The organism is Streptomyces sp. NPDC002734 (genome assembly GCF_040295685.1).
Taxonomy (GTDB): domain Bacteria; phylum Actinomycetota; class Actinomycetes; order Streptomycetales; family Streptomycetaceae; genus Streptomyces.
Genome location: NZ_JBEOVU010000026.1, coordinates 1 through 107,336 on the forward strand (window position 1 = coordinate 1; position 107,336 = coordinate 107,336).

Here is a 107,336-nt window from a genome sequence, read left to right on the forward strand (position 1 = left end):
GAACCGTCGAAGTTCTTCACGTTCTCCACGCCCAGCAGCTCGTGCAGCACGAACCAGGTCAGCGCGGAGCGCTCACCGATGCGGCAGTAGGCCCCGGGCCCGGGCCCGGGGCCGGGGCCGGGGCCGGGGCCGAACGCCGTGGGCCCCGGCGCGCGACGCGGCCCACGGCCCCCCGGGCCGGGCGGGCCCATGGGGCCGGTGGCTCAGTCGGACTGGGCGGCGGCGCGGGCCTCGGACTCGCGCCCCGGGGCCAGCAGGCTCTTGCGGCGGCTGTACGCGAAGTAGACGACGACACCGAGCGCCATCCACACCCCGAACCGGACCCAGGTCTCGGCCGGCAGGTTCAGCATCAGCCACACCGACGCCAGCACCGAGACGATCGGCAGCAGCGGAACCAGCGGGGTGCGGAAGGCCCGCGGCAGGTCGGGCCGGTTGCGGCGCAGGACGACGACGCTGATCGCGACCACCACGAAGGCGAAGAGGGTACCGATGTTCACCAGCTCGGCCAGCACGCTGAGCCGGGTGAAGCCGGCGATCACCGCGATGGTCACACCGAGCAGGATGGTCGGCCGGTAGGGGGTCTTGAAGCGCGGGTGGACATGGGAGAAGAACCGGGGCAGCAGCCCGTCACGGCTCATCGCGAAGAAGACCCGGGTCTGTCCGAGCAGCAGGATCATGCAGACCGTGGTGAGGCCGATCGCCGCGCCGAAGCTGATGACGCCGGCGAAGAAGGGGTGTCCGGTCGCCTTGAACGCGTCGGCGAGCGGCGCGTCGACGGAGAGCTTGGTGTAGTGCTGCATGCCGGTGACCACGATCGACACCAGCACGTAGAGCGTGGTGCAGATGGCGAGGGAGCCCAGGATGCCGCGCGGCATGTCACGCTGCGGGTTGCGGGTCTCCTCGGCCGCGGTCGCGACGACGTCGAAGCCGATGAAGGCGAAGAAGACCACCGAGGCGGCGGTGAAGATGCCCAGGACGCCGAAGTTGGCGGGGGCGAAGCCGAAGATCAGCTGGATCAGCGGGGCGTGGAGGCCGCCGCCCGCCTCCTGGGGGACGGGAGCGGGGATGAAGGGGCGGTAGTTCTCGGCCTTGACGAAGAAGGCGCCCGCGACGATCACCAGCAGCACCACGCCCACCTTGATGGCGACCACCACGGAGGTGATCCGGGCGGACAGCTTCATCCCGACGACCAGGACCGCGGTGAGCACCAGCACCAGCAGCGCCGCGAAGAGGTCGAAGCCGAAGCCCTCGACGCCGTCCCGGCCGGAGAGAACGGCCGGCATCGTCCAGCCCGCGTTCTCCAGCAGGGAGCGGATGTAGCCGGACCAGCCGACCGCCACCACCGCCGTGCCGAGCGCGAACTCCAGGACCAGGTCCCAGCCGATGATCCAGGCGGGCAGCTCGCCCAGGGAGGTGTAGGAGAAGGTGTACGCCGATCCGGCGACCGGCACGGTGGAGGCGAACTCCGCGTAGCAGAGCGCGGCGAGGGCGCAGACCACGCCGGCGATCACGAAGGCGATCGCCGTCGCGGGCCCGGCGGTCTCCTTGGCGACGGCCCCGGTGAGGACGAAGATGCCGGTGCCGATGACGACGCCGACGCCGAAAACGGTCAGGTCCAGCGCGGAGAGGGACTTCTTCAGCCGGTGTTCCGGATGTTCCGTCCCCTCGATGGAGTGCTCGACCTTCTTCGTCCTGAAGAGGCTGCTGCTGCTCACGTCATTCCTCCCATGGGTCCCCGACACGGTCGGAGGGTGCCTTCCCTCTTCCCCGAATTCCGCCGCTCAGGACACCCCGTCCGGTTTGTCACCGGGATGAGCGAAGAGCCCGGCGGAACCGGCCCAGTCGCCCCGCCGGGACCGGCCGGGAGGACGCCGTCGCGGAGCGGGGCAGGAAACCGCAGGGCCCCGGACGCGAGGCGTCCGGGGCCCTGCGGGGGCGCGGGAGGGTGTCGGCGCGTGTCAGCCGCGGCGGGAGCCCGCCTTGGCCGGGGCGGCCTCGAAGCCCTCGCGGCCGTCGAGCTGGGAGACCAGCCCGGTGACCTGGCGGGCGATGTCCGGCGCGGTGAGCCCGATCTCGGTGAGGACCTCGGCGCGCGAGGCGTGGTCCAGGAACTGCGGCGGGATGCCGAAGTCGCGCAGCGGGACGTCGACGCCCGCGTCGCGCAGCGCCTGGGCGACGGCCGAGCCGACGCCGCCGACTCGGGAGTTGTCCTCGACGGTGACGACCACGCGGTGCTTCGCCGCGAGCGGCGCCATCTGCTCGTCCACCGGCTTGACCCAGCGCGGGTCGACGACGGTGGTGGAGATGCCCTGCTTCTCGAGCAGGGAGGCGATCTCCAGGCACATCGGGGCCAGCGCGCCCACCGAGACCAGCAGCACGTCCGGCCGCTCGGCGCCCGCCTCGCGGAGCACGTCCATCCCGCCGACGCGGCCCACTGCCGGCACGGCGGGGCCGACGGCGCCCTTGGAGAAGCGGACCACCGTCGGCGCGTCGTCGACCTCGACGGCCTCGCGCAGCTGGGCGCGGACCTGGTCGGCGTCGCGCGGGGCGGCGAGCCGCAGGCCGGGGACGACCTGGAGGATCGACATGTCCCACATGCCGTTGTGGGAGGCGCCGTCGGTGCCGGTCACGCCGGCCCGGTCCAGCACGAACGTCACACCGCACTTGTGCAGCGCGACGTCCATCAGCACCTGGTCGAAGGCGCGGTTGAGGAAGGTCGCGTAGACCGCGAAGACCGGGTGCAGGCCGCCGGTGGCCAGGCCGGCCGCGGAGACCGCGCCGTGCTGCTCGGCGATGCCGACGTCGAAGACCCGCTCGGGGAACTCCTGGGCGAACTTGTCCAGGCCGACCGGCTGGAGCATCGCGGCGGTGATCGCGACGATGTCCTCGCGCTCCTTGCCGAGCGCGACCATCTCCTCGCCGAAGACGGACGTCCAGTCGGCGCCGGCGGTGGCGACCGGCAGGCCGGTGTCCGGGTGGATCTTGCCGACGGCGTGGAAACGATCCGCCTCGTCCTCGAGCGCCGGGCGGTAGCCGCGGCCCTTCTCGGTGAGGCAGTGCACGATGACCGGGCCGTTGAACCGCTTGGCGCGGGCCAGCGCGGACTCCAGCGCCTCGATGTCGTGGCCGTCGATCGGACCGACGTACTTCAGGCCGAGGTCCTCGAACATGCCCTGCGGCGCGATGAAGTCCTTGAGGCCCTTCTTGGCGCCGTGCAGCGTGTCGTAGAGCGGGCGGCCGACCACCGGGGTCTTCTCCAGCACCTCCTTGGTACGGGCGAGGAAGCGCTCGTAGCCGTCGGTGGTGCGCAGCGTGGCCAGGTGGTTGGCGAGGCCGCCGATGGTGGGCGCGTAGGAGCGCTCGTTGTCGTTGACCACGATGACCAGCGGGCGGTCCTTGGCGGCGGCGATGTTGTTCAGCGCCTCCCAGGCCATGCCGCCGGTGAGGGCGCCGTCGCCGATGACGGCGACCACGTGGTCGTCCTTGCGGAGGACCTCGTTGGCCTTGGCCAGTCCGTCGGCCCAGCCGAGGACGGTGGAGGCGTGCGAGTTCTCGATGACGTCGTGCTCGGACTCGGCCTGCGAGGGGTAGCCGGAGAGGCCGCCCTTCATCTTCAGGCGGGAGAAGTCCTGCCGCCCGGTGAGCAGCTTGTGGACGTAGGACTGGTGACCGGTGTCCCAGAGGATCTTGTCCCGTGGGGATTCGAACACCCGGTGCAGAGCGATGGTGAGCTCCACCACGCCGAGGTTGGGGCCGAGGTGGCCGCCGGTCTTGGAGACGGCGTCGACGAGGAAGGTCCGGATCTCCTCCGCCAGCTGGTCAAGCTGCGCCGGGGTGAGCCGGTCCAGATCGCGCGGTCCCCTGATGCGGGTCAGCAGCGGCACCCGTGCCTCCTTGCAGTAGAGCTGTTGAGCGTTGCGGGGCCTGTCGAGTCTAATGTTCCCCTCCTGCTCCCGCAGGACTGCCCCGTGCGTCCTGACGACTGAACGTGCGGGCGGGAGGGGCGGTTCCCGGGTGGCGGACCCGGCGACGGCTGCGTCGTCCGGGGGAAAACGCCGGTGCCCGGCATCACGAGGACGCCGGGCACCGCGGGCTGGGATCGGGCGTCAGGCCCGGCCCGCCGCCTTCTGGCTCCGCCGGGAGACGGAGTCGATGACGACCGCGCCGAGCAGGACGGCGCCGGTGATCATGTACTGGATCGAGGCCTCCATGTTCAGCAGGGACAGGCCCGTGCTGATCGACTGGATGACCAGCATGCCCAGCAGCGCCGACCACACGGTGCCCCGGCCGCCGAAGAGGCTGGTGCCGCCGATGACCGCCGCGGCGATCGCCAGCATCAGGGTGTTGCCGCCGCCCGCCAGCATGGTGGCGCTGGAGGTCTGGCCGGCGAAGAACATGCCGCCGATGGCCGCGAAACCGCCCGCGATGGCGAAGACGGTGATGCGGACGAGCTCGACGTTGATGCCCGCGCGGCGGGCCGCCTCGACGCCGCCGCCGACCGCGAAGACCTTGCGGCCGAACGAGGTACGGCGCAGGATGAAGTCGACGATCACCAGGCAGATCAGGAAGATCACCAGCGCGTTGGGCACGCCCGCGGAGCTGTTGAACACCATGGCCGCGGCGAAGGAGACGATCGCGAGGGCGACCACGCGCAGCACGATCTCGCTGGTCGGGCGGAAGGGGACGCCGGCCGCGCGGCGGCGGCGCTGGTCCATGAAGGAGCCGACGAGCAGGGACAGGACGGCGAGGCCGGCCAGCAGGTAGGCGCCGGCGACGTCCTGGTCGAGCAGGAAGGACGCCTTGCCCAGCAGGCGCACCGGGCCCTCGTCGGAGGGGATGTTGATGGTGCCGCTGGAGCCGAGGAGCCACAGCATGAGGCCGTTCCAGCCGAGGAAGCCGGCCAGGGTGACGACGAACGCGGGCACGCCTATCTTGGCGAAGAACCAGCCGTGCAGCGCGCCGATGGCGACACCGGTGAAGATCGTGAGCAGCAGGGCCAGCCAGGCGTCCATGCCGTGCTTGGTCACCACGACGGCGAACACGGCGGAGGCCAGGCCGCTGACCGAGCCGACCGACAGGTCGATCTCGCCGAGCAGCAGCACGAAGACCAGGCCGATGGCCAGCATGCCGGTGGCGGCCATGTAGTAGCCGATGTTCGACAGGTTGTCGGCGCTCAGGAAGCGGTCGTTGTTGAGCTGGAAGACCGTCGCGATGACGATCAGGCCGATGACGACCGGGATGGAGCCCAGCTCACCGCCCTTGACCTTGCGCTTGAACTCGGTGATGTAGCCCTTGAAGCCCTCTTCGCGCACCAGCAGGCGGGGGTCGACGGCGGGGGCCGCCGCCGCGGCGGCGGTGGGGTCCTCGGCCGGGGCCGGGGTGGGGGTCTTGGTCGTGTCGCTCACTTTGCCGCCTCCGTGGTGCGACGCCCCGCGCGACGGGTCACGGCGTTGTCCGTGGCGCCCGTGATGGCGGCGATGATCTCTTCGTGGCTGGTGTCCTTCACGGGGAAGGTGCCGTTGTTCTTGCCCAGGCGCAGCACGGCGACGGTGTCGGCGACAGCCTTGACGTCGGCCATGTTGTGGCTGATGAGGATGACGCCGAGGCCGCGCTCGCGCAGCCGCTCGACCAGGTCGAGGACCTGGGCGGTCTGCTCGACGCCGAGGGCGGCGGTGGGCTCGTCCAGGATGACGATCTTGGGCTCGCCGATCAGGGCGCGCGCGATGGCGACGACCTGACGCTGACCGCCGGAGAGGCCGGCGATCGGGATGCGGACGCTCGGGATGCGGATGGACAGCGTGCTCAGCAGCTCGCGGGCCTTCTGCTCCATGGTGACCTCGTCGAGCACGCCGCGACGGCGCAGCTCACGACCGAGGTAGAGGTTGCCGACGACGTCCAGGTTGTCGCACAGGGCGAGGTCCTGGTAGACGGTCGCGACGCCGAGTTCCTGAGCGTCGTGGGGCTTGTGGATCTGGACCGGGCGGCCCTCCCACTCGATGGCGCCCTCGTCGATGGGGTGGACGCCGGCGATCGCCTTGACGAGCGTCGACTTTCCGGCGCCGTTGTCGCCGACCAGCGCGACGACTTCTCCGGCGTGGACCTCCAGGTGGACGTCGGTGAGGGCCTGAACCGCACCGAATCGCTTGGAGGCTCCGCGCAACGCCAGCACGGGCGTAGCGGACACGTGAATCATCTCCTTCGCCGCCTGACCCGGCGGGGATGCCGCGTTCCGGGGGGCAGAACGCGGTGGGGTGTGCGAACGCACAGGATGTACGGGGTGGACGCGCGCTCGTGGGGGCGCGCTCCGGAGGTGTGCCGACCGGCCACTGCCCCGTCCCGTCCCGAGGGGGACGGGACGGGGCAAGGGCCGGGCGGGGCGGGCGGCGGGAGGGACGGGGTGACCCTGGCGTCTCCCGCCGCCGGGCCCGTCCGGCCGCCCTCGCGGGGCGGCCGGACGGTGCCGGGTGTTACTTGAGGCCGGCCTTCTCGCAGGCCTTGGCGAACTCGCCGGAGCAGATCTCCTCGACCGTGTACAGCTTGTCCTTGACCACGGTGTCCGCGATGTTCTTCTGGGTCACGGAGACCGGGTCCAGCAGCTGGGCGGGGACCTTGTCGCCGGAGCCGCTGGTGACCTCGGCGGAGGCCAGGGACTTGATGTCGTCACCGTCGAGCAGCTTGACCGCGAGCTCGGCGGCGGCCTCAGCCTGCGGCTTGAACGCCTTGTAGACGGTGGCGTACTGGGTGCCGGCGACGATCCGCTGGATGGCCGCGAGCTCCGCGTCCTGACCGGTCAGCGGGAGGTCGCCGAGGCCCTCGCCCTTGAGGACGTTGGCGATGCCACCGGCCATGCCGTCGTTGGCCGAGTAGACGCCGGCGATCTTCTTCTTGCCGAGCTGGGTGATCGCGGCGGACATCTTCTCCGCGGCGACCGTGTCCTTCCAGAGGCCGGTCTGCTCGTAGGCGATGTCGACCTTGCCGTCCAGGGCGCTGTGGGCGCCCTTCTTGAACTGGGCGGCGTTCGGGTCGGCGTCGTCACCGTTGATCATGACGATCTTCGACTTCGGGGTCGCCTTGTCGCCCATGCCCTCGAGCAGGGCCTCGCCCTGGAGCTGGCCGACCTTCTCGTTGTCGAAGGAGACGTAGGCGGACACCGGGCCCTGGGCGAGGCGGTCGTACGCGATGACCTTGACGCCCTTGGACTTGGCCTCCTCCACCGAGGACTTGATGGCGGCGGAGTCCTGCGCGCTGACCACGATCACCTTGACGCCCTTGGTGATCATGTCGCTGACCTGCTGCGCCTGCTTGTTGGGGTCGGCGCCGGCGTTCGCGTACTCGACGGTGCAGTCGGAGCAGAGCGCCTGGACCTTGGCCTCGAAGTAAGGCTTGTCGAACTTCTCGTACCGCGCGGTGACGGTGTCGGGCAGCAGCAGACCGATGGACTTGCCACCCTTGTCGCCCGACGCGCCCTTGTCCTTGGCGTCGTCGTCGCCGGCCTTGCCACAGGCGGTCATGGCCAGAGCCATGGAAACAGCGGCAGCGCCGATCACAACGCCACGAATCTTGCTGTTCATAAGAGGAGTGCCTCCCTGACGCGGCCGCACCGTCGCGGCCGAGGTAAGTGACCGAAGTCAACAAGATTTTCTGGTTTGGCGTCAAGAAGTGAATACTTAACGGTATTGCAACGACGGAGTGTGTTCTCTAAGTGAACGAGTTCGAGACGGAGCGTAGCGGCGTGCCTCCGAGCAGGGCCGCGTCGCCGACCTCGTTCAGGGCGAGCGCGAGCGCGCCCAGCACCTCGGCCCTGCCGCCGAGCCCGCCGGGCACCACGGACAGCTGCCGGGCGGCGCTCGGGATCGCGTAGCGGCCCACCGACTCGCGGATCGGGCCCAGCATCAGCTCCCCCGCCTCGGCGAGGTCCCCGCCGATCACGATCCGGCCGGGGTTGAGCAGGTTGCAGAGATTGGCCACCCCGCTGCCCACATGGCGCCCGATGTCGCCGATCACCCGCCGGCACCCCGGATCGCCCTCCTTGGCCAGGCGCACCATGGACTCCATGGTCAGTTCCGGGCCGTGGGTGGGCTGGAGCAGCGGCAGCACGTAGCGGGCCGCGGTGAAGGTCTCCAGGCAGCCGCGGTTGCCGCAGCGGCACACCGGGCCCGACTCGTCGAGCGTGATGTGCCCGATCTCCCCCGCCGTGCCGCCGGGGCCGCGGTAGATCTTGCCGTCGATGACCAGGCCGGCGCCGACGCCGCTGGCCACCTTGATGTAGGCCAGATCCCTGACGCCCCGGCCGCTGCCCCAGGTCAGCTCACCGAGCGCGCCGAGGTTGGCATCGTTGTCGACATGGACCGGAACGCCCAGCCTGGACTCGAGCTCCTCGGCCGGGCGGGTACCGCGCCAGCCGGGGAGGATGGCCGTGGAGCCGAGCGTGCCGGACTGGAGGTCTATGGGGCCGGGCACGCCCAGGCCGACCCCGGCGATCTTGCCGCGGTCGGCGCCGACGCTCTCGGCCAGGCGGCGCACCAGCTGCTCGGCCCGGTCGAAGCCCTGGTCCGCGGAGACGTCCACGTCCAGCGGCTCGGTCTCCTCGGCCAGCACCTGGTGGGCCAGGTTGCCCAGCGCCACGCGCAGGTGGGAGTGACCGAAGTCGATGCCGACCACGATCCCGGCGTCCCCGCTCAGCGAGACCGACCGCGCGCGGCGGCCGCCGGCCGAGGTGGGGGTCACCTCGACCATCCCGGCGTCCTTCAGTTCCCGGACGATGTTCGACACGGTCGCCGCCGACAGACCGGTGGTCCGGGCGATCTCCGCCTGGGTCAGGGATCCGGCGAGACGTACCGCTCTGACCACTCTCTCCAGGTTTGCCCGGTGCAGTGACGACTGCGAGCCTGGAGTCTCCACGGTGACCTCCCGCACGGGGCCGCTCCGGCGAGGCCCCGCCTTGTCCAACTAGTGAAGTCCAAGCTGATCGGTTGGCCCACCGTTGCGTCAAGAGGTGGAACCAGATCGTTGAACGGGAGGCGAACTCCGGGGGTCTGCTTGCGGCCGCTTCCGGGTGCTTCGTGCCGCTTACGGCCGCCGGACCGAGCGGTCCGGCGGCCCCCGTCACTTCAGCGCGCCCGCGGTGAGGCCCTGGACGACCTGCCGCTGGAAGACGATGTACGCGCCGAGCACCGGCAGCATCGCCAGCACCAGGCCGGCGAAGAGCGCCGCCCAGTCGCTCTTGTAGCCCGCGACGGCCGTCATCTGCACCAGTCCCTGCGTGAGCACCTTGTGGTCCTCCTCGGTGTTGAGCACCGTGGGCAGCATGTACTGGTTCCACTGGCCGAGGAAGTTGAAGATCCCGACGCTGATCAGGCCGGGCTTCGCCATCGGCAGCATCACCTGGAAGAACGTCCGGGTGTGCGAGGCCCCGTCGACGAAGGCGGCCTCCGCGATCGAGGTGGGCAGCGTGCGGAAGAAGGAGGTCAGGAAGAAGACGGTGAACGGCAGCGAGTACGCGATGTAGACCAGGATCAGCCCGTGGGTGGTGTTGAGCAGGCCGATGTTGTTCACCACGTAGAACAGCGGCACCAGGGCGAGCATCACCGGAAAGCTCATCCCGCCGACGAACAGGAAGTAGACGAACCGGTTGCCCGGGAAGTCGAACCGGGCCAGCACGTACGCCGCCATGGAGCCGAGCACCAGCGTGCCGGTCAGCGAACAGCCCACCACGACGACCGTGTTGAAGAAGTAGTCGCCGATCTGCGCCTCGGTCCACGCCCGCGTGAAGTTGTCGAAGTGCAGGCTGTCCGGGAGCGACCAGGGCGAGCTGATGATGGCCCGGTTGTCCTTGAAGGCGGTCATCACGGCCCACAGCAGCGGCAGGGTGACCATGATCGCCCACAGCACCAGCACGCCGTGCGAGAAGACGTTGAGGACCTTGCCCTCGCCCTCCTTGGTCCGGCGCGCGGGGCGGTCCGGACGCTCGGAGGCGCGGGTGGTCAGGGCGCCGGGGCCGGGGAGGACGGCGTCGTCGCCGGGCGGCGGGGTGTCGGTCTTCATCTCTCTCAGTACTCCAGCCGCTCGCGGCGGCCCAGTCGCATCACGAGCGCGGAGAACGCCAGCGTGACGACGAGCAGGGCGACGCCGATGGTGGTCGCGTAGGCGGCCTGACCGTCACGGAACGCCTTCTGGTACACGTACAGGACCATGACGGTGGTCGAGTAGTCGGGTCCGCCGGGGCCGACGGTCATGATCTGCACCACGGCGAACGACTCGGCGCCCAGGGCCAGGATGCCGATGTAGACCCAGCCGGACTGCACGGTGTCCCACAGCAGCGGCAGGGTCACCTTGAAGAAGGTGGTGACCCGGCTCGCGCCGTCCAGCAGGGCGGCCTCGTAGAGCTCGGCGGGGATGGAGGCCATGCCGGCCGAGAACAGCACCACGAAGAACCCGACCGTCGCCCAGACCACCACGGCCATCACGCACCACAGGGCCAGGTCGGGGTCGCCCAGCCATTCGGGCTGCGCGTCCAGTCCGATCCCCGACAGCAGGGCGTTCAGCACGCCGCTGCGCGGGTTGTAGATGAACTGGAAGAGCAGGGCGACGATGACGATCGACAGCACCTGCGGGAAGAAGTAGACGATCTTGTAGAACGACGATCCGCGCACGCCGGTGATCGCCGGACCACCGCGCCGCTTGCGTCCGCCCACGTTGACCATGAAGGCCAGGAACAGCGCCAGCCCGATGGTCACCAGCGGGACGACCAACGCGAACAGCACGCTGTGCCAGAGCGACCTCCAGAAGACGTCGTCCTCGACCATGCGCGTGTAGTTGTCGATCCCCACCATGGAGAACTCCGGGCTCAGGCCGGACCAGTTGGTGAAGGAGTAGAAGATCGACTGGATGAAGGGCCAGACGACGAAGATGGCGTACAACGCCAGGGGGACCGTCAGGAACCCGACGACGAAGCGGTACTTACCGTGCTGCATCCGCTGGTGACCCGATCTGTGCGGCGGTGGGTACGGCGGTGGAGACCTCCGCCGGGCGCGGTCCGCGCGTCGGGTGACGGACGGACCACGCCCGGCGGACGGGCTCACAGGGCTCGCTCAGGTGCGCTTGCTCAGGTGTGCTTGTAGTGCTTGATGGAGTCGTCCTTGGCCGCCTCGTCGGCGTAGCCCTGGATCTTCTTGATCGCCTCGGCCGGGGTCAGCCGGCCCGCCATCATCTCGCCGATGCCGCCGGTGCCGATCTTCTCCTTCTGGAGGGCGACGTACCAGTCCTGGATGCGCGGGTTGAGGATGTTGTCGCCCGCCTTCTCCAGCGCGGCGACACCCGACTTCAGGCCCGGGGTCAGCTCGATGCCGTCGGTGCCGCCGTCCAGCGCGGACAGCGACTTCACCTTGGAGGTGAAGTTCTTCGACGACTCCTCGCTGAGCATGATGCGCAGCTGCTCCATGCCGCCGGAGGGGTTCTTGGCCTTGGCCGGGACGACGAAGGGCTCGGCGCCGGACGCCCACAGGGTGCCGAAGGGCATCTTGTCGGAGCTGTCCAGGCCGGAGGGGGCTCCTATCGACACCCCGAAGTCGGCCGGGATGACGTCCGCCGACTCGTTCTCCACCCACGAGCCGTTCGGGATGAACAGCGCCTTGCCCTCGGCCCAGGCCGCCTGCGACTGGGTGTGCGAGAGGCCCGGCGTGCCCTTGAGGATGTAGCCCTTGCGGTAGAGCTCGTAGTACGCCTCGAAGCAGGCCTTGACGGCCGGGTGCTTCCAGGCGTTGGGCTCCAGGTTGTCGATCGCCTTGAGCACGTCGGCGCCGCCGACCTTGCCGATCATCGCGTAGAGCGAGAAGGGGATGTAGTAGGGGTACTGGCCCGGGTAGGTCCAGCCCGCGGTGCCCTTCTTCTTCGCCTTGGCGCAGACGGCGAGCATGTCGTCCCAGGTCTCCGGGTACTCCACCTCGAGCTGGTCGAGGGCCTTCTGCGAGTACCAGACGCCGTAGGTGGTGTACGCGTAGTACATGATGTACACCGGGTCGCCGTCGAACTGGCCCATCTCGACGATGCCGGGCCGCAGCGTGTCGCGGACCTTCTTGGCCGGGTCGTCGTAGGACGGGGCGTCCAGCAGCGGGGTGAGGTCGGCGAGCTGCTTCTGGCCGACCAGGACGCCCATGTCCATCTGCTCGGCGCCGGAGTTGTCGATGAGGTCCGGCGGGGTGCCGCCGTTGAAGCGCGGCTGCAGGGTGGACTGGATCTTCAGGGTGGCGGTGAACTTCACCTTGGACTTGGGGAAGTTCTTCTCGTAGATCTTGACGGCGTCCTCGCCGTACTCCTTGCCGAACCCGCCGTTGAAGAGGACGAACTCCATCGGGGCGCTCGCCGTGACACCCAGGGGGTTCTTGGCGGTCTTCGGTCCCTGCCCGGACGTGTCGGTCGCCTCGTCCCCGCCGCCGCTGGCGCAGGCGGAGAGGAAGCCCGTGGCCGGCACGGCTGCCAGGCCGAGCGCGGCGGACCGCTTGATGAGGTCACGGCGTCCTACGCCGTCGACCGCACCGGTCGTGTTGTTCTCGGCATCGGCGGAAGTGGATCCCATGCGCAAAGTCCTCGCCTTCTCCAGGACTCAGGCGGTGAACCGGTTCCTCCCCGGCACCGCGGTCGGTCGAGCTGGGTCGTGCAGGGGTGGTGCGAGTGGTGCGGGTGGTGTCAGAAACACATACAGCGTCAGGGCCCCGGCAGGGGCGGAAGGCTGGGGCTTCGGTGTGTTGCCCTCCCCCGTCCCTCTCCCGGACCCGGCCGATGCCCGACAGGTATAGTCCACTCTCCGCGCGTGGACAAGATCGCGCACAGGGTTGCGACGGGTCTTTTCCTAGTTGAGACCTCCGGGTCACACCCCGCGAAAACGACGGCCGGGCCGCGTCCTCCCGGGAAGGAGGACGCGGCCCGGCCTGGTGCGGCGGAAGATCTACTTGCGGATCAGGCTGCGCAGCACGTACTGCATGATGCCGCCGTTGCGGTAGTAGTCGGCCTCGCCGGGGGTGTCGATGCGGACGACCGCGTCGAACTCCACACCGGTGTCGGTGGTGACCTTGACCGTGCGCGGCGTGGTGCCGTCGTTCAGCGCGGTCACGCCGGTGAAGGAGAAGGTCTCCTCGCCGGTGAGACCGAGGGTCGAGGCGGTCTGGCCCTCCGGGAACTGGAGCGGCAGGACGCCCATGCCGATGAGGTTCGAGCGGTGGATGCGCTCGTAGGACTCGGCGATGACGGCCTTGACGCCCAGCAGCGCGGTGCCCTTGGCCGCCCAGTCGCGGGACGAGCCGGAGCCGTACTCCTTGCCGGCCAGGACGACCAGCGGGGTGCCGGCGGCCTGGTAGTTCTGCGAGGCGTCGTAGATGAAGGCGACCGGGCCGCCGTCCTGCGTGAAGTCGCGGGTGTAGCCGCCCTCGGTGCCCGGCGCGATCTGGTTGCGCAGGCGGATGTTGGCGAACGTGCCGCGGATCATGACCTCGTGGTTGCCTCGGCGCGAGCCGTAGGAGTTGAAGTCACGACGCTCCACACCGTGCTCGGTGAGGTACTTGCCGGCCGGGGTGTCGGCCTTGATGGCGCCGGCCGGGGAGATGTGGTCGGTGGTGACCGAGTCGCCCAGCTTGGCCAGGACACGCGCGCCGGTGATGTCCTCGACCGGCGTGGTCTCCATGGTCATGCCCTCGAAGTACGGGGGCTTGCGCACGTAGGTGGACTGCGGGTCCCACTCGAAGGTGTTGCCGGTCGGGACGGGCAGCGCCTGCCACTGGGCGTCGCCCGCGAAGACGTCCTGGTAGGACTTGGAGAACATGTCCTCGCCGATGGCGGAGGCCACGACCTCGTTCACCTCGGCCTCGGAGGGCCAGATGTCCTTGAGGAAGACCGGGTTGCCGTCCTGGTCGACGCCCAGGGCGTCCTGGGTGATGTTCACCTTCATGGAGCCGGCCAGGGCGTACGCGACGACCAGCGGCGGGGACGCCAGGTAGTTCATCTTGACGTCCGGGTTGATCCGGCCCTCGAAGTTGCGGTTGCCGGAGAGCACCGAGGTGACCGCGAGGTCGTGCTCGTTGACCGCCTGGGAGACCTCGTCCGGCAGCGGGCCGGAGTTGCCGATGCAGGTGGTGCAGCCGTAGCCGACCAGGTTGAAGCCGACCTTGTCGAGGTAGGGGGTCAGGCCCGCCTTGTCGAAGTAGTCGGTGACGACCTTGGAGCCCGGGGCGAGGGTGGTCTTGACCCACGGCTTACGGGTCAGGCCCTTCTCGACCGCCTTCTTGGCCACCAGCGCGGCGGCGACCATGACGTACGGGTTCGAGGTGTTGGTGCAGGAGGTGATCGCGGCGACGGTCACGGCGCCGTGGTCCAGCTCGTAGGTCGTGCCGTCGGGGGCGGTGACGGGGACCGGCTTGGACGGGGTGGCGTCCGGGAGGGTCGACGGGGCGTCGGAGCCGGGGAAGGACTCGATGCTCGCCTCCATCTCGTCCGTCACGTAGTTGCGGACGTCCGTCTTGAACTGCTCAGCGGCGTTCGCCAGGACGATGCGGTCCTGCGGGCGCTTCGGGCCGGCGATCGACGGGACGACGGTGGACAGGTCCAGCTCGAGCTTCTCGGAGAAGTCCGGCTCGGCGGACGGGTCCAGCCAGAGGCCCTGCTCCTTGGCGTACGCCTCGACCAGCGCGACCTGCTGCTCGCTGCGGCCGGTGAGCTTGAGGTAGTTCAGCGTCTCGTCGTCGATCGGGAAGATCGCGGCGGTGGAGCCGAACTCCGGCGACATGTTGCCGATGGTGGCGCGGTTGGCCAGCGAGGTGGCGGCGACGCCCTCGCCGTAGAACTCGACGAACTTGCCGACGACGCCGTGCTTGCGCAGCATCTCGGTGATGGTGAGCACCAGGTCGGTGGCGGTGGTGCCGGGCTGAAGCTCGCCGGTCAGCTTGAAGCCGACGACGCGCGGGATCAGCATGGAGACCGGCTGGCCGAGCATCGCGGCCTCGGCCTCGATGCCGCCGACGCCCCAGCCGAGGACGCCGAGGCCGTTGACCATGGTGGTGTGCGAGTCGGTGCCGACCAGGGTGTCGGGGTAGGCCTGGCCGCCGCGGACCATGACCGTGCGGGCCAGGTGCTCGATGTTCACCTGGTGGACGATGCCGGTGCCCGGCGGGACGACCTTGAACTCGTCGAACGCGGTCTGGCCCCAGCGCAGGAACTGGTAGCGCTCGCGGTTGCGGCCGTACTCCAGCTCCACGTTCTGGGCGAACGCCTCGTGGGTGCCGAACTTGTCGGCGATGACCGAGTGGTCGATGACCAGCTCGGCCGGGGCCAGCGGGTTGATCTTCGACGGGTCGCCGCCGAGCTCCTTCACGGCCTCACGCATGGTGGCGAGGTCCACGACACAGGGCACGCCGGTGAAGTCCTGCATGATCACGCGGGCCGGCGTGAACTGGATCTCCTGCGAGGGCTGCGCCTGCGAGTCCCAGCCACCGAGCGCACGGATGTGGTCGGCGGTGATGTTCGCACCGTCCTCGGTGCGCAGCAGGTTCTCCAGCAGGACCTTGAGGCTGTACGGCAGGCGGGCCGAGCCCTCCACCTTGTCCAGCCGGAAGATCTCGTACGACTCGTCGCCCACCTGCAGCGTGCTGCGGGCGTCGAAGCTGTTCGCCGACACGACAGTCTCCTTCATTCATGTGCGCGTGACCGCGTCGCACCCGGGTGCGACCGGCGCCGCTCGGTGCCGCCACGCCGGGTTTGGCGATCAGCCAGGGCAAGGCTAAGTTAGGTAAGCCTTACCAGAGGACGGCGAGCGGCGTTCCTCCGACAGATATCTCGATGTCGAGATAACTCTAGTACATAGGGTCGGCCTGGTCATGCCCCGACCCCGTCCGGCATGGGGTCGCGACGGGAGAAGGGGCCATGCGAGGCCTCCCTCCGGGTATCCGCACGGAGACGAGTCCAAAAGACCCGAAGGGATCGAACCGTGCCGCTCACCTTCCGCAAGAGCTTCCGCATATGGCCCGGCGTGCGTCTGAACATCAACAAGAAGTCGTGGTCCCTGACGTTCGGCAACGGCGACGGCCCGCGCCACACCTACAACTCCAACGGCCGGCGGACCACCTCGATGGACCTGCCCGGCCCGTTCGGCTACCGCCACACCACCCGGCGGCGCTGACCCGTCGGCCGGACGGACCATTCCGTCACCCGTCCGGCCCTGCGGACCCCACCCCCGGGATGCGTCATCTCATATCTGAGATAGCCTCAGTCACATGGCAGACGACTATCTCGTACGCATCGGCCGCCTCATCCGTGACGCACGACAGCATCGCGGCTGGTCACAGGCGCAACTGGCGGAGGCCCTGGGCACCAGCCAGAGCGCCATCAACAGGGTCGAGCGCGGCAACCAGAACATCAGCCTTGAGATGATCGCCCGGATCGGCGAGGCTCTCGACAGCGAGATCGTCTCTCTGGGATACGCGGGGCCGATGCACCTGCGGGTGGTCGGCGGGCGCCGGCTCTCCGGCTCCATCGACGTCAAGACCAGCAAGAACGCCTGCGTGGCGCTGCTGTGCGGCTCGCTCCTCAACAAGGGCCGCACCACCCTGCGCCGGGTGGCCCGTATCGAGGAGGTCTACCGCCTGCTGGAGGTACTCAACTCCATCGGCGTACGGACCCGCTGGATCAACGACGGCGTGGACCTGGAGATCGTGCCGCCCGCCGAGCTGGACATGGCGTCCATCGACGCGGACGCGGCCCGCCGCACCCGCTCGATCATCATGTTCCTCGGCCCGCTGCTGCACCGCCTGGGCGACTTCAAGCTGCCCTACGCCGGCGGCTGCGACCTGGGCACCCGCACCATCGAGCCGCACATGATCGCGCTGCGCCGCTTCGGCCTGGACATCGCCGCCACCGAGGGCCTGTACCACGCCCAGGTGGACCGGACGATCACCCCGAACCGTCCGATCGTGCTGACTGAGCGCGGCGACACGGTGACCGAGAACGCCCTGCTGGCCGCCGCCCGCCACGACGGCGTCACCGTCATCCGCAACGCCTCGTCGAACTACATGGTCCAGGACCTGTGCTTCTTCCTGGAGGCGCTGGGGGTCAAGGTCGAGGGCATCGGCACCACCACGCTCACCGTGCACGGCGTGCCGGAGATCGACGTGGACGTCGACTACTCGCCCTCCGAGGACCCGGTCGAGGCGATGAGCCTGCTGGCCGCGGCGGTGGTCACCGAGTCCGAGCTGACCGTGCGGCGCGTGCCGATCGAGTTCCTGGAGATCGAGCTGGCCGTCCTGGAGGAGATGGGTCTCGACCACGACCGCTCCCCCGAGTACAGCGCCGACAACGGCCGCACCCGCCTGGTGGACCTCACCGTCCGGCCCTCCAAGCTGGAGGCGCCGATCGACAAGATCCACCCGATGCCGTTCCCGGGCCTGAACATCGACAACGTGCCGTTCTTCGCGGCCATCGCGGCCTCGGCGCAGGGCCAGACCCTCATCCACGACTGGGTCTACGACAACCGGGCCATCTACCTCACCGACCTCAACCGCCTCGGCGGCCGCCTCCAGCTCCTCGACCCGCACCGGGTCCTGGTCGACGGCCCCACCCGCTGGCGCGCCGCCGAGATGATGTGCCCGCCGGCGCTCCGCCCGGCCGTGGTCGTCCTCCTCGCGATGATGGCGGCCGAGGGCACGTCGGTGCTGCGCAACGTGTACGTCATCAACCGCGGCTACGAGGACCTCGCGGCCCGCCTCAACTCGGTGGGCGCGCAGATCGAGATCTTCCGCGACATCTGAGGTCAGGACGCCGTCGCCCCCGCCGCACCGGACGGGCGGGGTGCGGCGGCGCCTCCGTCTCCGGACCGCGCCAGGGCTCAGCCGGCGCCCCCGTCCCCGATCGCGCATTCCTTCTCCGTGAGCGGTCGCGTGTCCCCGGCCACCCGGCTGCACACCACACGGGAGTGCGAGGACCCGTCCTCGAGGCGGCGGACCTCCATGAGGGCGATGCTGTGCCCGGTGCGGCCCGCGTAGAGCGGCGCCTGCTGGAAGTCGATCGTGCCGGTGGCCATTCCGTGAAGCCGGACGGCGCGGAGATTGACCCAGGTGGAGCTCCTGCTCTGCGCGGTGTCGTCACGGGAGGCCGCGTCGAACAGGGCGCGGGTCGAGTCGTACGACAGGGCGGTCTGCCCGCTGGCCAGCGCGGGCGAGTCGTACCGCACCTTGTCGCCGACGCCGGGCAGGTACTCCGCGGCGTGGTTGTAGAACTCCGTACCCCGGGCGGCCTTGCCCAACTCGGCCAGCGCCGCGTGGTACAGCGTGACCTCGGGAGCCACGCTCTCGCTGCCGGGCGCGAAGACGGCCTTGGACAGGTCGTCACCGGTGATGACGGACATCTTCCGGTCGGCGCAGCCCGCGTGCGTGCCCAGCTGTTCCATGAAGGGACTGACGTCCTCCACCCGGCCCGCGAAATAGATCACCGACGGCACATCGGCGCTCTCACAGATCTTCCCGGCCGGCCCCCGGAACTCGGGGTCGCCCCCGGGGCTGAGGGCGTACGACAACGGCTCCTGAACGGCGAAGTCCTCCCGGTCGAGCATCTCCCCGCCGTAGCGGGCCTGTTCCTCCGTGTAGCGGTCGTCGGAGGCCTCGGTGTCGCGGGCGACCACCATCGCTGACGGCTTCCGGCCCTCGGCCGCCCGGCGCAGCTGCCGCGCTATCAGGCCCAGTTGAGAGGTCTGCCACTCGTCCGGCGCGGCGAGGCCGAACCAGTTCGCGAACTGCCTGGGCAGATAGGTGGCGGAGTTGGTCCCGGACACCACGGGCAACCCCGCCCGCTGGAGGATCCGCGTCGTCCTCGCGCTGGAGTCGAGATCCCGGCCCGTCCCGACCACGCCCACCAGGGTCGGGTCCCGCTCCGCGTACGCGGCGATCAGCTCGGCCATCTCGACCTGGTCACCCAGGTCGACGCCACCGTTGGCCACGAGCACCCGCAGCTTCACACTGGACGCCTTGTTCACCACCGCCTGGGCGAGGTACACACCGCCGAGCTCCTCCAGCCCTTTCACGGGGGAGTAGCCGCGTCGTTCGTCGGCACTGAGCGGCCCCGCGTAGACCACCGTGACGTACTTGCCCCGGCCTTCCCTCAGGGCCTTCTCGTTCTGCTCCTCGATCCTCGTCTCCAGCTGGGACAGGGACCAGGGCGCACCACCCGAGCGGGACGCCTCCCCGCCGACCGGTTCGCTGTCGCCGCCCGGCAGCCATGTGGAGAACCGGACGCCGTCCGTGGCGATCCCGATGCACTCCTCGGCGCGGCCGCCGGAAGCGGCCTTGCGGCGGGTGTCCCGGTTCGCGGTCAGCCAGGTGGTGGAGCAGTGACGGTCGGACAGCGCGTCGGCGTACACGGCGGTGCCCCCGGCCATCAGGGCCAGCGACAGGGCGAGCGTCTGCGCGGACCACACGACCCGGGCGACGGTGCGCCTCGTGGACGCCTTCACGCACTGTTCCCTGCCCGGCGGGGTCTGGTGCTCCGTGTCCGGCACCGGGATTCTCACCACCCAGGGCAGACCGCCCCAGTGGCTCGGGGACTGGCCCACCCGCAGGTCGGCGGCCCACTCCCTGTGCCAGTCGGAGAGTTCCGCCGGGCCGGCCTCGTGCGCGCGTCCGTCCCCGGCCGTTCCCGCTCCCCCGTCCGCCGGGAGGTGGCGTCTCAGCAGGTCGATGCTGCCGTCGGGCACGGCGGCGACCACCAGCAGCGGGTCGAGCTCACTGCGACGGCTGCGGATGTCGCTGACGGCCTTGATCAGCTCGATTCCCCCGTTGTCCGCGTCCGCCACCGGGAGGAACAACATGGGCGGCCGGAGCCGCTTGAACCCGCGAAGGTCCCAGCTCCACCGACGGTGGTTGTCCCGCAGGTCCTCGAGCAGGGCCAGCACGTGCAGCCGCAGCCGGAACGCGTCCTTCTCCTGGCTGTCGGTCATGGCCTGGGCGACCTCGTACAGGCGCGCCGCGACGGCGTCCCGGGACCGGAACGGCCGCAACGGCGACACCGCGACGGGCCGGCTCCGCGCGGCGGCCGCCCGCAGGAACGTGGTGGTCATGAACCAGCGGCACTCCCTGCGCAGCCACTGGAAGACCGGCATGCTGCGCGGCACGAAGTTGAGGATGAGGAGCAGCGCCACGAGGCCGGTGCCGCAGAGCGCCGCCGTGAGCCCCGAGACGTCCGCGAGGGTCGCCGCCAGGGTGGCGGCGACGACCGTCGTGATGATCATCGGGAACACGTGGCTCATGTCGCTGACCGTTCGCCGCGGCACCCAGTGGGAGAACTGGGGACGACGCCCCTCCACCAGCGCCCTCAGCAACGCCTTCTCCGAGGCCCGCCGGTCCGCCTCGCCCGCCGAGGCCGACTCCGCCCACCTCTTCACGGCGTCGTCGACCGCGACGACGAATCGCGTCCGGGGAAAGGCGTACCGCCGGTAGTCCGAACGGTCCCGGTCGGCGCGCGAGCCGACGCCGTTCCACTTCTTCGGATCACTGAGCTCACCGACCGCGTGGATCGCGTTGCGCAATCCCTCCGCCCTGGCGTCGGCCGCCCCTACGCCCTCGTCGGGCCGTGCCCGCCGACGCCCTCCTGCCATCGCCGACGGGACCGCGCACCGGGTGCCGTGGCTCTTCTGCACCTCGCACAACTCCGTCGCGATGCTCCGTGCACCGGTGTCGTCGTCCGAGTACAGGACGACGACGGGCATGGGCGGGTCGCTCGAGCGGAAGTCCTGTACCACCGCCTCCACCTGCCGCTGGACGTCGAACCCCTGACTGGTCCCCATCCGCGGGTTCGCCGAACACGCCGGCAGCATTTCGCGTTCCCCGTAGTGCACGTCCATGCCCCCTCAAGTCCGCGTGCAGACACGGTACTTGAGGTAACCCAGGTGGAGTGGTCGCCCGGTGCGCCTTCCGGTGACACAGACATGCGCAGTGGGTGGAGGGGAAACGCACCGGGAAGGTGCGGTGCGCATCGTCGCCGGGACCGCCGGGCCGAGAGGCGCCGCTCGGGCCGGAGAGCCGGCTCGTCATGCCGCGAAAACGCCCGCCTACTCCCCCGCGCGGGCGCTCCCGGCGAGGACGGCCCGGATCTCCTCCAGCAGTTCCGGCCAGTGCTCGCCGCACCCGTTCACCGCGTGCCACACCGCCTCCACCGCCGCCTTCAGCGGGTCGGCCTCGGCGGCGCCCGGGACCGCGGGGAGCGCGAAGTGCGGCTGGGAGATCAGCTCCGGGGCGGCGGGGGCACCGGCCGGGACCGCCATGCGCACGACGTGGACCTCGTGCGAGGCGGACGGTGACCGCCTGCCGGCGGCCGGCGCCGTCCGCACCCACCTGCCCAGGAGCTTGCCGGTCTCGGTGCCCTCCGGGTCGTCGTCGCTCAGCTCCGCCTCCGGAACCCACTCCCACCCGGTCGGCTCCGGAGGCGGCGGGAAGTACGGCGGCCGGGCGGGGGGCACACCCTTCGTCACCGCGCGTTGCGGTACGGCCGGGTCGGAGCGCAGCGTCTGCCACATCAGGGCCTGGTCGTCGAACGGCGACCCCAGGGGGCGTCCCTCGGCCAGGTCGGTGAGCGCCCGGGCGATCCACGGCACCTCGGCGAGGCCCGCCGCCTCGCAGGCGCGCCGGGCGGCCAGCGAGGCCACCGCGCGCTGCACCGACGGCTCCGCGGCGTCGAGGTCGTGCACGAGGTCGCTGTCGTAGGCGAGGAGACCGAGCACGTTGCTGTGGCGGAGACGGCGGCGCAGGTCCTCGCCCGGCGGCCGCCCGTTCCACTGCCACGTCTCGAAGTGCCGTCGCCGCCACTCCTCCGCCGTCGGTTCCTCGTCCGTCACCGGTCGCCCCACCGCGCACCCCCTCGTCCTCGACCAGGAAACTCGACCAGGAAAGCAGGACGGCTCCGGGAAGCCCCTGCCGGGACAGGCCGCCCTACGCCCGCATCCTCGCGCAGGGCACCGACAACCTGCCCCGCACTACCGGGCGTCGGCCTCTCGGAGGCGGTGCAGCAGGCGGCGCTGGTGGTCGCGGCCCGCGGTCTCGTGGCCGACGACGGGGACGAAGGAGGCCGCCATGACGACCAGCAGACAGAGCGCGACGCCCGTGCCCGCGGCCGCCATCAGGACGGCGGCGGCCAGGATCGCCAGGGTCAGGGACGTCGTGAGCAGGTGGAAGCGGTCCCAGCCGGACAGCAGCAGGGCGCGCAGCACGTGGACCGTGGACAGGTACACGGCCGTCGGGAGGGCGAGGAGCAGCACCACCGCCACCTCGCTGATCCGCGCGTGGTGTTCGAGGGAGAGTCCCGCCACGTGCAGGCCCGCGCCGGTGCCGGCGACGGCCGCGTAGAGCGGGAGGTGCCCGTAGCCGAAGAGGTAGCCCCGCCCGCGGCGGTGGGTGAGGATCTCGCCGAACGGAACGGTGAAGTACACCCACCACATGCCGAGGTCAGGCCGACGCCGGCGACCACGACGGCGATCGCGTCACCCGTCCACTGCGTGCCGTCGGCGCCGCCGAGCAGTTCGCCGGACGACGCCACGGTGCCGACCACCCCCTCGCCGAGGGTGATGATCGCGAAGAGGCCGTAGCGCTCGGCGACGTGGTGCGGATGCCAGGGCGTGCCCCCGGCGTTCCCCTGGGCGAACACGGGCACCAGCAGTTCCAGCGCCGCGAGGACGCCGAAGGCGGCCAGGGTGACGGCGAGCGGCGGGCTCGCGAAGGCGAGAGCGACCCAGCCGACCTGCACGAGTGCCGTCCAGCGGATGTTGGCGAGGGCGACCCGCCGGTGGTGCAGGGACTCGCTGGCGGCACGCCACCACTGAAGGAGCATCGCGAGACGCATCACGACGTAGCCGGCGACGATCACCCGCAGGTCCAGGTGGTCCCCCTCCTCGACGGAGTGGAACAGCGCCGGCAGCCCGAGCGAGAGGACGACGACCCCGATCATCTGCAGCATCGTCAGCGCCCGGTCCAGCCAGTCGTCGGTGCTGAAGGCGGAGGCGAACCAGCTGTAGTTGATCCACGCGAGGACGATCGCGAACATCGCCGGCCCGAAGGCGGTCACCGCGTCGCGCAGGTGTCCCTCGGCCAGCATCTCGGCGGCCAGGGAGGAGGCCGTGCCCACCGCGACCACGAAGGTGAGGTCGAACAGCAACTCCAGCGGGGTGGCGGTGCGTCCCGGTTCGGCCGGGTCCCGGCCGGTCATCCGCTCCCTGCGCACCGCCGCGCGCCTGCGGCCGGTGTCGTCGTTCGGGCCTGCGGCGGGAGGGGGGTTGCTCATGGGCCAGATGATGCCCCATGTCGGGGGCACCGGCGTCGAAGGGACCGCGTCCTTCCAGAAGGCGACCGTGTCCTGGTCCGACGCGGAGGTGGTCGCCGGCTCAAGGCGTTCGGCGAGCCGACGTCGGCCGTCGCCCTTCCGGCGGCAGGGCTCGGTGCACGGGACGTCAGGGCTTCGGCCGCACCCAGGGTGCGTCGACGGTCCGGTACCGGAACGCGGCCGCGGTGGTCGCCGCCAGCACCACCAGGGGCAGGGCGAGGGACGGCACGAGGCCGCCGCCGAGGACCAGGGCAGCCCCGAGCAGGGCGCCGAGGAACAACGCGGCCACCGACAGCACCCGGCGTCCGGGGTTCGGGGCCGCGCCCCCGGCGGCCGGGGAGTCGGCGGCCAGGCCGGTGAGGGTCCGCGTCATCACGGTCGTGGTGAGGTCGGGGACGCCCAGACGCCGGACGACGGCGTTCTGCAGGCCCATGGCGAGAGCCAGACCGACGATCAGCGTGTACCGGACACCGGGCGTCAGCGTTTCGTCGAGCACGGCGGCCACCACCACGGTGGCCGCCGTCAACGCCGTCTCGACGGCCGTGGCCGCTGCCAGCAGACGCGCGCGGTGCCCTGCGAACCGGGCGCCGAGCCTTCCGCCGCCCACCGCTCCGAGGAGGAAGGCGGCGATCGCGACGAGCGAGGCGGGTGCGGAGAGGTCGCTGTCGCCGGCGAGGGCGAAGCCGAGGAAGACCACGTTGCCCGTCATGTTGGCGACGAACACGTGCCCCAGGGCCAGGTAGCTCACCGCGTCGACCAGCCCGGTCGCCACCGTCAGCACCAGCAGGAGGGGCGGCAGCGGGCCGTGGAGCTCCTCGCCCCGCGGCCACAGCGTGCGGAACACGTCATTCAGCAGCCTGCGCATGCCTCATCACTCCCCCGGCGGCGGCCGGCCGGTGCGGGACCAGTCGGGTGAGCGGACCGCTCACCGGGCCGGCCCACGACGCCGTGGAAGGCGATCTCGCCGTGTATCTGGGCGACCTGGAGCGACGGGGCGGGGGGTCGCCGGACACCGTGACGCCCGACGCGGTGGACGTCACGCGGCCACCGCGTCCCTTCGGCCCGGTCGCCTCACCCGGCCCGCCGGCGCTCACACGCTGAGGGCCTCCCGGACGGTCCTCTCCGAGGCCGGTCCGCCCGTGCCGGTGGACGTCACGCGGCCTGCCTCGAGCACGTGGTACCGCTGGGCGGCGCGCAGCGCGAAGCCGACGTGCTGTTCCACCAGGAGGACGGACAGGCCGTGTCCCCGGGCCAGGGCGAGGATCGTCTCCTCGATGTCGGCCACGACCGAGGGCTGGATGCCCTCGGTCGGCTCGTCGAGGAGGAGGAGCCTGGGGCGGGTGATCAGGGCGCGGGCGATGGCGAGCTGCTGGCGCTGGCCGCCGGAGAGGAGACCGGCGCGGCGGCCGGACAGCTCACGCAGGGCCGGGAAGAGGTCCAGGACCTCGGCGACGGCCCGCTTGCCGTACGCGCGTCCGTCGGCGACCAGTCGCAGGTTTTCGGCGGTGGTGAGGTGCGGGAAGGACTGCTGGCCCTGCGGGACGTACGCCATGCCGCGGGTCACCCGCCGGTGGGGGGCGAGGCGGGTGATGTCCTCGCCGTCCAGCAGGACCGTGCCGCGCCGCGGCCGGAGCAGGCCCATGGCCACGCGCAGGAGGGTGCTCTTGCCGGCGCCGTTGTGTCCGAGGACGGCGGTGACGCCGCCCTCCGGGACGGTGACGGACACGCCGTGCAGCACGGTGGTGCGGTCGTAGCCGGCGTGGACGTCGTCGATCTCCAGCATGGGCGTCACCCTTCCTCGGCCACGGAGGTCACGGCGGCTGCGGAGGCGGCGGATGCGGCGGATGCGGCGGATGCCGCAGGGGCGGCGGGGACGGCGGGGACGGCCTCCGGTTCCCGCCGTTGATCAGGCCGCTGATCAGGCCGCTGATCAGGCCGCGGCTCCGACCGCGGATCAGGCTCCGACCTCGAGGCCCGGCCGAGGTAGACCTCCTGGACCTTGGCGTCGGCCCGGACCTCGGCCACCGAACCCTCGCTGAGCACCTTGCCGGCGTGCAGGACGGTGACGCTGCGGGCGAAGGCCCGCATGAAGTCCATGTCGTGCTCGATGACGACCACCGTGTGGTCCTCGCCGACCCGCCGCAGCAGTGCGCCGGTGGCCTCGCGTTCCTCGTGGCTCATGCCGGCGACCGGTTCGTCGAGCAGCATCAGCCGCACGTCCTGCACCAGCAGCATCCCGATCTCCAGCCACTGCTTCTGGCCGTGGGCCAGCGCGCCCGCCGGGCGGTCGCGCAGGTCCGCCAGGCCCGTGGTCTCCAGAGCCCGCTCGACCCGCTCGGGAACGGTCCTGCGGCGCCGGAGCATCGTCCAGGCGCCGCGTCCCGCTCCGGCGGCGATGTCCAGGTTCTGCTCCACGGTCAGCTGCTCGAACACCGTGGCCGTCTGGAAGGTGCGTCCGATGCCGAGCCGGGCGATGCGGTGGACGGGCCTGCCGAGGAGCTCGTCGTCCCCGAAGCGGACCGACCCGGTGGCCTTGACCAGACCGGTCACGGCGTCCACCAGGGTGGTCTTGCCGGCCCCGTTCGGGCCGATGAGGAACCGCAGGTCGCCCGGTGCGATGTCCAGGTCGACGCCGTCGACGGCGGTGTAACCGTCGAAGGCCACCCGCAGGTTCCGGACGGTCAGTCCCACGCCGCTCATGCCGTCTCCCTCGTGGATGCGGTCGGAACGACCGAAGTCGCGGAAGCCGGGCCCTCGGCGGACGATCGGGCGACGCGTCGCCGCTTGCGCCGCAGCGCGCCGAGGGAGGCCAGTCCGCCCGGCAGGAAGCCGACCATCAGGACGAAGAGCAGCCCCTGGAGATACGTCCAGGCGGCGGGGAAGGCGTCGGAGAGGGTGCTCTGCGCCCAGGCCACCGCGACGGCGCCGAGCACCGCCCCCACCAGTGAGGCCCGGCCGCCGACCGCGGCGCCGATGACGAAGCCGATGGACGGCACGATCCCGATCAGGGCCGGGGAGATGATGCCGACGGCCGGGACGAACAGGGCGCCGGCGAGACCCGCCATGCCGGCCGCGACCACGTAGGCGACGAGCTTGACGTTGGCCGGGTCGTACCCGAGGAAGCGGACGCGCTCCTCGGAGTCCCGTACGGCGACGAGCAGTTCCCCGTACCGGCTGACGAACAGCTGGCGGGCGGCCGCCATCAGCACGAGCAGCGCCGCCGCGATCACGAAGTAGACCATCCGTTGGTTGACGGGGTCGGCGAGGTCGTAGCCGAAGAATCCCTGGATGCCGGTGAGGCCGTTGGTGCCGCCGGTGGTGGCCTGCTGGCCGACCAGCCAGATGGACAGGGCGGCGGCCAGGGCCTGGCTGAGGATCGCGAAGTACGCGCCCTTCACGCGACGGCGGAAGACGAGGAAGCCGAGGAGCGCGGCCACGGTCATCGGGAGCAGCACCGTCATGGCGAGCGCGAAGACCGGGTCGGCGAACGGCTGCCACCACCAGGGCAACGCGTCGGAGGTCCCGTAGAGCAGCATGAAGTCCGGCAGCCTCTCGCCCGCCGTGGCGGCGTCGGCGAGTTTGAGGTGCATGGCCATGGCGTAGCCGCCGAGGCCGAAGAAGACGCCCTGGCCGAGGACGAGGAGTCCGCCGCGGCCCCAGGCGAGGCTGACGCCGACGGCGACGATCGCGTAGCAGAGGTACTTGGCGAGGAGGTTGAGCCGGGAGTCGGTGAGGGCGAGCGGGGCGGCGCCGAGGAGCAGCACCGCGCCGAGCAGGAAGGCCGCCGGCACCCGCAGGCGTCGTGACGTGGACGTCCGCGGCCGGGTCGCGGGCGGGGTGTCGGGCGGGGCGGTCGTGTGCGGGCCGGTCGTGCGCGGGGTGGTCGTCGTCATGCCAGGCTCCGGGTGCGCAGGGTGTACAGGCCCTGGGGCCGCCACTGGAGGAAGGCGACGATGGCCACCAGCACGGCGACCTTGGCGACGCTGACGGTCGTGGAGTACTCCAGCACCGACTGGAGCACGCCGAGCACGAAGGCGGTGATCACGCTGCCCTTCAGCTGCCCGATGCCGCCGACGACGACCACGAGGAAGGCGTCGACGATGTAGTTGGTGCCCATGGTCGGGCCGATGGGGCCGACGAGGGTGAGCGCGACGCCGGCGACGCCCGCGAGGCCGGAGCCGATGAAGAACGTCGTGCGGTCCACCCGGCCGGTGGCGATGCCGGAGACCTCCGCGAGGTCCCGGTTCTGCACGACGGCGCGGATGCGCCGGCCGAGCGGGGTGAGCCGCAGGACGAGCGTGAGGGCGAGCACGCTCAGCAGGGCGAGGCCGAGGATGGCGAGCCGGTTGTTGGCGAGGGTGATGCCCGCGACGGAGACGTTGCCGGTGAGCAGGTCGGGGGCGCGGGTCTGCACGTTGGGGGCGCCGAACACGTCGCGGGCGAACTGCTGGAGCATCAGGGAGACGCCCCAGGTGACCAGGAGCGTGTCCAGGGGCCGGGCGTACAGGCGGCGGACGAGCAGCCACTCCAGGAGTGCGCCTGTCGTGCCCGCCACGAGGAAGGCCAGTGGCAGCGCGAGGAGCAGGGAGACGCCGGTGCCGTCGACGGCCTGCTGAAGGACGTAGGTGGTGTAGGCGCCGGCCATGATGAACTCGCCGTGCGCCATGTTGATGACGCCCATCTGGCCGAACGTGAGGGTGAGGCCGAGGGCGACGAGCAGGAGGACGGCGCCGATGCCGACGCCGGTGAAGGACTGGTTGAGGACGACCGTCATGAGGCGGCTCCGGGTCGGGGAGGGGGTGTCGGCGGCGGCACGCGCTCAGGAGAGGCCGGAGGCCCAGTCGTAGCCCTTGAGGTAGGGGTCCGGCTTGATCGGCCTGCCCGAACTCCACACCTCGGTGATCAGCCCGTCGGCGCCGACCCTGCCGATGCGGGCGGTCTTGTGGACGTGCTGGGTGGCGCCGTCGACGGTCACCTTGCCCTCCGGGGCGTCGAAGGTGATGCCGTCCGCGGCGGCCTTGACCTTCGCGACGTCGAAGGAGCCGGCCTTCTCGACCATCGCCTTCCACAGGTGGACGGAGAGGTAGGCGGCCTCCATCGGGTCGGACGTCGGCTTGTCCTTGCCGTAGGCGGCCTGGTAGGCGTCCACGAAGGCGGTGTTCGCCGCGCCCGGCGTCGTCTGGTAGTAGTTCCAGGCGGTCAGCTGGCCCTCCAGGTACGGGGCGCCGATGCTCTTGACCTCCTCCTCGGCGATGGAGACGGACAGCACCGGCAGGGCCTTGGCGGTCATCCCGGAGGACTTGTACTCCTTGAAGAAGGCCACGTTGCTGTCGCCGTTGAGGGTGTTGAACACTGCGTCGGCGCCCGACTCCTTCACCTTGTTGACGAGGGTGCTGAACTCGGTGGAGCCCAGCGGCGCGTAGTCCTCGCCGAGCACGCGCATGCCGTTGCCCTTGGCGTACGCGCGGATGATCTTGTTGGCGGTGCGCGGGAAGACGTAGTCGCTGCCGACCAGGTAGAGCCTGGTCAGTCCCTGTTTCCTGAGGTAGTCCAGGGCGGGCACGATCTGCTGGTTGGTGGTCGCGCCCGTGTAGAAGATGTACGGCGACTGCTCGAGGCCCTCGTACTGCACGGGGTAGAACAGCAGCGACTTGTGCCGCTCGAAGACCGGCTTGACGGCCTTGCGGCTGGCCGAGGTCCAGCAGCCGAAGGTGGCGGCGACCTTGTCGCCGGTGATCAGGGCCTCCGCCTTCTCCGCGAAGGTGGGCCAGTCGGAGGCGCCGTCCTGGCTGACCGGGTCGAGCTTCTTGCCCAGTACGCCTCCGTCGGCGTTGATCTCCTTGACGGCCAGCAGCAGCGCGTTGTGGACGGTGACCTCGCTGATGGCCATGGTGCCGGAGAGGGAGTTCAGGAGGCCGACCCGGACCGTGTCGCCGGAGGTGTCGGCCTTGGCGCCGGCGGTGGTCGTCCGGTCGCTGCCGGTCTTGGCGCCGCAGGCGCCGATCGCGGCGGACGCGCCGAGGACGTACAGGCCGGTCAGGAGACCACGCCTGCTGATGCTGAGCCCGGACATGCACAACCTCCTTGCCCACGAGGGGCGATGGGAAGAGCGGCGAGGAGAGCGGGACGCGCTTCAGAGGCGGCGGCGTGACGCACGGGGTCCCAGCCGTTCCGGGGGTGATGTCCGGGCTGGACGCTGAGGCGCCTGAACAGCGTGCGAGGGGAGTGTTACCACGGCGTTTCGGCGCAATTGACGGCAGGAATCGGCGAGTTGGGCCGTGTGGCTACCGGCTCTCCTCTCCCGGCGCGTCCGTGTCGAAGGGCTCGTGGTGCCATCGCCGGCCGGCGGTGCCGTCGCCGTGGAGGCGCAGCCAGAACTCGGGCACGGGGGTCCCGTCGGGATACGTCATGGTGAGCTCCGCGCGGATCCGGGCGGCGCAGGCGTCGAGCAGGTCGACGTCCAGGTCGTCCCGGTCGCCCGGGTCGTCCAGGGCGTCCAGGGCCCGCTCCTGCTCGGCGGAGAGGGGCGGAACGACTCGAAGCCGGGGAGCGTCTCGACGTCGGCATACATCCAGGGCATGTCGAAGCCGGTCACGGTCAACCGGGCGACCTCCCGGTCACCGTGGTGCAGCCGCCAGACGTCGCCGACGGGCGGGTTGTCGTTCGTGTGGGTCATCCGCCCAGGATGGCCGTCGGCGCCGACAGTCGAGCCGCTCCCGCGCGACGCCTCAGCCCGTGGCCGGCGCGGCGGGTTCCGCGTCGTCGTGCCGCGCCTCCGGTTCGGGCGCCGGCGTCTTCCTCCCGCCCGCGGCCGTGTGGTTGAACAGCAGGTTCAGCAGGAAGGCGGCGAGGGTGGCGCTGGTGATGGCGCTGCCGCCGATGATCTGCACCCAGGTCGGGAAGGCGTGGTAGAAGGAGGGCGCCACGACCGGGAGCATGCCCACCCCGACGGCGACGGCGACGACGAGCAGGTTGTGGGTGCCTTCGTACTCCACCTTGCGCAGGGTGGCGATGCCGACGGAGGTGACGGTGGCGAACATGACCAGCCCCGCCCCGCCGACGACCGGTCCGGGCAGCGCCGCGACGATCTCGCCGAACCGGGGGACGAGGGCGAGGAGGACGAGGATGCCGCCCGCGACGGCCGCGACGTAGCGGCTGCGCACCTTGGTCATGCCGACCAGGCCGACGTTCTGGGCGAAGACGGTGTCCAGGAAGCCGTTCATGACGCCGCCGAGGACTCCGGAGACGCCGTCGGCGGCCAGGCCGCGCGCCAGGTCCTTGCGGGTGAGCGGGCGGCCGGTCATGTCGCCCACGGCGAGCATGTCGGCGGTGGACTCGGTGAACGTCACCAGCATGACCACGCACATGGAGATCACCGCGGCGACGGGGAACTCCGGGGCGCCGAAGTGGAACGGCGCGGCGAGTCCGAACCAGTCGGCGTCGGCCGCGGTGGAGAAGTCCGTCAGCCCCATGGGGACGGCCACCAGGGTGCCGGCGACCAGGCCCAGCAGGACGCCGAGCTGGGAGAGGAAGCCGCGGGTGAAGCGGCTGATCAGGATGACGAGCAGGACGACGCCGCCGGCCAGGGCGAGATGGCTCGGTGCGGCGTAGTCCTTCGCCGTCGGGTCGTGACCGGCGATCAGCCCGGCCGCGACGCCGATCAGGGACAGCCCGATGACGGTGATGACCGACCCGCTGACCAGCGGCGGGAAGAACCGCACCGCGCGGGCGAAGGGGACCGCGACCAAAAGCCCGAAGACGCCGGCGGCGATCATCGAGCCGTAGACCGCCTGCATCCCGTACTCGCCGGCTATCAGGATCATCGGGGTAACGGCGGTGAAGGTGGCGCCGGCCACGACCGGCAGCCGGACGCCCAGCACCCGGCCGACGCCCAACGCCTGAAGCATCGTCACCAGACCGGCGACCAGCAGGTCGGCGTTGATGAGCAGCCCCACGGTGGAGGTGTCGAGCCCGGCCGCCGCTCCGAAGACCAGCGGAACGGTCACGCAGCCGGTGTACATCACCAGGACGTGCTGGAGGCCGAGGAGTCCGAGCCGGGCGGGCGGCAGGACCTGGTCGACCGGATGCCGGGCAGCCGGTGCGGGACCGGACGGGGGCACAGGTGCGGGTGCGGGTGCGTCGGGGGGCTGGGGCATGGCGGACCTCCGTGGGCCGTACGGGCGGGGTGGAACGGGGACGTGGCGGACAGGGTGCTCCGGCGGCGTGTCGGCGCCGTTTCCGCCGTCGAACAGCGTTGTTGATGTTGCCCCGGCGCACCACCACCCGGACCGGTGCTTCCACGTTTTCGCCGCGTCACCCCCATCAGGACCGCCGAGGCCCGTCCGTCATCCGGGGTCGCGCCGTCCCGCGACGTCAACCACGCTGCCGGGTACGGGCGTGGTGGCACCGGGCCCGGGCCCGGTTGCCGCAGTCCGCTGCCGCGCCTCTGAGCCTGACCGGTGATTTCACTGATGCGCGCACGTGAGGGACCCCGCTTCACTCGCCGTGGACGGACAACCTGGACCGACTCCGGCCACCGGGACCCCCGACGGGCCGGCGTGGTCGGCACAACGAAGGGGTCGTACATGTCAGTTCGCACCGGTCGAAGCCGACGTCCTCGCCTGAGGGCCGTGATGGCCGCGTGCCTCACGGCCGTGGGTGTCGCCGGCGTCCTCTCCTCCCCCGCCTCCGCCGTGACGTCGCTCTACGGCGAGAACTTCTCCGCCGGGCTCGGCACCTTCACCTCCACCGGTTCCGTCAGTGCGAGCACGGGCGCCGCGCGCCTGGGCGGCTCGCTGCTGACAGACCCGACCCTCACCTCCGCGGCCGTCAACCTGGCCGGATACAGCGGGATATCGGTGTCGTACACCCGGACGGCGACCGGGCTGGACCTCGGCGAGGCCTTCACGGTCGCCTACTCCGTGGACGGCGGCTCCTGGACGACGCTGGAGTCGGCGCGCACGGCCACCGGCGCGACCTCGTACCGGCTGCCGTCCTCGGTGGACGGCCGCGGTCTGCGGTTACGGTTCTCGCTGGACGCCAACAGCGCGCTGGAGTCGCTGACCGTCGACGACGTGCTCGTCCAGGCGGCGGGCGGCGGCACCGGCGGGCCGACCGACCCGCCCGGCGGATCGCTGCCCCCGGTGAGCGACGTGACCGCCCCCGGGCCGTACGCGGTGACCGTCGACACCACCGCGGGCTCGGGCGACGACGGGTGGCTGGTGTACCCGACGAACGCCGGGCAGAACGGCGTGAGGCACCCGGTGCTCGTCTGGGGCCCCGGCGCGGGCTCCGACCCGGCCGCCTACGAGGACATGCTGCGCCAGTGGGCCTCGCACGGGTTCGTCGTCTACAGCGAGGTCTCCTCCAGCAGCGGCGACTACATGGTCGACGCGCTCGACTGGATCGAGGACCAGAACGCGAACACCGGCAGTCCGCTGTACCAGGACATCGACACGAGCGAGGTGGCCTTCGGCGGCCACTCCCGCGGCTCCATCGGCACGTTCGACGTGGCCGACGACCCGCGCCTGGAGACCACCGTCCACGTGGCGGGCGGCTCCTTCGACGGCAACGGGCCGGACAACCTCCGCAACCCGGCGCTGTACATCGGCGGTGACGACGACTTCGCCACCTCCAACGTGGAGCGCGACTACACCAACACCGACGTGCCGGTGTGGCTCAACGTCCTCGACGGCACCGACCACATCGCCGCCACCCGCAACGGGCAGCACATCATCACCGCCTGGCTGCGCTGGCACCTGGCCGACGAGGAGTTCCGCCGCACCCAGGACTTCCTGAGCCCCGGGTGCACCTTCTGCGGGCTCGGCCGGACGCAGTACAAGAACTGGTGAGGTGACGAAGCGCCGGCCCGGCGGCTGTCCGCCGCCGGGCCGGCGCCGCCTCGTCGCCTCGTCGCCTCGTCAGTAGGCGTCCTTACCGTGGGCGCGGAAGCGACGCCTGACCTCCTCGACCAGGGCGGGGTCGGGCGCCGGGGTGTCGCGCAGCGGGAAGGGGATGCCCAGGGCCTCGTACTTGCCCGCGCCCAGCTTGTGGAAGGGCAGGACGTCCACGCGCCGCACCGTCCCGAGTCCGCCGACGAACTCGGCGAGGCCGTCCACGGCGGCGAGGTCGTCGGTCCAGCCGGGCACGAGCACGTACCGGATCCAGACCGGGACGCCGAGCCGGTCCAGCCGGGTCGCGAAGGACAGGGTGGGCGCGAGGGCGCCGCCGGTCAGCCGGCGGTAGGTGCGGACGTCGAAGGACTTCACGTCGAGCAGGACCAGGTCGGTGTCGGCGAGCATCTCGTCGGTGGCGCGGGCGCCGAGCAGGCCCGAGGTGTCGATCGCGGTGTGCAGACCGGCCTCCTTGCAGCGGCGCAGGACCGCGCCGGTGAAGCGCGGCTGGAGCAGCGGTTCACCGCCGGTGAGGGTGACGCCGCCGCCCGCCGTGGTGAGGAACGGCCGGTACTTCTCGATCTCCCCCATCACCTCGTCCACGGTCCGCTCCTGCCCGTCCCGCATGTGCCAGGTGTCGGGGTTGGCGCAGTACAGGCAGCGCAGCGGGCAGCCGCTGGTGAACAGCACGAACCGGGTCCCGGGACCGTCCACGCCGGTGGACAGGTCCCAGGAGTGGATCCGGCCCGTGACCGCTTCGGCCTCGGTGCCGCCGCCGGCCACGGTGCCCGCTGCGGCCTCGGTGCTCACAGCGATCCGTGGAAGGTGCGGCTGATCACGTCGAGCTGCTGCTCGCGGGTCAGGCGGACGAAGTTGACGGCGTAGCCGGAGACCCGGATGGTCAGCTCCGGGTACTTCTCGGGGTGCTCCATGGCGTCCTCCAGGGTGGCCCGGTCCAGGACGTTGACGTTCATGTGGAACCCTCCGCCGCCCATGTAGCCGTCGAGGATGCCGACCAGGTGCCCGGCGCGCTCCGCCGGGACGTGGCCGAGGCCCTCGGGGGTGATGGTGGTGGTGAGCGAGATGCCGTCGCGCGCCGACTCGTAGGGCAGCTTGGCGACCGAGAGGGCCGAGGCGACGACCCCGTGCCGGTCGCGGCCGTTCATGGGGTTGGCGCCGGGCGCGAAGGGCTGTCCGGCGCGGCGGCCGTCGGGGGTGTTGCCCGTGTGCTTGCCGTAGACCACGTTCGAGGTGATCGTCAGCACGGACTGGGTGTGCTCGGCGTCCCGGTAGGTGGGGTGCCGGCGCACCTTGGCCATGAACGACTCCACCAGGTGGACGGCGATCGCGTCGGCCCGGTCGTCGTTGTTGCCGTAGGCCGGGTACTCGCCCTCGGTGCGGAAGTCGACGGCGAGGCCGCTCTCGTCGCGCACCACCTTGACCCGGGCGTGCTTCACGGCGGAGAGGCTGTCGGCGGCGACCGAGAGGCCGGCGATGCCGCAGGCCATGAAGCGGTGCACGGGGTGGTCGTGCAGCGCCATCTCGAGGCGCTCGTAGGCGTACTTGTCGTGCATGTAGTGGATGACGTTGAGTGCGTCGACGTAGGTGCCCGCCAGCCAGTCCAGGACGCGGTCGTAGGCGGCGTCCAACTCCTGCGGGTCGAGGTACTCGCCGGTGAGCGGAGGCATCTTGGGGGTGACCTGCTCGCCGGTCATCTCGTCGCGGCCGCCGTTGATCGCGTAGAGCAGGGCCTTGGCGAGGTTGACCCGGGCGCCGAAGAACTGCATCTGCCGGCCGACCGCCATGGCGGAGACGCAGCAGGCGATGGCGGTGTCGTCGCCGGAGCGCGGGCGCATCAGGTCGTCGGACTCGTACTGGACGGCGCTGGTGTCGATGGAGACCTGGGCGCAGAACTGCTTGAAACCGGTCGGGAGGGAGGGCGACCACAGCACGGTCAGGTTGGGCTCGGGCGCGGGGCCGAGGTTGTACAGGGTCTGCAGGAAGCGGAAGGAGGTGCGGGTGACCAGCGGCCGTCCGTCCTCGCCGATGCCGCCGATGGACTCCGTCACCCAGGTCGGGTCGCCGGAGAACAGGGCGTCGTACTCGGGGGTGCGCAGGAAGCGGACGATCCGGAGCTTGATCACGAAGTCGTCGATCAGCTCCTGGGCGCGGGGTTCGTCGATGGTCCCCTCGTCGAGGTCGCGCTGGAGGTAGACGTCGAGGAAGGTGGAGGTGCGGCCCAGCGACATGGCGGCGCCGTTCTGTTCCTTCACCGCGGCAAGGTAGCCGAGGTACAGCCACTGCACGGCCTCCTGGGCGGTGGCGGCCGGGCGGGAGACGTCGCAGCCGTAGGTCGCGGCCATCTGCGTCAGCTCCCGCAGGGCCTTGATCTGCTCGGCGAGCTCCTCGCGGTCGCGGATCACGTGCTCGCTCGAGGGCAGCGCGTCCAGGCGGGCGCGTTCGGCGCGCTTGGCCTCGATCAGGCGGTCCGTGCCGTAGAGGGCGACGCGGCGGTAGTCGCCGATGATCCGGCCGCGGCCGTAGGAGTCGGGGAGGCCGGTGATGATGCCGACCCTGCGGGCGGTGCGCATGGCGGGGGTGTAGGCGTCGAAGACGCCGTCGTTGTGGGTCTTGCGGTAGGTGCCGAAGATCTCGGAGACCCGTGGGTCGGGTTCGTAGCCGTAGGCCTTGAGTCCGTTCTCGACCATGCGCAGGCCGCCGTTGGGCATGATCGCCCGCTTGAGCGGGGCGTCCGTCTGGAGGCCGACGATCAGCTCGCGGTCGCGGTCGATGAAGCCGGGGGCGTGCGAGGTGATGGTGGAGGGCGTGGCGGCGTCCACGTCGAGGATGCCGCGGCTGCGTTCCTCGGGGAACAGGGCGCTGGCCTTGCCCCACACGGCGCGGGTGCGGTCGGTGGGGCCGGACAGGAAGGAGGCGTCGCCTTCGTACGGGGTGTAGTTGGCCTGGACGAAGTCGCGTACGTCCACGCGCTCCCGCCACCCGTCGCCGGCGAACTGCCGCCAGGCGTCGGCGGTCCGGGGTGCGGCTGTCACCGTCGCGGTCATCACGGGTCCTCTCGTCGGGTCCGGCCTTCTGCCGTCACCTCGATGGTCGTCCCGCGAGGGGGTGCGGGGAGAGTGCCGACAGGGCACCGCCGTGGCCCCTGCGGCCCTGCCGCGGCGGGACGTTCGGCCCTCTCCTCCGCCGCGAAGGGCCCGGGGGGCGGGAGTACCCGGGGTGCCGAGTGCCCGGGACGGCCCGGGAGTCCCCGGGAGTCCTCGGGGTGCCGAGTGCCCGGGACGGCCCGGAAGTCCCCCGGGGCGCCAAGTGCCCGGAACGGCCCGGGAGTGCCCTGGGGGCTGCCGAGCAACCCGGGCGGCGGGAGCCCGGGGCGGCGGGAGCCCGGGGCAGCGGGAGCGCTCGCGGCTCGCGCTGCGGGGCGAGGCGGTGCTGGGGGCGTCGGAGCGGACAGGGGTGGTGCCCGGGATCGCGGACGAGCCGGCCGGGGCCGAAGGGGCCTGGCCGGCTCGGGGTGGAGCGGCGAAGCGTCCCGCACCGACGCCCCGGTCGGGTCAGCCGTGGGGGACGACGGCGACGGGGCAGGGGACGTGGTGGAGGGCGGCGTGGGCGACGGGGCCCAGGTGGGCGCCCAGGCGGTGTCCGCCGCGGCGGCCCACCACCAGGAGCCCGGCGTCGTGGGCCTCGTGCACCAGCACCGACGCCGCCCGGCCCTCTACGACCGTCCAGGTCACCGGGACCTCCGGGTACTTGTCGCGCCAGGCGTGGGCCACCGCGGCCACCGTGTGCTCCGCGTCGGCCCGGGCCTGGGCGGCCGCCTCGGCCACCGGTCCTGTCGCCAGGCGTTCGGTGGCCGGGACCGCGATGACCAGCGAGGAGTCGGTCACGGCCCGCAGCGGGGTGCGGAAGGCGTGCACCACGCGCAGCCCGGTGCCGCGCAGCCGGGCCGCCTCGAAGGCGAACCCGACGGTCTCATCGCACGGCTCGCCGGTGTCCAGTCCGAGGACCACCTCGCGGTAGGGCGTCCGCGGGATCTCCTCGGGCGCGATCCCGTCCGTGGCGGGCAGGTGGTCGTCGCTCGTGCCACGCCCCGCCCGGACCAGCACCACGGGCCCCTCGGCGCGGGCGACCACCCGCTGGGAGACGGAGCCCGTCACGAACCCGCCGAGTGCGCCGAGGCCGAGCGACCCCAGGACCAGCAGGTCGCTGCCGGCGGCCGCCGAGGTGAGGGCGCCGACCGGAGAGTCGCACACCAGCCGCTCGGTGATCCGCAGTCCGGGGTGGGCGGCCCGCAGGCCGCGCGCCGCCTGCCCGAGGACCGTGCGGGCCCACTCGTACTCGCTGGTCCCGGCGGGGACCTCGGACCCGGGGCGGACGTGACGGTGCCAGGTGTGCAGCACGGTCAGGCCGGTCCCCCGGCGCCCGGCCTCCGCCGCCGCCCAGTGGGCGGCGGCCAGGCTCGCGGCCGATCCGTCGACCCCCACGGTGATGTCGTGCTGCATGACGCGTCCCCTCCAGGGCCGTTGCCAACTCTCGGTACCGCAACCGTGCTCCCGTGACGGGCCGCCGGCCGAGGGGCCGGGTGGCCCTCGACCGGGTCTCTTCGGCCCCCGTCCGGGGACGGAAAGGCCCTGGCCGGCGACCCGGCGGCGGGCGCACGCTCCTGTCACCACCTCGACGAGGCCAAGGGAGCGAAGCTCATGACTGCCAACGACACCGGTGTCCGTCACCTGACCGACGCCGTGCTGGTGCGTGCCGACGGCGCCGTGGACGAGGAGTCCCTCGCCTACGTCCGCGAGAAGGTGGCGGCCGCGCTGGGCCGGCCCGGACTGCCGGAGGCGAGCGGCGAGGTGCGCGTCGTCAGGGCGTCGGCGCACCACGTCGAGCTGCCCTGGTGGGCGGGGGCGGACCTCCAGGTGGGCGAGGACCTGGTCGTCGTCCACGTCCGTGAGGCGACCGTCCGGGAGCTGGCCGACCGTCTCCACGACAAGCTGCGCGCCCGGGTGGAACGCGCGGCGCACCGCGACGAACGCAGCCGCAGGGCGGCCGTGCCGCCGCCGTGGCGCGGGGGTCCGGGCCGCTGAACCGGACGCCGGACCCGCGGTGCGCGGGCCGGGCGGGCACAGGCCGAGGAGCGGGACCGGTACCGACGGTTCCGCTCCTCGGCCGTTCCCGCTCCCCGGCCGTTCCCGCTCCTCGGCCGTTCCCGCTCCCCGGCCGCTGTCCGCCCCTGGGAGGGCCGAGGGTCCCGGGCCGGGCAGGGACGTCCGGGCCCGGTCGGGGCCGTCCGGCACCGGGTCCCGAACTTCCGTACGCAGCAAAGTGGTTGGCGGAAGCGGGGCCGCACGGCGTCACTTCCCCGACGCCGCCGGACGTACCGGCGGCCCCGATCACGGAGGCGGACCACCATGACCCGACAGGACGCGCCGAGCAGGGCCCGGGCCGGAGCCGAGGCGGCGCCGTCGGACGCCGCGGTCGCCGTCGACCGGCTCGTCGAGGGAGGCCTGAAGGCCCTCGCCGACTACGAGTCGCTCACCCAGGAGCAGGTCGACCACATCGTCAGGAAGGCGTCGGTGGCCGCCCTGGACCAGCACACGGCGCTGGCCCGCCTGGCCGTCGAGGAGACCGGCCGCGGGGTGTTCGAGGACAAGGCCGTCAAGAACATGTTCGCCTGCGAGCACGTCACCCACAGCATGGGCGCCATGAGGACGGTCGGCGTCGTCGCCCGCGACGACATCGAGGACATGGTCGAGATCGCCGAGCCGGTGGGCGTGGTGGCCGCGGTCACCCCCGTCACCAACCCGACCTCCACCACGATCTTCAAGGCGCTGATGGCGCTGAAGACCCGCAACCCGGTGGTGTTCGCCTTCCACCCGTCCGCCCAGCGGTGCAGCGCCGAGGCGGCACGGGTGGTCCGTGACGCGGCCGTCGCGGCGGGGGCGCCGGAGAACTGCGTGCAGTGGATCGAGGAGCCGTCGGTCGAGGCGACCGGCATCCTGATGAAGCACCCCGGCGTCGCGCTGATCCTCGCCACCGGCGGCAACGCCATGGTGAAGGCCGCCTACTCGGCGGGCAAGCCGGCGCTCGGCGTGGGCGCGGGCAACGTCCCGGCCTACGTGCACCGCACCGCCAAGCTGGCGAGGGCGGTCAACGACCTGGTCCTGTCGAAGTCGTTCGACAACGGCATGATCTGCGCCTCCGAGCAGGCCGTGATCCTCGACGCGGAGATCTACGACGCGGCGCTCGAGGAGTTCCGCACCCTGCACGCCCATCTGGCGACCGCCGAGGAGAAGGCGAAGCTGGAGGCCTTCCTCTTCCCGGCGGGCCGGGCCCCGGGCGGCGGCTGCGAGCCGAAGGTGAACGCCGCCGCGGTCGGACAGAGCCCGGTGTGGATCGCCGAGCAGGCCGGTTTCAGCGTGCCGGAGGGCACCTCGCTCATCCTGGTGGAGGCCGCACGGGTCGGCCCGGACGAGCCGCTGACCCGGGAGAAGCTGTGCCCGGTGCTGGCCGTGCTGCGGGCCGAGGACGAGCGCCACGGCTTCGGCCTGGCCGCCGACATGGTCGCCTTCCACGGCCAGGGCCACAGCGCCGTCATCCACACCGAGGACCGCGCGGTCGCCGAGGCGTACGGACGGCGGATGAAAACGGTCCGCGTCATCGTCAACTCGCCGTCCTCGCAGGGCGCCATCGGCGGCATCTACAACGGCCTGCTGCCCTCCCTCACGCTGGGCTGCGGATCCTGGGGCAGCACCTCCGTGTCGAACAACGTCTCGGCCGCACAGCTGCTCAACATCAAGCGGGTCTCCGCCCGCCGCAACAACCTGCAGTGGTTCAAGGTGCCGCCGAAGATCTACTTCGAGCCGCAGTCCATCCGCTACCTGGCCTCGATGCCGGACGTCCACCGCGTCACCGTGGTCACCGACGCGACGATGACCCGGCTCGGCTTCGTCGACCGGATCAGCCGGGTCCTGCAGCGGCGCCGTGAGCCGGTGGTGCTGCAGATCATCGACAACGTCCAGCCGGAGCCCAGCATCGACTCGGTGCGCGAGGGCGCCCGCCTGATGGGCGACTTCCGCCCGGACACGATCATCGCGCTGGGCGGCGGTTCCCCGATGGACGCCGCGAAGGTGATGTGGCTGCTGTACGAGCAGCACGCGGCCGGTGTGGAGGTCGACTTCGCGGACATGCGGCAGAAGTTCTCCGACATCCGCAAGCGCGCCTTCCGCTTCCCGGAGCTGGGCCGGCTGGCCCGGCTGGTGTGCGTGCCGACCACCTCGGGCACCGGCGCTGAGGTCACCCCGTTCGCCGTGATCTCCGACCCGGCCACCGGCAAGAAGTACCCGCTGGCCGACTACGCGCTCACCCCGAGCGTCGCCATCGTCGACCCGCTGCTCACCGCGGCGCTGCCCCCGGCGCTCGCCGCGGACAGCGGCTTCGACGCCCTCACCCACGCGATCGAGGCGTACGTCTCCGTCTACGCCAACGACTTCACCGACGGCCTCGCCCTGCACGCGATCCGGCTGATCTTCGGCAACATCGAGGCGGCGGTGAACGACCGTGACGGGGCGCCGGAGTCCCGGGAGAAGATGCACAACGCCGGCACCATCGCGGGCATGGCCTTCGGCAACGCCTTCCTGGGCATCGTGCACGCCATGTCGCACACGCTGGGCGCCACCTTCCACATCGCGCACGGCCGGACCAACGCGGTGCTGCTTCCGCACGTGATCCGGTACAACGGCACGGTGCCGGCGAAGCTCACCGGGTGGCCGAAGTACGAGAGCTACCGGGCGCCCGAGCGCTTCCAGGAGATCGCGCAGGCCCTCGGCCTGCCCGCCGCCACCCCGGCCGAGGGTGTGGAGTCCCTGGCCGTCGCCGTCGAGCGGCTGCGCGAGGCCGTCGGCATCGAGCCCTCGTTCCGGGCGCTGGGCGTCGACGAGCAGGCGTTCCTGGCGGCCCTGCCGCAGCAGGCGCTGAACGCCTACGAGGACCAGTGCGCGCCGGCCAACCCGCGCATGCCGATGCTGGACGACATGCGGCGCCTGATGCGGGACGCGTACGACGGCTGACGGCCCCGGCCGGGTCCGGGACATGACGGAGGCCGGGCGGAACCTGTGACAGGTTCCGCCCGGCCTCCGTCGTCCCGGGCTCAGTCCGCCCTCTCCTCCGCGCGGGCGGGCACGTGGGCCTCGCAGGACGGGAGCGGCAGGTGGATGCCGTAGGCGCTGCGGCCGCCGACCAGTTCGCGGCCGGTGACGCGTTGCGGGGCGATGCGCAGGAACACCTCCTGCGGCCAGGGCACCCAGGAGGTGGGCCCGGTGCGGGTCAGGCGCTCGTGCTCGGCCGGGTCGGTCACGACGCTCGCCGTTCCGGTGACGACGACGCTCCAGCCGGAGTGGGCGGCCCCGTCGACCGCGTCGGCCTCGAAGGCGACGACCTCGCCGTCGACGGCCCGGACCAGCTCGGAGGCGGCCGAGGTGCGCAGCAGGACGCCGCCGCGGTCGTCGAGGGCGAAGTTGACGGGGAGCACGGAGGGGAGCGCCTGCCGGGTGTGCACGACGCGGCCCACGGTGGCGGTCGCCAGCCGCCGCAGGCTCTCCTCGCGGTCCAGTTCGCGGAAGCCGTCGTTTCGGTACATGGCGGGCCGTGCCTCTCTCGGTGTCGGGCGTTCACGTGGCGGCGGGGCGGCGCCGGCCGTTCACCGGTCGGTGCGGGGACGCGGGGGCGGTGGTCACCGTCATGGCGCCCACCGCCCCCGTTCACCCGCGTCCGTCCGTGCCGTGCCGTCAGGGCCGGGCGGGTGTCAGAGCCGGCGCAGCCAGCCGTCGGCGACCCCGTGCACGGCCGCCGGTTCGGGCGTGATCCGGGTGTCGTCGGTCCGGTGGCCGAGTTCGTCGACGACGGCGACGACTCCGGCGATCTTCCGGGTCATCGACACGGCGGCCTCCGCCTCGCTGCGGCGTTCGGTCACTCCCCGCAGGGTGACGACGCCCTGGCTGACGGAGACCTCCACGCTCTGCGGCGACAGCCACAGCCCCCGGCCCAGCACCTCGCGGAGGACCTCCTCGCGCAGGCCCTCGTCGGTGCGCAGGAAGACCCGCAGCAGGTCGTGCCGGGTGACGATGCCGACCAGCCGGTCCTCCTCGTCGATCACCGGGAGCCGGTCCACGTGCCGCTGCACCATGGTGCGGGCCGCCTGGACGACGCTGTCCTCGGCGTGCACGGTGACGGGCGAGGCGGTCATCAGACCGCCCGCGGTGCGCGCCCGGCCCTTGGCGGCGTGCCGGCGGGCGGTCGGCGTCATCGAGGGGAGCCGGAGCTTCGGGGCGGGCGGTTCCCAGCCGTCGGGGCTCTGTGCCTGGTGGACCATCAGGTCCGTCTCGGAGACGACGCCGACGACGTGGTCCTCGTCGTCCACGACGGGCAGCCCGCTGATCCGGTGCTCGGCGAGCAGCCGGGCGACCTCCTTGAACGGGGTGTCCTTCCGGGCCCGGACGACGTCGGTGGTCATCACGGCACCGACCTTGGTCTGCTTCATGGCGCTTCCTCCTCGGTACAGCGGGCGCGGGCACGGACCCTGGGCGCCGGAGCGGCGCCGGCCGTGTCGGCGGTGGGCTCGGCGTCCCCGCCGGCGGGCGGGGACGGTGGGGTCGGGCGGTCGCCCGGGCGGGGCGGCCGTGGTACGGAACGGCCGGGGTGCGAAGCGGCCGTGGGCGCGCCGGTCAGGCGTCGGGGACGACCACGACGGGGCAGTCGCCGTGCTGCAGGACCCGGTGGGCGACGCGCCCGAGATGGGGCCCGAGGTGCTTGGGGTCCCGGCGGCCGATCACCAGCAGTCCGGCCTCCTTCGAGGCGTCGAGCAGCACCTGGCCGGGCGGGCCCTCGGCGGTCCGCCGTTCCAGGTCGAGATCCGGCGGCGCGTCGGCGAGGGCGGCCTCCAGTTCGGCCGCGGCCCGCGCGGCGTGCATGTGCTCCGGATCGCCGGTGAGCAGCGGGTGGTCGAGGGGATCGTGCGAGGGGCGGCGCCAGGCGCGGACGGCGGTCAGCGGGACCCGGCGCCGGGCGGCCTCCTCGCAGGCGAAGCGCACCGCGGCGGTCGGCGCCTCGGCCACGCCCACGACGACCCGGTCGCGGCCGGGACCGGGTGCCCGGCCCTCCGGACCGCGGACCACGACGACCGGGCAGCGCGCGCGGGTGGCGACGGTCAGGCTCACCGAGCCGAGCAGGGCGTGGGCGAGGGCGCCGCGGCCCCGCGTGCCGACGACCACGGCCGAGGACCGGCGGCCCTCGCGGAGCAGGACGTACTCGGGTTCCTCGGGCACCACGTCGGTGGTGACGTCGAGGTCCGCCCGGCGGCGCCGGGCCCGTAGGGCGGCGGCGCGCAGGATGTCCTCGCCGCTCACCTCGCCGGCCGGTCCGCCGATCTCGTCGGCGAGGGCGGGACCTTCGTACCGCTCCCACCGGGAGGCGTGGACCAGCCGCAGCGGGACGCCGTGCAGGGCGGCCTCGTCGGCCGCCCAGTCGACGGCCCGCAGGCTGTGCTCGGAGCCGTCGACGCCGACGACCAGGGGCAGGCGCACGGTGCTCATCCTTCCCGGGTGAGGTCGAAGACGATGCGGGCCTTGACGTCGCCGCGCAGGACCTCATCGACGGCCTCGTTGACCGCGGCGAGCGGCCGGGTCTGGTGGACGACCCGGGTGCGGCCCGCGGCGTGCAGGCGGAAGACCTCGTCGAGGTCCTGGCGGGTGCCGACGATGGAGCCGATCACCGAGGTGCCGTTGAGGACGGTGTCGAAGATCGGGATCTCCAGGGTGCCGTGGGCCGGCAGGGCCACCATGACAAGCTTTCCGCCGCGCCGGAGCCCGGCGTTGACGGCCGCGAAGGCGGCCGGGTCCACGGCGAGGGCGAGGGCCGCGTGGGCGCCTCCGTGCCGCTTCAGTTCGGCGGCGACGTCCTGGGTGCGGGCGTCGACGACGATGTCCGCGCCCAGTTCCCGGGCGAGTGCGAGCTTGTCGTCGGTGACGTCGATCGCGACGACGGTGGCCCCGGCGATCTTCGCGTACTGCACGGCGAGGTGACCGAGGCCGCCCACCCCGGAGATCGCGACGAGCTGGGCGGGGCCGACGCCGGCGACCTTCAGCGCCTTGTAGGTGGTGACGCCCGCGCAGGTCAGCGGGGCGGCGTCGACGGCGCTGACGCCCTCGGGCACGAGTTGCGCGAAGTCGGCGCGGGCCAGCATCTTCTCGGCGTACCCGCCGTCGCAGCCGTAGCCGGTGTTGACCTGGCTCTCGCAGAGCGTCTCCCAGCCGGACAGGCAGTGCTCGCAGCGTCCGCAGGCGCTGCCCAGCCAGGGCACGGCGACCCGGTCGCCGACCGACAGGTGGGTGACGCCCTCGCCGAGCTTCTCGACCAGGCCGACGCCCTCGTGTCCGGGCACGAAGGGCGGGACCGGCCTGACCGGCCAGTCGCCGTGCGCGGCGTGGATGTCGGTGTGGCACAGTCCGGACGCCTCGACGCGGATGCGGACCTGGCCCGGGCCGGGCTCGGGGTCGGGGCGCTCCTCGATGACGAGCGGGGCGCCGAACTCCTTGACCACTGCTGCCTTCATCGTTCCCTCTTCTCTCCTCGGCCGGCCTGCTCCTCACCGGCCTTCTCCTCGCCGGCCTGCTCCTCGGCCGGCGCCGTGTCAGTCGTGGGCGACGACCGCGACGGGGGCGGTGGCGTGGTGCATGACCGCCTGGGCGACGGACCCGATGTGGGTGCCCAGCGGGTTGCGGCGGATGCGGCGGCCGACGACGACCAGCGAGGCCTCGCGGGAGGCGTCGACCAGGTGGTCGGCGGGGCTGCCGAGGCGGCACGCCTCGACGACCTCGGCCCGCGGGTACTTCTCCCGCCAGGGCCGCAGTGTCTCGGTGAGTTCGGCGGCGGCCTCGCGGGCGAGCTCGTCCCGGGGGCTGACGCCGGCCGCCAGGTCGTACACCGCGTAGGGCGGCAGGTACCAGCTGCTGCTGACGACCAGCGGGGTGTCGCGGCGCAGCGCCTCCTCGAAGGCGAACGCGATCAGCGTGCCGTCGGGGTGGCCGGCGTCGAGGCCGAGGACGACGGGCCGGAAGCGGGTCCCGGTGGACGGGGCGCCCTGGGCGTCCTCGACGTGCTCGTCGGCGGCCTTCTCCCCGGCGCGGACGAGGACGACGGGGACCTGGGCCCGGGACACCACGGCCCGGCCGACGGATCCGACCAGGAAGCCGCCGACGCCGCTGAGCGCCCGGGAGCCGAGGACCAGCAGGTCCGCGTCGCGGGCGGCGCCCAGCAGGCCCTGGGCGGAGGCGTCGTCGACGTGCTGGACGCCGACCTCCAGGCCGGGGTGACGCTCCCTCAGCCGGGAGGCGGCCTCGCGCGGTATGCGCTCGGTCCAGTGCCGGCGGGTCTCGGCGGTCACGAGCAGGCCTTCGCCCATCGGTTCCGGCATCGACTGCCGGACGTGGACCAGCTGGACGGCGGAGCCCCGCAGCCGGGCCTCGCGGGCGGCCCAGTCGGCCGCGGCGCGGCTCTCGGCCGAGCCGTCGAATCCAACGATGATCGTGCCGGTCATGGCACCCACCTCCTGGGGGTGTTCGTCACGGGCGGTGCGGGCTGTGCGGGCTGTGCGGGCTGTGCGGGTGGTACGCGCGGTGCGGGTTCGGTCGTGCGGTGGGGGGCCGGTGCGGTGGGCCCTGCCCGGTTCCACCGCACCGGCGGGGTTCAGCGCAGCCACGCGTGGTCGCGGACGACGGGGAGCCGGGCCCACAGCCGGCCGAGGCCGAGGTGTTCGCCGGCCGACGCGGCGGCGAGGGCGACCAGCACCAGCGCGTAGACGAGGTGGTAGTCGACGAAGGGATTGGTCGACATGCTCGGGGAGCCGTCGGACAGGTGCTGGGCGGGCGGCCATTCCGCCACCCACATCAGCGCCATCATCACGGTCCCGGCGAGGGCCGTGAGGCGCATCGCGACCCCGGCGGTGAGCGCGAGGCCGATGCCGAGGAGGCCCAGCATGAACAGCCGGTCGGCCCAGGCGGCGCCCGCCCAGGCGTGGAACGTGGACTCCATCGGGCCGACGGCGACGTGGCCGAGGAACCCCTCGGTGGGCGAACCGCCGTCGATCCAGCCCTTGCCGGACGGGGTGGCGTAGCCGAGGCCGAAGGTCTTGTCGAGGAAGGCCCAGAGGAAGACGAACCCCATGAGCAGGCGGGCCGCGGCAAAGGCGTAGGCCTGGGCGGTGCGGGTCTCGGTGCGCGCCGTGACGGTGGCGTCGGCGGTGCCGGCGGCCGCGGTGCTCCGGCGCCGGCGCGGGGTCGGCAGGTGCCGGCCGTTGTGCGCGGTGGTGTGCTGGTGCACGGCCATGACGGTTCCTTTCGAGGGGTGTCCGGGCGTTCCCGGACACCCCTCACTCTCCCGTGCGGCCCCGTCGCGCACCGGGTGCCGCTGGGGCCATGGCGTGGTGCTGAACGTCCCTTCCCCGCAGGGACGTTCGGCGCGGCACCCGTCGGACCGGTCCCCCGACGACAGGACGCGCCGCCCGGCGGGGCCGGGCGGCGCGGGGTCGTGCGACAGGGGCGACGGGCGGGGTCAGGCGGCCGGGGTGGACGGGTGGGTCACATCCGGACCGGTGTCCGGGGTGGGGGCCGGGGTGGGGGCCGGGTCCGGCCCGCAGTGGACGTCCAGTGTCAGGTCCGGGAGCCGCTCGAGCGTGTTGGTCACCGTGCAGTGGGAGACCACGGCGCGCATCGCGGCGAGCCGGGACGGCGGCAGGTGCGGCGCCGCCACCGTCAGGGCGAGGGTCCGCACCCGGGCCGGGCGGTCCTCCGCCATGTGGAACTCGGCCCGCACGGACAGGCCGTCCCGGGTGATGCCGTGACGGTCCAGGTAGCTGCCCGCGTAGTGCGCCGCGCAGGACGCGATCGACGCGACGAACAGCTCGACCGGGGTCGGGGCGGCGTCGGCGCCCCCGGCCTCCAGGGGCTGGTCGGCGACCAGGACGTGTCCGCGGGTCCGGATCTCCAGGGCCAGGCCCTCGCCGGGCGTGACGTCCACCCGTCCGGGCCGGCCGGTGGTGTCGCCGGAGTCGGCGGCCGCGGCCTGGGACACCATCAGTTCGGCCAGGCGCCGGGCCTCGTCGGGCGTGAGCGACACCGCCTGCCGGCCGCCGGCGCGGGGACCGGGAAAGACGTCGAGGACGACGCCCCCCTTGCCGGCGGGCAGGCCGTCCGGTGCCGTACGCGTGACGTCGACCGAGCGGCCGCCGCGTGTCCGCATCCTCATCTCGTTCTCCCGCCGGGTGCAGGGCCTGGGCGTCGGAGGGAGGCCGACGCGTCCGGCGCCGCCGTCCGGTGGCGCGGAGGGCGGCGGAACCGGGCGGTCCCGGCGGGCCGCCCGGTCGCTTCCGGTGGATCGCTGTGCGGTCGGGGCCGCCGGTCAGTCGTGCGGGACGACGGCCACCGGCGCGGCGGCGTGGTGCAGCAGCGCCTGGACGACCGGGCCGATGTGGGTGCCGACCGCCGACCGGCGGATCCTGCGGCCGACGACGACCAGCGCCGCGTCGGCCGACGCCTCGATCAGGTGGGAGCCGGCTCCGCCGACCACGGCCTGGGCGATCACCTCGACCTCGGGGAACTTCTCCCGCCAGGGCGCCAGCACCTCGGCCAGCTCCTGCGGCGCCCGCGCGGCCAGGTCCTCGCGCAGCTCGGGCATGAGGTCGCCGCCGTAGTAGTAGGGCGGAACGGTCCAGCCGTGCACGACCCGCAGGGGCGCGCCGCTGCGGGAGGCGGCCTCGAAGGCGTAGGCGATCACCTCGTCACCGGGCTTCTCCAGATCGAGGCCGAGGACGATCTCCCGGGCGGCCGGGGCTCCGGCTCCCTCGCCGGCCGGCCGCTCCCCCGCCTCCTCGCCGTGCGCGCCGGGCCGCACGACGACCACCGGCCGCTCGCTGCGGGCCAGCACCGCCTGGGAGAAGGAGCCGATCAGGAACCCGGCGATCCTGCCGAGGCCGCGCGAGCCCAGCACCAGCAGCTCGGACTCCTCCGCGGCCCGGAGCAGCGCCGTGACGGGCTGCCCGGTGAGCTCCTGGGACTCGACCCGCAGCTCGGGGTGACGGTGCGCGAGGTGGGTCCGCGCCTCGTCCAGGAGCCGTGCCGACCACTCCTGCCGCAGGTCGCTCGGCGGCAGCGGTGCGGCGAGGGTCGCGGAGACGTACACGGCAGGCTGCCAGTCGGCGGCGTTGACCAGCCGCAGGGGCAGGTCCCGCAGGAAGGCCTCGCGGGCGGCCCAGTCGGCGGCGGCAAAGCTTTCCGGCGAGCCGTCCAGGCCGACGGTGATGGTGCGGGTCATGGGGAACCTCCTTCAGGCTCCTCCGAGTCTTCGCCCCGCGCCCCTTCCCCGGCAGAGGCCGCTGGTCCCACCCCCGCGGCCGAGGGTCCCGGGCCCGGGGCCCGACGGTCCCGGCCGTCCCGGGACGGCCGGTCCCTGGTGCGGCGGGTGCGCTCAGTCGGTCCGCTGCCGCAGGCGGTCCTTCGCCTGGGTGGCGATCACGGCCGCCTGGATGCGCCGCTCGACGCCGAGCTTGGCGAGCAGCCGGGAGATGTGGTTCTTGACCGTCTTCTCCGCGAGGTACAGCCGCAGGCCGATCTGCCGGTTGGTGAGGCCCTCGCCGATGAGGGCCAGGATCTCCCGCTCCCGCTCGGTGAGCCCCGTCAGCTCGTCCTGCTGCTCCTCCTTCTCCGGTCCGCCCCGCAGGCGGGCCATCAGCCTCGCCGTGGCGCTCGGGTCGAGCAGCGACTCGCCCCGGGCCACGGCGCGCACGGCCGACACCAGGTCGGAGCCCTGGATCTGCTTCAGCACGTACCCGGAGGCGCCGGCCATGATCGAGTCGAGCAGCGCCTCCTCGTCGTCGAAGGAGGTCAGCATCAGGCAGGCCAACTCCGGCATGCGCGAACGCAGTTCACGGCACACGCTCACGCCGTCGCCGTCCGGGAGGCGTACGTCGAGCACCGCGACGTGCGGACGCAGGGCGGGTATGCGGATCAGCGCCTGCTCGGCCGTGCCGGCCTCCCCGACCACGGTGAGGTCCGGTTCGTCGTCGAGCAGGTCGTGCACGCCCCGCCGGACCACCTCGTGGTCGTCCAGCAGGAAGACCCGGATCGGCTCGTCCTGCCCGGGCCGCTCGCCGTCCGTCATGTGCTGCTCCTCTTTCCTCGGGCCGAACCGACTGGCCAGGGTACCGGCCGACCGGACATCCTCCCCGATCCGCTCCCCGACGACCACCCCCGGGCTGTCGGCCGGGTCCCCGGTCAGGCGTCGCCGGCCGCCTCGATCAGGACCTCGTCGGCGCCGGGGGCCAGGAAGGCGAGCAGGGCGGCGCCCTCCCGCTCCACCTCCTCGCGTTCCCGCGCGCCCAGCGCGGCGTAGGGGGTGACGACCAGCCGGGCGGCTCCGCGGCCCTTCTTCTCCTTGCGCCAGACGCCGCGCACGAAGCCGTCGACCAGCACGGTGCCGGGGATGACGGCGTTGCGGGTCATCAGCCGCCGCCGGTTCTCGTCGCTGATGATCCGCGACCGGTCGGCGTGCGAGAGGACCGCGTTGTCGAACTCGGCGAGGAAGCGCACCGGGGCGGGGGTGTCCGGGTCGGGGCGCGGGGCGTCGGGCACGTCGAGGAGTTCGGTCCCGTTCTCGTCCGTGAAGACCAGGAGCTCCTCCCGCAGGCCGTCCAGGGTCTGCCGCAGGCGGGTCAGGCCGGACCAGGTCTGCACGTCCGCCACCGAGGCCGGGCCGAAGGCGGCGAGGTAGCGGCGCACCAGCAGTTCCGGGTCGGGGGCCGGCGCCATAGGGCCCGACAACCAGGTCTCGGCGGTGGCGAACACCGGCTGTCCCGAGCGACCCCACAGACCGCGCGGCGGGAGCTGTACCAGGGGCACCGCGGCGCGCAGCGCGACCACCAGCAGGGAGACGTCCAGGCCGGGCCACCGCCCGGCCAGCAGCCGCGACAGCTCGGCCGAGCTGCGCGGCCGCTCGTCCAGCCAGGCCCGCCCGGTGGCCTCCAGCTCTGCGGGGTCGACGCCTTCCAGCTGCCGCCACACGCGCGGCCCGACGGCGCGCTCGATGCCGGGCCGCAGGGTGGGGCGCAGCAGCCGGCAGTCCTCGGCGGTGACCAGGTGGACGGTGCTGCGCTGCAGGGCGAGACGCACCGCGGAGCGCTCCAGCAGCAGGGTCGACAGTTCCTCGGCGTCGAAGTCGCGCATCCTGGTCCACAGGCCGACGTAGGGGGCCTGCGGGTCCTGCGCCTGAAGGCCGGCGAGGTGCTCGACGACCGCATGGGCGGACGACGGGACGCGCTCCAGGAGGAGCTGGCGGGCCAGGAAGGCCCGGTTGAGCGCCCGGCGGGACAGGGTGGCCGGTCGCATGGAGGTGAGCGCCATTCGGGTGCCGTCCTTGTCGGAGGTCGGAGGTCGGAAGTCGGAGTTCGGGGGCGGAGGTCGGGGACGGGTGGCCGGTGGCCGGGCATCGGGGTCGGGGAGCCGTGGGCGGGGAGACGGCTCGTGACCTCACGGTAGGGGCCATTGCGGACGGTTTCTGGCCTCAATGCGGCTCTCTGACCGCACTGCGCCCCCGGTGTCTCGTCTCCTGTGCCGTCGGCGCGAGGGTGCCGAGGCGGTTGCACGGGGCTGCCGAACCGTTCCGGGGCAGCCGCGCCCGGCGTGGCGTCCGGCGTCGCCCGGTGTCCGGCGCGATGCTCGGCCGGACGGGTCCGGCGGGGCCGCGCCCGTTCCACCGCCTCACCGAACCTGGAGCGACGACATGACCGTGGCGGTCGTCCTGTTCACCGCCGACCTGCGGCTGCACGACCATCCTCCGCTGGCCGCCGCCCTCGCCGCGGCCGACGAGGTGGTGCCGCTGTTCGTCCGCGACCCGGGGGTGCACGCCGTCGGGTTCGACGTCCCCAACCGCGCCGCCTTCCTCGCAGCGTGCCTGGCCGACCTCGACGCGTCCTTGCGCGGGCGCGGTGGGCGGCTGGTGCTGCGGTCCGGGCCGGTGGAACGGGAGGTCTCGGCGGTCGCCGAGGAGTGCGGGGCCGGCGAGGTGCACCTGGCCGCGGGGGTCACCGCGTACGCCCACCGGCGGGAGGAGCGGCTGCGGGAGGCGCTGCGCGGGCGGGGTGTGGAGGTGCGGACGCACGACGCGGTGATCACCGCCGTGACGCCGGGTGCGGTCACCCCGGCGCAGTCCGACCACTTCGCGGTGTTCTCGCCCTACTTCCGCCGCTGGTCCCAGGAGCGGCTGCGCGACCCGCTCCCGGCGCCGCGTGCCGTGCGGGTGCCCGAGGCGGTGCGCGGAGAGGCGATGCCTTCCCGGGACGGGCGGGAGGGGGTTTCACCGGGGCTGCTCCCCGGCGGGGAGAGCGCGGGGCGTGAGCGGCTGGACGACTGGCTGGGGGCGGGGATCGACGCCTACGACGAGGGGCAGGACGACCTGGCGGGCGACGTGACCTCCCGGCTGTCGCCGTACCTGCACTTCGGCGCGCTGTCGCCGGTGGAGCTGGTCCGGCGGGCCCGTGAGCACGGGGGCGCGGGGGCGGAGGCGTTCGTGCGGCAGTTGTGCTGGCGGGACTTCCACCACCAGGTGCTGGCGGCCCGCCCCGACGCGTCCGTGCGGGACTACCGCACCCGGGACGACCACTGGCGCGGGGAGGAGGTCGCGCACGAGGAGATCACCGCGTGGCGGGAGGGCCGCACCGGGTATCCGATGGTGGACGCGGCGATGCGGCAGCTGGTCCACGAGGGGTGGATGCACAACCGGGGGCGGCTGCTGGCGGCCAGCTTCCTGACCAAGACGCTGTACGTGGACTGGCGGATCGGCGCGCGGCACTTCCTCGACCTGCTGGTCGACGGGGACGTCGTCAACAACCAGCTGAACTGGCAGTGGGTGGCCGGCACGGGGACGGACACACGGCCGCACCGGGTACTCAACCCGGTGGTCCAGGGCAAGCGGTTCGACCCCCGCGGCGCGTACGTCCGGCGTTGGGTGCCGGAGTTGCGGGACGTGGCGGACCGGTTCGTGCACGAGCCGTGGCGGCTGCCGGAGGAGGAACGGGTGGCTCTCGGGTATCCCCCGCCGCTGGTCGACCTCGCGGACGGGCTGGCCCGGTTCCGCCACGCGCGGGGGCGGGACCAGCCCGACAACTGACCGCGCCGCCCCTGCGCCCGCCCGCCCGTGCCGCCCAATGCCGCCCGTGCCGCCCGCAGGAACGGCAGGCACGGCCCGCGCGGCGCGGGGTCAGGCGGAGGCGCGGAGGACGAGGCGGGTGGGCATGATGACGGGGGTGAAGGGGGTGCGGTCGACGGCCTCGCCGGCGGCACAGTCCGCGATGTGGTCGAGGAGGGTACGGGCCATCAGCCGCCCCAGCTCCTCCGCGTCCTGGTTGACGGTCGTCAGCGGCGGGTCCGTGGCCTCGGCGATGGCGGGAATGTCGTCGAAGCCCACCACGGCCACGTCTTCGGGCACCCTCCGCCCGCGCTCCCTCAGCACCCGCAGCGCGCCGGCCGCCATCAGGTCGGAGGCGACGAACACCGCGTCCACGTCCGGGTTCCGGTCGAGCAGACGGCGCATCGCGGCCGCGCCGCCCGCCTCGGTGAAGTCGCCCTCGACCACCATCTCCGGCGCCGCGTCGGGCAGCACGTCGCGGTAGCCGCGCAGCCGGTCCACCGCCGCGGTCTGCTCCATCGCCCCGGTGATCGTCGCGACGGCGCGGCGGCCGAGCCCCACCAGGTGCCGGACCGCCTCGCGCGCGCCACCGCGGTTGTCGGAGTTGACGTACAGGTAGCGGTCCGACTCGGCCCTGCCGAACGGCGGCCGTCGCCCGACGCACACGGCGGGCAGCGCGAGCCGGTCCGTCATGTCGGGCAGCGGGTCGTCGGCGCGCAGCGAGAGCAGCAGCGCCCCGTCGACGTGCCCGCGGCTGAGGAAGTCCTCGACCCGCGCGTAGTCCTCGGGCTCCTCGATGAAGAGCAGCACCGGGTACGAGCCCCGCTCGACGAGCTCCCGCCGGATGCCGTGCTGTTGCAGGGAGAAGTACGGGTCGACGAAGAGCCGGTGCTGCGGCTCGGTGATCACCACGGCGACCGTGTCGCTGCGCCGGGTCACCAGGCTCCTGGCGTTCTGGTTCGGCACGTAGCCGAGCTCGCGCACCACCTCACGCACCCGCCGCACGGCGTCCGGGCTCACCGCCGGCTGCCCGTTGATCACCCGGGAGACCGTGGACCGCGAGACCCCCGCCCTGCGGGCGACGGCTTCCAGCGTGGGCCGCCCCGCGGCGCTCCGGTCGGTCGTCACCTCACCACTCCCTCACGCGAACCGCACCGGTCGAAGCCTCGGCCGGCAGTGATCACACTAACCGCCGCCGAGCCCGCTCCGGGCCACTCGGGCACGGACCGTGACGCCTGTCATCCGACGTCAACAGGCCCGTCACCTGCCCGACTCGCACGGGGCGCCCTCGGCCGGCCGCCGCGCCGTGCGGCGCTGTCATGGGGACCCTCCGCGCCTGTCCGGTGACGCACCGCATCGCCTGTCGACCCGCCCTGCGTTCGCGTCGCCGTGGGAGCACACTGGAATCGGCACTACTTCCTCACTGGAGGCGATCATGATCCTCCTCGGAGTCATTCTGCTGATCATCGGCGCCATCGCCGGCCTGTCGGTCCTCTGGACGATCGGCATCATCCTCGTGGTCATCGGTGCGGCGCTGTGGATCGCGGGCGCGCTGGGCCACGCGGTGGGCGGACGCAAGCACTACTTCTGACCCGCGTTCCGTCACCACGTGTTCCGTCATCACGCCCGAGCGGGCGTTCAGCTCACCGCAGGTGACAGGTACGGCGTCAGCGCGGTGACCGTGCCGCCCGCGGAGGTGAGGAACAGCGCGATGCCGACGGCGCCCGGGTCGGGCACGTCGGTGGCGCGTTCCCGCAGGTAGGCGGCGCGGCCCAGCCGGGCCCGGAGTCCCGCGGTGTCCCGTACGCCCTGCCAGGCGGCCTCGGCGGCGCGCCGCAGGGCCACGTCCGGCGGGGTCGCGCCGTCGGCGGCGGCGAGCCTCCCGGCAGCCGGGTGGAGCGCGTCGACCAGCGTCTTGTCGCCCGGTTCCGCCTCGCCGACCCGGCGGATGGCGGCGAGGCCCTCGGCGATGCCCTCGGCCAGGGCGGGCGTCGTCAGCAGGGGCGCCTCGGCGGCCGCCGCCGTGGCGAGCGACTGCAGGAGCAGGCCGAACAGGGGGCCGCTGGTGCCGCCGACCTCGTCGAGGAAGGCGGTGGCCGCGGCCTCCAGCGGCGCCGCGGCCGGAAGCTCCCCGGCGCCGAGGGCGTCGAGCCGGAGCAGCGCGGCGCGGGTGCCCGCGTTGAGGTTGACGCCGAAGTCGCCGTCGCCGGACTGCTGGTCCAGAGCGGTCAGTTCGGGCTCGGCGGCCCGCGCGGACTCGGCGAAGCGGCGCATCCACCCGTCGGTGAAGGCGCCGTCGAACGGGACGGTGTGCGTGGTCATCGTGGGCCTCCGACGATCCGGGAAGGGGTGCTGGTCACCAGGTGAGCGCGGCGGTCCGCACGGGCGCGTCGTACCGCTCGAGCACCAGGGGGTCGGCGACCATCAGCGTGATCGAGAACCCCCGCATGTCCAACGCCGTCACGTAGTCGCCGACCAGGGAGCGCGCGAGGACCAGCCCCCGGTCGTCCAGCAGCCGGGCCAACTCCCCGAAGACGCCGTACAGCTCCAGCGGCGTAACCGCGCCCAGGCCGTTGACCAGGGCGATCACCGGGTCGCCCGGTGCCGGGGCGAGCGCCTCGAGCAGTGCCCCGGTCATCTCGGCGACCAGTTCGCGCGACGGCCCGTGGACGCGGGCCCGGTCGGCGCGCTCGCCGTGGATGCCGACGCCGAACTCCAGTTGTCCGGGGTCGAGGTCGAAGGCGGGGTGGTCGGTGCCGGGTGCGGTGTGGGCCCGCGAGGCGACCGCGAGGGTGCGGCAGCGGGCGACGAGGTCGTGGCCGAGCTTGGCGAGTTCGTCCAGGCCGAGGCCGCCGTCGGCCGCCGCGCCGAGGATCTTCTCGACCAGCACGGTGCCCCCGGTGCCGCGCCGTCCGGCGCGGATGTCCTCGGAGTCGGAGGCGAGGTCGTCGTCGACCAGCACCCGGGCGCACGGGATGCCGCGGTGGGCCAGGCGCTCGGCGGCGATACCGAAGTTGATCCGGTCGCCGGTGTAGTTCTTGACGATGTGCAGCACACCGTCCTCGCGGGCGGCCGCCACGGACGCCTCGTAGAGGGAGCGGTTGTGCGGGGAGGCGAAGATCCGGCCGGGGACGGCCGCGTCGAGCATGCCGCGTCCGACGAAACCGGCGTGCAGGGGCTCGTGGCCCGAGCCGCCGCCGGAGAGCAGCCCGACCCGGCGTCCGGGCGCGGTGTCCCGGGCCAGCAGGTAGCCGTGTTCCGTGTCGTGGGTCAGCAGGGACGCGTGGGCCCGGGCGAAGCCGGCCAGGCCGTCGGGCACCAGGTCCTCGGCGGCGTTGCCGAAGTACGCGGCCATCGTGGATCTCCCTCCTCGCGGTCCGCCCGCGGTGATCGGCCGCCACCCGCGGCCGGGCGGATCCGTAGCGGCGAGCCTGCCCGGACACGGCCGCCCCCATGCCGGGCGGGCGGCTTCACCACTCGTCCGGCACCGGCTTCGGCTCTCCCGTGCGGTCCCGGCGGGTCAGCAGCCGCTGGACACGGGCCATGCCGCCCGGAAGGCCGCCGGGCAGGCGCCCGTGCAGCGCGGCGCGGGCGGCGTTGGCCCCGGGAGCGCCGTGCACGCCGCCGCCGGGATGGGCGGCGGCGGACGCCAGGTACAGGCGCCGTACGGCTGTCTCCGGGCGGCCCGTGCCGGGGAGGGGGCGGAAGAACAGCTGCTGGTGCATGGCGGTGGTGCCGCCGTTGATGGCGCCGTCGCGCAGGTTGGCGTCCATCGACTGGAGGGTCGGCGGGGAGAGGATGCGGCGGGCCCGGATCCGGTCGCGGAAGCCGGGCGCGAAGCGTTCCACCTGGCGTTCCATGCGGTCCGCCATCCGCCGGGCCTCGTCGTCGTCCCAGGCGCCGGTGATGCCTTCGTCCCCGGCGTCGCCCCGCACGCTGTGCGGCACATGGGTGTAGGCCCACGCCGATTCTGTGCCGGCCGGGGAGCGGGTGGGGTCGGCGGTGGTCATCTGGCCGAAGATGCAGAACGGGCGGTCGGGGATCCGGCCCATGGCGAGCTGCGCGGCGAACCGGGTGAGCTCGTCCAGCCCGTCCGCGAGGTGCACCGTGCCGGCCAGGCCGGCCTCCGGGGACGACCAGGGGACGGGGCCGTCGAGGGCCCAGTCGACCTTGACGGTGCCGAAGTCCCACTGGAACCGCTTGAGGTCGTCCAGGAGTTGGGCGGGCAGGTGCTCGGGGGCGACGAGTTCGCCGTAGAGGGCCGGCACGGAGACGTCGGCGAGGACGGCCCGCCGCGCGTCGACGGTGTCCCCGGTCGCGGTGCGCACCGCGACCGCGGTGCCCTGCCGGACCACCACCTCCACCACGCGCTGCCCGCACCGCACGGCGCCGCCGCGTTCCTCCAGCCGCCGCACCAGCGCGGCGGTCAGCTGCCCGGCGCCGCCTTCGGGCACGGGGAAGCCGTAGGTCTGGCCGAGCATGGCCATCAGCCAGCCGAAGCCGCCGCTGCCGGCCGCCTCGGGCGGGAGGTCGGCGTGCAGGGCGTTGCCGGCCAGCAGCAGCCGGCCGCCCTCCTCCTGGAACTCCTCCTCCCCCAGCCGCCGCACCGGCAGCACCAGGCTGCGGGCCAGCCGCAGGCCGCCGGTGCCGCGCAGCTTCATGGCGAGCCGGGCGCCCGCCTTGACCGGCGGGAAGGGCGTGAACAGCGCGTCGAGCAGGTCGGGCCGCAGCCGGTCCCAGATGCGGTGCAGCTCGCGCCAGGACTCGCCGTCGCCCTCCGCGAAGCCCTCCAGCGAGGTGACGGTCTGCGGGAGGGTGCGGCCGAGGACGGCGCACCGTCCGTCGGTGAGCGGGTGCGCCACCACCCGGGGGGCCTGCCGCCAGCGCAGCCCGTACCGGTCGAGCCGCAGGCCTTCCACGATCGGCGAGGCGGCGGCGAGCGGGTAGAACGCGCTGAACAGGTCGTGCACGAAGTCGGGGTCGACGCCCCGGTCGTGCCGCACCGCCCCGCCCGGCTCGGGCTGCTCCTCCAGGACGACGACGCTCCAGCCGGCGTCGGCGAGCAGGTTGGCGGCGACCAGCCCGTTGGGGCCGGCGCCGATCACCACGGCATCGGGCATGTCCGTCTCCTCAGGCTCCGGCGGGCGCTGGGCTGCCGCCGCCGGCCTGTCCGCGCCGTCCGTCGGCCGTGGCGGGGCGGCGCGCCTCCTCGCAGACCTCTTCCAGGCGCCGCAGCATCTCGCGGTGCCGCAGCTGGATCAGCGCCTCCACACCCACGTTGTGGATCATTCCGCCGGCTCCGCGCAGCGGATGCTCGTCGACGACGACCAGGGTGTCGTCGCCCCAGGACCGGACGTCCAGGGCGATCCTGGCGGTGCCGAGCGGCCCCGCCTTGGCCTCGAGCTCCAGCTCCCGGCCGGGGACGCAGCGGCGCACCACGGTCTCGTTGTGCAGCCGCAGGGGGCCGAGGCGGACCTCGTAGGCGATCGCCGCGCCCACCTCGGGCCAGTTGCCGCGTACGGGCTCGGAGCGGGCGGTGCCGACCACCCAGTCCGCGTAGCGCTCGCCGTCCGCGAGGATCTCCCAGACCGCCTCGGGCGTCGCCTTGATCAACCGGTGCCGTTTGGCCATGCCGTCTCCCGCGTCCGCGTCCCGGTCGGCGCCTCGCCGCCGAAGGTCGCGGGCCGGGTGCCCCGTCGCGCCCGGACCGAACCCCGGGCGTTCGGCCGCCGCCGGGTGGCAGAAGCCCGGCGGCCGGGCGTCGGAGGGCTCAGGTGGGCCGGGGTGCGGCCGGGTGGGCGGCGCGGTCGGCGGCGCCGCCCGCGCCCAGCGGGCCGGTGGCCTCCAGCGGTCCCTCGGCCTCCAGCCGGGGCAGTTCGTACCGGGACACCGCGGTCACCACGGCGGGCATCGCCGCGCGGATCCCCTGGACGGCGCGCAGCCAGACGGGGATGTAGGTGGTGGCGCGGCGCTTCTCCACCGCGTCGCCGAGCCGCCGGGCGACGGTGGTGACCGGGTAGATCCGCCGGGCCGGCGGCGGCATGTGGCCGCGCAGCTCCCGCAGCACGGGGTACTTGTCGCCGTCCCGGATCATGTCGGTGTCGGTCCAGTTCAGGTAGCCGATGCCCACGCCCACCTTCCGGTGCGCCATCTCCGCGCGCAGCGAGTGGGCGAAGGCCTCCACACCGGCCTTGGAGGCGCAGTACGCGCTCATCATGGGCGCGGAGCCGAACGAGGCCAGCGAGGCGACCTGAAGGAAGTATCCGTGGGTGCGCAGCAGGTCGGGCAGGAACACCCGTGCGGTGATCGCGCTCCCGGTGAGGTTGACGTCGATGACGCGCCGCCACAGCGCGGGGTCGGAGTCGACGAAGGGGCCGCCCTCGGCGATCCCCGCGTTCGCCACCACCGCGGAGGGCGGTCCGAGCCTCTCCCGCACCGTGCGGGCGGCCCGGGCCATGGCTTCATCGTCGGTGACGTCCACCGCCACGGGCAGCGCCCGGGTGGGCAGTTGCGCCGCCACGGCCTCCAGGCGGGCCTGTCCGTGGCCCAGCAGCGCGATCACGGCCCCGCGCCCGGCGAGGTCCCGCGCCAGCGCGGCCCCCACTCCCCGGGCGGCTCCGGTCACCACCACGACCCGGCCCTCCAGCGGCCGGCGTCCTGCGGACATCTGCTGTCTCACCTGCGTGAACTGTCCCACGGGCCTCGCCTCCGCCGCCCGGGTCCCCAGGCGGCGACGGGTTACTCGCCCCGGCGGCGAGGCCGACCGGTCGGCCCGGGCGCCGGCGGACGGCACGGGACCCGCCCACAGTGACCCGAGATCGCCGTACCGGCACCGCTACGACGGCCCGGCGGCCATGATGTGGTGGTCCGCCGTCGACGTCCGGGTGACAGGAGACCTCCATGATCCGCGCAGCCGTCTTCGACGTCGGTGAGACGCTCGTCGGCGACGACCGGTACTGGTCGGACTGGGCCGACTGGCTCGGGGTCCGCCGCCACACCCTCTCCGCGCTCGTCGGCGCGGTCGTCGCCCGGGGCGGGCACAACCAGGACGCGCTGCCCCTGGTGCGCCCGGGCATCGACGTGGCCGCCGAGTGGCGGGCCCGCGAGGCGGCCGGCCTGGGCGAGGTGATCGACGAGTCCGACCTGTACCCGGACGTCCGGGGCGCGCTGGCCGCCCTGCGGTCCGCGGGCGTGTGGGTCGGCGTCGCCGGCAACCAGAGCAGCGGTGCGGGCCGCTGCCTGCGCGCCCTGGACCTTCCGTGCGACGCGCTGGCCGTCTCCGGCGACTGGGGGGTCGAGAAGCCCTCCCCCGCCTTCTTCGAGCGGCTCGCCGACTGGGTGCCCGCGGAGCCCGGGGAGACCGTGTACGTGGGCGACCACCCGGCCAACGACCTCCTGCCGGCACGCGAGGCGGGCTTCCGGACCGCGCACGTGCGGCGGGGCGCGTTGGGCCACTTCTGGGCCGGTACGCCGTCGGCGCGCGCGGACTGGAACGTGGACGGCCTGGACGACCTGGTGTCACACCTGACCGGCCGTCCCGCCGGGGAGGAACGCCGATGAGCCCTGCCCCCGCCTCGCGCCCTGCCCCCGCCTCGCCGCAGGCGCCGACGCCGACGCCGGCCGCCCGTCTCCGGACGCTGGTGACCCTGCCGTTCCGACGCGACACCTGGCGGCACCTGCTGTACGCGCTGCTGCTGCCGCTCGTCGCCGTCCTGGTGGTGGCGCCGCAGCCGCTGATGCGGGCCGCGGACGACAGCGGGCGTCCCGCGCTGGGCCTGCTGGTGCTGCTGGCGGCGCTCCTGGTGGCCGGGGCCGCCGGTCCCGCGTTCGAGCGCCTGCGGCTGCGCCTCTTCTTCGGCGAGCACCGGCGCCCGCGCCGCACCGGCCGGGTCCGGGGCGCCGTCCTGCTGCTCCTCGTCGACCTGGTGCTGGCGACGCTGTCGTTCGCCGCGGCCGCGGGGTGGGTGGTCGTCTCGGTCCGCAACCTGACCTATCCCCTCTGGGGCTGGGAGCCGTACCCGACCGACGCCTGGGGCGGGCCGCATCCCGCCGGAGCCGTCGCGTTGCACTTCGCGGCCGGCGTCCTGGCCTTCTTCCTCCTGCCGTGGGTGGTGGTGCGCGTCACCGGCCGGCAGCGCGCCGCCGTGCGCCGGTTCGCCGCGGACCCGGGCCCGGGTACGGACGCCGCGGTCTGACCGCGCCCGCTCTCCGCTCCCCTGCCGCCTCCGGGGCGCGCGGGCCGTCGTGGCAGGATCCGCGGCATGAGCATCGACGAAGCGGACCGCCCGGTCGCCCTGGTCACCGGGTCCACCTCGGGCATCGGGGAGGCCGTCGCGCGGCGGCTGGCAGCCGACGGGATGCGGGTGGTGGTGCACTCGCGGAGCAGCGCGGAGGCCGGGCGGGCGCTGGCCGCCGAGCTCGGCGGGGAGTACGTGCGCGCCGACCTGGAGGTCGAGGAGGAGGCCCGGGGCCTGGTCGCGACGGCGCTCGCGCGGTGCGGGCGGCTGGACGTGCTGGTGAACAACGCGGGCATCAGCTGGCCGATCCCGCACGACGACCTGGCCGCCGCGTCGCCCGCGGACTGGCGGCGGCTGATGGAGGTCAACCTGATCGCGCCGTGGGTGCTGTGCACGGAGGCTCTGCCGGCGCTGCGCGAGGCCCCGGCGGGCGGCAGCGTCGTCAACATCACCAGCCATGCCGGGGTGCGCCCCAAGGGCTCGTCGGTGCCGTACGCGGCGAGCAAGGCGGCGCTCAACCACGTGACCCGGCTGCTGGCGGCCGCGCTGGGCCCCCAGGTGCGGGTCAACGCGGTCGCGCCGGGGCTGGTGGACACCCCGATGACCAGGGACTGGGCACAGGCGCACGAGCTGTGGCGGGAGCGCGCGCCGATGCGGAGGCCCGCCGGGCCCGAGGACGTGGCCGCCCTGGTCGCGTCGGTGATCGACAACGCGTACCTCACCGGTGAGGTGATCGTCCTCGACGGCGGCCTGAACCTCACCTGAGCCGCCGCTGCTGTGACCGTTCACCCGGCGCGGGCGCTGTGCCAGGGTGGGCCGATGACCACTGCCCCTCTCGACTGGCCGTCGATCGCGGCCGGCGGATTCCCCGTACCCGAGGCCGTCCCGGCGTCCCGGCTCGCCGGTGAACTGTCGGCGATGCTGGTCTCGTCCGACCCGGTGGTCCGCGACGACCACGCCTGCACGGCGGCCGCCCGCTGGATCCGGGAAGGGGTTCTCGACGACGTCCTCGAGGAGCTCGGCGACCGCGCCGCCGAACGGTTCGCGCACCCGGAGGTGCAGGCGCGGGCCTTCGCTCCGCTGCTCCTGAGCTGCGTGCTGACCCGTTCCGCCGCCGTTGGCGGCCTGGTGACCGATGCGGCCGCGGAGCGCTGGTACGCCGCCTTCAGCGCCTGGTACCCGGCGGAGGAGGACACCCGGGGCTGGGACGACGCCCTGGGCTGGCTGCACGCGGTGGCTCACGGCGCGGACGCGGCCGCCGCGTTCGCGAAGGCGTTGCCCGGCCGCCGCACCGAGTTGCTGGAGCTCTGCGCCCGCCGGATGACCGCTCCCGGGGCGCACCGCTACGAGCAGTTGGAGGACGCACGGCTGGCCCGGGCGCTCACCCGGGTCCTCCAGGCCCCGGGCCTGGACGCCGCCGGGGCGACCGCATGGCTGGCCGTGGTGGCGGACGCCCTGGAGGGCGGCGGCCCGGGGCCGGTGCCGGTCTGGGCGTTCAACACCTTCGCCACGCTGCAGTCGCTCCACCTGCACCTGACCCGCGGCATCGCCGGCGAGGAGGCTCCGCCGCACGCGGAGGCCGTGGCGGCGCGCGTCGTCGACCTGCTCCGGCTCCCCTGTCACTGGCTCGCCTGACGGCGGCGCGGCCGGCCCGCCCCGACGTCGCTCGTGCCGGGGCAGGTCCCTGACGGCCGGCTGCCGGATCCCGGCCGGGGGCGGTCACTTGCCGTCCCACGCCCCGCCCGTCGTCTCCCGGACGACCCGGCGCCACCCCTCGGTTCCGCCGGGCAGCGGCCAGGCCCAGGTGGGGCGGGTCCCCGTGCGCAGGTCCTCGAGCCGGCGGGCCAGGACCGGGCCCGCGCTCCCGGCGCCGTCGGGGACCACGTCGCCGTGGCGGGCGCGGAGCGCGGCGAACCGCGCCAGTTCGGCCTCGTACCGGTCCACGGCCCGCCGGGTGCCCGCGGCCACCTCGTCCCCCGGGGCCGTGCGCACCAGGTGCAGCAGCGGCGGATCAACGGATTCGGCGAGGGCGGCGGCGAGCCGGGCATGACCGTCGAGGACGACGTGGCAGTACAGACCGCTGACCCGCCACAGCAGGACGGGCGGGAGGACGCCCTCGCGGGCCTGCTTGCGGTACGCCTTGACCCGGGCGTCGTCCTGGCCGGGCAGCGGGCGCAGCGGGAGGAGGGCCCACTCGCCGTTGAGGAAGAACCAGTCGACGTATCCGTCGGGATGGCCCTCGACGATCGTCTCGCCCCAGTACTCATCCGGCGGCTCGGCTCCTCGGTCCCAGGGCGGCGGGCCCTGCGGCGTCAGCAGCCATCGCCCGTCGTGCAGCGGGCCGCCCGGCGTCGCGGCCAGGCAGTCCGCGAAGCGGTGCGCCCAGCGGTCCGGCCGCCCGGCCAGCTCGCGCGCGGTGTCGGCACGCCAGGGCGGGAGGACGGAACGGTAGGCGTCGGTGCGCCAGAACCCGACCTCGCAGTGGTCGCCGCTGACGGCGGCGAGGAGGACGGGCCGCGTCTCCTGGGTGAGCAGCATCCGCCCGTCACCGGCGGACAGGCACAGCCCGGGGCGCGGCCGGCCCTCCGCCTCCAGGGCCAGGCCGGTCCAGGTCCCGTCGTCGGCCACGCGGTCCGTGCGTCTCATGCCGGGCACCCTATGCGGGCGCCCCGGTCGCTCACCTGGATATATCGCTTGCCCGCCGCCAGCGGGCGTGCCAAGGTGGACGTCGTCCGCGATCACGCGGACCACACTCACGGTGAGGAACGAAGTCCATGGTTGCGGCGCCCCTCAGCGGCCGCCGTCGGCACTGAGCACCCGCTTCACGCGGCCTCGGTCTGCCACGCCGTCTCCCACGGCGGCCCCACGTATCGGTGCCTTCGCGCACCGCGACTCCGCCGCGCCTCGATCCGTCGCGCCCGTCACCGGGTTCGTCGTCGGCGCGGAACCAGCTGAGACTTCGTGAGGTCGATCACCACCATGGACAACCAGGTCCAGAGCTTTGCCGTAGCCAATCTCCGCCGCCGTCCCGAGGTCGTCGAGACCGGGGGTTTCGTCGCGGGCTTCATGCCCGGCACGGACAGCCCGTACCTCAACTACGCGACCCCGCTGCCCGGCGCGGAACCGACCGGGCGCGACGTCGCGTCGCTGACCGCCCTCTTCCAGGAGCGCGGCCTGCTGCCCCGGCTGGAGTTCGCGCCGCAGGCCGCGCCCGCCGTCGAACCCGCCCTGCGCGCCGCCGGGTTCGGCACCGAGGCGGTGCACGAGTACCTCGTGTGCACGCCCGGCACGCTGGTCCTCCCCACGACGGCCGGCTCCCCGCGCGTGGAGACGCCCGCCACCGACGAGGAGTTCGGGCAGCTCGACGCCGCGCTGTCCGAGGCGTTCGGCGGGCTGTTCGGGTCCTCGAAGGAGGGCGCCGAGCGTCTGCGGAACACCGAACGCAACGGCGGCGCCGTGCGCTTCGTCCGCGAACCCGGGACCGGGGTCCTCGGCGGGGCGTCCTGCTCCGCACCGGCGGAGGGCACGGCCGAGCTGTCCGGCGTCGGCACCCGCCCGGCCTTCCGCGGCCGCGGTGTCGCCGCCGCGGTGACCGCCGCGGTGGCGGAGGCGATGTTCGGCCGGGGCGCGGGGTCCGTCTGGCTGGAGTACTCGGGCGAGGGGTCCCGCCGCGTCTACGAGCGGGCCGGCTTCCGCCCGCAGGGCACCCGCCTGTACCTCTCCCTGCCGCCCACCCCGGAGCAGGCCGAACTCCTCTGACGGAACGACCCGGTCCGGGGGCCCCGCCCGCGCCCCCCGGGCCCGCCGCATAGGGTGTCGCCGGACCTCGGCAGGAGGACCCGGGCCTCGGCAGGAGACCCCGGGCGCCGGGCCGGCGACGAGGAGGCGGCGATGACGGTGGTGCGGGCGGCGGCGGTGGTGCTGCTCACCTGGGTGGTGCTGTTCCTGCTCGTGGCCGCGCCGTCGCTGCTGCCGCCCCGGTGGCAGTACTACGTGTACTCACCGGCGAGCGTGGGCCTGTGGATGCTCTCCCTGCTGGTCGCCCCCTTCGTCACCTGCGCCGTCGCGTGGCGGTGGATCGGGTCGGGCCGCCGATGAGCACCACCGGCACCACCCCCACGGCACCGGCCCGTCTGACCCTCCGCGTCTGCGTGCCGCCCCTCAAAAAACCGGGTCGGCGAAGTGTGCGGCGGTTCCCGTAAGTTCGCCGATGCCCTCGGATACCCCTGGCCGGGGCGGTGACCCCGCGACCGCCGCGACCGCCGCGGGTGTCCTCACCCTCCCTGCCGCTCCAGGGGGCGGCGCGTCGGCCCGGGTTCCGGGCGGGGCGCCGTCGGCAGGTCGCGGGTGCGGCCGACGGGTGAGAAGAGCAGGACGAGCGCGGCCAGCGGCACACCGGCCGTGGTGATCCACAGGGCGGTGCGCAGGTCGAGGACGGTGCCCAGCCAGCCGCCGAGCAGGGCGCCCACCGGCAGCGTCCCGAAGTTGAGGAACGCGGTGCTCGCGGTGAGCCGGCCGAGGAGGCGGGGCGGGCAGTAACGCTGCTGGAAGCTCGCCTTGACGACGTTTCCGGCCACCACGCCCGCCGAGACGCAGAAGCCGCCCACGACGAAGAGCGCCAGCCCCGCTCCGGCGTGGGTGGCCGGGACGAGCAACACGAGCCCCGCGAGCCCCAGTTCGAAGACCAGCATGGCGCGGGCGGTGCCGATGCGGGCGGCGATCCGGCGGGCGACGAACGCGCCCGCGACGCCTCCCGCGCTGGTGGCGGCGATGAGTCCGCCGACCGCTCCCGGCGCCAGGCCCACGGTGTCGACCAGGAAGACGACCTGGATCGTCTGGTAGCCCATCAGGGCGAGGTTGGAGGTGGCGCCGAAGAGGGTGAGACTGCGAAGCCACCGGTCGCCGGCGACCAGCCGTAACCCCTCTCCGACCTCGTGCAGCAGTGCCTTCGGCCGGGCGGCCGCCTGCTCGGGGCGGGGTTCGCGGTGCCGGATGCCGGCCAGGCACAGCAGCGACACGAGGAAGGTCGCCGCGTTGGCGAACATCGCGTTGACCGCGCCCGCCACCTGCCCGATCAGACCGGCCGAGCCCAGCCCCGCGATCTGCGCGGCGGACGCGCTGCCGTGCAGCTTCGCGTTGCCCTCGGGCTGGTCCTCCGGGTCGAGGATGCTGGGAAGGTAGGCGCTGTAGGCGGTCTGGAAGAAGACGGCGGCGGTGCCCGTCAGCAGCGCGACGACGATCAGCAGCCCGATGCTCAGCAAGCCGGCCCACGCCGCGAGCGGGACCGCCAGGAAGAGCAGGAAGGACACCGCGGCGGCCGTCAGCATGACCGGCCTGCGCCGCATCCGGTCGACCCACGCTCCGACCGGCAGACCGATGACCAGCCACGGCAGCCAGGCGGAGGCGCCGAGCAGCCCGACCTCGAAGGCGCCGGCCTCCAGGGTCGAGACGGCCACCAGGGGCATCGCCACGGAGGTGACGGACGAGCCGAACTTGCCGGCCGTCTCACCGCACCACAGCAGTCGGAAGTCGCGGTGCCGCCGCAGCAGGCCGGGACCTGCCGCCCGGCTCACGCCGTGCCCCGCTCTTTGCGCGGGAACGACTGGAGCTGCACGACGACGGGCAGCGCGCCGGGCTCCGGCCGCTCGCCCGGAGCGGTGGCGTGGCGGGCGATCACTTCCAGCAACTCGGCGTTCATCGCCGTCAGTTGCTGCGCCGTCAGCCGCAGGTCCCGCCGGTCGGAGAGGGTGCCGGCCCGTTGCCACTCCTCGTCCCAGCTCTCGCTCAGGTAGGTGGTGACCCGGTTGAAGTACTGCTGCACGATCTCGTGCAGGTACACGGAGAGCGCGCCCCGGGTGGCGGGGTCGTCACGGAACTCCGCGGTCTCCAGCACCTTGGTCTCGTCGACGACCTTCCACCAGCGTTCCCGCTTGGTGCCGCGGCCGGCCTCCTCCTCGATGAAGCCGTGCTCGGCGAGGTGCCTCAGGTGCCAGCTCACGGTGCCGGTGTTCTCCCCGAGCCGCGCCGCCAGGGCGGTGCCGGTGGCAGGACCGTCGAGGGTCAGCAACTCGAGGATGCTCATCCGCAGGGGGTGCGCCAGGCCGCGCAGGCTGCGCGCGTCGAGGCGGCGTACGGGTTTGCCCGGGGCGGGCTGCGGAGTGTCGCCCGCGGAATCGCGCGAGGCCGAAGCGGTCGCGTCGCCGCTCTTGTCGCCGCCCATGTCGTCGCTCACGTCGTCGCTCATGCAGCGAAGGTAACGTGCAGAGGGTCCTCTGCAAACAGTTCTCTGCATCATGGCCGAGATGCGCTGCCCCTCGGCGGGAACCGGCCAACCCGATCGCCGTCACCGGGGTCGACGGCCCGTCAACCACCGTGTGTGCGTGCGCTACAGGGCGGTGATCCAGGGGTGTCCCGGGTGGGCGCGGGCGAGCAGCGCGGCCAGGTGCGCGCGCCTGGTGGCGGTCAGGTGCGGGACGGTCGCCTCGAAGTCGGCCTGGTCCTTCGGGCGGGTGTGCCCGGCCTTGAACAGCAGGACCAGTTCGGGCGCCAGGTACGGAATGCCGTCCGGGGTGCGGTGGACGACGTCGGCGTAGGGAAGCCGGATGCGCTCGTCGCGCCGGTAGATCCACGTGTCGCCGTCGTGCGGTTCGCGGAACACGTCGAGCAGGTAGTCGCCGGTGGCCGGTTCGCGAAGCCACGTCTGGTGCACGGCGGCCAGCGCCTCGGGCGGGGCGCCCTCCCAGACGCGGCCGCCGCCCACCGCGTCGAAGACGTGGCCGGGGAAGCGGCGGCGGACTTCGGGGAAGCCGGCCGCCGGGATCGCGATCTCGATGTCTCCGTGATCACGCGTCCGCTCGCCACGGAACAGGTCCAGCGCCCACCCCGCGGCCACGCACCAGGGCGTGCCGATCCCAGCCAGCCGCCGCGCGACCTCCCAGGGGGTCCAGCAGGACGACCATCTGGCGTGCAGGGCCTCGATCTCGTGCGGTGACAACTCGGCGCCCCCGCTGGGCAGCTGATCCTCCACCGTTGGAATCTAGCAGCGGAGCCGAGGGCAGCCCGATGGAAGCGCCGGCACCGCACCGGCCCCTCACCGGGCCCGCGCTCACCCGGGCCGTGCACCCGGGCTGGTCACCTGGGCCGACCGAGGGTCTGCTTCACCTCCCGGTGCAGGGCCCACGCGTCGGCGACGGGGCCGAGGTGGCGGAGCTTGTCCGGGTTGATCACGCAGCGGATCGCCTGGATCCGCCCGTCGAGGATGTCGAGGACCAGTGTGTGCAGGACCCTGCCGTCGCGGTCCCGGAAGACCGCGCCCGCCTGCCCGTTGATCTCGTGTTCCTCACCGGTGATCCCGGCCTCGGCCATCGTCGGGTACACGGAGGCGAAGAGGCGTGCCACCCGGTCCGCCCCGACGACGGCCCTGGCGAGCTGCGGCGCCTTGCCGCCGCCGTCCCCGAGCGACTGGACGTCTGCCGAGAGCAGGACCCGCAGCCCGTCCACGTCCCCCTGGGACAGGGCCTCGAAGAACCGCGCAGCGAGCGCCTGCCGTTCCCGGCGGTCGGCCTCGAAGCGGGGGCGGCCCTCGTTCATGTGCCGGCGCGCCCGCACCAGCAGCTGCCGGCACGCCGCCTCCGAGCGGCCCACCGCCTCCGCGATCTCGCCGAACCCGAACGCGAACACCTCCCGCAGCACGAACACCGACCGCTCCAGCGGGGTGAGCCGCTCCAGGAGCAGCAACGCGGCCATGGACACCGAGTCGGACAGCTCCGCCGCGCGTTCCGGGTCCTCGTAGGGGTCGTTCAGCAGCGGCTCGGGCAGCCACGGCCCCACGTACTCCTCGCGCCGCACCCGGGCCGAGCGCAGCACGTCGATGGCGAGCCGGGTCACCGTGGTCGACAGGTACGCCTTGACCGAGTCGGGGCGGGTGGCGGAGGCGTCGTAGCGGAGCCAGGTCTCCTGGACCGCGTCCTCCGCCTCCCCCACGCTGCCGAGGATCCGGTAGGCGATCGAGAACAGCAGGGGCCGCAGTTCCTCGAACTCCTCGACCTTGTTCACGGGTGCTCTCCTCGCGGGGTCGGCGGACGGGACACTCAGTGGAACTGACCGGCCTGGTAGTCGCCGCCGGGCTGCCGGGCGATGATGTTCAGCCGGTTCGCCGTGTTCATGAACGCGACCAGCAGGACCAGCGCGGCGAGCTGGTCCTCGTCGTAGTGGCGGGCGGCGCGCTCCCAGACCTCGTCGCTGACCCCCTCGCCCGCGTCGGCGACCCGGGTGCCCTGTTCCGCGAGTGCCAGGGCGGCCCGCTCGGCCTCGGTGAAGACGGTCGCCTCCCGCCAGGCCGCCACCAGGTGCAGCCGCGGCGCCGTCTCGCCCGCCGCCTCCGCCTCCTTGGTGTGCATGTCGATGCAGGCGGCGCACCCGTTGATCTGGCTGACCCGCAGGGACACCAGCTCCTGCGTGGCCGCGGGCAACGCCGACTCCTTGAGGATCCTCCCCACGGCCATGAACTGCTTGAGCGCCTTCCCGGCGGTGGGGCTCGCGAAGTAGTTGAGCCGTGCGTCCATGGTGTGCTCCTTCGTCCTGGCGGCTGCGTTCCTTCATCCCCTGGGACGAGACGGCCCTCGCCCCTGTGACACGGCGGGGGGTGTGGCCGCCGGGTCCGCCGGTCCACCGGTTCACCCGGTCCGCCCGGTCCGCCGGTCCGCCCGTCCGCCGGTCCGTCCACGCGGAGGGGGCCGACGGCGCGCCGTCACGCCACTGCCGCGCCGGGCCCCGTCCGCAGGGCGGAAACCCTCTCGCGCCGCACCCGCGCCCGCCGCTAGCCTGCCCACTCGTGCAGACCACCTCGCTCCTCCTCGGCCGCCTCCACGACGCCGGGCTGACCGACGTCACCTCCGTGGAACCGGTGGAGGGCGGCATGGCCGCGGTCGCCGGCCTCGCCGTCCGCCCGGGCGCCGCGCCGCTCTTCGTGAAGTCGTTCGCGGACATCCCGGCCGACGACCTGTTCGCGGCGGAGGCGGAGGGACTCGGCGCGCTGCGGGAGCGCGGCGCACTGGCCACCCCTGACGTGGTGCTGGCGACCCGGGAGCTGCTGGTCCTGTCCGCGCTGGGCGAGCGCCCGGCCGGCGACGAGGCCTTCTGGGAGCGGCTGGCCCACGAGGTGGCGCGGCTGCACACCTCGACCGTGCACGACCGGTTCGGCTGGGAACGTGACAACTGGCTGGGGCGCTACCGCCAGGAGAACGCATGGACCGACGACGGGTACGAGTTCTTCGCCCGGCGCCGGCTGCTGCGGTGGCTGCCGGAGCGCCGCGTCGAGGCGGCCCTCGGGCCGGAGGACCGGCGGGCGCTGGAGCGACTGTGCGAGCGGCTGCCCGAGTTGCTGCCGCCCCGGCCCGCCTGCCTGACCCACGGCGACCTGTGGGCACAGAACGTCCTCGCCACCGGCGACGGCCGCCCCGCGCTGATCGACCCGGCCGTCTCCTACACGTGGGCCGAGGTCGACCTGGCGCACCTGTGGTGCTCCCCGCATCCGCCGGAGGCCGCGCGGTTCTTCGACGTGTACGCGGAGCTGACCGGGCTGGACGCCGGGTGGCGTGCCCGGATGCCGCTGATCCAGCTGCGGCAGTCCCTGGCCCTCGTCGCGATGTTCGACCACGACTGGGGCGCCGCGGACCAGATCCGCGCCCTGATCAAGCCGTTCCGCCACTGAGGTCCCGCCGGCGACGGCTCGGACGCCGGTCGCACAGGGGGCACGCCGGACGGCAACGGCCGGCGTGCCCCGCGCTCGAGCTCTGGTTCAGCCCCCGACCCCGGTTCCCGGAACCACGGTCGGCACGTCGAAGAAGCTGACCGACAGCAGGCCGATCTGGGAGTCGCTCAGCGCGCCTTCGAACGCCCAGACGTCATCGACCAGACCGCTGAAGTACGCGCCTGCGTCGGAGCCGCTGCCCGACCGGCCGATCTGGAAGGACGACGCCCCGAAGACGGTCACGTCTTCCGCCCACGGCTCGAAGGCCGCGCACGCGGCGTCGTCCGCCACCCCGTCTCCGTCGTCGTCGGCGCAGGCGCGCTCCAGCAGGACCCCGTCGACGTAGAGGCGGGCCTCCTTCGTTGTGGCGTCGTAGGTCACCGCCAGGTGCGTCCAGTCGCGGGCGTCCCTGACCTCGGCAGCGTCGACGACGACCACTTCGGCGTCGGATGCGTCCTGGTCGGCCACGGACAGCCGCCATGTGCCGACGCCACTGTCCGGGTTCCCCTCGTCCGGCACGAACGAGACCTGGACGGCCGGCCGGGTGCTTCCCTCGGCGCTCAGCACCGTGACGGTCTCCGTCGGCGCCGTGTCCGCCTGCGCCCAGGCCGTCAGCGTGAAGCTGCCGGTCGTGTCGACGGGCACCGTGGCGGCCGTAGCGTAGCCGGTGCCGTCCAGGGCCAGTCCGCCCACGTCGACCTGCCAGGTCTCCGTCGGAACGGCACCGCCGTGCAGGGTGAGCACGTTGGCCGTGTCGGCCTCGTCCGGAACGGTGACCGGACCGACGCCTTCGGTCGTCTCGAACGACCAGCGGGAGCTGACCGCTTGCTTTTCCGTGCCCGATGCTCCGGTTGCCGCGACCGCGGCGGCAGCCGGTACGCCCCCACTGAGCGCGGCGAGCGCCAGCACCGTGGCCAGCGCCCTCACACCACCGCGTACCCGGACCTCACTCGGCTCCCGACGCGGAACCGCCCCCCACATTCCCATGCACTGCCCCCATACCGATCGCGTTCAAGATCTTCGGAAGATCACATGACACCCGTCGTCGCCGTGGACTACAAGGGCTCATCAGCCTTTCTTGCAGCCGGGGGGCGAGAACGTCCGAAAGCACTCCTGAGGACGGTGAGGACGGACTCGGTCGGAGGCGGCGTCGCGACCCGGGTAGCGGGTCCTGCCGTCGGTCCGTGACGTGGCGATGCCGTCGACCGCCACGCAGATACCGAAGACCCGGTCGTGGCTCGTCCAGCTGTTGACGCGGCCGCGGTTGTCGCTGATCTGCACCCGCTCCCTGGCGGGGTCCACGGAGGACAGGTGGAGGTACACCGTCCCGGCGACGCACGGTGGCCGCGTCGGCGACCCTCTGCGCGATGGCGTCCCCATGCTCCCATTCGAGGATCGTGGCAGGTTCCGCCTCCGCGGCCCGGCGAATTGTTCACCATGGGGGCATGGAGACCGCCGGACACGTCATCGTCGCCCTGGACCACGACAACCGCGAGGACGCACGACGTGTCGTCGATACGCTCGGGGCCGAGTGCCGCTTCTACAAGGTGGGGCTCGAGCTGCTCACCACGGCGGGGCCCGATGTCGTGCGGGAGCTCGTCGCGCGGGGCAAGGAGGTGTTCCTGGACCTCAAGCTGTTCGAGATCCCGCACTCCGTGGTCGGAGCGGTCCGCGCGGCGGGCGCGCTGGGCGTCTCCATGGTGACCGTGCACGGCATGGGAGGGGCGGGCATCATGGCCGCCGCCGTCGACGCGGCACGCGAATTCCCGCGGCTGCGGGTGCTGGCGCTGACCGTCGTCACCAGCATGACCGACGCCGACCTCGCCGACGTCGGCGTGGCGGGTCCTACCGGCAGCCAGGTGCTCCGGCTGGCCCGTCTGGCCGAGCGGGCCGGATGCCACGGGGTGATCGCGTCGGCGGGTGAAGTGGCGGACTTGCGGGCGTGCTTGCCCGGCGACGCCCTGATCGTCACGCCGGGAGTGGCGGCGCCCGGCGACGCTCCCGGCGACCACGCCCGTTCGGGCACACCGGCCGCCGCCTTCGCCGCGGGCGCCTCCCACGTCGTCGTGGGGCGGGCCGTCACCCGAGCCGCGGACCCGGTGACGGCCCTCCGCCGGCTCCGGGCCCACTGACGGTCGCCTCAGCCGGCGTGCCGTCAACTCCCGTCACGCCGCGCCGGGTTCCGCAGGGGACACCGGCCGTTCGAAGAAGGTCTCCAGGACCACCGTGGCCTGCGTCCCGCTGACCCCGTCGATCGCGTAGATCCGCCGGAGCACGTCCTGGAGTCCCTCGGTCGTGGCCGTCCTGACCTTCAGCAGCACCGACGCGCTGCCTGCGATGACGTGCGCCTCCACGACCTCGGGCAGCGCGGCGAAGGCACCGGCCGAATCGCCCATCCAGGAGGTCGAGTCGACCATCACGTAGGCCAGGATCCCGCTGCCCACCGCCGCCGGGTCCACCTCGACGGTGGTGCGCCGGATGACGCCGCGCTCCCGCAGCTTCCGCACGCGCTCGTGGGCCGCCCCGGCGGAGAGGCCGACGGCCTCCCCCAGCACCGCGTAGGACCGGGTGGCGTCCTGCTGGAGCTGCGCCAGCAGCTGCCGATCAATGTGATCCACAACTCTCCATTCGGAAACATCTTGCGTTCACCATATCTGATCCTGCAATCATCGGCGCGCGCCGAAAACGCTTCGGTCGGGCCGGGTAGCCCGGATGGGGAGGACGACCAGCATGGCCAGTGAGCGCCCAGCGCTGTACGAGATGTTCGACGAACGGTTCCGCGCCGGCCGGTGCATGAACGGTGACGCGGACCTGGAGGTCCTGTACACCGGTTGCCGCTGGGCCGAGGGCCCGGTCTACCTGCCCGCCTGGCGGCAGGTGATCTGGAGCGACATCCCCAACGACCGCATGCTGCGCTGGGACGAGGCGACCGGCGCCGTCGGCGTCTTCCGCAGCCCCGCCGGGCACACCAACGGCAACACCCTCGACCGCGAGGGCCGGTTGATCTCCTGCGAGCAGGGCAACCGCCGGGTGACGCGGACCGAGCACGACGGCACGGTCACCGTCCTGGCCGACCGATGGCAGGGCCGGCGTCTGAACAGCCCCAACGACGCGGCGGTCAGGTCCGACGGCTCCGTCTACTTCTCCGACCCCGACTTCGGCATCACGAGCGACTACGAGAGCCACCGCGCGGACAGCGAGATCGGCGCCCGCAACGTCTACCGCGTCGACCCGGACAGCGGAGAGGTGCGGCTGGTGGCCGACTGCTTCGGCGCGCCGAACGGCCTGGTGTTCTCGGCCGACGAGCGGCAGTTGTTCGTCTCGGACACCGGCGCCGGCTGCATCCGGGTCTTCGACGTACGCGAGGACGGTTCACTGTCGGACGGTCAGATCTTCGCCACGGCCCAGGACCGGGAGAGCGCCCGTTTCGACAACCTCCGCTTCGACGACGGGGGCCGGCTCTGGGCAGCGGCGATGGACGACGGCGTGCACTGCTACGACCCGGACGGCACTCTGATCGGCCGGCTCGTCGTCCCCGAGGCGGTCTCCAACATCGCCTGGGGCGGGGCCAAGCGGAACCGCCTGTTCATCACCGCGGAGACCAGCCTCTACTCGGTGGTCATGGCCGTGACGGGCACCCACCCGACCGGCCCGGGGCACCGGCCCTGGCCGGCGTCGGGGCGATAGCCGGCCGCCCTCACGTCGGGGCGACGGCCCGGCGCCCTCCGGTCCGGGCCCCGGGGCTTCGGCGCCCCGGGGGCGGGGGCCGGACCGGGACAGGCGGCTCAGACGTCGGCGGGGCGGGACGCCGGCCTGCGCAGCAGCCACTGGCCGAAGGTACGGCGCGCCGGCCGCACCACGATCCGGCCGTGGGCCTTCTTCCCGGCCAGCTCCACGCGCAGGACGGTCGGCACGCGGGCACCGGCCGGGTCCCGGCGGTGTACGACGCGGCAGTGGGCCAGCTGCATTCCGTCGGTGTCGACCTCGACCCCCGGCCTGGTGATCAGGGTCAGGGTCTTGCCCGTCATCTTCACCTCGACGGACAGGCTGTCGTGGGTGATCACGGCGTCGGTGAAGTCGAGGGTCAGGTGGCAGAAGGTCACGTCGAGTTCCATCCGGCGCGGCACCACCCAGCGACCCGTCCGCGAGATCGCGCCGCTGTGCACCTGCTTGATCCGGACGAGGTCCTTGACCTCCTCCCCCACCGCGACGCCGGCCGCGGTCGACACGGGGGGCAGGTCGGCGGTGAGCGGGGCCAGGTCGCCGAGGGTCCGGGCGGAGAGGGCGATCTCCAGCCGCTCGTCCAGTTCCTCCGCCGTCAGGAGCCCGTCCCCCGCCGCGATGCGCAGCACGTCCACCACCCGGTCCCGGTCCGCGTGGGAGGCGCGCAGCTCGGGTGACGAGCCGGCTCCGAAGGGTTTTCCGGTGGGGGACATCTCACCCGACATGCTCGCGTCCTGCTCCTGTCAGAAAGGGCCTCCGTCGCGAGACGCACGACGCCGCGACCGGAAGGCCAACGCTATAGCGCGACAGGGCCGCGGGTCACCGGGGTGGCCCCGGTCGACCGCGGCCGGGCCGGGCCGCTCCCGTGATCACCGCAGCCACTTGAGCCCATGCCGTCCGTACCGTCCCGGTGGTGGCACAATGCGCCGGTTGCGCGCTTCTCCACGCTTGGTCACGTCCTGCGACGGTATCTACCGGGAAGCCCCCGACCGCTGTACGATCCTCGCGGTGTCCACGGGCCGGGGGGTCCGGAGGCCGTGGGGGCTTCGACCGGGGGGTCATCGTGAGCGGTGGACGACGTGTGCGTGTACTGAGGCCGGGGCAGCTCGGGGCGGAGGAGACCGAGACCTGGCGTGAGCTGCGGGCCAAGTCGGGTGCGATCAGAAATCCCTTCATGGAGCCGGAGTTCGCCGTCGCCCTGGGGCAGGTCAGGCCGCGGGCCCGGGTGGCGGTGATCGAGGAGAGGGACGACGGCGGACGGGACGGCGGCAGCGCGGAGGACGGCGCGGGCATCGTCGGGTTCCTGCCCTTCGAACGCAGTCCGTGGGGCAGCGGTAGGGCGCTGGGGCTCGGGGTCTCGGACCTCCAGGGGGCCGTGCTGCGGCCCGGAACCGCCCTGGGCGCCGACGAGTTGCTGCGCGCCTGCTCGCTGAACAGCTTCACCTTCGACAACCTGGAGGACGGCCGGACGCCGTTCACGGGCCACGTCACCGCCTCCTACCCCTCCTACGTCGTTGACGTCGGGGAGGGCTACCCGGCCTATCTGGAGGTGCTGCGGGGCCAGTCGCCCAAGTTCCTGCGGACCACCCTGGCCAAGGAGCGCCGCCTGGGCCGGCAGGTCGGGGAACTGCGGTTCGTCTTCGACGAACGGGACCCGCGGGCGCTGCGGACGCTGATGGCGTGGAAGTCGGCACAGTACCGCCGGACCGGGCGGCGGGACCGGTTCGCACAGGAATGGATCAACCGCCTGGTGCGGACGCTGGCCGCGACCCGGGCGCAGGAGTGCGGGGGCGTGCTGTCGGTGCTGTACGCCGCCGACCGGCCGGTGGCCGCGCACTTCGGGCTGCGGTCCTCGACGGTGCTGGCGTGCTGGTTCCCGGCGTACGAACCGGAGTTGGCGAAGTACTCCCCGGGCCTGATCCTGCACCTGCGGATGGCCGAGGCGGCCGCCGGGGCGGGCATCGGGCTGCTGGACATGGGGCGGGGGGCCGCCGAGTACAAGGACGCGCTGAAGACGGGTGAGTCGACGGTCCACGAGGGGACCGTGATCCGTCCCGGGGTGGGGGCGGCGCTGCACTGGCTGGGGCACGAACCGGCCCGCCGGGCGCACGGCTTCGTGCGGCGGCGTCCCCGGCTTCAGGCGCTGGCCGCGCGGAGCCTGAGGACGGTCGGAAGGCTGCGGGGCTGACGGCGCGCGCTCAGGCGGCCGCACCGGGAGGCGACGACAAGGGGGACGCGCGTGATCCGTACGACACAGCGGGAGATCGACAGATTCCTGGCCGTCCGCCCCGTCCAGGTGGCGGAGCTGGAACTGGGTGCGACGGCGGAGGCCGGCGACGGGGCCGCTCCGCCGCTGCTCCGCCCCGGCCCGGGCAGCCCGCCGCCCGGCCCCGGGGAGGTGTTCGCCCTGGTCCGGCGCGGCGGCGTGCCGGTGGGAACACTGCTGGTGACGGTGGCGGAGGACGCCGACCCCCGGGACGTGGTCGCCGAGGCCGCGCGGCGGTTGCCGTCACCCTCGCCGGAGGAGTCGCCTTCACGGGAGGAGTCACCTTCGCGGGAGGAGTCGCCTTCGCGGGAGGAGTCGCCTTCGCGGGAGGGCGGCCTCCCTCCGGGCCGGCCGCCCCGCACCACCGTGGTCGTCGCCACGCGGGAGAGGGCGGAGCAGCTGGCCAGGGCACTCGACTCACTGCTCGCGCAGGACCACCCTGACTTCGACGTCGTCGTGGTGGACAACGCGCCCGTCACCGCGGCCACCCGGGAGCTGGTCGCGGGCACCTACGGGGAGCGCGTGCGGTACGTGCGCGAACCCGTGCCGGGGCTGGCGCGGGCGCACAACGCCGGTCTGGCCGCGGCCTCGGGCGACGTCGTGGCGTTCACCGACGACGACGTGGTCGCCGACCCGCGCTGGCTGACGGAGCTGAGCAGCCCGTTCTCCCTCGACCCGGGCCTCGGCTGCACGACGGGGCTGATCCTCCCCGCCCGGCTGCGCACCCCGGCCCAGGTGCTGCTGGAGAGCAACGGCGGCTTCGCGAAGGGGTTCACGCCCCGCGTGTACGACCCGGCCGACCCGCCCGCCGACGAGCCCCTGTTCCCGTTCACCGCGGGGAGGTTCGGCTCCGGTGCGGCCATGGCGTTCCGCACCACCGCGCTGCGCGCCGTCGGCGGCTTCGACCCGGCGACCGGTACGGGCACGCGGGCGAAGGGCGGGGACGACCTGTACGCCTTCGTGCGGGTGCTCGCCGAGGGCCACCGCCTGCGGTACGTGCCGCGGGCGCTGGTCTGGCACCACCACCGGGAGACCTGGCGCGACCTGGAGAACCAGGCGTTCGGCTACGGCGCCGGGCTGACGGCCTACCTTACGGCGGTCATGGTCCGCCGCCCCGCCCTCCTGCCCGCGCTGCTGCGCCGGCTGCCCGCCGGCCTCGCGTACGCCCGGCAGCTCACCGCCGCCCGCGACACGGACCGCGGTGGCACGGACCACGGTGGCACGGACGGTTGGGGCACGGGCCGCGGGGACACGGAGGGCAACGGGGGCACGGAGGGCGGCGGTACGGCGCCGGGCGGACACGACCGGCGCGACCATCCCTGGCCCGGGCGGCTCTCCCGGCTCCAGCGCCGCGGCATGCTGTACGGGCCGCTGGGCTACGTCCGGGCGCGCCGCGCACTGCGGCGGGCGGTGACCGCCCGGTGAGCCCGGCGGGGGCTCCGCGAACGGACGCCGTCCCGGTGCTGCTCTACCACGCGGTGATGGACGACCCACCCGGGTGGATCGCCGAATTCACCGTCTCTCCAGGGCAGTTCGCGGCACACCTGGACGCCGTCGTGGACAGCGGCCGGACCCCCGTGACGGTGAGCGCGCTCGCCGACCATCTGGCGGGGCGGGCTCCGCTGCCGCCGCGGCCGGTGGTCCTCACCTTCGACGACGGCTTCGCGGACCTGCCCGGCCCGACGGCGGCGGCGCTCGCCGCGCGGCGCCTGCCGGGCACCGCCTACCTCACCACGGGGGCGATCTCCCCGTCCGGCCACAGCCTGCTGCCGCCCGCGCCGATGATGCGGCTGAAGGAGGCGCCGGTGCTGGAGCAGGCCGGCCTGGAGGTGGGCGCCCACACGGTGACCCACGCCCAGCTGGACACCCTGGGCCGCGACGCCCTGCAGCGCGAACTGCGCGACTCCAAGCGGGTGTTGGAGGACACCCTGGGGCACACGGTCCGCCACCTCGCCTACCCCCACGGCTACAACAGCCGGGCCGTCCGCCGGGCGGCGGCGCTCAGCGGGTACGAGACGGCGGCCGCGGTCCGCCACGCGTTGAGCTCGCAGCGGGACGAGCGCTACCGCGTGGCGCGGCTCATCGTGCGGCGCGGTCACACCGCCGCCGACGTCGAGGCGTGGATGCGCGGGGAGGGCGCCCGGGTCGCGCCGTACCGGGACGGGGTGCTCACCGTCGGCTGGCGCTGGTACCGCCGGGCCCGCGCCACCGTGCGGGGACCCGAGTTCGCGGGGTGACCGGCGCCGGGGACGGCGTCACCGCGCCGGCTGGTGGAGGTAGGGGTCCGAGGCCAGCCGCCGCATCGCATCCCAGGCGTCCTGGTCGGCCAGGGAGAGGTCGCAGTGCGGGCCGGGGTCACGTGAGTTCCACTGGAGCGCGGCCTTCACCCCGTCCAGTTCCCTGAGGACGTCCGGCACCTCGCGGTACCAGTCCGCCTGCCGTGAGGGCCGCCGCGTGTCGTAGGCGGAGCCGAACTCGGAGAGCATCAGCGGCTTCTCGTCGGACAGGTGGGTGCGGATCCAGCGGTGCACCGACCTCTGCGTCTCCGCGAAGGACATCCACCGAGTGTCGTGGCACTTGTAGTAGTTGTACTGGTTGTAGCCGATCCAGTCGACGTAGTCGTCGCCCGGGTAGAGCTTCTCGATCAGGTCGTGGTGTCCCGGGTAACCCGTGGTGATCCACGTCCAGACGACGTTGTCCACGCCCAACTGCCGGAAGCGGTCGTGGATATGGCGCCACGCGGCGACGAACTCCCCGGCCGTGCCGCTCTCCGGGACCCGGGTGTCCATCTCCAGGTCGAAGGAGAGGAACACCTTCCGCCCGTCGCCGCCCTCGCCGTACTCCTTGATCCGGCGCGCCTGTACGTCGATCACCTCGGCGTCGTACGTCCCGGCGGCGATGTCCGCCCACCGGGGCTGCTCCGCCTTGGTGCCGCCCCAGACCTTGCTCTCCCAGGAGAGCAGCAGCATGCGGTCCTCACCGAGCTTCTGTTCCTGCTCGGTGAGCAGCTGCCCCTCCAGGCGGCCGGAGGTCACCTCGGACATGTCGTGGTACGTGTACACGATGTCCAGGCGGCGGCCGACGCGCCGCTCGTACGCCTCGACCTTCTCCCGCAGGTTCGACTTCTCGTGCGGCACGAACGCGCCGAACCAGGCGCCGCAGCGCGGCTCGAGGAGGCCGGTGGCGGGCCCGCGGCACTCCGGGCCGGTGTCGGGCCGGTCGGTGCCGGCCCTGACGGCCAGGGTGGTGAGCAGCGAGGCGCAGACCGCGGCGACGGCGAGGACGGACCACCGGCGGCGGCCGCGCGGGCCGCTCCACCGCGGCCGTGCGTGGCGTGGACCACGGGTGCCCGCCGCCCGCGCTGCCGTGGTGGCGCCCATCCCCGCGGTCGTGTCCGCAGCCGCGGTCGTGTCCGTGGCCGGGACGGCGTCGTCGGCCGGGGCGGCGTCGTCGGCCGCGGTGGTGTCGGCGGCCTGGGGTCGGGGGCGACGGGGGAACCTCACGAAACCGGCCTTCCTCGGGCATCCTCGGGTCAGGACGGGCGTGTCCTCGGGCAGTACGCGGCGAGCATGGTCATCAGGGTGAGCAGCAGCAGCACCCGCCGCCCGCTGAAGGCCTGCGCGGCCAGCAGGGTGGTGGCCGTGACGGTGACGACGGCGAGACTGACCAGCGGCACCAGGAGCAGCCGCTCCAGGAGGCCGGACCGGCCGGCGAAGCGGGGGTCCCAGCTGTCCTCCGGCCCCACGGCGGACGGGACGCTGAGCGCGGGCCACCAGATGCGCACCAGTGCGGCGCCGGGGCCGGCCGCCAGGAACACCGCCACGGCGGCGACGCGCGCCGGGGAGCCGTCGGGCAGGGTGAGCGCGCCGACGGCCAGCCAGCCCGCGAAGGGCGGCAGCATCCGTGTCAGCAGTTCCCGCGCGGTCATCGGGCGTCCTCCTCGACGGCCCGGACGTCCAGCTCGTACACGGCGCCGGCCCGGTTGTGCGCCACCCGCCGGAAGTACGGGGAGGTGGCAACGGACTTCTCGACGCGCCGCCACTCGGCATCGGTGAGCCGGCCGTTCATCTCGGCGTCGGCCCGCTGTCCCTGGGTGAGCAGGAGGTAGGCCCGGCCGGGTTCGGCGACGTCCTTCATGTCGAGGGCGAGCGTGCGGGCGGGTCGCGCGAGGATCCGCTCGACCTTCGCCCGGTCCTCCTCCAGGAACCAGTAGTGGTCGAGCCGCCAGTAGTCCCCGTACGCCCGCGGGTAGTTGCGGTTGGCGGCGGCGACCAGGGATCCGTCGGGGGCGCTCTCGACGAGGTCGCCGACCAGGGCGGCCTCGGCGGGCGGGAAGTAGCTCAGCCGGTCCTTGCCCGCGTAGCTAGGCACGAACGCGAGGGTGGTGGCCAGCACCACCGGCAGTGGCAGCCAGAGGAACCGCGCGGGTGCCGGGCGCGGCATCGTCCCGCCCGGGACGCCGGTCCGCGGCAGCAGCGCTGCGGCGGCGAAGAACGCGGCGCCGGGCAGCATGAACATCAGCACCCGGAAGATCATCTCGCTGCCGTAGCCGTTGGCGGCGATCAGCAGCGGCGGGACACCGGCGAGCAGCAGCAACGGTCGTGCGTGACGGCTCAGTTCGCGTCGGCGCAGCGCCCCGAGGAGGGCCAGCAGCAGCACCGTGCCGGACAGGGCGCGCGCCGCCCAGGAGGCGGTCACGGCTCCGGTCCCGGTGGGGGTGGTGCCGTAGCCCGTCTCGACGTTGGCGCCGATGTCGCCGACGGAGGCGAGCATCTCGGGCAGCGCGGCGGAGAGGAAGGGCAGCGAGGCGGTGAGGTTCCAGGCGGCGAAGAGGGCGACGGCGGCGAGGAACGGTAACCGGTCGCGGTGCCGGCGGGTGAGCGCGAGCACGCCGAGCGAGACGATCAGGACCACCGGCGTGAGCTGGTGGGACAGCACCACGGGGATCATGACGGTGATCAGCACCGTGGTCCACACGGCCTGCCGGGGGCCGTGCTGCCGCGCCCCGGGGAACCGGCGCAGCACCAGGGCGATCACCGTGAGGTGCAGGGTGAGGGCGAGGGACTGCGGCGAGAAGTAGTCCTGGCCGACCCAGTTGCCGACGCAGAAGATCCAGACGCCGGTCCAGATCAGCCGCCGGTCCTGGGTGAACGTGCGGTAGATCAGCACCAGCGGGGCCAGCACGAGGACGCTGGAGACCAGCGGCCACCAGCTCATCAGGGTGAGGGTGTTCTCCACGCCGGCCAGGCGGACCGCGGCGGCCTGGCCGGCGAAGAAGCCGGGCCACTGGTCGTAGACGGCCATGTCGCCGAGTTCCGCGCCGGTCCGCAGGCCGCCGTCGGTCAGCAGGTGGCCGACGACGGCGTCGTGCTTCCACGCCCAGGCGTACAGCGGGGTCGGGTAGACGAGGGCCTGGGTGGCGCGCTGCACGACCAGCAGGCCGAGCACGTACGCCAGGGACCAGCCGTCGGCGCGGTCGGGGCGGCGGACGGTGAACCAGAACCCGGCGGCGAGCACCGCGAGCCCCGCCCAGTAGGCCGGGTGCACGGCGGTGACCAGGCCGAAGTCGTCCAGCGTCGTCACGTCGGTGGCCCGTACGGCGTACGCCCACAGGGCGAGCGCGGCGGCCAGAGGGCCGGCGGGCCACACGGCGCTCCACCGGCGGCGCGCGGTGGAGCGCGGGTGGGGGCCGCCGGAGGGGCCCCGGGGGGCGGCCTGGGGCGCGCGGGGGTCCGTGCCGCCGGGCGCGGCGGCCTCCGGCGGGCCTCCGGCCCCCTCGGGGCCCCTGGCGCCTGCGGTGTCGCTGCCTCTGTCGCGTCTGTCGCCCTCGGGGCCCGGCACGGCTGTCCGGCCCGTCGTCACTGTCGGTCGCACGGTCCCCCCGGCGGCTGTCGTCGGTGCGGCTTCTGTCGGCGTGGTGCTGGTCGTGCTGGTCGGCACGTCCTTGGTCGGGCGCGGTTCCGGTGCACCGCCCGGGCCGGGCCGTTCCGCTCCGTTCCGCTCCGTTCCGGTGGCCGGCTCCCGCTGGTCGGCCTCGCTGGTGTTCCGTCCCGCCCGGTTGCGTCGATCCGGACCGGTGACGGCGGTGTGGCTCCGGGCGTCGTCCCGGACAGGTCCCGTCCGTCCGATCGACGTCGATGCCGAGCACGGTCGATTCGGTCGCCGTCGATTCCGTCGCCGTCGATTCCGTCGCCGTCGATTCGGTCGCGGGCGGTCCGGTCACGTCGGTCGCCCCCGCCGACGTGTCGGTCCCGCCCCGTGGTTCAGTCGCCGCCTCTCCCCTGCCCGGGTACGCGCGGCGCGGGCGGTCCGGTGGCCGGGGGCCTGGCGCGCGCTCCTCGACGGGCGAGGGCGCCCGCCGCGGCGAGGAGCAGCAGGGCGGCGAGGAGTGCCGGCGCCACGGGGGCGAGGGCCTGACGCACCGCCCAGGTGAGGACCGCGGCCGGCCACAGCAGCCACCAGCAGGTCTCCGCCGGCAGCCGTAGCACCCACCGCAGCACCAGCCACAGCGGAACCAGGCCGAGCACCAGGAGGGCGTACGACGCCCAGAGCACCACCTCGCCGAGGGGGCCGTCGGACGGGCCCGGCCACCAGCCGGCGCGCACCGCGGGCGGTTCCGCGCCGAGCGCCACGGGCGCGGCGTGGAGCGCGAGCACGAGGGCGGCCAGCGCGGCGGCCGCGAGCGGGCCGTCGGCGGGGGCGCGGAGGGTCAGCGCGGCGACGTACACCAGCAGCATCAGCACCGCGGCGGCCAGGGCGATGCCGGGCAGCGCGGCCAGCACCTCCCCCGCGGTGCGGTCGCCGTCGACGGTCCGGACCCGCCCGGCGCCGCGCGGGTCGTCGTCCAGCCACGGCAGGTGGCGCAGGGCGGCGGCGTAGAAGACGACGGCGGAGCCCAGCAGCCACCACAGGGCGACCCGCAGCCGCCGCTCCCCCCGCGGCCCGGACGACGACGCCGGCACCAGCGCGACGGCCCTGCGGCGGGCGACCCGCACGGCGGAGCGGGGCGCGGCGGACGGACGTTCGCCCTCCTCGCCCCGCAACGCGGCCCGCAGCCCCGGCACGCACAGCAGCGCGACCGCGGTCATGCTCAGCAGCACGCCCCAGCCGGCACCGTCGATGCCCGCCGGGGTGAGCAGCAGGGCGGCGGAGCCGAGGACCAGCACGCACATCACGCCCTGCACCAGGGCCAGCATCGCGGTGCGGCCGGCCACCCGCAGCACCCCGATGTAGAGCTCGACGGCGACCCGGGGCAGTGCGGCGGCGGCCAGCAGCCGTAGCACCGTGGAGCCCCGGTCCGCGTAGTCCGCGCCGAACGGGGCGAGCACCAGTGGCGCGAAGAGGGTGAGGACGGCCACCACCGGCACCAGCAGCACGGCCATCCTCCGCAACGCCCCCCGCACGCCGTCGGCGAGGGCGCGGGCGTCGCGGGAGGCGTGGGCGGTGAGCGAGGACGCCATGTTGATGGCGAGGAACTCCATGGTGCCGCCGACGGTGTAGGCGACGTAGAAGTAGCCGTTCTCGGCCGCGCCGAGACGCACCGCCACCATCACCGGCAGCAGGTTGATCATCAGCAGGCTGAACATGGCGCCCACGGAGTCCCCGGCGACGAACCGTCCGACGGCCCGCAGGGTGGGCGGCCGGCGGTGACCGTCGGCGGCGGCCTGTCGCGGGATCAACCGCCGGAACACCAGCCAGCCGAGCGGCACGGTGGACAGCGCGATCGCCGCGCCCCAGGAGACGAAGACGCCGAGCACCGGCATCGCCCCGGCGAGGACGACCAGCAGTACCAGTTTGCCCAGCGAGAACACCGCGTTGCCGAGCGGCACCCAGACCGCCTCGCGCAGCCCGGTGAGCACCCCGTCCTGAAGGGTGAGGATCGCCCAGGCCACGCACGAGGCGACGAAGAGAACCCCGGCCACCGGTGTGCCGAGCGGCGCGTACGAGGGCCCCCAGAGGTCGAGGGTGAGCAGGAAGACGACGCCGGCGACGGTCACCACCAGCGAACTGACGGCGTAGGCGCGCAGCACCAGCGACCCGGTGGCGCGTCCGGCGCGCGGCACGAACCGGACCACGGCGCCGATCATGGTGGTGGCGGTGATACTGGCGAGCAGGCGCATGGCGGCGACCGCGGCCGAGCCCTGGCCGACCGCCTCCTGGGAGTAGTGACGTGCCGCGACCAGCCAGAAGGCGAGGCCGAGCACGGCGGACACGCCCGTGCTGAGCATCAGGAAGTACGCGTTCCTGAACAGGGAGTCGCCGCCCGTCGCGTCGCGTTCCGGGCGCGGACGCCGCGAAGACCACCGGGTTCGGCCGGGGTCCTCCGTGACGTCGACCGCCTCCTGGATGTCAGCCACCGCCGCCCTCCGTCCCGGGGACCGCGTCACGGCGCCCTGCGGCCGGCGTCCCGGCGGGCGCCACGCCGGCCCGCCGCAGCACGGCGATCGCCTCGGCGGCGCGCAGCGGGTCCACCGGCAGCGCGTGCCGGGCGAAGCGGCGGGCGGGACCGGGCCGGGGCGAGAGACCGGTGAACTCGGAGCCCGCGTAGTCGTCCAGCGGGGGGTCGTAGAGGTACCCGGTGACGATGCCGTGGCGGGCCAGCGCGGCGACGGCGGCGTCCCGGTCGTCGACCAGCAACGGCACCCGGAACAGCGGCTGGACGGGCCCGGTCGCGGTGCGCGGGGCGGCCCACTCGGTGTCCAGGAGCCGTGCGGCGCCCTCGCGGTGGGCGTGCAGCACGTCGTCGAGGCGGCCGAATCTTCGCGTGATGCGGCGGACGCGGAGTGGGCCCGGTGCGAGGCGGTAGTCGTGCATGTCGACCCGCACCCACGAGTGGTGCGCGGTGATCCCCGGGGCTCCGGCCGCCGCCCTCGCCAGCTCCCCGGCGCGCAACGGCATCCGGATGCCGTCGCGTTCGCTCAGTCCGAGCATCCGCAGGGTGGACCGGGCCGCCCGCCGCAGGCCCAGTCCTCGCACCGCCGCCTCCGCGTACGGCCGTGCGGCGTAGGCGAGTTCGGCGGCCCAGCGGGACGGTTCCAGCAGCTCGTCGCGCGCCCGGACCAGTTCCTCGCGCAGCGCCGGGTCGTCGTCGAAGGCCAGGAAACCCCCGGCCTTCGCGCCCACGTGCTTGGAGAGGCTGAACACCGCCGCGGTGCCGAAGGACCCCACCGGCCGTCCGCCCACCTCGCTGCCGATCGCGTGCGCGGCGTCCTCGATCAGCGGGATGCCCCAACGGTCGCACCGCGCGCGGAGCGCGGGCGCCGGGTCCGGGTTCCCGTACAGGTTCGTGGTCAGCACGCCGGCCAGCCCGCGCCAGGTCTCCTCGTCGACGGCGGCCACGTCGAGGGACCCGTCGCGCGGGTCCAGCGGCGCCTGCACGGGCCGCAGTCCGGCCGCCAGCACGACGAAGAGGATGACGTCGTCGTTGACCGGCAACATCAGCAGCCTGCCTCCCGGCCGGCACCAGCGCCGCAGCGCCAGGTACAGGCCGAGACGGCACGACGGAACGTAGATGCATTCACGGCCCAGACGTCTGCGCATCGCGTCTTCCAGCAGGTCCAGCCGGACACCCGATCGCGCCCCCGTCCCGCCGACCACCCCTATGGTCATGCGCCCCCCGGCAACGTGCCGCACGGGAGACCTCCCCTGGCCCCCCTGGCACGACGCCAAGGCTCCCCCACGGGACCAACCCCGTCAAGAGCGCCCTATACGGGCAACTCAACTCTTATACGGTGCAGTTGGGGCAGTTGGAGCGGTCGGGGAACACGGGACCCCGGTGACCCCCGGCGGTCCTCTCACCCGGCGGTTCTCTCATCCGGCGGGAGGCCTCGCGGAGGCGGGCCGGGCCTCCGCGAGGCTCGGGTCACAGGGCGGAGACCCAGTACCGGTCGAAGGTGAACCGCCCGTTGCCGCCGGCGCCGTTGCGCGTGCCGGTGGTCTCACGCGCCAGGGTGTACCAGGCGTCCACGAAGTCGGCGTCGTCGGTCCAGAAGGAGGCCGGAATGGCGTCCACGACGGGGTCGACCAGCGGAACGTACGCACCCAGGTCGGCGATGGTGAGCAGGGCGGCCGCGATCGCCTTCGCCAGGGAGGAGTAGTTGGTGTCCCCGTCGTCCTCCATCATCACGACGTCGGCCAGGTTGTACTTGTACTGCGACCAGTTGACCAGGATCTGGTTCGGGTAGTACGTGGTCTCGGCGTCGTCGAGGTACGGGTGGGTCACCGTGTCGACGCGGACCTTGCCGTCGAGGCCGAAGCCGCTGACGATGCTGAAGATCTCGGCGTCGCCCTTGATCCAGGTCTCCTTGTCGTCGGCGACGTACACCGACGTGATCCTGGACGTCCAGTAGCCCGTGGCGGCGGCCGAGGCCGCCCCGGTCGCCGAGACGGCCGCCGCCGCGTCGGCCGTGGTGACGCCGGCGGCGGCGAGTTCGCGCTCCAGCACCTCCAGCCCGGCCTCGACGGCCTTCTCCCCGTCGACGCCGACGACGTACACCGGGACGTCGGGGGCCTCGGTCGCGTCCAGGGTGTGCGCCCGGCCCGCGCTGTCGTAGGCGGTGACGGGGGCGGCCTCGTCGTCGGTGGGGGCGACGGCGACCAGCGGTGCGCGGCGGGAGCCGGAGTCGCCGGCCGGAGTGACGGTGAGGAGGCCCCCCACGTCGGCGGGCAGCCCCTTCGCCGCGAGGACGGACCGGTCCGCACGCGCCACGTCGGCGGCGAGCGCGGCGCCGGCGCCGGTGCGCGAACCGGCGGCAAGGGCCTTCAGCCCGACGCCGTCACCGTCCGCGACGGCCCGGCTCATCTCGGCACGCCACGCGTCGTCGGTGAGGGAACGAGCCAACGCCCGTGCGGCGGCGTCCTCGGCGGCGCGTACGGGCGAGACCTTCGCCCCGCCGCCCGGCACGGGCGCCGCCGTCGCGATGCCCTGAGTGGTGGTGAGCACGAGGCCGGCGAGGGCCGCGCCGCACAGGACCGTGCGCACCTGCTGTCTGACAGACAAGACGTCCTCCTGAGGGAGTGGGGCACCCTGGGACTCCAGGGCACGCCAGGGAGACCGGCCGCGTGAGGGGCGACCGGCACAGCGTGCGGGTGGATCGCGACCATGATGGAACACGAGACGTCTACGCGTATAGACCGCACTGCGCCCAACTCGCCTGCACATGACGCGTGTTGACGAGGCAACCGGCACGGTTCCCGCATCGGGCCGCACGCTCACGGTCCGCGGGCCGGAGGTGTACGGGGTCCGGGGCGACGGCGAAGGCGGACTGTTCGCCAACGGGCAGCCGACACTCAATCCGGATCAATACAGAAAGCGTTCATCGCGTCCGGAAAGAGCGGAAGCCCGAATATCACCGACCACGGCCAATTCCGGATCTCCCTCGGGCGACGACGCGAAACGGCCCGCCGAAATACTTCGGCGGGCCGTCACGGAAATCAGCGCCGGGCCGTCAATTCACGGAAACCGGCACGCACTGCTCAGGCGTACCCGATCCCCCGGGCGATGTCCTGGGGCATGCCGTCGGCCCCGTCCTGGTGCCACACCTGCACCACGACCTCCTGCCCCTCAGCGATGTCGACGCCGTAACCCGCCGTCACACAGGTCCCGGCGCCGCCGGTGTTCGACGTCGTGCTCGTGCGCAGGTCGCCGTCCGGCGTGTGCCACGAGACGGCGATGACGGCACGGTCACCGTCGGCAGAGTTGTCACAGATCTGCCAGTCGTCACCGTCGTGGAGGAAGATGCCGGTGGCGACGAGCTGGGACTGGCCGTTCGCGAGCTGAACACGCGACTTGACCGTCACGTCGGTGCCGGCGAACGCCTGACCGACCCCCAGAACCGCACACGTCGCCGCGACACCGACCATGGTCGCCGCGCGCAGAGAATTCCGCTTGAATCGCTGCATTTATTCAGGTCCCCCCTGACAGGAATGCACAACACATTGTTGTTGATCTTGCAGAAGGAGCATAGGGACGCCCACTGCGGAATTCAATCTTCCCCCCCGGGCGGGGCCCATGTTGGCCGGATGTGCCCACGGGAGGCATCGCCGGGCCGGCCACCGCCTGGCCCCAAGTCCCCTACAGGCAGGCCGAGTTGATGTGTCCATGCAGTTCGCCTCCCTCGGGCCGGTGGTGAGCGCCCTCTGGCGGACATGCGTCTTCCGCCGAAGTCGGACCCACGGTATGAGGCCGAGGATTACGCGGGCCCGGCGACCGCCCGCACCCAGGTGCGGTCCTCGGTCAGGTAGCGGTCCACCCGCAGCCCCGCCTCGGCGAGCGCGCCCTCGAACTGCTCCCGTGTGAGCGGCCGGGACAGGAACGTCTGCGTCCACGTCGCGTCGGGGAACTCGTACTCCGCACGCACCGAGTTCACGCCGTCGCCCACCGGCTCCGCCGACACCATCCGCACGGTGAACCCGGCCGGGTCAACCCGCTCGCGCGGCACCCGCTCGTGCCAGTCCTCCCCCTCGCGCTGGACCAGCATGCAGCCGTCCTCCGCGAGGTGCCGGACACAGGTGCGCAGCAGTTCGCGCCGCACGTCCAGGTCGCCCGCGTGCACCAGGAACGACGCCAGCATCACCACGTCGAACCGCTCGCCCAGGTCGAGGTCCTCGATCGGGCTGCGGACCGTGCGCGCCCCGCGGACCCGGTCGAGCATGGCCTGGGACTCGTCCACCGCGGTCACGGTGAAGCCCCGCTCCACCAGCGGGTGGGTCATCCGGCCCACCCCGCAGCCCAGTTCGAGGACGCGCGCGCCCTCCGGCACGGCCCCGGCGACGATGTCCGGCTCGTCGCCGACCGGCAGCCGGCTGTACAGCTCGACCGCGCACCCGTCCGGCGTGATCGGCCCCGGCCCGGTGCCTTCGTATCCCGCTCGCATGGTCACCGTCATGCCCGTCCAACGGACGAGCGACGGTCACCGTTCCGCCACGGCCCCCACCACGGCCTTCGGCGCGTCGCCCCCTCCCCGCCGGGGCGCCCGACGGCCCGGTGACGCCACGGAGGAGAATCGGCGCATGCGCATCCTGATCGTCACCGCCGGTTCGCGGGGAGACGTCGCGCCCTTCACGGGCCTGGGACGACGACTGCGGGACGCGGGACACGAGGTCTCCCTGGCCGCCCACCCGTCCTTCGCCTCGCTGATCGACGGGTGCGGCCTCGGCCTGCGGCCCGTCCCGGGAGACCCGCAGGAACTGCTCCGCGGCTGGTCACGAGCGGCCACGCGGGACGAGGCCAGGGCCTTGACCAGGGCCTACGCGGACGGACTCGCCGAGGGCGTGGCGGATGCCGTGGCGGCCGGGACCGACCTGGTCCTCACCGCCCAGGGCCCGTCCCCGCTCAGCCGGACCGCCGGTGCGGCGTTCGGCGTGCCCGTCGTCGGCACCCACCTCGTCCCGTCCTTCGCCACGGCCGAGTTCCGGCTGCCCGGCGCTCGCGACGCCGACGGCACGGAGCCCGGGGGCAACCTCGCCGCGGGCCGGGCGGTGGAGCGGCGGACGGAGGCCGCGTTCGCGGGCGCGGTGACGCGGGTGCGCGCCCACCTGGGCCTGCCGGAGACCGGTCACGGCGCTCCGGAGGACACCGGGCCGGTCTTCCACGGCTACAGCCCGCTGGTGATTCCCCGTCCCGCCGACTGGCCGACCCGGGCCGAGGTGGTCGGCTACTGGTGGCCAGCCCGGCCGGACGACTGGCGGCCTCCGGCCGAGCTGGTCGACTTCCTCCAGGCCGGCCCGCCGCCGGTGTTCATCGGGTTCGGCAGCATGGCGCCGGGCGAGGGGGAACGGCTCGGCGAGCTGGTGACCTCGGCGGTCGAGCGGGCGGGCGTCCGCGCCGTGGTGCAGGCCGGGTGGGCCGGGCTGGGCGGCAGCGGCCCCACCGGTCCCGACGTCCTGGCCGTCGGCGACCTCCCCCACGACTGGCTGTTCCCCCGCACCGCGGCCGTCGTCCACCACGCGGGGGCCGGCACCACCGGGGCCGGGCTGCGGGCCGGAGTCCCCGCGCTGCCCGTGCCGGTTCTGACCGACCAGCCGTTCTGGGCCGCCCGCCTGCACGGCCTGGGCGTCGCCCCGCCGCCCCTGCCGTTCCAGGAACTCACCGCCGAGTCCCTCGCCGCAGGGATCACGGCCTGCCTGTCGGAGCCGTCCTACCGCCGCCGCGCCGCCGCGCTCGCCTCCCGCGTGGCCGCCGAGGACGGCGCCGGCGCGGTGGTCGCCCACGTCACCGCGCTGGAGTCGGGCCGGAGCCTCCTGCCGTGAACCATCGCCGACGGAAGAAGCTGGCGAGGCGCCTGGTCGGCGCGGCGACGTTCGGCGACGGCGTCCGCATCCGCGCCCTGCTGCGGAGCGGGGCCGACCCGGACGGCCCCGACGCCGAGGGCACCACGCCCCTGTACGCCGCGTCGGTCGCCGGAGCCGTGGACGCCGTCCTCACTCTGCTGGCAGCCGGAGCCTCCCCGAACGCGGAGAGCAGCGGCCACGGCTCCGAGGGCACGCCGCTGTGCGCGGCCGCCTGTTGGGGAGAGACCGACACGGTGCGCGCCCTGCTGGCCCACGGCGCCGACCCCGGCCTCCGCGAGGACCACGGCACGGGCCGCTCCCCGCTCGAGTGGGCGCGGGCCGGGCCCCACCCGGAGACCGTCGCGGTGCTCCTCGCCGCGGGGGCCCGGGAGTGAGCGGGGTTCGCGGCCGGGCGGCTGCCTGCGACGCGGGGGCCTCAGCGCCGGTCACTCGTCGCGCTGATCCGGCCGACGGGCCGCCAACTCCCCCACCACGGCGACATCGTGCGACTCCCCGTCCCGGCCGCCCCCGCACCGCCGGACCGGCGGACCGGTGACGCCGGCGGCTCGGGTCTCCTCTGCGTCGGTGGTCCCCGCAGGACGGGAGTGAAGGCCCGTCCTGTGCTCCGGGCAGGTCGGCCAGACCTTCCGGAGCAACTCCATGACGGTCTCCTGCGCCGCCTCCGCGACCACGGCCAGGGCCGTCGACGGGTCTTCCGGCTCCGGCGGGTCCCCCGCCTCGGGATCCCCCGCGTTCACCCGATCTCCGTGCCAACGCCCGTCCAGCAGCGCCACGTAGACGTCTTTCTGGTCGCGTCCGTCAGGGCCCGGGGGACCCCCGGACGGTGCCACCACCAGGACCAGCTCGTCCTGCCCCGGCAAGGTCGCCGACAGGTCACGGTTGACCACGGCGAGGGCGGCCTCCAGCACGGGCCACCGGCCGGACTCGGCCCGCCGGGGCTCCACGGCACGCTGCCGCTCATGCCCAGGTCCGGCACCGGCGCCCGAGGAGTGGTTCACGGAGCCATCGTCCCAGCGGGGCGGACAAGACGTGCGGCGGGGCTCCCGCGTCACCAGTCCCGCGTGGCGATCAGTTCTTCCACGTCCGCGTCAGTGAACCCGTAGGCCGAGGCGACGAACCAGAAGTCCTCGGCGATCACTTCGCGTGCGATGGTCTCGATCTCGCTCCCGGCTGCCGTGAACTCCTCCTCCAGCACGTTGAATTCCTCCGTCGCGGCATGAGTGAGCGCGTACAGCGCGGCCAGGTCGGACGGTCGCTCCACCTCGATCCGCTCACACAGCCGCCGCAGGACCGCCCTGCCCTTGTCCACGACGGGCTGCGGGTAGTACGGGTCCGTCATCTGCGCGAGAAACGCATGACCCGCCACCTGTTGGTTCCCGATCGGCATGACGCCGCACTCCCTCCGTCGAGTTGACGCGCTGATCCTGCCCCGCGCCACTGACAACGGCTCCGCTCCGCCTACTTGGCGGCGGACTTGGCGGCGGATGGCGCGGGCAGGGCCGCCGCGTCTGCCGTGTCCGCCCCGGTCACCGTTCGCGGCAGCCGCGACGCGGCCAGGAGGCCGAGGGCGGTGAGGGCCGCCAGGAGCAGGAGCGTGGAGCTCAGTGAGGAGAACGCCGTCCCGGCGACCCCGGCGGCGACGGCGATCCCGAGCGTGGGCCCGACGTTCATGGCTGTCTGCTTCAGCCCGCCCACCACCCCGGCGTACCCGGGCGGCGCGCCGGCGACCACGGTTCCGGTCGCGGTGACCATCACGGTGGCGCACCCGGCCCCGACCGCCGCGAAGGGCACGGCCATGCCCGCCCAGGTGCCCGCCGGACCGAGCACGGACAGCGCCGCTATCCCCGCGACGACCAGCCCGGAGCCGGCGACCGCGGTGCCGCGCACCCCGAACCGCCGCATGGCGGCACTCGCCACGGGGGCGCCCAGGATCATGCACGCGGTCAACGGCACCAGCCGGAGCCCGGTGACGAGCGGGTCGAGACGGAGTTCGTCCTGCAGGTGGAACGTGGCCCGGAAGAGCGTCCCGAACAGACCGGTGTTGGTGACGAGCAGCAACGCGAGCGAGGCCGTCACCGGCACGGACCGCAGCACGGCAGGCGGCACGACGGGATCGGCCACCCGGCGTTCGTGCCGCGCGAACACCGCACCCACCCCGCAGGCGGCGAGGAGTTCGAGCAGCGTCGGGGCGGCCCACCACCCCCGCTCGGGCACCCCGGCCAGGGCGTGGACCAGGACCGCGAGGGCGACGGCGAGCAGCCCGGCCCCGGCCAGGTCCAGCCGCTCCGTCCGAGCCCGGTCCGGCGCCGACGTCGGCTTCGGCAGCGGCACCGGCACCGGCGTGCGCACGGCGAGGACCAGGGCGGCGATGAGGAGCGCGACCGGCACGTTGATCCAGAACACCGACCGCCAGCCCAGGTGGGCCACCAGGACACCCCCCAGGAGCGGTCCGGCCCCCGCGGCGACGGCGATGGCGCTGGTGCGGATCGCGATGGGCGTGCCGAGCCGGTCCGGCGGGTAGCTCAGCCGCAGCAGCGCGAGCGTCGCGGGCTGCAACAGCGCGCCGCAGACGCCCTGCACCACGCGCAGGGCGATCACCCCGTTCACGCCCGGCACCAGCGCGATGCCCGCCGAGGCGGCCCCGAATCCGAGCACCCCCGCCAGCAGCAGGCGCCGGTGACCGTACCGGTCCCCCAGCCGCCCCGCGACGACCAGGAGGGCGGCCACCGCCACGAGGTAGCCGGTGCTGGTCCACTGGACCTGCGCCACGCTCGCACCGAGGTCCGCCGCCAGGCTCGGCTGCGCGACGAGCAGGACGCTGCCGTCGAGTGCGACGATCATCGCCCCGGCCACGCTGACCGCCAGAGCGAGCCGCCGCCGCAGCGGCGTGGTCACCGCCGTCACGAGGTCACCGGTCCGAGGTGGGCGTCCAGCACCGCCATGACCAGCCGGTCGCGCTCCTCGGCCGCCAACCCTTCCTGGTCGAGCACGAGTTGCAGGCTCCCCCATGCCCAGAGCTGCGCGACGCCGTGCAGGTTGGCCCACAGGGCGGCCGCGGTCACCTCGGCCTCCTGCCCCGGGCGGCACGAGGCGACCATCCGCGTGAAGTGCTGGAACATCGGCAGGGTCGCCTCGCGCAGCCGCGGCTGTTCCCCGGCCGCCTGCTGCAACGTGCTGTCCAGCAGTTCGTGGCGGAACATCAGCTCGAACATGCCGCGCCGCTCGAGCGCGTACCTGACGTAGGTCCGCGCGATCGCCTCCAACTGAGCGCGCGGCGTGGGCTCGTCGGCCGCCGCCGCCACGAACCAGGCGCCCAGGTCCTCGAAGCCGCGTCGGGCGATCGCCGACAACAAGGCGTGATGCGTGGGGAACCAGCGGCGCGGCACACCGTGCGACACCCCCGCCCGGCGCGCGATCTCCCGCAGCCCCACGGACGCGGACCCCTCGGCCAGCACCAGGTCCACCCCGGCGTCGATCAACCGCTCCCGCAAGGAGCCCTCACCAGACATGGACAGTGTCTACCACCGCCGCGTAGACACTGTCTACCTCGCGTGGTGAGGCGCCGCGCGAGGAGTGGGCGGCGCCGGTCCGGTCCGGTCCGGTTCAGGCGGACGCGGCGAGGCGGCGGCGCAGCTCGGCCTCCGGTACGTCCTCCTGGTGGGTCAGGAACACCCACAGGTGACCGGACGGATCCCGCAGGATGACCGTGCGGTCGCCGTGGAACATGTCGGTCGGCGGCTGGAGGATCTCGGCCCCGGCTGCCTCCGCGCGTTGCGCCAGGCTGTCGACGTCCGGCACGAAGACGTGCAGCGTGACGGACGTGCCCCCGCCCAGCGAGGCGGGTGCGGCGAAGGACGCGGTCTCCGCCTCCTCCACACTGGCGTCGCCCAGCATCAGGGTGGACGGTCCGATGCTGATCTCGGCGTGCAGGACGCCGCCGCCCGGGGCGTCGATCCGGAAGTCCTCCCTGGCCCCGAAGGCCCGCCGGTAGAAGTCGATCGCCGCGGCGGCGTCGTCGACCATGATGTGCGGGATCACGGCATGGCGGTAACGGTCGGGAATCTCGGCGGAGTCGCTGCGCTCGGTCATGGCGGACCTCCTGGACGTGGACGCCACCGGCGGGTGCCCGCGGCGCAGTCACGAACCTAGGAACCCAAGCGCGCTTGAGGTCAAGCGGGCGGGGTGGCGACGGCCGCGGACGAGTCGTCGTGACGCGCCCCGCCGCCGCCCCGCTAGCCCGTTTGTCCTCGTGCTGGTGCACGCGCGGAGGGCGTCGGTGACGCTGTCGGAAGTGGACCTCGGCGACGGGATGTCGCTGCTCAGGGGTGTGCCGACGGAGGAGCCGACACATGATGCACCGGATCGTTGCCCTTGCCGTGGCGAGTGTCGTGGCCGCGGCGGTCTCGGCCACGGCGGCCCCGACGGCCTCGGTACGGGCGCCCGGAGGAGCGGAGCCCCCGCCCCCCGGGCGGACCGCGCCACCCGGGCCCGCTCCTCACCCGCGCCCCTCGCCGCACGACCACCACCCCGAGCCGCCCCAGCACCACAAGCCCTCGCACCACAAGCCGCATCGCCCCAAGCCCTCGCACCACGGGCCGCCCCATCCCAAGCCCCCGCACCACAAGCCGCCCCACCACCCGAGGCCGCCCCACTCGCCGAGCCCGACGCCTCCTCCCGGTGGCGGCGGACCCGGTGGCGATGCCTGGGCGTGGACCCAGCTGACCAGCCACGGCACCCAGGTCCGTTACGTGTCCACCGACCCGAGCCAGACGTGTCCCACCCTGCGCTACACCCTGGGCGCCCAGGTGACCGTCACGCTGCGGCGGGTGAGCACTCCCACGGGGTCGCACTTCCCCACCACGGTCTGCGAGTCGGGCGCGCAGACACCGGTGCCCCTCGGGGCGGGCAACGCGCAGCTCGACCTGACGACGGTGCAGGCGGCGACGCTCCATCCGGCGGGCGGTCGCCTGCCGCTGCCGAGGTGGACCGCGACCACCCGTCCCCGCACGGTCGACGTCATCGGTGACACCGGCTGCGAACTGCCGGTGAACACGGCGGAGCCGGCACAGTCTTGCGCGACCGCCTGGCCCTTCACCCCGATCGCGAACAGCATCGCCCGTGGAGCACCCGACCTCGTGGTCCACACCGGGGACTACCTCTACCGCAACGACCCGAGCCGCGCGGACGACAAGGCCAGGAACCCGGGGTGCACACTGCGCGCCGAGGCGGCGAGCTGGGCCTGTGTGGTGGCGGACTTCTTCCGGCCCGCCGAGGCCCTGCTGGCCGCCGCCCCCGTCGTGCTGGCCCGGGGCAACCACGAGGACTGCACGGGACAGGCCGGGGGCGCCGGAGACGCCTGGTTCCGGTACCTCGCCGACGAACTGCGCTCCAACGGGTCGTGCAGCCGCTTCCCGCCGCCCGCCACGATCCGTGCCGGTCTGCTGAACCTCGTCTCCGTGGACACCTCGTTCGCCGACCCGAACGACACCGGCAGCACGGCGCAGGTGAACACCTTCGTCCCGCAGTTCCAGGCCGTGAACCAGGCCGCGCGGCAGCGTCCGGCCGAGGACTTCTTCCTGCTCACCCACAAGCCGGTGTGGATGGTGAAGGCGGCGGGGCAGGCCCCCGGCGCGGTGAACTGGCTGACCCATGTCCTCGACGCGGCGGTGGCCGGCACCACCCAGCACCGCCTGGCGGACAACGTGCGCCTGGTGCTGTCGGGGCACGTCCACCTCTACCAGATGCTCGACTTCGACACCGTCCGCCCGCCCCAGCTGACCGTGGGCTCCTCGGGCTCACCGCTGGACAGCGGACCGATCGACGGCAACGTCACGGGCCAGCCGATCGGCACGCCCCCGCAGCCCGTCCACCGGTCGATCACCCAGGTGGTGAACCCATCGAACCCTCCGGCGGGACTGGAGGGGGTCCACGGCTACGGTCAGCTCCAGCACGTCAACGGCACCTGGGACCTGACCTTCCACCGGACGGACGGTGGGGTGCGGGGCCAGGTCTGCACGCTGAGCACGAGCCTCGCCAACAAGTCCTTCAGCTGCCACTGAGCCCCTCGTCGGCGAGGGGACCTGCCCGCGCGTGGCTCTCCGGCCTCCGGTTCTCAGCGCAGGTCGGCGGTGGTGAAGTGCTGCTGGTAACGCACGCCGTCGTCGGTGCCCCGCATCACCCAGAACGCGTCGACGTCCCTGCTCTTCGGGTTCAGGAAGCCGGCGGAGCCGAACACGACGTCCAGGTGCCGGTCGCCGTCGGTGTCGATGAGATCGATGACGGAGATGCGGTTGCGGGTCGGGCCACGGCCGGGGGCCGGGGTGTCGCTGCCCGGTACACCGGGGCTGTCGAGGGTGACCGCCTGCACCGTCGAGGCGTCCCCCTCCAGGAAGTTCGGGACCAGCCACACCACCCCGTTGTTGTCGTTGGCGCCGGTCGCCGACGTGACCAGGTCGGGCTTGCCGTCGCCGGTGACGTCGCCGAGGGCTGAGCCGCCCATGCCGGAGTAGTGCAGTCCCGCCTTCAGGCCGGGCGGCGGCGCGGCGCTCACCCCGTCCTGCTTCCCGGTCTCGGGCCCGGAGCGGGTGCTGAGCCAGTAGCTCGCGCCCAGGACCTTCCGGGTCGGATCGAAGCGTGCGGAGAACAGGTCGTCGGTCCCGTCACCGTCCACGTCGGCGGGGGTCCCCCGGAAGCCGATCTCCGGACGCTCGCGACGCTCGGCGAGCTTCAGCCCGCCGGGGCCGCCCTTCAGGTACTGCAGACCGCTGACCTGTACGTCGCCGTCGCCCTCCGACTCGAGGTCGAGCGCGTGGAACGTCAGGGCCAGGTCGGTCGCCTTGTCACCGTCGAAGTCCCCTGCCACGGCCCCGGCCGGAATCGAGTCCGGCCAGTGCCCGTTCTTGAGCTCCTGCGTGCGGGCCGGTTCCCCTCCGCGCCCGACCGGACCGAACCACACGATGCCCTCGGGCCCCTCGGCCCCGCCCGGAAGGAACAGATCGTCGTGGCCGTCCCCGTCGAAGTCCCCGACGGCCGTGAGGCTCTTCGCGGCCCCGGCCAGCGGCTTCGGGGCACCGAGGCCCCGCGAACCGCCCCACAGCACGTCAGGCCTGCCCATCTGCTCCATCGCCGGGACCCGCAACAGATCGGTGAAGCCGTCGCTGTCGAGATCCGCGCGGAACAGCTGGACGGGCCAGTACCCCAGCGTGGAGGTCCAGTCGGGCGACCTCGGCACCACCGTGCGCCGACCCGGGTCCAGCCCCTTCGCCGAGCCGTCGACGATCACCACGGTGCCGTCCTCCACCACCGCGGCGAGGTCGTCGTAGCCGTCGCCGTTGAAGTCGTCGGGCCGGGCCGCCCCGGAGGGGTTCGCTGCCGAAGGCTGCGCCCCCTTCCCGCTCCCGCCCGCCGCCGGACTCCGCGTCCCGCCCCGCTGCCCGGCGGCAGGGTCCTTCCCGGCGTCCTTCCCGACGCCGCACCCCGCCGCCAGCAGCACGGCGGCCAGAGCGGCGGCGGCCAGACCGAACGGACGCCCGGCCCCACGCCCCGCCCCCGCTCGCGGCGTCGACGGCACCTGTGTCCGTGTCGCACGCCCCATGCGTCCTCACCCATCCCTTTAGGCAACCTGAACCACACCCTGGACTCCCGAGGAAGCGAAAGGGTTGTGGCCCTGAGAGAGCCGCCCCGCGCCACCTTGGCACTCCTGGCCGCCCCATCCGCCCTCGGTCGTAGGCCAACGGACATGGATGGTGAAACATGCTGGACGACCGTGCGCCGACGCGGGAGGACGGTGGGGTCGGCCGCACGCGATGGTTCCTGGCAGTCCGGGTCCAGGCAGAGGAAGCGCAAGCCCCTGCCCGCTGTGCCGCAACCGAGCTTCTCGTGGCCGGAGCCGAGACAGGCCAAGCCGCACACCGTTCGGCGTGCGGTGCTCCACCGGCTGCCCGAGGAAGGGCTGCGCAGGCCCGCCGCGTTCGTGGCCTACCGATTGAACGCACCTGCCGGTCCCGATGCCGGTGCGCACTCCGCCGCTCGCCGCAGAACGGCTGCCTGAGCGGCACCCGCTGCTCAACTGCGAGCAGAGCGACCTTCTACGAACGCGTCCGGATTGAGACGAAGCAACCCCCGGAATCGGAAAAGCGGCTCCGCAGGACTGTGTCCGACCTGAAGGGAACCGCTGCCGCGCAGAGGGCCGAGATCACGGCGCTCCGGCACCAGGTCACTCAGCTCGCGCTCGCGAACGCCGTCCTCACTCGTCAGGGCCACCATCTGAGCGAGAGCTCGGCGGAGGCAGCAGCCAATGTCGTGCCTCTCCGGCCGAGGAGAACGACCAGACGGGCACCTGCGACCGCAGGTCCGGGCCACCTGTCCACCGACAGCACCCGGGCATCGAAATCCAGGAGCCATTCGGTGACGTTCCAGGCAGGATGCCTCCGTGAACCATGTTCTGTGCGGGCTTGCCGCCAACGTAAGCCTGCCGTCCGAGCTGGTCGACCGGCTGATCGCGGTCGCGGACGCCGAGATCGCTGCGGACCTCGCGCATCGGGCCGACCTCAGCCACGCGCAGGCGATGGTGCTGGCCTCGCGTGTCGGGGAAAGCGCTGTGTTGCTTGCGTACGCGGGCCTGCTGACCGCCGCAGACGTTGATCCCGCGACGCAGCCGGACGCCGCGCTCGCCCTGCTTGCCCTGCTTGCCCTGCTTGCCGAGCGTGCGGGACGCCCGGAGTGGGCGCGTCTCCTCGCGGAAGATCCAGTCGTCGAGCGCCGGGAGAAGCTGGCCGCCTGCTCCGGCCTTCCGCTCGATGTGGTGGAGATGCTGGCCACCGACTCGGACGTTCAGGTCGTCGCGGAGCTCGCGTTGTGGACGACACCGGAGACGGCCACCAGACTCGCGGCGCATCCGCATGCCGAGGTACGTCGCGCGGTGGCGGCCAACGAGGCGACCCCACCGGCCGTACTGGCGGCGCTGCTCACCGGCGAGGGCCTGCCACCCGCACAGCGGTGCCTGGTCTGCGACCGTGAAGAGGCGCCGTTCGTGCACGATCCGCAATGCTCGCGACTCGACTGCGATCTGCCGTCCGGTGCCTCCTGCGACGGCTCCCACGAGTCCACCAGACACGACATGCAGCAGATGGCGATTCGGAACCCGGCCACACCCACTGAAGCCGTCATCGGCTTCGTCGACCACCCTTCGCTGCTGCTGCGCTGGGCGCTCGCCGGCCGCCCCGATCTGCCATCGGAGATCTGCACTCGGCTCGCCGTGGATTCGAATCCCGGAGTTCGAGCCGACCTCGCCGAGAATCCGGCGATCGACGACGCCGTGATCCGCGTACTGGCCACCGATCGTGACCACGAAGTGCGGCGCAGGCTCGCCCACAACCCACACGTACCGCTCGACGTGCTGACCCACCTGGCCGGCGCTACCAGGGTCGGCGCCACTCTGCTGCCGCGGATCGCCTCGGCATCCCCTGACGAGGTCGAGAAGCTCGCCGCATCACCGAACCCAGCCGCGCGGATGCTTGTAGCCCAGCGCCGCGATGTGCCACCCGCTACCCGCGACGCGCTGGCCGCCGACTCCGACGCAAAGGTAGTCAAGTCCATCGCTCCACACCCGGGCCTCTCGGAAGGCCAGCTGCGCACCATGCTCGACCGGCACGGAGTCCGGGTCGTCGCCAAGGTGGCTTCCAATCCGGACGCGACTCCGGCACTTCTGGAAGACCTTGCCCGGCACGAACCATCGGTGCAGAAGGCGTTCCGCGAGATCGCCCGGCATCGCAATGCGTCGGCACCGGCGCTGCTCGCCTGCCTGGCAGACGCACAGGCGAGGCCTATAGCCGCCAGTCATGCGGCACTTCCGCCGCCGATCATCGAAGAGCTTCTCACCGACGCCGACTGGCAGGTGGTGGAGGCGGCAGCCGCCAATCCTTCGCTGCCGCTCGCTGTCATGTCGGATCTGATATCGCGGCTGTCAGCCCTGGCCGCCAACTGAGCTCTCTGCCCCGCCGGTCACATCCTGGGAGGCCCTTCGAAGGACCTCTTACTCGTGAACACAAGAACTCGACTGGGAACATGACGCGAGCATCCCATGATCATCGCCGCGGCCCGGCCGGTGTCGCCTCCGGCGCGCGGCGACCGCGAGCCAGCCGACCGACGCGCCGACGACGTACCAGAACAGGTCCGGCGCGTTGAAGGTCGAGCCGAGGACGAGGCGGGCGGCGACGCTGTGCCGGGAGAGCTCCGCGGGCACGCCGGTGAGCTGGGAGAACTCGACGGCCCAGCTGACGGCCAGGGCGACCGTGGCGGCCTTCCACGGGCTCGTCCGGGGCGCGGCCAGGACGACGAGCGCGAGGACCAGCAGGGTGTAGAGGGTGTCCCCGCCGTACTTGGCGAGGTCGCCCGTCGCGACGGCTCTGAGGCCCAGGCCGGCGGCGACGATCACCGGAACGGCCACGGCGGCCAGGAGGCGTGTCCGGGCCGGGTCCCGACGCCCTGACGAGGGCCGGTGGGCCGGCCGTCGCCCCTCCACCCGTTGCCGCCGCACTGCGCACCGCCCGTCCCTCGGCCCCGTCCACGGGCTTTGCCCGACACCGGGCCAGGACGCGGGTGGCGAGCCTCCGGTTCCGCGTCGCTCCACGCAGCCGACGAGGCGACGCGGCCGACGCGGCCGACGCGGCCGACATGCAGCGACCGGCGCACCCGGGCCAGGGTTCGCCGGTCGGAGCGGGCGGGCGGGCGCGCCGGGACGACGACCGTCAGGCCGCCGGGTCGGGGCCCTCCGGGACGGACCCGAGCGCCGCCCCCAGGTCCGAGAGGTCGGCGTTGAGGGCCGCCATCAGCTCCTCCATCTGCTGGAGCAGGCCCGCCGGCTGTTGCGGCACGCCCTGCGTCCCCGACCCGCCCGGAACGAACTGCGGCGGCGGCACGGTCTCTTCCGACATCGATGTCTCCCAGCCCCGAGGGGCGCACACGGACGGACGCCCCGGCGGATGGTCCCCGGCGCGGGAGCCGGGTCGGCCCGGCTCCGCACCGGACAACGAACTCCGCAGGTGGCGGTAACTGCATGGGACATCGAACGGTCGCCAGGTTGACGCTTTTTCACTCTGGCGATGATCACGGCGAACGTGGGACCGGAGAGACACCGAAGAAGAACGGGAGAGGAACGGGAGAGAGGCCGCCGGAGAGGCGGGCGTGCTCCGCACCTGGGTTTCGGTGCAGGATGGGGGCATGGACCTGCGAATCTTCACCGAGCCCCAGCAGGGGGCTACGTACGACACCCTGCTCACGGTCGCGAAGGCCACCGAGGACCTCGGCTTCGACGCGTTCTTCCGTTCCGACCACTACCTCCACATGGGCGACGTCAGCGGCCTGCCCGGGCCGACCGACGCGTGGATCACGCTGGCGGGCCTGGCCCGGGAGACCAAGCGGATCCGGCTCGGCACGCTGATGACGGCCGGTACCTTCCGTCTGCCCGGCGTGCTCGCCATCCAGGTCGCGCAGGTCGACCAGATGTCCGGCGGGCGCGTCGAGCTGGGCCTGGGCGCGGGCTGGTACGAGGAGGAGCACAAGGCGTACGGCATCCCCTTCCCGAAGGAGAAGCTCGCCCGCCTGGAGGAGCAGCTCGAGATCGTCACCGGGATGTGGGCCACCGAGGTCGGCAAGACCTTCAGCCACCACGGGACCTACTACGACCTGACGGACTCCCCCGCGCTGCCGAAGCCCGCGCAGAGCAAGGTACCGGTGCTCATCGGCGGTCAGGGCGCCAAGCGGACGCCGCGGCTGGCCGCGCGGTACGCGGACGAGTTCAACATGCCGTTCTCCTCGATCGAGGACACCAAGGCGCAGTTCGAGCGGGTGCGCGCCGCGGCCGTGGAGGCCGGGCGGTCAGCGGACGACCTCGTGTACTCCAACGCGCTGGTGGCGTGCGTGGGCCGCGACGACGCCGAGGTGGCCCGCCGGGCGGAGAAGATCGGGCGTGAGGTGGACGAGCTGAAGGAGAACGGTCTCGCGGGCTCCCCCGCCGAGGTCGTCGAGAAGATCGGCCGGTACGCGGAGGAGGCCGGGTCGCAGCGGATCTACCTGCAGATCCTCGACCTGGACGACCTGGACCACCTGGAGCTGATCTCCTCCGAGGTCCAGAGCCGGCTCGGCTGACCCCGCCGCCGACACGTCGGTCGACACCGCCGCGTCGGCGGGACGCCGCGTCGGCGCGGACCGTCGCCGCGATAAACAAGGGCGCAGGTCGGGCGCGTTGTGCGATCGTGAGCGGCGTCGTCCTGCGAAGCCCCCGGGACAGGTGTCCTGGGGGCTTCGCATGTCCGTCCCACCGGCCGTGCCGCGAGCGGCTCCAGGAGAATGAGGAGAGGTGTCCGGATGTTCCTGACCATCACCACGACCGGTACGCCGGAGAACCCCGCCACCGATCTCGGGTTCCTGTTGCACAAGCATCCCGACAAGGCGCAGCCCTTCTCCACCTCCTACGGCACGGCGTACGTGTTCTACCCGCAGGCCACCGAGGAGCGCTGCACGGCGGCGCTGCTGCTGGAGGTCGACCCGGTGGCGCTGGTGCGCCGCGGGCGGGGCAAGGGCCGGGGCGGGGCGCCGGACTCGGCGCTCGCGCAGTACGTCAACGACCGGCCGTACGCGGCCTCGTCGCTGGTGGCGGTCGCGCTGAGCGCCGTGTTCTCGACGGCGATGAAGGGGCAGTGCAACGCCCGTCCCGAGCTGCCCGGGCGGCCGCTGCCGCTACGGGTGGAGATCCCGTCGCTGCCGGCCCGCGGCGGCCCGGAGCTGGTGACCAAGCTGTTCGAGCCGCTGGGCTGGACGGTGGACGTGCGCCCGGTGCCGCTGGACACCGCGTTCCCCGAGTGGGGCGACTCCCGGTACGTCTCGCTGACCCTGGAGTCCGAGGCCCTGACCGTGGCGCAGGCGCTGCGCCACCTGTACGTGCTGCTGCCGGTGCTGGACGACGCCAAGCACTACTACGTCTCCGCCGACGAGGTCGACAAGCTGCTGCGGGCGGGTGAGAGCTGGCTGGCCGGTCACCCGGAGCACAAGCTGATCACCAACCGGTACCTGTCGCGGCGCTGGTCGCTGGCGCAGAAGGCGATGGACCGGCTGGAGAACGAGCGCGAGGAGCTGGCCCGGCTGGCGGCGGCCGACGACACCGCGGTCGAGGAGATCGACAACGCGGTGGACCCGGACACCGACACCGAGGAGCGCCCGGTGCCGCTGGCGGTGCGGCGGCGCGAGGCGATCCTGGACGCGCTGCGGGACCGGCGCGCCGCCCGGGTGCTCGATCTCGGTTGCGGGCAGGGCCAGTTGGTGCAGGCGCTGCTGAAGGACACCCGCTACCGCGAGGTCGTCGGGGTGGACGTGTCGATGCGCGCCCTGACCGTCGCCTCGCGTCGGCTGCGGCTGGAGCGGATGGGTGAGCGGCAGGCGTCGCGGGTGCGGCTGCTCCAGGGCTCGCTGGTGTACACCGACAACCGGCTCAAGGGGTACGACGCGGCGGTGCTCAGCGAGGTGATCGAGCACCTGGACCTGCCGCGGCTGCCGGCGCTGGAGTACTCGGTGTTCGGCTCGGCGCGGCCGCGCACCGTGGTCGTCACCACTCCGAACGTCGAGTACAACGTGCGCTGGGAGTCGCTGCCCGCCGGTCACTCCCGGCACGGCGACCACCGGTTCGAGTGGACGCGGGAGGAGTTCCGCGCCTGGGCGGACTCGGTGGCGGCGCGCTACGGCTACGACGTCGAGTACCGGCCCGTCGGACCGGAGGACCCCGAGGTGGGCCCGCCGACCCAGCTGGCACTGTTCACCCTGTGCGCGGAGAACGGCGGAGAGATGCACGCGGGCTCCGCCACCGCCCCTGCGACTGCCCCTGCCCGTGCCGAAGAGAGCGACGACGAGAACCGTAAGGAGGCCGCGGCATGAGCGACGCAGCTGTCATCGAGGAGGCCCGGCCCGCCGGGCGCGTGCTGCCCGTCACCGATCTGTCCCTGGTGGTGCTGGTCGGCGCCTCCGGCTCCGGCAAGTCCACGTTCGCCCGGCGGCTGTTCAGGCCGACCGAGGTGATCTCCTCGGACTTCTGCCGCGGGCTGGTGTCCGACGACGAGAACGACCAGAGCGCCACCCGGGACGCGTTCGACGTGCTCCACTACATCGCCGGCAAGCGCCTCGCGGCCGGCCGGCGGACCGTGGTGGACGCCACCAACGTGCAGCCGGAGGCACGGCGGCAGCTGATCCAGCTGGCACGGGAGCACGACGTGCTGCCCATCGCGATCGTGCTGGACGTGCCGGAGTCGGTGTGCGCGGAGCGCAACGCCGCCCGGGTGGACCGGGCGGACATGCCGCGCCGGGTCGTCCAGCGGCACGTCCGTGAACTCAAGCGTTCGCTGCGCCACCTGGAGCGCGAGGGCTTCCGCAAGGTCCACGTGCTGCGCGGGGTGGCGGAGGTGGAGGGCGCCACCGTCGTCACCGAGAAGCGGTTCAACGACCTGACGCACCTGACCGGTCCGTTCGACATCGTCGGCGACATCCACGGCTGCTCCTCCGAACTGGAGTCTCTGCTCGGCAAGTTGGGCTACGTCGACGGGGTGCACCCGGAGGGCCGCACCGCCGTGTTCGTCGGCGACCTGGTGGACCGCGGGCCCGACTCGCCGGGCGTGCTGCGGCGGGTGATGTCGATGGTGGAGTCCGGCAGCGCGCTGTGCGTGCCGGGCAACCACGAGAACAAGTTCGGCCGCCACCTGCGGGGCCGCCAGGTCCAGCACACCCACGGCCTGGCCGAGACGATCGCCCAGATGGACGGCGAGAGCGAGGAGTTCAAGGAGCGGGTCCGGAAGTTCATCGACGGCCTGGTCAGCCACTACGTGCTGGACGAGGGCCGGCTGGTGGTCTGCCACGCGGGCCTGCCGGAGAAGTACCACGGCCGCACCTCGGGCCGGGTGCGCTCGCACGCCCTGTACGGCGACACCACCGGGGAGACCGACGAGTTCGGGCTGCCGGTCCGCTACCCGTGGGCGGAGGACTACCGGGGCCGCGCCGCGGTGGTCTACGGCCACACCCCGGTGCCGACGGCCACGTGGCTCAACAACACCATTTGCCTGGACACCGGCGTCGTCTTCGGCGGCAAGCTGACCGCGCTGCGCTACCCGGAGCGGGAACTGGTCGAGGTACCGGCCGAGCGGGTCTGGTACGAGCCGGTGAAGCCGCTGGTCGGCGAGGCGCCGGGCGGTCACCAGGGCCGTCCGCTGGACCTGAACGACGTGCACGGCAAGCGGATCGTGGAGACCCGGCACGCCGGGCGGATCTCGGTCCGCGAGGAGAACGCGGCGGCGGCGCTGGAGGTGGTCAGCCGGTTCGCGGTGGACCCGCGGCTGCTGCCGTACCTGCCGCCGACCATGGCGCCGACGGCCACCTCCAAGGAGGAGGGCTACCTCGAGCACCCCGCGGAGGCGTTCGCGCAGTACGCGGCGGCCGGGGTGGAGCGGGTCGTGTGCGAGGAGAAGCACATGGGCTCGCGGGCGGTGGCCCTGGTCTGCCGGGACGCGGCCGTGGCGCGGGAGCGGTTCGGCGTGGACGGTCCGACGGGGTCGCTGTACACCCGCACCGGGCGGCCGTTCTTCGACGACGAGCACGTCACCGAGGAGGTCCTCGGCCGGCTGCGGTCGGCGATCGACGCCGCGGGGCTGTGGGAGGAGCTGGACACCGACTGGCTGCTGCTCGACGGTGAGCTGCTGCCCTGGTCGCTGAAGGCGGGCGGGCTGCTGCGCCACCAGTACGCGGCGGTCGGCGCGGCCTCCGGGGCGGTCTTCCCGGGCGCGCTGTCCGCGCTGGAGACCGCCGGGTCGCGGGGCGTGGACGTGGCCGGGCTGCTGGCCCGGCAGCGCGAACGGGCCGCCGACGCGGGGAAGTTCACGGAGGCGTACCGGCGTTACTGCTGGAGCACCGAGGGCCTGGACGGGGTGCGGTTCGCTCCGTTCCAGCTGCTCGCCGGGCAGGGCCGGAGCCTGGCCGGCGTGCCGCACGACGCGCAGCTGGCGTGGCTGGACCGGCTGGTGGAGGCCGACGGCAGCGGGCTGCTGCGGAGCACCGGCCGGCTGCTGGTGAACACCGGCGACCCGGCCTCGGTGGCCGCGGGCGTCGAGTGGTGGCTGGAGCTGACCGGGCAGGGCGGCGAGGGCATGGTCGTCAAGCCGCTCGGCGCGATGGTGCGGGACGCGGAGGGCCGCCTGGTGCAGCCCGGCGTCAAGTGCCGGGGCCGGGAGTACCTGCGGATCATCTACGGCCCGGAGTACACCCGGCCGGACCACCTGGAGCGGCTGCGGCAGCGCCACCTCGGCCACAAGCGGTCGCTGGCGCTGCGGGAGTACGCGCTGGGCCTGGAGGCGCTGGACCGCCTGGCCGAGGGCGAACCGCTGTGGCGCGTCCACGAGGCCGTCTTCGCGGTCCTGTCCCTGGAGTCCGAGCCGGTGGACCCGCGGCTGTAGTCCCGCGTGCGGACGCCGGCGCAAGTCCGAGAGACCCAGTCAACGCCACTGCATTCTGTGTCCGTGGCGGGAGTTGTGGTGCGCGAGGACGGACGGCTACTGGCGATC

At 73.2% G+C, this 107,336-nt stretch carries 90 protein-coding genes and 4 pseudogenes; 27 read left to right on the forward strand and 67 right to left on the reverse strand.

Features of this window, described 5'->3' with window-relative positions; genetic code table 11:
* The 11 genes and pseudogenes from ABT026_RS22160 to acnA form a co-directional block, all read right to left on the reverse strand.
* Positions 1-92, reverse strand: a pseudogene (locus ABT026_RS22160) (sulfurtransferase); the annotation flags it as partial.
* Between the two features lie 111 nt (positions 93-203).
* Positions 204-1,715 (reverse strand): amino acid permease, encoded by a 1,512-nt coding sequence (locus ABT026_RS22165; protein WP_351116641.1) that lies wholly within the window; start codon positions 1,713-1,715, stop codon positions 204-206.
* A 243-nt stretch (positions 1,716-1,958) separates the two neighbouring features.
* On the reverse strand, positions 1,959-3,884 hold the full coding sequence (gene dxs, locus ABT026_RS22170; RefSeq protein ID WP_351116643.1) for a 1-deoxy-D-xylulose-5-phosphate synthase: 1,926 nt from the start codon (positions 3,882-3,884) through the stop codon (positions 1,959-1,961).
* A 222-nt stretch (positions 3,885-4,106) separates the two neighbouring features.
* Positions 4,107-5,405, reverse strand: a complete 1,299-nt coding sequence (locus ABT026_RS22175) for a sugar ABC transporter permease (protein WP_351116645.1) — start codon at positions 5,403-5,405, stop codon at positions 4,107-4,109.
* Positions 5,402-6,193 carry an ATP-binding cassette domain-containing protein gene (locus tag ABT026_RS22180; protein WP_351116646.1) on the reverse strand — a complete coding sequence of 264 codons (792 nt, stop codon included), beginning with the start codon at positions 6,191-6,193 and terminating at the stop codon, positions 5,402-5,404. Before ABT026_RS22180 ends, ABT026_RS22175 begins: the two co-directional genes overlap by 4 nt.
* Before the next feature lie 274 nt (positions 6,194-6,467).
* Positions 6,468-7,523, reverse strand: a complete 1,056-nt coding sequence (locus tag ABT026_RS22185; protein WP_502968026.1) for a sugar ABC transporter substrate-binding protein — start codon at positions 7,521-7,523, stop codon at positions 6,468-6,470.
* A 175-nt stretch (positions 7,524-7,698) separates the two neighbouring features.
* Positions 7,699-8,901 carry an ROK family transcriptional regulator gene (locus ABT026_RS22190; protein WP_351116649.1) on the reverse strand — a complete coding sequence of 401 codons (1,203 nt, stop codon included), beginning with the start codon at positions 8,899-8,901 and terminating at the stop codon, positions 7,699-7,701.
* Positions 8,902-9,105: 204 nt separating this feature from the next.
* Positions 9,106-10,044 carry a carbohydrate ABC transporter permease gene (locus tag ABT026_RS22195; RefSeq protein ID WP_351116651.1) on the reverse strand — a complete coding sequence of 313 codons (939 nt, stop codon included), beginning with the start codon at positions 10,042-10,044 and terminating at the stop codon, positions 9,106-9,108.
* A gap of 5 nt (positions 10,045-10,049) precedes the next feature.
* Positions 10,050-10,973, reverse strand: a complete 924-nt coding sequence (locus ABT026_RS22200; RefSeq protein WP_351116652.1) for a carbohydrate ABC transporter permease — start codon at positions 10,971-10,973, stop codon at positions 10,050-10,052.
* A gap of 131 nt (positions 10,974-11,104) precedes the next feature.
* A complete protein-coding gene (gene ngcE / locus ABT026_RS22205; RefSeq protein ID WP_351116654.1) occupies positions 11,105-12,574 on the reverse strand; it encodes an N-acetylglucosamine/diacetylchitobiose ABC transporter substrate-binding protein in 1,470 nt (489 codons plus the stop codon).
* A 369-nt stretch (positions 12,575-12,943) separates the two neighbouring features.
* Positions 12,944-15,676 carry an aconitate hydratase AcnA gene (gene acnA, locus ABT026_RS22210; RefSeq protein WP_351116655.1) on the reverse strand — a complete coding sequence of 911 codons (2,733 nt, stop codon included), beginning with the start codon at positions 15,674-15,676 and terminating at the stop codon, positions 12,944-12,946.
* Positions 15,677-15,970: 294 nt separating this feature from the next.
* Here acnA and ABT026_RS22215 point away from each other — a divergent pair, with 294 nt between their 5' ends.
* Both ABT026_RS22215 and ABT026_RS22220 read left to right on the forward strand, forming a co-directional pair.
* Positions 15,971-16,162 carry a DUF4236 domain-containing protein gene (locus ABT026_RS22215; protein WP_351116656.1) on the forward strand — a complete coding sequence of 64 codons (192 nt, stop codon included), beginning with the start codon at positions 15,971-15,973 and terminating at the stop codon, positions 16,160-16,162.
* Between the two features lie 94 nt (positions 16,163-16,256).
* Positions 16,257-17,786 carry a UDP-N-acetylglucosamine 1-carboxyvinyltransferase gene (locus ABT026_RS22220; protein ID WP_351116658.1) on the forward strand — a complete coding sequence of 510 codons (1,530 nt, stop codon included), beginning with the start codon at positions 16,257-16,259 and terminating at the stop codon, positions 17,784-17,786.
* A gap of 77 nt (positions 17,787-17,863) precedes the next feature.
* Here the strand turns inward: ABT026_RS22220 and ABT026_RS22225 are convergent, their stop codons facing one another.
* The 12 genes and pseudogenes from ABT026_RS22225 to ABT026_RS22280 all read right to left on the reverse strand — a co-directional run bounded on the left by ABT026_RS22225 (position 17,864) and on the right by ABT026_RS22280 (position 31,493).
* Positions 17,864-20,812: an ABC transporter substrate-binding protein gene (locus tag ABT026_RS22225; protein WP_351116659.1), complete on the reverse strand. Its 2,949-nt coding sequence runs from the start codon at positions 20,810-20,812 to the stop codon at positions 17,864-17,866.
* Between the two features lie 264 nt (positions 20,813-21,076).
* Positions 21,077-21,859: a hypothetical protein gene (locus ABT026_RS22230; protein ID WP_351116661.1), complete on the reverse strand. Its 783-nt coding sequence runs from the start codon at positions 21,857-21,859 to the stop codon at positions 21,077-21,079.
* Positions 21,860-21,997: 138 nt separating this feature from the next.
* A pseudogene (locus tag ABT026_RS22235) lies at positions 21,998-23,298 on the reverse strand (low temperature requirement protein A).
* 166 nt (positions 23,299-23,464) lie between these two features.
* Positions 23,465-24,202: a YoaK family protein gene (locus tag ABT026_RS22240; RefSeq protein WP_351116663.1), complete on the reverse strand. Its 738-nt coding sequence runs from the start codon at positions 24,200-24,202 to the stop codon at positions 23,465-23,467.
* 225 nt (positions 24,203-24,427) lie between these two features.
* Complete coding sequence (urtE, locus tag ABT026_RS22245; RefSeq protein ID WP_351116665.1) at positions 24,428-25,120, reverse strand: urea ABC transporter ATP-binding subunit UrtE; 693 nt, start codon at positions 25,118-25,120, stop codon at positions 24,428-24,430.
* 173 nt (positions 25,121-25,293) lie between these two features.
* A pseudogene (gene urtD, locus ABT026_RS22250) lies at positions 25,294-26,037 on the reverse strand (urea ABC transporter ATP-binding protein UrtD); the annotation flags it as partial.
* On the reverse strand, positions 26,034-27,230 hold the full coding sequence (gene urtC, locus ABT026_RS22255) for an urea ABC transporter permease subunit UrtC (protein WP_351116668.1): 1,197 nt from the start codon (positions 27,228-27,230) through the stop codon (positions 26,034-26,036). The gene urtC and the pseudogene urtD, both read right to left, overlap by 4 nt.
* A complete protein-coding gene (urtB, locus tag ABT026_RS22260) occupies positions 27,227-28,111 on the reverse strand; it encodes an urea ABC transporter permease subunit UrtB (RefSeq protein ID WP_351116669.1) in 885 nt (294 codons plus the stop codon). Before urtB ends, urtC begins: the two co-directional genes overlap by 4 nt.
* A 45-nt stretch (positions 28,112-28,156) precedes the next feature.
* Positions 28,157-29,410, reverse strand: a complete 1,254-nt coding sequence (urtA, locus tag ABT026_RS22265) for an urea ABC transporter substrate-binding protein (RefSeq protein ID WP_351116670.1) — start codon at positions 29,408-29,410, stop codon at positions 28,157-28,159.
* Positions 29,411-29,621: 211 nt separating this feature from the next.
* The gene (locus tag ABT026_RS22270; protein WP_351116672.1) at positions 29,622-29,747 is read right to left on the reverse strand and encodes a hypothetical protein; all 126 of its coding nucleotides are present in this window, start codon (positions 29,745-29,747) and stop codon (positions 29,622-29,624) included.
* A complete protein-coding gene (locus ABT026_RS22275) occupies positions 29,744-30,013 on the reverse strand; it encodes a hypothetical protein (protein ID WP_351116674.1) in 270 nt (89 codons plus the stop codon). The genes ABT026_RS22270 and ABT026_RS22275 overlap by 4 nt, the downstream gene beginning before the upstream one ends.
* A 52-nt stretch (positions 30,014-30,065) precedes the next feature.
* Entirely contained in the window at positions 30,066-31,493 is a 1,428-nt protein-coding gene (locus ABT026_RS22280) for a nucleobase:cation symporter-2 family protein (RefSeq protein WP_351116675.1), read from the reverse strand.
* Positions 31,494-31,970: 477 nt separating this feature from the next.
* Between ABT026_RS22280 and ABT026_RS22285 the strand changes: the two genes are divergently transcribed.
* Positions 31,971-33,188 (forward strand): poly(ethylene terephthalate) hydrolase family protein, encoded by a 1,218-nt coding sequence (locus tag ABT026_RS22285; RefSeq protein WP_502968030.1) that lies wholly within the window; start codon positions 31,971-31,973, stop codon positions 33,186-33,188.
* Positions 33,189-33,257: 69 nt separating this feature from the next.
* On the opposite strand, the gene pflA is transcribed toward ABT026_RS22285, so the two are convergent.
* From pflA to ABT026_RS22300, 3 genes are all read right to left on the reverse strand, one after another.
* Positions 33,258-34,040, reverse strand: a complete 783-nt coding sequence (gene pflA, locus ABT026_RS22290; RefSeq protein WP_351116679.1) for a pyruvate formate-lyase-activating protein — start codon at positions 34,038-34,040, stop codon at positions 33,258-33,260.
* Positions 34,037-36,295 carry a formate C-acetyltransferase gene (gene pflB / locus ABT026_RS22295; protein ID WP_351116680.1) on the reverse strand — a complete coding sequence of 753 codons (2,259 nt, stop codon included), beginning with the start codon at positions 36,293-36,295 and terminating at the stop codon, positions 34,037-34,039. Before pflB ends, pflA begins: the two co-directional genes overlap by 4 nt.
* Positions 36,296-36,802: 507 nt before the next feature.
* A complete protein-coding gene (locus ABT026_RS22300; protein WP_351116682.1) occupies positions 36,803-37,750 on the reverse strand; it encodes a universal stress protein in 948 nt (315 codons plus the stop codon).
* 198 nt (positions 37,751-37,948) lie between these two features.
* On the opposite strand from ABT026_RS22300, the gene ABT026_RS22305 reads away from it, so the two are divergent.
* Entirely contained in the window at positions 37,949-38,332 is a 384-nt protein-coding gene (locus tag ABT026_RS22305; protein ID WP_351116684.1) for a hypothetical protein, read from the forward strand.
* 324 nt (positions 38,333-38,656) lie between these two features.
* Positions 38,657-41,314 (forward strand): bifunctional acetaldehyde-CoA/alcohol dehydrogenase, encoded by a 2,658-nt coding sequence (adhE, locus tag ABT026_RS22310; protein ID WP_351116685.1) that lies wholly within the window; start codon positions 38,657-38,659, stop codon positions 41,312-41,314.
* An 80-nt stretch (positions 41,315-41,394) separates the two neighbouring features.
* On the opposite strand, the gene ABT026_RS22315 is transcribed toward adhE, so the two are convergent.
* The 10 genes from ABT026_RS22315 to ABT026_RS22360 form a co-directional block, all read right to left on the reverse strand.
* Positions 41,395-41,883, reverse strand: coding sequence for a pyridoxamine 5'-phosphate oxidase family protein (locus ABT026_RS22315; protein WP_351116687.1), 489 nt, complete (start codon positions 41,881-41,883; stop codon positions 41,395-41,397).
* A 165-nt stretch (positions 41,884-42,048) separates the two neighbouring features.
* Positions 42,049-42,783 carry a CBS domain-containing protein gene (locus tag ABT026_RS22320; RefSeq protein WP_351116688.1) on the reverse strand — a complete coding sequence of 245 codons (735 nt, stop codon included), beginning with the start codon at positions 42,781-42,783 and terminating at the stop codon, positions 42,049-42,051.
* A gap of 184 nt (positions 42,784-42,967) precedes the next feature.
* Entirely contained in the window at positions 42,968-43,825 is an 858-nt protein-coding gene (locus ABT026_RS22325) for a universal stress protein (RefSeq protein WP_351116783.1), read from the reverse strand.
* 5 nt (positions 43,826-43,830) lie between these two features.
* Positions 43,831-44,853, reverse strand: a complete 1,023-nt coding sequence (gene adhP, locus ABT026_RS22330; protein ID WP_351116690.1) for an alcohol dehydrogenase AdhP — start codon at positions 44,851-44,853, stop codon at positions 43,831-43,833.
* Between the two features lie 78 nt (positions 44,854-44,931).
* Positions 44,932-45,837, reverse strand: a complete 906-nt coding sequence (locus ABT026_RS22335; protein WP_351116691.1) for a universal stress protein — start codon at positions 45,835-45,837, stop codon at positions 44,932-44,934.
* A 149-nt stretch (positions 45,838-45,986) separates the two neighbouring features.
* Positions 45,987-46,625, reverse strand: coding sequence for a hypothetical protein (locus ABT026_RS22340; RefSeq protein WP_351116693.1), 639 nt, complete (start codon positions 46,623-46,625; stop codon positions 45,987-45,989).
* A gap of 225 nt (positions 46,626-46,850) precedes the next feature.
* Positions 46,851-47,543, reverse strand: a complete 693-nt coding sequence (locus ABT026_RS22345; protein WP_351116695.1) for an OsmC family protein — start codon at positions 47,541-47,543, stop codon at positions 46,851-46,853.
* Between the two features lie 153 nt (positions 47,544-47,696).
* Positions 47,697-48,608, reverse strand: coding sequence for a universal stress protein (locus ABT026_RS22350; protein WP_351116696.1), 912 nt, complete (start codon positions 48,606-48,608; stop codon positions 47,697-47,699).
* Positions 48,609-48,761: 153 nt separating this feature from the next.
* Positions 48,762-49,454 (reverse strand): response regulator, encoded by a 693-nt coding sequence (locus ABT026_RS22355; protein ID WP_351116698.1) that lies wholly within the window; start codon positions 49,452-49,454, stop codon positions 48,762-48,764.
* Between the two features lie 113 nt (positions 49,455-49,567).
* Complete coding sequence (locus ABT026_RS22360; protein ID WP_351116700.1) at positions 49,568-50,692, reverse strand: winged helix DNA-binding domain-containing protein; 1,125 nt, start codon at positions 50,690-50,692, stop codon at positions 49,568-49,570.
* Between the two features lie 379 nt (positions 50,693-51,071).
* On the opposite strand from ABT026_RS22360, the gene ABT026_RS22365 reads away from it, so the two are divergent.
* Positions 51,072-52,457, forward strand: a complete 1,386-nt coding sequence (locus ABT026_RS22365) for a cryptochrome/photolyase family protein (RefSeq protein WP_351116702.1) — start codon at positions 51,072-51,074, stop codon at positions 52,455-52,457.
* A 90-nt stretch (positions 52,458-52,547) separates the two neighbouring features.
* Here the strand turns inward: ABT026_RS22365 and ABT026_RS22370 are convergent, their stop codons facing one another.
* On the reverse strand, positions 52,548-53,603 hold the full coding sequence (locus ABT026_RS22370; RefSeq protein WP_351116704.1) for a LacI family DNA-binding transcriptional regulator: 1,056 nt from the start codon (positions 53,601-53,603) through the stop codon (positions 52,548-52,550).
* A gap of 307 nt (positions 53,604-53,910) precedes the next feature.
* Between ABT026_RS22370 and ABT026_RS22375 the strand changes: the two genes are divergently transcribed.
* The gene (locus tag ABT026_RS22375) at positions 53,911-54,066 is read left to right on the forward strand and encodes a DUF6131 family protein (protein WP_351116706.1); all 156 of its coding nucleotides are present in this window, start codon (positions 53,911-53,913) and stop codon (positions 54,064-54,066) included.
* Positions 54,067-54,113: 47 nt separating this feature from the next.
* On the opposite strand, the gene ABT026_RS22380 is transcribed toward ABT026_RS22375, so the two are convergent.
* The 5 genes from ABT026_RS22380 to ABT026_RS22400 all read right to left on the reverse strand — a co-directional run bounded on the left by ABT026_RS22380 (position 54,114) and on the right by ABT026_RS22400 (position 59,142).
* Positions 54,114-54,797 (reverse strand): DAK2 domain-containing protein, encoded by a 684-nt coding sequence (locus ABT026_RS22380; protein WP_351116707.1) that lies wholly within the window; start codon positions 54,795-54,797, stop codon positions 54,114-54,116.
* Between the two features lie 34 nt (positions 54,798-54,831).
* Positions 54,832-55,830, reverse strand: coding sequence for a dihydroxyacetone kinase subunit DhaK (locus tag ABT026_RS22385; RefSeq protein ID WP_351116709.1), 999 nt, complete (start codon positions 55,828-55,830; stop codon positions 54,832-54,834).
* 115 nt (positions 55,831-55,945) lie between these two features.
* On the reverse strand, positions 55,946-57,595 hold the full coding sequence (locus tag ABT026_RS22390) for a phytoene desaturase family protein (protein ID WP_351116710.1): 1,650 nt from the start codon (positions 57,593-57,595) through the stop codon (positions 55,946-55,948).
* A 10-nt stretch (positions 57,596-57,605) separates the two neighbouring features.
* Positions 57,606-58,106 carry an SRPBCC family protein gene (locus ABT026_RS22395; protein WP_351116713.1) on the reverse strand — a complete coding sequence of 167 codons (501 nt, stop codon included), beginning with the start codon at positions 58,104-58,106 and terminating at the stop codon, positions 57,606-57,608.
* 139 nt (positions 58,107-58,245) lie between these two features.
* The gene (locus tag ABT026_RS22400; RefSeq protein ID WP_351116715.1) at positions 58,246-59,142 is read right to left on the reverse strand and encodes an SDR family oxidoreductase; all 897 of its coding nucleotides are present in this window, start codon (positions 59,140-59,142) and stop codon (positions 58,246-58,248) included.
* Between the two features lie 233 nt (positions 59,143-59,375).
* On the opposite strand from ABT026_RS22400, the gene ABT026_RS22405 reads away from it, so the two are divergent.
* From ABT026_RS22405 to ABT026_RS22420, 4 genes are all read left to right on the forward strand, one after another.
* Positions 59,376-60,035: an HAD family hydrolase gene (locus ABT026_RS22405; protein WP_351116716.1), complete on the forward strand. Its 660-nt coding sequence runs from the start codon at positions 59,376-59,378 to the stop codon at positions 60,033-60,035.
* Positions 60,032-60,670 carry a hypothetical protein gene (locus ABT026_RS22410; protein WP_351116717.1) on the forward strand — a complete coding sequence of 213 codons (639 nt, stop codon included), beginning with the start codon at positions 60,032-60,034 and terminating at the stop codon, positions 60,668-60,670. Before ABT026_RS22405 ends, ABT026_RS22410 begins: the two co-directional genes overlap by 4 nt.
* Before the next feature lie 66 nt (positions 60,671-60,736).
* Entirely contained in the window at positions 60,737-61,477 is a 741-nt protein-coding gene (locus ABT026_RS22415) for an SDR family NAD(P)-dependent oxidoreductase (protein ID WP_351116719.1), read from the forward strand.
* Positions 61,478-61,531: 54 nt separating this feature from the next.
* Positions 61,532-62,347: a DUF2785 domain-containing protein gene (locus ABT026_RS22420; protein ID WP_351116721.1), complete on the forward strand. Its 816-nt coding sequence runs from the start codon at positions 61,532-61,534 to the stop codon at positions 62,345-62,347.
* An 84-nt stretch (positions 62,348-62,431) separates the two neighbouring features.
* Here the strand turns inward: ABT026_RS22420 and ABT026_RS22425 are convergent, their stop codons facing one another.
* On the reverse strand, positions 62,432-63,358 hold the full coding sequence (locus ABT026_RS22425; RefSeq protein ID WP_351116722.1) for a hypothetical protein: 927 nt from the start codon (positions 63,356-63,358) through the stop codon (positions 62,432-62,434).
* A 333-nt stretch (positions 63,359-63,691) separates the two neighbouring features.
* Here ABT026_RS22425 and ABT026_RS22430 point away from each other — a divergent pair, with 333 nt between their 5' ends.
* Positions 63,692-64,471, forward strand: coding sequence for a GNAT family N-acetyltransferase (locus ABT026_RS22430; protein ID WP_351116784.1), 780 nt, complete (start codon positions 63,692-63,694; stop codon positions 64,469-64,471).
* A 132-nt stretch (positions 64,472-64,603) separates the two neighbouring features.
* Complete coding sequence (locus ABT026_RS22435) at positions 64,604-64,810, forward strand: hypothetical protein (protein WP_351116724.1); 207 nt, start codon at positions 64,604-64,606, stop codon at positions 64,808-64,810.
* A 176-nt stretch (positions 64,811-64,986) separates the two neighbouring features.
* On the opposite strand, the gene ABT026_RS22440 is transcribed toward ABT026_RS22435, so the two are convergent.
* From ABT026_RS22440 to ABT026_RS22460, 5 genes are all read right to left on the reverse strand, one after another.
* Positions 64,987-66,285 carry an MFS transporter gene (locus ABT026_RS22440; protein ID WP_351116726.1) on the reverse strand — a complete coding sequence of 433 codons (1,299 nt, stop codon included), beginning with the start codon at positions 66,283-66,285 and terminating at the stop codon, positions 64,987-64,989.
* On the reverse strand, positions 66,282-66,956 hold the full coding sequence (locus ABT026_RS22445) for a helix-turn-helix domain-containing protein (protein ID WP_502968027.1): 675 nt from the start codon (positions 66,954-66,956) through the stop codon (positions 66,282-66,284). Before ABT026_RS22445 ends, ABT026_RS22440 begins: the two co-directional genes overlap by 4 nt.
* Before the next feature lie 141 nt (positions 66,957-67,097).
* On the reverse strand, positions 67,098-67,739 hold the full coding sequence (locus ABT026_RS22450) for a nucleotidyltransferase domain-containing protein (protein ID WP_351116727.1): 642 nt from the start codon (positions 67,737-67,739) through the stop codon (positions 67,098-67,100).
* A 104-nt stretch (positions 67,740-67,843) separates the two neighbouring features.
* Positions 67,844-68,767, reverse strand: coding sequence for an RNA polymerase sigma-70 factor (locus ABT026_RS22455; protein WP_351116729.1), 924 nt, complete (start codon positions 68,765-68,767; stop codon positions 67,844-67,846).
* A 35-nt stretch (positions 68,768-68,802) separates the two neighbouring features.
* On the reverse strand, positions 68,803-69,276 hold the full coding sequence (locus ABT026_RS22460; RefSeq protein ID WP_351116730.1) for a carboxymuconolactone decarboxylase family protein: 474 nt from the start codon (positions 69,274-69,276) through the stop codon (positions 68,803-68,805).
* A gap of 269 nt (positions 69,277-69,545) precedes the next feature.
* Between ABT026_RS22460 and ABT026_RS22465 the strand changes: the two genes are divergently transcribed.
* Complete coding sequence (locus tag ABT026_RS22465; RefSeq protein ID WP_351116732.1) at positions 69,546-70,424, forward strand: fructosamine kinase family protein; 879 nt, start codon at positions 69,546-69,548, stop codon at positions 70,422-70,424.
* Positions 70,425-70,511: 87 nt separating this feature from the next.
* Here ABT026_RS22465 and ABT026_RS22470 read toward each other — a convergent pair whose 3' ends face one another.
* Entirely contained in the window at positions 70,512-71,390 is an 879-nt protein-coding gene (locus ABT026_RS22470; RefSeq protein WP_351116734.1) for a LamG domain-containing protein, read from the reverse strand.
* A gap of 518 nt (positions 71,391-71,908) precedes the next feature.
* On the opposite strand from ABT026_RS22470, the gene pyrF reads away from it, so the two are divergent.
* Positions 71,909-72,595 (forward strand): orotidine-5'-phosphate decarboxylase, encoded by a 687-nt coding sequence (gene pyrF, locus ABT026_RS22475; protein WP_351116737.1) that lies wholly within the window; start codon positions 71,909-71,911, stop codon positions 72,593-72,595.
* 33 nt (positions 72,596-72,628) lie between these two features.
* Here pyrF and ABT026_RS22480 read toward each other — a convergent pair whose 3' ends face one another.
* Positions 72,629-73,081: an Lrp/AsnC family transcriptional regulator gene (locus ABT026_RS22480; RefSeq protein WP_351116739.1), complete on the reverse strand. Its 453-nt coding sequence runs from the start codon at positions 73,079-73,081 to the stop codon at positions 72,629-72,631.
* Positions 73,082-73,193: 112 nt separating this feature from the next.
* Between ABT026_RS22480 and ABT026_RS22485 the strand changes: the two genes are divergently transcribed.
* Positions 73,194-74,150 (forward strand): SMP-30/gluconolactonase/LRE family protein, encoded by a 957-nt coding sequence (locus ABT026_RS22485; protein ID WP_351116741.1) that lies wholly within the window; start codon positions 73,194-73,196, stop codon positions 74,148-74,150.
* Between the two features lie 98 nt (positions 74,151-74,248).
* Here the strand turns inward: ABT026_RS22485 and ABT026_RS22490 are convergent, their stop codons facing one another.
* Positions 74,249-74,911 (reverse strand): DUF1707 SHOCT-like domain-containing protein, encoded by a 663-nt coding sequence (locus ABT026_RS22490; protein WP_351116742.1) that lies wholly within the window; start codon positions 74,909-74,911, stop codon positions 74,249-74,251.
* Between the two features lie 356 nt (positions 74,912-75,267).
* Here ABT026_RS22490 and ABT026_RS22495 point away from each other — a divergent pair, with 356 nt between their 5' ends.
* From ABT026_RS22495 to ABT026_RS22505, 3 genes are read left to right on the forward strand one after another with little or no spacing between them, the layout of a single operon-like run.
* The gene (locus ABT026_RS22495; RefSeq protein ID WP_351116744.1) at positions 75,268-76,374 is read left to right on the forward strand and encodes a GNAT family N-acetyltransferase; all 1,107 of its coding nucleotides are present in this window, start codon (positions 75,268-75,270) and stop codon (positions 76,372-76,374) included.
* Between the two features lie 51 nt (positions 76,375-76,425).
* The gene (locus tag ABT026_RS22500; RefSeq protein WP_351116745.1) at positions 76,426-77,877 is read left to right on the forward strand and encodes a glycosyltransferase family 2 protein; all 1,452 of its coding nucleotides are present in this window, start codon (positions 76,426-76,428) and stop codon (positions 77,875-77,877) included.
* Between the two features lie 56 nt (positions 77,878-77,933).
* Positions 77,934-78,689, forward strand: a complete 756-nt coding sequence (locus ABT026_RS22505; RefSeq protein WP_351116747.1) for a polysaccharide deacetylase family protein — start codon at positions 77,934-77,936, stop codon at positions 78,687-78,689.
* Between the two features lie 18 nt (positions 78,690-78,707).
* Here the strand turns inward: ABT026_RS22505 and ABT026_RS22510 are convergent, their stop codons facing one another.
* The 8 genes from ABT026_RS22510 to ABT026_RS22545 all read right to left on the reverse strand — a co-directional run bounded on the left by ABT026_RS22510 (position 78,708) and on the right by ABT026_RS22545 (position 89,339).
* Complete coding sequence (locus tag ABT026_RS22510) at positions 78,708-79,955, reverse strand: glycoside hydrolase family 26 protein (protein WP_351116749.1); 1,248 nt, start codon at positions 79,953-79,955, stop codon at positions 78,708-78,710.
* A gap of 29 nt (positions 79,956-79,984) precedes the next feature.
* On the reverse strand, positions 79,985-80,380 hold the full coding sequence (locus ABT026_RS22515; protein ID WP_351116751.1) for a hypothetical protein: 396 nt from the start codon (positions 80,378-80,380) through the stop codon (positions 79,985-79,987).
* On the reverse strand, positions 80,377-82,101 hold the full coding sequence (locus ABT026_RS22520) for a glycosyltransferase (protein WP_351116752.1): 1,725 nt from the start codon (positions 82,099-82,101) through the stop codon (positions 80,377-80,379). Before ABT026_RS22520 ends, ABT026_RS22515 begins: the two co-directional genes overlap by 4 nt.
* A gap of 614 nt (positions 82,102-82,715) precedes the next feature.
* The gene (locus ABT026_RS22525) at positions 82,716-84,809 is read right to left on the reverse strand and encodes a lipopolysaccharide biosynthesis protein (RefSeq protein ID WP_502968028.1); all 2,094 of its coding nucleotides are present in this window, start codon (positions 84,807-84,809) and stop codon (positions 82,716-82,718) included.
* Positions 84,802-86,061 (reverse strand): DegT/DnrJ/EryC1/StrS family aminotransferase, encoded by a 1,260-nt coding sequence (locus ABT026_RS22530; protein WP_351116754.1) that lies wholly within the window; start codon positions 86,059-86,061, stop codon positions 84,802-84,804. The genes ABT026_RS22525 and ABT026_RS22530 overlap by 8 nt, the downstream gene beginning before the upstream one ends.
* A 253-nt stretch (positions 86,062-86,314) precedes the next feature.
* Positions 86,315-87,451 carry a DUF3103 family protein gene (locus tag ABT026_RS22535; protein ID WP_351116756.1) on the reverse strand — a complete coding sequence of 379 codons (1,137 nt, stop codon included), beginning with the start codon at positions 87,449-87,451 and terminating at the stop codon, positions 86,315-86,317.
* 476 nt (positions 87,452-87,927) lie between these two features.
* Entirely contained in the window at positions 87,928-88,353 is a 426-nt protein-coding gene (locus tag ABT026_RS22540; RefSeq protein ID WP_351116757.1) for a hypothetical protein, read from the reverse strand.
* Positions 88,354-88,643: 290 nt separating this feature from the next.
* The gene (locus ABT026_RS22545) at positions 88,644-89,339 is read right to left on the reverse strand and encodes a class I SAM-dependent methyltransferase (RefSeq protein WP_351116759.1); all 696 of its coding nucleotides are present in this window, start codon (positions 89,337-89,339) and stop codon (positions 88,644-88,646) included.
* A 124-nt stretch (positions 89,340-89,463) separates the two neighbouring features.
* On the opposite strand from ABT026_RS22545, the gene ABT026_RS22550 reads away from it, so the two are divergent.
* Positions 89,464-90,702, forward strand: a complete 1,239-nt coding sequence (locus tag ABT026_RS22550) for a glycosyltransferase (protein ID WP_351116761.1) — start codon at positions 89,464-89,466, stop codon at positions 90,700-90,702.
* Entirely contained in the window at positions 90,699-91,118 is a 420-nt protein-coding gene (locus tag ABT026_RS22555) for an ankyrin repeat domain-containing protein (protein ID WP_351116763.1), read from the forward strand. The genes ABT026_RS22550 and ABT026_RS22555 overlap by 4 nt, the downstream gene beginning before the upstream one ends.
* Before the next feature lie 51 nt (positions 91,119-91,169).
* Here ABT026_RS22555 and ABT026_RS22560 read toward each other — a convergent pair whose 3' ends face one another.
* The 5 genes from ABT026_RS22560 to ABT026_RS22580 all read right to left on the reverse strand — a co-directional run bounded on the left by ABT026_RS22560 (position 91,170) and on the right by ABT026_RS22580 (position 94,833).
* Positions 91,170-91,742 (reverse strand): hypothetical protein, encoded by a 573-nt coding sequence (locus ABT026_RS22560; protein WP_351116764.1) that lies wholly within the window; start codon positions 91,740-91,742, stop codon positions 91,170-91,172.
* 50 nt (positions 91,743-91,792) lie between these two features.
* Positions 91,793-92,131: a DUF5713 family protein gene (locus tag ABT026_RS22565; protein WP_351116766.1), complete on the reverse strand. Its 339-nt coding sequence runs from the start codon at positions 92,129-92,131 to the stop codon at positions 91,793-91,795.
* A gap of 71 nt (positions 92,132-92,202) precedes the next feature.
* Positions 92,203-93,639, reverse strand: coding sequence for an MFS transporter (locus tag ABT026_RS22570; RefSeq protein ID WP_502968029.1), 1,437 nt, complete (start codon positions 93,637-93,639; stop codon positions 92,203-92,205).
* A gap of 5 nt (positions 93,640-93,644) precedes the next feature.
* A complete protein-coding gene (locus ABT026_RS22575) occupies positions 93,645-94,253 on the reverse strand; it encodes a TetR/AcrR family transcriptional regulator (protein WP_351116768.1) in 609 nt (202 codons plus the stop codon).
* A 94-nt stretch (positions 94,254-94,347) separates the two neighbouring features.
* Positions 94,348-94,833: a VOC family protein gene (locus ABT026_RS22580; RefSeq protein ID WP_351116769.1), complete on the reverse strand. Its 486-nt coding sequence runs from the start codon at positions 94,831-94,833 to the stop codon at positions 94,348-94,350.
* Between the two features lie 659 nt (positions 94,834-95,492).
* Here ABT026_RS22580 and ABT026_RS22585 point away from each other — a divergent pair.
* The gene (locus ABT026_RS22585; protein ID WP_351116771.1) at positions 95,493-96,803 is read left to right on the forward strand and encodes a metallophosphoesterase family protein; all 1,311 of its coding nucleotides are present in this window, start codon (positions 95,493-95,495) and stop codon (positions 96,801-96,803) included.
* Positions 96,804-96,856: 53 nt separating this feature from the next.
* On the opposite strand, the gene ABT026_RS22590 is transcribed toward ABT026_RS22585, so the two are convergent.
* Entirely contained in the window at positions 96,857-98,338 is a 1,482-nt protein-coding gene (locus ABT026_RS22590) for an FG-GAP repeat domain-containing protein (protein WP_351116773.1), read from the reverse strand.
* Positions 98,339-99,175: 837 nt separating this feature from the next.
* Here ABT026_RS22590 and ABT026_RS22595 point away from each other — a divergent pair.
* Positions 99,176-100,729 carry a hypothetical protein gene (locus tag ABT026_RS22595; protein WP_351116775.1) on the forward strand — a complete coding sequence of 518 codons (1,554 nt, stop codon included), beginning with the start codon at positions 99,176-99,178 and terminating at the stop codon, positions 100,727-100,729.
* Positions 100,730-100,777: 48 nt separating this feature from the next.
* Here the strand turns inward: ABT026_RS22595 and ABT026_RS22600 are convergent, their stop codons facing one another.
* The gene (locus ABT026_RS22600) at positions 100,778-101,266 is read right to left on the reverse strand and encodes a ribosomal maturation YjgA family protein (protein WP_351116790.1); all 489 of its coding nucleotides are present in this window, start codon (positions 101,264-101,266) and stop codon (positions 100,778-100,780) included.
* Between the two features lie 226 nt (positions 101,267-101,492).
* Positions 101,493-101,678 (reverse strand): hypothetical protein, encoded by a 186-nt coding sequence (locus tag ABT026_RS22605; RefSeq protein ID WP_351116776.1) that lies wholly within the window; start codon positions 101,676-101,678, stop codon positions 101,493-101,495.
* A gap of 286 nt (positions 101,679-101,964) precedes the next feature.
* Here ABT026_RS22605 and ABT026_RS22610 point away from each other — a divergent pair, with 286 nt between their 5' ends.
* From ABT026_RS22610 to ABT026_RS22625, 4 genes and pseudogenes are all read left to right on the forward strand, one after another.
* Positions 101,965-102,891, forward strand: coding sequence for an LLM class F420-dependent oxidoreductase (locus tag ABT026_RS22610; protein WP_351116778.1), 927 nt, complete (start codon positions 101,965-101,967; stop codon positions 102,889-102,891).
* Positions 102,892-103,110: 219 nt separating this feature from the next.
* Positions 103,111-104,670 (forward strand): 3' terminal RNA ribose 2'-O-methyltransferase Hen1, encoded by a 1,560-nt coding sequence (locus ABT026_RS22615; protein WP_351116779.1) that lies wholly within the window; start codon positions 103,111-103,113, stop codon positions 104,668-104,670.
* Positions 104,667-107,228, forward strand: a complete 2,562-nt coding sequence (locus ABT026_RS22620) for a polynucleotide kinase-phosphatase (protein WP_351116781.1) — start codon at positions 104,667-104,669, stop codon at positions 107,226-107,228. Before ABT026_RS22615 ends, ABT026_RS22620 begins: the two co-directional genes overlap by 4 nt.
* 6 nt (positions 107,229-107,234) lie before the next feature.
* A pseudogene (locus ABT026_RS22625) lies at positions 107,235-107,336 on the forward strand (NUDIX hydrolase); the annotation flags it as partial.

Bases quoted from the DNA above. Each gene is read 5' to 3' on its own strand.
- ABT026_RS22180 (WP_351116646.1), bottom strand. From the start codon at position 6,193: ATGATTCACGTGTCCGCTACGCCCGTGCTGGCGTTGCGCGGAGCCTCC.
- ABT026_RS22185 (WP_502968026.1), bottom strand. From the start codon at position 7,523: ATGGCTCTGGCCATGACCGCCTGTGGCAAGGCCGGCGACGACGACGCC.
- ABT026_RS22195 (WP_351116651.1), bottom strand. From the start codon at position 10,044: ATGAAGACCGACACCCCGCCGCCCGGCGACGACGCCGTCCTCCCCGGC.
- ABT026_RS22200 (WP_351116652.1), bottom strand. From the start codon at position 10,973: ATGCAGCACGGTAAGTACCGCTTCGTCGTCGGGTTCCTGACGGTCCCC.
- ngcE (WP_351116654.1), bottom strand. From the start codon at position 12,574: ATGGGATCCACTTCCGCCGATGCCGAGAACAACACGACCGGTGCGGTC.
- acnA (WP_351116655.1), bottom strand. From the start codon at position 15,676: ATGAAGGAGACTGTCGTGTCGGCGAACAGCTTCGACGCCCGCAGCACG.
- ABT026_RS22220 (WP_351116658.1), top strand. From the start codon at position 16,257: ATGGCAGACGACTATCTCGTACGCATCGGCCGCCTCATCCGTGACGCA.
- ABT026_RS22225 (WP_351116659.1), bottom strand. From the start codon at position 20,812: ATGGGGACCAGTCAGGGGTTCGACGTCCAGCGGCAGGTGGAGGCGGTG.
- ABT026_RS22240 (WP_351116663.1), bottom strand. From the start codon at position 24,202: ATGCGCAGGCTGCTGAATGACGTGTTCCGCACGCTGTGGCCGCGGGGC.
- urtE (WP_351116665.1), bottom strand. From the start codon at position 25,120: ATGCTGGAGATCGACGACGTCCACGCCGGCTACGACCGCACCACCGTG.
- urtC (WP_351116668.1), bottom strand. From the start codon at position 27,230: ATGACGACGACCACCCCGCGCACGACCGGCCCGCACACGACCGCCCCG.
- urtB (WP_351116669.1), bottom strand. From the start codon at position 28,111: ATGACGGTCGTCCTCAACCAGTCCTTCACCGGCGTCGGCATCGGCGCC.
- urtA (WP_351116670.1), bottom strand. From the start codon at position 29,410: ATGTCCGGGCTCAGCATCAGCAGGCGTGGTCTCCTGACCGGCCTGTAC.
- ABT026_RS22270 (WP_351116672.1), bottom strand. From the start codon at position 29,747: ATGACGTATCCCGACGGGACCCCCGTGCCCGAGTTCTGGCTGCGCCTC.
- ABT026_RS22275 (WP_351116674.1), bottom strand. From the start codon at position 30,013: ATGACCCACACGAACGACAACCCGCCCGTCGGCGACGTCTGGCGGCTG.
- ABT026_RS22280 (WP_351116675.1), bottom strand. From the start codon at position 31,493: ATGCCCCAGCCCCCCGACGCACCCGCACCCGCACCTGTGCCCCCGTCC.
- ABT026_RS22285 (WP_502968030.1), top strand. From the start codon at position 31,971: ATGGCCGCGTGCCTCACGGCCGTGGGTGTCGCCGGCGTCCTCTCCTCC.
- pflB (WP_351116680.1), bottom strand. From the start codon at position 36,295: ATGACCGCGACGGTGACAGCCGCACCCCGGACCGCCGACGCCTGGCGG.
- ABT026_RS22300 (WP_351116682.1), bottom strand. From the start codon at position 37,750: ATGCAGCACGACATCACCGTGGGGGTCGACGGATCGGCCGCGAGCCTG.
- ABT026_RS22305 (WP_351116684.1), top strand. From the start codon at position 37,949: ATGACTGCCAACGACACCGGTGTCCGTCACCTGACCGACGCCGTGCTG.
- adhE (WP_351116685.1), top strand. From the start codon at position 38,657: ATGACCCGACAGGACGCGCCGAGCAGGGCCCGGGCCGGAGCCGAGGCG.
- ABT026_RS22315 (WP_351116687.1), bottom strand. From the start codon at position 41,883: ATGTACCGAAACGACGGCTTCCGCGAACTGGACCGCGAGGAGAGCCTG.
- ABT026_RS22320 (WP_351116688.1), bottom strand. From the start codon at position 42,783: ATGAAGCAGACCAAGGTCGGTGCCGTGATGACCACCGACGTCGTCCGG.
- adhP (WP_351116690.1), bottom strand. From the start codon at position 44,853: ATGAAGGCAGCAGTGGTCAAGGAGTTCGGCGCCCCGCTCGTCATCGAG.
- ABT026_RS22335 (WP_351116691.1), bottom strand. From the start codon at position 45,837: ATGACCGGCACGATCATCGTTGGATTCGACGGCTCGGCCGAGAGCCGC.
- ABT026_RS22340 (WP_351116693.1), bottom strand. From the start codon at position 46,625: ATGGCCGTGCACCAGCACACCACCGCGCACAACGGCCGGCACCTGCCG.
- ABT026_RS22345 (WP_351116695.1), bottom strand. From the start codon at position 47,543: ATGAGGATGCGGACACGCGGCGGCCGCTCGGTCGACGTCACGCGTACG.
- ABT026_RS22350 (WP_351116696.1), bottom strand. From the start codon at position 48,608: ATGACCCGCACCATCACCGTCGGCCTGGACGGCTCGCCGGAAAGCTTT.
- ABT026_RS22355 (WP_351116698.1), bottom strand. From the start codon at position 49,454: ATGACGGACGGCGAGCGGCCCGGGCAGGACGAGCCGATCCGGGTCTTC.
- ABT026_RS22360 (WP_351116700.1), bottom strand. From the start codon at position 50,692: ATGGCGCTCACCTCCATGCGACCGGCCACCCTGTCCCGCCGGGCGCTC.
- ABT026_RS22365 (WP_351116702.1), top strand. From the start codon at position 51,072: ATGACCGTGGCGGTCGTCCTGTTCACCGCCGACCTGCGGCTGCACGAC.
- ABT026_RS22375 (WP_351116706.1), top strand. From the start codon at position 53,911: ATGATCCTCCTCGGAGTCATTCTGCTGATCATCGGCGCCATCGCCGGC.
- ABT026_RS22380 (WP_351116707.1), bottom strand. From the start codon at position 54,797: ATGACCACGCACACCGTCCCGTTCGACGGCGCCTTCACCGACGGGTGG.
- ABT026_RS22385 (WP_351116709.1), bottom strand. From the start codon at position 55,830: ATGGCCGCGTACTTCGGCAACGCCGCCGAGGACCTGGTGCCCGACGGC.
- ABT026_RS22390 (WP_351116710.1), bottom strand. From the start codon at position 57,595: ATGCCCGATGCCGTGGTGATCGGCGCCGGCCCCAACGGGCTGGTCGCC.
- ABT026_RS22395 (WP_351116713.1), bottom strand. From the start codon at position 58,106: ATGGCCAAACGGCACCGGTTGATCAAGGCGACGCCCGAGGCGGTCTGG.
- ABT026_RS22400 (WP_351116715.1), bottom strand. From the start codon at position 59,142: ATGTCCGCAGGACGCCGGCCGCTGGAGGGCCGGGTCGTGGTGGTGACC.
- ABT026_RS22405 (WP_351116716.1), top strand. From the start codon at position 59,376: ATGATCCGCGCAGCCGTCTTCGACGTCGGTGAGACGCTCGTCGGCGAC.
- ABT026_RS22410 (WP_351116717.1), top strand. From the start codon at position 60,032: ATGAGCCCTGCCCCCGCCTCGCGCCCTGCCCCCGCCTCGCCGCAGGCG.
- ABT026_RS22415 (WP_351116719.1), top strand. From the start codon at position 60,737: ATGAGCATCGACGAAGCGGACCGCCCGGTCGCCCTGGTCACCGGGTCC.
- ABT026_RS22420 (WP_351116721.1), top strand. From the start codon at position 61,532: ATGACCACTGCCCCTCTCGACTGGCCGTCGATCGCGGCCGGCGGATTC.
- ABT026_RS22425 (WP_351116722.1), bottom strand. From the start codon at position 63,358: ATGAGACGCACGGACCGCGTGGCCGACGACGGGACCTGGACCGGCCTG.
- ABT026_RS22430 (WP_351116784.1), top strand. From the start codon at position 63,692: ATGGACAACCAGGTCCAGAGCTTTGCCGTAGCCAATCTCCGCCGCCGT.
- ABT026_RS22435 (WP_351116724.1), top strand. From the start codon at position 64,604: ATGACGGTGGTGCGGGCGGCGGCGGTGGTGCTGCTCACCTGGGTGGTG.
- ABT026_RS22445 (WP_502968027.1), bottom strand. From the start codon at position 66,956: ATGAGCGACGACGTGAGCGACGACATGGGCGGCGACAAGAGCGGCGAC.
- ABT026_RS22460 (WP_351116730.1), bottom strand. From the start codon at position 69,276: ATGGACGCACGGCTCAACTACTTCGCGAGCCCCACCGCCGGGAAGGCG.
- pyrF (WP_351116737.1), top strand. From the start codon at position 71,909: ATGGAGACCGCCGGACACGTCATCGTCGCCCTGGACCACGACAACCGC.
- ABT026_RS22485 (WP_351116741.1), top strand. From the start codon at position 73,194: ATGGCCAGTGAGCGCCCAGCGCTGTACGAGATGTTCGACGAACGGTTC.
- ABT026_RS22490 (WP_351116742.1), bottom strand. From the start codon at position 74,911: ATGTCGGGTGAGATGTCCCCCACCGGAAAACCCTTCGGAGCCGGCTCG.
- ABT026_RS22505 (WP_351116747.1), top strand. From the start codon at position 77,934: ATGGACGACCCACCCGGGTGGATCGCCGAATTCACCGTCTCTCCAGGG.
- ABT026_RS22515 (WP_351116751.1), bottom strand. From the start codon at position 80,380: ATGACCGCGCGGGAACTGCTGACACGGATGCTGCCGCCCTTCGCGGGC.
- ABT026_RS22530 (WP_351116754.1), bottom strand. From the start codon at position 86,061: ATGACCATAGGGGTGGTCGGCGGGACGGGGGCGCGATCGGGTGTCCGG.
- ABT026_RS22540 (WP_351116757.1), bottom strand. From the start codon at position 88,353: ATGCAGCGATTCAAGCGGAATTCTCTGCGCGCGGCGACCATGGTCGGT.
- ABT026_RS22545 (WP_351116759.1), bottom strand. From the start codon at position 89,339: ATGACGGTGACCATGCGAGCGGGATACGAAGGCACCGGGCCGGGGCCG.
- ABT026_RS22550 (WP_351116761.1), top strand. From the start codon at position 89,464: ATGCGCATCCTGATCGTCACCGCCGGTTCGCGGGGAGACGTCGCGCCC.
- ABT026_RS22565 (WP_351116766.1), bottom strand. From the start codon at position 92,131: ATGCCGATCGGGAACCAACAGGTGGCGGGTCATGCGTTTCTCGCGCAG.
- ABT026_RS22575 (WP_351116768.1), bottom strand. From the start codon at position 94,253: ATGTCTGGTGAGGGCTCCTTGCGGGAGCGGTTGATCGACGCCGGGGTG.
- ABT026_RS22580 (WP_351116769.1), bottom strand. From the start codon at position 94,833: ATGACCGAGCGCAGCGACTCCGCCGAGATTCCCGACCGTTACCGCCAT.
- ABT026_RS22590 (WP_351116773.1), bottom strand. From the start codon at position 98,338: ATGGGGCGTGCGACACGGACACAGGTGCCGTCGACGCCGCGAGCGGGG.
- ABT026_RS22605 (WP_351116776.1), bottom strand. From the start codon at position 101,678: ATGTCGGAAGAGACCGTGCCGCCGCCGCAGTTCGTTCCGGGCGGGTCG.
- ABT026_RS22610 (WP_351116778.1), top strand. From the start codon at position 101,965: ATGGACCTGCGAATCTTCACCGAGCCCCAGCAGGGGGCTACGTACGAC.
- ABT026_RS22615 (WP_351116779.1), top strand. From the start codon at position 103,111: ATGTTCCTGACCATCACCACGACCGGTACGCCGGAGAACCCCGCCACC.
- ABT026_RS22620 (WP_351116781.1), top strand. From the start codon at position 104,667: ATGAGCGACGCAGCTGTCATCGAGGAGGCCCGGCCCGCCGGGCGCGTG.